The following is a 92,069-nucleotide window of genomic DNA, read 5'->3' as shown; positions in this document are numbered from 1 at the left end:
AGACAGTTCGGTCATCCGTTTGCGCCCAATGCATCCCAATCATGTTTGGGCAATTGATTTTGTTCACGACAAGCTGAGTAACGGGCGCAGCTACAAGATGCTGACCGTCTTAGATGAGTTTACCCGCCAAGCTCTTTGCGTTGAGGTGCAAGACAAGATGAACTCAGATGATGTTTTGCGTGTCATACATCGTTTGCTGATGAAATACGGAAAGCCTGAATGCATTCGATCTGACAATGGCGGGGAGTTCGTAGCTGAACACCTTCAAAAATGGCTCAGAAAGGTTGGCGTCAAACCAATCCAAATCTACCCAGGCAGTCCTTGGGAAAACGGTTACAATGAACGGTTCAACGGTATTCTTCGCCAAGAAGTCTTAAACGCTGAATGGTTCCACAGCATCAAACAGGCTCAGGTCGCAATCAATATTTGGCTCAAAGAATACAATCACATCAGGCCCCATCATGCACTCGGAATGCGACCTCCCATGCCAGAAACCTTATTAGAGAAATCCAAAATTAGTGGCACTGAAATTGGGGGCTAGACAACTGGGCTTCAATTTCAGCCTCGAGTTGAAGTGACCGTACTACAAGTTTGGCCTTAAGTGTTTCAGGTAGTTCGGTTTCAAACTGCGCTGCGAGAGCATTATATTTTTCATGCAATTCCGTAATCTTGGTTATGGCTGTGGCCTTATGTGCTTCAAGTTTCGTGATCTTTGAGCCGCTGTCGCTACCTAAAAACACATCGGCAAATTTTACTTCACGGACAAACCGAACAAATGCAGCTTCAAGTTCATCATAGCGCCATGCGGGGGCTGTACACCCTGCTTTCTCCAATGAGTTAGTGCAACGTAAATATTTGTACCCGCCCTTCGCTTTACTGTATTTGCTGCGAAGAAGACATGAGCCACCACAGGTTCCACATTTAATAAGTCCAGTAAAAAGGTTAGTGAATGCTTCCCCCTTGCGACCTGCACCCTTCACAGACCGTCCCTTGGCACGACTCTGTGCTAGGTTAAATGTGTCTTGAGAGATAATTGCGGGAAAATAATCTTCGATGGGATTACCAACCGCTTCTTGTTTGCCATTTACTCTGCTGTGAGGTTGGAACATGCCATATACAGCAGGGTTTTTGAGTATCTTGGCCACAAAACTCTGGTTCCATTTCTTGGCTGTAGTAATCGGAGGATATTTGTCGATATTCTCATTCAGGTGGCGGGTGATTGTAAACAGACCTTGCCCATCAACAGACCAATCATAGATCAACCTAACAGTTGCAGCTTTGACCTCAATGATTTGGATTTCTTGCCGATCAGCACTCACTTTCAACCAAGCAGGAACATTTCTTGTAAGCTTCCTATCACCAATATCCTCACGTTTTCGTTGCCAAGCAGCACTGATCCGTTTGGACTTGATAACTGACTCTTCATTGGCCCGTACCATAACTCCAAGACTGGTGAACAACTGTCCAATATTTTCAGAAACGCTTTCGGCGGTGTAGTGCTGATTATCTATGAGCGTGACTATGCCAATATCTTTTTGAAGGATACTGGTGAACTGATTGAATGCTATGAGAACACTGTCACGGGACAAACGGTCAAGACTTTCAACAAGCAACACAGAACCAGCTTCAATGTTGCCAGCATCAATGGCAACAATGAATACGCCCAGCGCACCTTCTGTGATATTCTTACCCTTGAATGCAGAGATGCCAATATCAGACATAGTTTCTACAAGATCATATCCGTGTTGGTCTGCATATATCTTTGATGCTTCCATCTGGCGGCGGATACCATCACCAACCTTCTGTTGGTCGTTGGATATTCGTAGATAACTATAGGCTTTTATTTTGGTCATGTTTTGGTCCCTTTTATACAGAAACCATTATATCAAAGTGGTTTCCAAATATATTACTTTATTTCCGTTGTTGGACTGCCAGACAAAGCCGTTTCCGAAGCCAAAGAACGTGTCCGTTCCGCGCTAGCCGAACTCGCCATTGCGCTGCCATCGCGCAAGATCACCATCAACTTATCACCGGCTGACCTGCCCAAAGAGGGGTCTCATTTCGACCTGCCCATCGCCATCGCGCTACTAACCGCCATCGGAATTATTCCCGACGATACAGCTGAAGCAATCGTTTCCATTGGGGAATTATCCCTCGACGGTAGCTTGATTGCCGTATCGGGGGCCTTACCCGCGGCGATGACAGCTGCAGAGAACGAACGCACATTCATCTGCCCCGCACCATGTGGACCAGAAGCGGCTTGGGTTGGAGGCGCAAAAGTCATCGCCCCATCTTCGCTAAACGAAACACTGCGGCATCTAAGCGGGCAAAGCATCATCGAACCCGCACAACCCGGTGAGGTCTCCAGCCCAGCGCACCAAAAAGACCTGGCCGAAGTCAAAGGACAGGAACACGCGAAACGCGCGCTCGAAATCGCGGCAGCAGGGCGCCACAATTTATTAATGGTCGGCACACCTGGATCTGGAAAATCTATGCTGGCCGCACGCATGCCATCCATTCTGCCACTGCTTTCACCCACCGAAGCCCTTGAGACGTCAATGATCCAGTCGCTTGCAGGTCTTTTGCGCGAGGGCGGAATTTCGCGGCAAGGACCCTTTTGTGACCCGCATCATACGGCTTCAAAACCGGCAATCGTTGGAGGCGGACGCGGCGCAAAACCTGGCCAAATCTCTTTGGCCCACAACGGCGTTTTGTTCTTGGATGAGTTGCCAGAGTTTTCACGATCTGTCCTGGAAACACTACGGCAGCCCTTGGAGACAGGCGAGGTGATGGTCGCACGCGCAAACGCTCATGTGCGCTATCCCTGCAAGTTCATATTGCTCGCTGCTGCAAACCCCTGTCGATGTGGCTATCTTTCAGATGCCGCACGCGCATGCGCCAAAGCGCCAAAATGCGGGGACGATTATTTGGGCAAACTATCGGGCCCCCTGTTGGACAGATTTGACTTACGCGTTGATTTGCCATCGGTCCGATTTCAAGATCTTGATGGGCCATCCGCCGGTGAAAGCTCGACTGTTGTTGCGGCACGTGTAAAGGCCGCGCGCGACATTCAAATCGCGCGCTTTGCCGAATCCGAATTTCGCGTAAATGCTGATGTAGACGGCGCTACATTGGAGCAAATAGCTGCATCTTGTCCCGACGGACGCACGTTGTTGTTGCGCGCCGCAGATCGGTTTGGACTTAGCGCCCGCGGGTACCACCGCGTCCTGCGCGTGGCGCGAACAATTGCGGATCTTGAGGGCTGTGAAAACATTGCCCGCCATCACATCGCCGAGGCACTTGGCTTTCGAATGGCAGGCTTCGCGCCATAAAGCGGAAGTCTATTCAGGCGCGCTTGGCTTCAATTGCTTGCCAAATTTTCTCTGCAACGTTGGTTCCGTCAAACCGTTCCAATTCCTGAATGCCCGTCGGAGACGTCACGTTGATTTCGGTCAAATAGTCACCAATCACATCGATACCTACAAAAACCTGTCCCTTTTCACGCAAAAGCGGCCCAATACGCTCACAAATCTCAATATCCCGCGCGGTCAGCGCTACTTTTTCAGGTCTGCCGCCTACGTGCATGTTGCTGCGCGTTTCGCCTTTAGCAGGTACGCGGTTAATCGCACCTACGGGCTCACCATCCACAAGGATCACGCGTTTATCGCCATTGGAAACGTCAGGTAAAAATTTCTGCACAATGAGCGGTTCGCGATTAATGCCGCTGAAGAGCTCGTGCAAAGAAGTAAGGTTGTTGTCTGCTTCGGTCAGCTTGAACACTCCCGCACCGCCATTTCCGTAAAGAGGCTTGAGGATAACGGTGCCATGTTTCGCTTTGAACGCCTTAATCGTCTCCAAATCACGAGCAACAGTAGTTGGAGGCGTGAGGTCGGGAAAATCCAAAACCAACAGCTTTTCAGGATAGTTTCTCACCCAGAAAGGATCGTTAACCACAAGGGTGTCCGGATGAATGCGGTCTAGCAGGTGGGTCGTTGTGATATACCCCATGTCAAAAGGCGGATCTTGGCGCAGCCAAACCACATCCATCTCTGCAAGATCAGCTTCGGTTTTTTCACCTAAGCTGAAGTGATTTCCTTTTTCACGTTTTACTGTGAGCGGCCAGCCGGTGGCAGTGATCCGGCCCTCTTGGTACGCAAGCATATCGGGCGTGTAATAAAACAGTTCATGCCCGCGCAATTGTGCCTGTTCGGCGATGCGAAACGTGCTGTCGGCATCAATATCAATTGGGCCAATTGGGTCCATCTGAAAAGCAATTTTCAAGCTCATGGGGCGTTCCTTTACTCACTGCGCCATACATGGGGCACAGATGCAGGTAAGGCAATGGGCACAAGAACGGAGCCGATCAATACCCGCCAAAAGCATTTTCGATCACATCAATTGCGCCGTATTGATCCACCAATGCCACGTCAAAGCGCATTGGGGTCAACAGACCCATCGGCTCAGAGCCCACGTATTCCAGCGCTACTCTACAGATACGGTCCATTTGACGGCGCGAGAGGCGCTGTGCTGCTTGGGCATGTGTCTTGCTTTTCTTAACTTCGACAAAAACCAACTCATCCGCGTCGCGCACAACCAAATCGATTTCACCTGCACGGCCACGATATCTTTGCTGCAACAGCGTTTTGCCAGCGCGTTGATAATGTCGCGCAGCAGTCTCTTCTGCGGCGAGACCTGCGTGGTAAGATGTTTGGCCCCTGTGCTGCTTGGCAATAACAGCCGTAGGACGTTCAAGAACCAGTTCTAACATTTAACAATCCCTACTCTCTAACACAGCTATAACAACGTTTGGTTTCACTCAGCCCGCAGCCTTATGCAAAGCTAGCGCTTGTTGGTAGATTTCACGCTTTGGTCTGCCATACATATCCGCAACGATTGCTGCGGCGTCTTTCACCGAATGCTCTGCCAAAGCATCCTTCAAAGCTGCGTCAACATCTTCATCTGTTGCCGAGCCGACGGGCGCTTTGTCTAGCATGACCACCATCTCACCCTTGAACGTGCGCCCTTCTGCCAGAGCTTGTACCTCAGATACAGTCCCGCGCAAAACCTCTTCGAACCTTTTGGTTAACTCTCTTGCAACAGCTATTTGGCGCTCTGGTTCAACGATATCACTCAAATCTTCTAACATTGCCTTAATGCGCTTGGGGCTTTCGAAAACGATCATTGTTCCATCACTTTTCGCAATGCCCGACAGGAACGCGCGCCGCGCCCCCTTCGCGTTCGGCACAAAACCCGCGAATGTGAAACGGTCATTCGGCAAACCTGCAACCGTAAGCGCCGCAAGCACCGCAGACGGTCCAGGCGCAGAGGTAACCAAAACATCCGCCTCAATCGCGCCGCGCATCAATCCATAACCCGGATCGGCCACCAAAGGCGTTCCTGCATCAGACGCATAGGCCACAGATTTGCCCGCCTCTATCGCAGCAATCAATTTCGGGCGGACTTTTTCGCCATTATGATCGTGATAAGACACAAGCTGGCGATCCCCGAGCGCGATCCCGTGAATATCCATCAATTTACGTGTGTTTCGCGTGTCTTCCGCTGCAATCACATCAGCAGAGGCCAATATATCGAGCGCCCGCAACGTAATATCACGCGCTGTACCAATTGGGGTCGCCACAAAATAAAGGCCCGCTGCCAAACGCTCAACACGGTGAACTTGGGAATGATTCATGCCTAGACCCGCCTAGTGATATATCTATGATACGCAGCAAGGGTCCGAAGGTTGGCCCACCACGAGGGAGTTTTGGTTTACCATGGTTACGCGTACACGCAATCGTATCACTTTCAGCCCGCGCCGTGCAGCACTGCGCCTTGTGGGGGCAGCTGCGTTGCTTGCCCTTGCCGCTTGCAACCCAACTTCCGTGGGCGGCCTGTCAGGGCAAAGCGTGAACCCAAACAAAACAGTCCAAATTGCGCTATTGGTGCCAAACGGGTCAGGCCGCGAAAGCGATGCACTTCTGGCACGCAACCTTGAAAACGCTGCACGTCTTGCCATTGCGGATCAGACGAATGCCAAGATTGACCTGCGCGTTTACGACACGGCAGGCACCCCGCAGCAGGCCTCAAACGCCGCGATCGCTGCCGTAAATGACGGCGCCAAAATTATCCTCGGGCCACTTTATGCAGAGGCTGCAAACGCCGCGGCAGTAGCCATCGCTGGCACAAACACAAATGTCTTGGCCTTCTCCAACAACGCATCTATCGCCGGTGGTAACCTTTTCATTCTGGGGCCAACATTTGAGAATACAGCAAACCGTTTGGTGAATTATGGCCGTCAAATTGGCAAAACCAACATTTTGATCGCCCATGCAGAAGAACTCGCAGGGCAAGTTGGCCGAGATGCTATTATCAGTGCAGCAAACCGCAATGGGGCCACGATTACAGGCGTTGAAAGCTATCCGTTCAGCCAAGACGGCATCAACAACGCCGCCCGCCGCATCAGCGCGACAGTCAAGGAAACCGGTGCAGATACGCTGTTTGTGACAGCGGGCCCTGAGTCCGACTTGCCGTTTTTGATGACAGCCCTGCCCGAGCGTGGCCTTGGGATGGATATTCAGCTGATGGGACTGACACGGTGGAGCTCACAGCCACAGTCACTTGCCCTGCCAGGCCTGCAAGGTGGTGTGTTCACACTACCCGACCAAGCGCTTGAACGTAACTTTGCTGCCCGCTACCAAGCGGAATATTCCGAACGCCCGCACCCCATCGCAGGTCTTTCTTACGACGGTATCGCTGCAATCGGCGCACTTTTGGCCCAAGGCCGCTCTGACGCGCTGACTTCACCAAGCCTTACCCGCCAATCGGGATTTGTCGGCACCCAAGGCATCTTCCGCCTTATGCCCGACGGCACAAACGAGCGCGGCCTTGCTGTCGCGAAAATTGAAAACAATCAGGTGGCAATCCTTGACCCAGCTCCCAAAAACTTCAGCGGCGCTGGTTTCTGACGCCGACGATTTTGAACATGAAGGTCCGGAGCCCCTTGTGGCGCCGGCCTTTGTCGTTTTCGATCAAGCCGCAGCCCAAGACGACCTGACGCGCATCCTTGACGACTGTGCGGATGCGAAAGCCATTCGTGCCGCAACCGTAGACTACCTTAAAGACGCGAATGCCAAGGGCCGCGCCGTCATCAAAAAGGCATTTCTGGCCGAACCAACCCACGCGCGCCCAACAACAGCGGCCTATGCATTTTTGACGGACGGACTTGTGCGCACAGTGCATTGGGTTGCCGAGACGTATCTGCACCGCAACACCAACCCCACTAAAGGTGAGCGGCTTGCCGTTATTGCCGTGGGTGGCTATGGCCGCGCAGAAATGGCGCCACATTCAGACGTGGACTTGCTGTTTCTTACCCCCACCAAAATCACAGCTTGGGCCGAGAGTACGATTGAATCGATGCTCTACATGCTGTGGGATTTGCGTCTGAAAGTTGGCCAAGCCAGCCGGACCATCGCGGACTGTATCAGACTTGGCCGCGAAGATTTCACCATCCGTACCTCGCTTGTTGAGCAACGCTATATCTGCGGTGATCAGACGTTGGGCGATGAATTGCGCGACCAACTTTGGACTGACCTCTTTCAGTCCACGGCGTCCGAATTCATTGAAGCCAAACTTGAGGAACGCGCCGAGCGGCACCGCAAGCAAGGCGGACAGCGCTACATGGTTGAGCCAAATGTAAAAGAAGGCAAAGGCGGTCTGCGCGATCTACAATCGCTCTTTTGGATGAACAAATACCTGCACGGCGTTGATGACCCCGGCAACCTCGTTGAGCTTGGCGTTTTCACCGATGACGAGTTCGAGACTTTCCTGCGTGCAGAAGACTTTTTATGGGCAACGCGGTGCCATCTGCATTTGGTAGCTTCACGCCCCGTGGATCAGCTGACGTTTGATATGCAAGTCGAGGTGGCTGATGCGATGGGCTATACCGATCATTCGGGGCGTCGCGGCGTTGAGCATTTCATGCAGGCCTACTTCCGTCACGCCACTTCTGTTGGTGAGCTAACCCGCATATTCTTAACGGCTCTTGAGAACGACCACCTCAAATCTGAACCAATGTTAATGCGTATTTTCAAACGCAAACCACGGGTGCGCGCGCCTTTTGCAATTGAGCAAAACCGCATCACGGTGCCTGACCCAGAGGTGTTCGTTGAAACGCCCGTGAATATGCTGCGTATCTTTGAAGAAGCACTGCGCACGGGCACTTTGATCCATCCCAACGCGATGCGGATTTTGGCCGCCAACATTCCACTGGTCGACAATAACTTGCGCAGCACCCCTGAGGCCAAGCGCATCTTTCTCGACTTGCTTCTCAAACACGACAACCCCGAACGCTCGCTACGCCGAATGAACGAGCTTGGAGTGCTTTCCGCATTCATCCCCGAATTTGAGCCGATCGTCGCAATGATGCAATTCAATATGTATCACAGCTACACTGTTGATGAGCACACCATCCAGACGATCAGCCATCTGCACCGCATTGAGAAAGGTGAGCTGCTTGAAGACCTACCCGTGGCGTCTGACATCATTCAAAGCGGCATCAACCGCAAGGTACTTTACGTAGCACTATTGCTGCACGATATCGGCAAAGGACGGCCCGAGGACCACTCAATCCTTGGTGCACAAATCGCTCGAAAAGTCTGCCCACGTTTGGGGCTGAGCAAATCAGAATGTGAAACCGTCGAGTGGCTAGTGCGCTACCACTTGCTGATGTCAGACACGGCACAAAAACGCGATATTGCTGATCCGCGCACGGTGCGCGACTTTGCCAAGGCAGTGAAATCTGTTGGGCGGCTGGATTTGTTGTTGCTTGTCACTGTGTGTGACATTCGCGGCGTGGGTCCTGACACGTGGAACAACTGGAAAGCCTCGCTGTTGCGCGCGCTTTACCGCCAGACCCGCCGCGCCCTTGAGGGCGGCATGGAGGCGCTGAACCGTGAAACCCGCGGTGCAGAGGCGAAAAAGACGTTGCGCGCGGCACTTCCGGATTGGGGCACAAAGGATCTTCGGGTTGAGACAAACAGGCACTACCCTCCTTATTGGCAAGGCTTGCACGTGACGGCCCACGTTGATGTGGCGCATCTTTTGCGCGGCATTGGCGACGCGGATATTCGCGTCAAACTGACCATGGATGAAGACCGCGACGCCACCCGCGCGGTTTGTGTCATGGCCGATCACCCAGGCATTTTCAGCCGCATTGCAGGCGCGTTAGCCTTGGTTGGCGCAAACATTGTGGACGCACGGACGTTCACCACCAAAGACGGCTACGCAACAGCCGCGTTTTGGGTGCAAGACGCCAATGAGACCCCCTTTGAGGCCAGCCGCCTGCCCCGTCTTGAACAAATGATCGGCAAGACCCTGCGCGGCGAGGTCATCACCCGCGACGCGCTCGCGCCAAAGGACAAAATCAAGAAACGCGAAAAAGCGTTCCGCGTGCCCACAACAATCACTTTCGATAACGACGGCTCGGATATTTACACAATCATTGAGGTCGACACCCGTGACCGCCCAGGCCTGCTTCATGATCTGACCCGCACGCTGGCAGCCGCCAATATCAACATCGGCAGCGCGATCATCGCCACCTACGGCGAACAGGTCGTGGATGCGTTCTACGTCAAAGATATGTTCGGCCTTAAATTCTACTCCGAGAGCAAACAAAAAAGTCTTGAGCGGAATTTACGCGACGCCATTGAGCGCGGCGTGGAGCGTGCAGCCGAGGCATGAAACGCATCCGTCTCATCTCAGGCATGCTCACTGTGGGGGGCTGGACGTTGCTCAGCCGCATTTTGGGGTTTGTGCGCGACATCACCATTGCGGCATTTCTGGGGGCGGGCCCTGTGGCCGAAGCGTTCCTGATCGCATTTTCACTGCCAAATATGTTCCGCCGTTTCTTTGCAGAAGGGGCGTTCAACATGGCCTTCGTGCCCATGTTCTCCAAAAAGCTCGAAGCAAATGACGGCGCCCTGCCTTTCGCCCGTGATGCGTTCACGGGGCTGGCTGCGGTATTGATCGGACTGACCGTGCTGGCCCTGTTTGCAATGCCCGCGCTTGTTTACGCCATGGCCGCGGGGTTTGCAGGCGACGCCCGCTTTAATCTTGCGGTAAGCTTCGGACGTATTGCTTTTGCCTATATCATCTTCATTTCGCTGGCCGCCCTTTTGTCAGGGGTGCTTAACGCCACAGGCCGTTTTGTAGCCGCAGCCGCAGCCCCTGCATTGCTAAACGTTGCCTTCATCGCAGCACTGATGTTGGCCTACCAAATGGGCTGGGACATGGGGCGCACATTGGCGTGGGCCGTGCCCATTGCGGGCATTGCACAATTCGCTTTGGTCTGGAGCGCCGCTGCGCGGGCTGGCTTTAGGATCACACCCGCCAGGCCGCGCATGACGCCCGAACTAAAGCGGCTGATGCTGGTCATGGGCCCCGCGATGCTTGCAGGCGGTGTGGTTCAGATCAACCTTTTGATCGGGCGGCAGATCGCCAGCCAATTTGACGGCGCAATCGCGTGGCTAAACTACGCAGATCGCCTTTATCAGCTCCCCCTTGGTGTTGTCGCCATTGCCATCGGTGTGGTGCTTTTGCCGGACCTCAGCCGCAAACTTGAGGCCAATGATACCGTTGGTGGCCGTGATGCGTTCAACCGCGCAACAGAACTAAGCCTTGCGCTGACGGTTCCCGCATCAGTCGCACTTATCGTCATCCCACTGCCACTGATCAGTGTGCTCTTTCAACGCGGCGCATTTGCTTTCACTGATGCCCAGGCAACCGCGTGGGCTGTGGCAATCTACGGGCTTGGACTTCCTGCGTTTGTGCTTCAAAAAACGCTGCAGCCGCTTTTCTTTGCCCGTCACGACACAAAGCGACCGTTCTATTTTGCGCTGGTCTCCCTGTTCATCAATGCCCTGGTGGCGGTGGGGCTATCGCCGCTTATCGGATTTACAGCCGCCGCGTGGGGCACGTCTCTGGCGGGATGGGGCATGGCGGCACTACTATGGATCAAAACTAAACCCATGGGCGATGCGGCCAGTTTTGACGCCCGCTTCAAAACACGCCTGCCGCGGATCATCGCAGCCTCTGGCATTATGGGTGCCAGCCTATGGGGCGTTGCAAGCACGCTGACACCGGTCCTTTATGACAGCCCGTGGCGCGGGCTTGGGCTGCTTGCGCTTTGCGCCACAGGGATCGTCGTGTACGGCGTTGCAGGGCAAATTTTAGGCGCCTTCAAAATGCAGGATTTCCGACAGGCACTGCGCAGATAAATCAGTTGCGGCGAATGCGTGCCAAAATGCCAGCCCAACCACCAGGGCGCACAATTCCGCTAAGCAAAAAGCCTGCCGCAAAGCCAACTGCATCCGCGATCCAAGTGTTGTTAGACCCAAACAACAAGGCAAAAAGCAGCTGAATGCCCAGCAAGAACCCAATCAACATGAACGCGCGCACTTGTGGCTCGCCTCGCGCAGCAAGCTGTGCGGCCAATAAATACGTGAACGCGCCAATAAGACCATACGCACCGGGATAGCCTCCCACCAGTGGCGATGGATCATCAAATGCCAACCCAAAAGCCAAAGCACCCACGATGGAAGAGACGAAGAACACCAAAAACGCCGGAATACCGCCAAACGCATCGGACACAGATTTACCAAGCGCTAACACGAACACCCCTGCAAAAAGGGCCTGCGTCAGGGAAAGGTGCACAAAGGGGTAGGTAAGAAACCGCTTCAATCGGTCCAGCGTCCAAATTCCGCGCTCAAGACCATCATCTATGATCTGGCCGTAAAAGCCGTAGTCTTGGATCGCAGCCAGCCGCCAACCTGACGCCTCGGGACCACCTACGAAACCAGTCCCCCCAAGCGCAAACATCAACTCGGGGATCACAAATCCTGCAGTAAGCAAAAGCACAACGGGGTGCAGGGGGTGGACAACGGGTTGTTGGTTCATCTTGTCGGCTCCTTGACGGATTGCTGTGTCATAGGTAATCGCTGCGACAGTTTTGCACCAGATGGAATGTCAGTCATGAGCACGTCACAGTTCACCCCACGCGTCTTTTCCGGCATCCAGCCATCTGGTGGGTTGACCCTTGGCAACTACCTTGGCGCGATGAAACGCTTTGTGGACATGCAAGACGCCGGCACCCACGAAACGATTTACTGCATGGTGGATTTACACGCGATCACTGTTGCCCAAGACCCCAAAGATCTTGCTCATAACACACGCGAGCTTTGCGCAGGTTTCATCGCCAGCGGCATTGATCCCGAGAAATCCGTTTTGTTCAATCAATCCCAAGTGCCCGAGCACGCGCAACTTGGATGGATTTTCAACTGCGTGGCGCGCATGGGCTGGATGGGCCGCATGACCCAGTGGAAAGACAAAGCGGGCAAAAACGCAGAACAAGCCTCGCTTGGGTTGTTTGCCTACCCTGCCCTGATGGCCGCAGATATTCTAGTTTATCACGCCACGCACGTGCCTGTGGGCGAAGACCAAAAACAACACCTTGAGCTGACCCGCGACATTGCCGCCAAATTTAACCACGACTACGGCGTCGACTTTTTCCCAATCACCGAACCAGTGATTGAAGGGGCGGCCACCCGTGTGATGTCATTGCGCGATGGCACCAAGAAAATGTCAAAGTCTGACCCGTCTGATCTGAGCCGGATCAACATGACAGATACCGCTGACGCGATTGCCAAAAAGATCCGCAAGGCCAAAACAGATCCCGAACCGCTTCCCGAAGCGCTTGATGGGTTGGACGAGCGCCCGGATGCGCGCAATCTTGTGAACATCTACGCCGCTTTGGCTGAAATCACTCCACAACAAGTGCTGGACCAGCATGCTGGCTCTCAATTTGGCACGTTCAAGCCTGTGCTTGCTGATCTGGCTGTTGAAAAGCTTGCCCCCATCGGCACTGAAATGTCGCGCTTGATGGAAGACCAAGCCGAGATCGACCGCATTCTGGCCCGCGGTGCAGAACGGGGCCGCGAGATTGCAGCGCCAATTCTTGCAAAAACACTCGAAATTGTGGGGATGGTCCGCTAACGCACGCCACACCCTTGGCACATGGAACAGGCGCGTTATGTCTGGCAGCATGACAGACCTTTCCGAAGCCGACATCAGTGCCATCATTGAAATGGCCCTCTCCGATCACACTGCATTCGCCGATATCGAACGCGAATACGGTCTGAAGGACAAAGAGGTCAAAGCGTTGATGCGTTCAAATCTCAAAACATCCAGCTACCGCACGTGGCGAAAAAGGGTACGCACCTTTGGTGATCGGCGCGCGCATTACAAATAGTCACATCTTTCGATTGCCAGCGCCGTGCACTGCCGTCATGATCGCATCGGTTAGCATCCCGAGGGAGGGGAAAGATTATGCGTAAGTTCCTTGTCGTCTTGGACGACAGCCGCGAATGCCTCAACGCGATGCGATTTGCGGCCATGCGTGCGTCCAAAACTGGTGGCGGCGTGGAAATCCTCTCGGTCATTCCTCCAGAGGAGTTCAACCACTGGATCGGTGTTGCCGACATCATGCGCGCCGAAGCCCGCGAGCGGATCGAAGTGCATTTTGAGGTCTACGCCAAATGGATGCGCGACAAACTCTCGATTGAGCCAGAATTGGTGATCCGTGAAGGCCGCCCGTCCGAAGAGATCGTACAACAGATTATGGATGATCCAGAAGTCGGTATTTTGGTGTTGGGCGCGGCTACGGACAAAAAGGGCCCTGGCCCGCTTGTCACACAAATGACCAAAAACGCAGGCGCGCTTCCCGTGCCAATGACCATTGTTCCCGGCGACATCAGCAAAGAAAAGCTGGAAGCGATCACCTAAATTACGTTTTAGAACCATTCTAAACTATTGACTAAATGGCGCAGCGATCGCATATCTGGTGCAAAGGAGACCTTTCCGATGTTCATTCAAACCGAGTCCACGCCAAACCCTGCCACGTTGAAGTTCCTCCCGGGACAAGAAGTGCTCGACATGGGTACGGCAGATTTCACGACCCCAGAAGCCGCTGCCTCATCGCCGCTGGCCACGCGTCTGTTCGCGGTGCAAGGCGTAACAGCTGTGTTCTTTGGTCTGGACTTTGTGACAGTGACCAAAGCCGATGACGCCGAATGGGATCACCTGAAGCCAGCCCTTCTTGGCGCGATCATGGAGCATTTTCAGTCCGGTCAACCCGTTATGGAAGGCGAAAACACCTCGTCTGGTCACGCTGAACATACTGGCGAAGACGGCGAGATTGTTGGCCAGATTAAGGAACTTCTCGACACGCGCGTGCGTCCGGCAGTTGCACAAGATGGTGGTGATATTACGTTCCACGGCTTTGATCGCGGCATCGTATATCTGCACATGCAAGGTGCTTGCGCGGGATGCCCATCATCCACGCTGACCCTTAAAATGGGCATTGAGAACTTGTTGCGCCACTATATCCCCGAGGTGATCGAAGTGCGTCCAGTCGCCGCGTGATCCTCGCCTTCGACACCTCTGGCCCACATATCGCCGTCTGCGTTTTGGACGGCGATACCGTTTGTGCCGCCTCGTTCGACGAAATGGCAAAAGGCCAAGCCGAACAGCTATTTCCCAAGATCGAGGACGCGCTTGCAAAGGCCGGCGCGACCTATGCCGACATCACCCGTATAGGCGTGGGCACAGGGCCCGGAAATTTTACGGGCATTCGCATTTCCGTTTCTGCAGCGCGCGGTTTGGCGTTGTCCCTTGGAGTTCCCGCAATTGGTGTGACAGCGCTCGAAGCCTACGCATTGGACGCACCGCAGCCAGTTGTATCGCTTGTGGATGCAAAGCGCGGCAACGTCTACGCCCAGCGCTTTGGCACAGATCCAACAGAACCAGTTTTCACGGATGTCGAAAGCGCGAACCCAGATGGAATCGCAACTGTTACGGCGCAGACTGCAGCGCATCAAATTGCTGTGGCCATCGCAAAGCTTACCGCTGCTAAATCGCCCCAAGACGCCCCGCCGACGCCATTTTATATGCGCCCAGCGGATGCTGCCCCCTCACGAGACACACCCCCGCGCATTTTGGCATAGGCAATGACGACGCCTGCATCCCCCAAAACCCAACTTACGCCAGAGGCTATGGCCGAAACGCACGCCGCGGCTTTTGCGTTAACCCGTCCGTGGTCGGCACATGAGTTTTCTGACCTGATTGAAAGCCCCACTTGTTTTGTGGTCGGCGACGCGCAGTGTTTTGCCCTTTCTCGGGTCATCGCAGATGAGGCGGAACTTTTGACCATTGCAACCCATCCGGATCACCAACGACAAGGCCACGCCAAAGCCGTAATGGACAGCCTTCATTCTCAATTACAAACGCGCGGCGCAGTGCAGATATTTCTTGAAGTGGCTGCACCGAATCTAGGCGCGTTGGCACTGTATGAAAGCCTCGGCTACCTGCATGTTGGCCGCCGCAAAGCCTACTACACCCCAACATCTGGTGGTGAGGCTCTCGATGCTATCGTAATGCAGCGTAAATTGCCTATTTAACGCACATTTTTATGCGCTAACTGCGGCTACACGTTACGGAAATATGAATCGCACTTGACCCCCCGCGCGCCCTGCCGCTTACTGTCGCCCATAAGGGTGTGGGTTGCCAATTCGGCATGGCCTGCGCTCTGCGAGGGCGACAATGAAATCTGCGATTTGGCGTGCCTCGTCTCGATTTAGAAATCCTTGGGGAGATACTCATGACAATCATGACGAAACTGATGAGCGCCGCAACTGGTCTTGCTCTGACCGCAACTGCTGCTGTTGCTGATCCTGCGATCATCTTCGATTTGGGCGGCAAGTTCGACAAATCGTTCAACGAAGCTGCTTTCAATGGCGCATCACGTTGGGCCGAAGAAACTGGTGGCACATTTAAAGAGATCGAATTGCAGTCAGACGCACAGCGCGAGCAAGCTCTGCGCCGCTTTGCGGAATCCGGTGCGAACCCAATCGTCATGGCAGGTTTTGCGTTCGGCTCAGCACTAAGCGAAGTTGCACCTGACTATCCTGACACAAAGTTCGCGATCATCGACATGGTTGTAGACCAGCCAAACGTTCGCTCTGTTGTATTCAACGAGCACGAAGGTTCATACCTTGCGGGCATCATGGCGGCGAACGCTTCTGAGACTGGCACAGTTTCATTCATCGGTGGCATGGACATTCCGTTGATCCGCCGCTTTGCATGTGGCTATGCACAAGGCGCAAAAGCAGCAAACGCTGACATCACAGTGATCTCCAACATGACCGGCACAACCGGTGCGGCGTGGAACGATCCGGTGAAAGGTTCCGAGCTGACCAAAGCGCAGATCAGCCAAGGTTCTGACGTTGTTTATGCAGCGGCAGGCGGCACCGGTCTTGGTGTTCTGCAGACCGCAGCTGACGAAGGTATTTTATCTATCGGCGTGGACAGCAACCAAAACTACCTGCACCCAGGAAAAGTTCTTACATCAATGCTGAAGCGCGTGGACAACGCTGTCTACAAAGCAATGCTTGACGGCACAGACATGGAAACAGGCTTCAATGTCATGGACCTGTCAAACCGCGGTGTTGGTGTTGCGCTCGATGAGAACAACGAAGGCCTCGTAACTTACGCGATGCTGTCTGAGACATATGCAGCGGCTGACAAAATCATCAGCGGCGATATCAAAGTGCATGACTACATGTCAGACGAATCCTGCCCTGCGCTGGACTTCTAAGACGTAACACCCATCGGGCCGCGCGGAGGACAATCTGCGCGGCCCTTTCCTATTCAGACAACGCAGGCGTTAATTTCTGATGACTGATATTGCTCCCGCCATCGAACTTAAGGGCATCTCGAAAGCCTTTGGACCGGTGCAAGCCAACAAAGACATTTCAATTCGCGTAATGCCCGGCACAATCCACGGTATTATCGGTGAAAATGGCGCAGGCAAATCAACCCTGATGAGCATCCTTTACGGCTTTTACAAAGCCGACAAAGGCGAGGTTTTCATCAGCGGCCGAAAAACAGAAATCCCTGACAGCCAAGCCGCGATTGCCGCAGGCATTGGGATGGTGTTCCAGCACTTTAAACTGGTTGAAAATTTTACAGTTCTTGAGAACGTCGTATTGGGCGCAGAAGATGGCTGGAGCCTTGGCCCGTCACTGCGCAAGGCGCGCAAAGAGCTGATCAACCTTGCGGATGAATACGGCTTGAACGTGGATCCTGATGCCTTGATTGAAGAAATCGGCGTGGGAATGCAGCAGCGCGTGGAAATCCTTAAGGCGCTTTACCGGCAAGCGGACATTTTGATCCTTGATGAGCCAACGGGCGTGCTAACCCCCGCAGAGGCAGATCAGCTTTTCCGCATTCTACAGCGCCTGAAGGCCGAGGGGAAAACGATTATCCTTATCACACACAAGCTGCGTGAAATTATGGATGTCACCGATACCGTCAGCGTGATGCGGCGCGGTGAAATGACCGCCACGGTCAAGACATCTGAGACAAGCCCGCAACAACTGGCCGAGTTGATGGTTGGCCGCAAAGTATTGCTGCGCGTTGATAAAACACCCGCAAAACCGCGCGAGGCTGTGCTTGAAGTAAAAGGCCTTAACGTCACAGATGACAAAGGCGTTCATCGCCTCAAGGGCATTGATTTGACTGTGCGCGCAGGCGAAGTTTTGGGCATTGCTGGCGTGGCTGGTAACGGGCAGTCGGAGTTGCTTGAAGTGCTAGGCGGCATCCAATCCGGCGAAGGTTCAGTCAAACTGAACGGCGCTGAAATTGATCTGACGGGACGCCATTCAGACGGACAATCACGGCGCGCACGGGGCGTTGCGCACGTTCCAGAAGATAGGCAACGCGAAGGCCTGATTATGAATTTTGCCGCGTGGGAAAACACCGGCTTCGGGTATCATCACGATGACCGCTACAACCGCAGCCGCCTGATGATGGACAACGCGGCACTACGCCAAGACACTGAAGAAAAGATGGACCGTTTTGACGTGCGCCCGCCCAATCCAAAGCTGGCGGCCAAATCCTTTTCGGGAGGCAACCAACAAAAAATCGTTCTGGCCCGCGAGATTGAGCGCAATCCGGACTTGTTGCTGATCGGTCAACCCACCCGCGGTGTGGACATTGGTGCAATCGAATTCATCCACCAACAGATTGTCGCCCTGCGCGATCAAGGTAAAGCGATCCTGCTGGTCTCGGTCGAGTTGGAGGAAATCCTCGCACTATCTGACCGGATTGCTGTCATGTTTGACGGCCAAATCATGGGCGAACGCTTGCCCGATGAAACAGACGAAAAAGAGCTGGGCCTGATGATGGCTGGCATGACTCGTGAGGCAGCCGCCGCGCAGCCTCAAAACGCAGCACAGGAGGGCTAGAGCATGGATGTGATCCCAAAGTGGGCCGACGCGGTTCTGGTCCCTCTTATTTCACTTATTCTTGCCGCAGTACTTTCGGCGCTTGTGATCCTTGCCATTGGTGAGGACCCTGTTGCGGCTGCAAAGCTCATGGTCGAAGGCGCCGTTGGTTCGACCTATGGCTGGGGCTACACACTTTACTACGCGACCAACTTTATCTTCACGGGCCTTGCTGTATCGGTCGCGTTTCATGCGCGCATGTTCAACATTGGCGGCGAGGGACAGGCCATGCTTGGCGGTTTGGGCGTGGCATTGGTATGTCTATATATTCCGTTTCCGCACTGGGCACTGGCTTTGCCCGTAGCGATTATCGGCGCTGCTGCTTTTGCCGCAATTTGGGCCGCGATCCCTGCGTATTTGCAAGCCAAACGCGGCAGCCACATTGTTATCACCACAATCATGTTCAACTTCATTGCAGCAGCGCTTTTGAACTACCTGTTGGTGGGTATGCTCAAACCCTCAGGTGCGATGGATCCAGCAACCGCCAAGTTTGCGGCCACTACGCACCTTCCGACCTTCCAAGATTTGTTCAGCTGGGGTGAAAAGCCAGTGTTCCGTGGCGCACCGGCAAACGTGAGCTTTTTCGTCAGTTTGCTGGCCTGCGTCGCAGTTTGGTTCTTAATCTGGCGGACCCGTCTGGGCTTTGAAATTCGCGCCTACGGCGAAAGCGAAAGCGCCGCAAAGTACGCGGGTATCAGCCCTACCAAAATTATCATGATCTCAATGATCATCTCGGGCGCATTGGCGGGCTGCATGGCGATCAACAATGTCATGGGCGAGGCAGAGCGTCTCGTGCTAGGCAGCGTCGAAGGCGCAGGTTTCATCGGCATCGCGGTAGCATTGATGGGCCGCAGTCACCCGCTTGGGGTGCTTCTTGCTGCGATCTTGTTTGGCTTTTTGTATCAGGGCGGTGCAGAACTGGCGCTTTGGACGAACATCCCGCGTGAGTTGATCATCGTCATTCAGGCGCTGGTCATCATGTTCACAGGGGCGCTCGACAACATGATCCGTATGCCGCTTGAGAAAATATTCTTGATGATGCGCAAAGAGGGAGCAGCATGATGTGGGATTTTCTGAACCTCTTTTCCGTCCCCGTTCTTGAGACATCAATCCGCTTGGCCACACCCTTGTTGTTGGCGTGCCTTGCAGGACTGTTCAGCGAACGTGCGGGTATTTTTGACATCGGCCTTGAAGGCAAAATGTTGATTGCCGCGTTCTTTTCTGCCGCGATCAGCTTCAACACAGGCTCTGTTTGGCTTGGGCTTGGCGCCGGTATTTTGGCATCAGTCACCTTGTCGATCATCCACGGACTGGCCTCGATCACATTCCGTGGCAACCAACTGATCTCTGGCGTGGCAATCAATTTTCTCGCGGCTGGCATGACCGTTTTGATTGCGCAAAGCTGGTTCAAACAAGGCGGGCGTACGCCCCAGCTTGAGGGCGCTGCGCGGTTCAACCCAATTGAATTTCCATTCGCCGAAACCTTCATGCCCGTGCCCGTTGCAGGACCGGTCTACGCCAGCCTAATCGGCGGGCACGCTCTGTTGGTTTATGTGGCAATCGCAATGGTGCCCCTGACCTGGTGGGTCCTGTTTCGCACACGCTTCGGCCTGCGCCTGCGCGCCGTTGGCGAGAACCCCGCTGCGGTCGATACTGCAGGCGTTTCCGTGGTTGGTCTGCGCAATGCGGCAGTTTTGATTTGCGGTGTCTTGTGCGGGCTTGCGGGCGCCTATTTGGCGACAGCGCTGCAGGCAGGTTTCGTCAAAGACATGACCGCAGGCCGTGGCTACATCGCCCTTGCCGCGCTGATCTTTGCCAAGTGGCGGCCGTGGTATGCATTGGCCGCGTGTCTGCTGTTTGGCTATCTACAAGCGATTGCCTTGCGTCCTGATCTTTTGACCGCTGCGTTTGGGTTCAAAGTGCAAATCCAATTGCTTGACGCATTACCGTACATTTTGACAGTCGTGATCTTGGCGGGATTTGTGGGCAAAGCCATTCCCCCACGGGCTGGCGGCGCGCCATATGTGAAAGAGCGGTAAGACAACTGGACTCATAGTGCCTTTCAATTTGGCGGTTGAAGTCAGGCCAGAATAGGTTGAAGGGAAGCCATGCAAATCTACCTGCCCATCGCGGAAGTTTCCGTTAACGCATTTCTGTTGTTAGGTCTCGGCGGCATCGTCGGTATCTTGTCCGGGATGTTTGGTGTGGGTGGTGGTTTTCTGATGACCCCCTTGCTGTTCTTTATCGGCATCCCGCCTGCAGTTGCTGTGGCCACTGAAGCAAACCAGATTGTAGCCTCGTCGTTCTCTGGTGTGCTTGCGCACTTCAAACGAAAAACCGTTGATTTCAGGATGGGAACCGTGCTGCTTGTGGGTGGCCTGATCGGCGCTGCACTGGGTGTGGTTGTTTTCAACTACCTGAAGTCCTTGGGGCAAGTCGATCTGCTGGTAAAGCTTTGCTACGTCGTCTTTTTGGGCGTTGTTGGCGGCTTGATGTTTATCGAAAGCCTCAACGCAATCCGCCGCACCAACGCCCCTGCCGGTACGGCACCGCGCAAACGTAAGAACCACACGTGGATTCACGCGCTGCCGTTCAAGATGAAGTTCCGCGTCTCGGGCCTCTATATTAGTGTGATCCCGCCTGTGATCGTTGGTGTTGTCGTGGGTATTCTGGCAGCAATCATGGGCGTTGGTGGCGGCTTTATCATGGTGCCTGCGATGATTTATCTACTTGGCATGCCGACTAAAGTTGTTGTGGGTACATCCCTTTTTCAGATTATCTTTGTGACCGCGTTCACCACAATGTTGCACGCCACAACAAACTATACCGTAGATATGATGCTGGCAGTTTTGCTGTTGGTCGGCGGCGTTATTGGCGCACAGATCGGAACGCGGATTGGTGCAAAGATGAAGGCAGAGCAGTTGCGCATTCTGCTTGCGCTGATGGTGCTTGGTGTCTGTTCCAAGCTTGCACTGGATCTGCTGCTGACCCCATCGGAGCTTTATTCTATCGGCTTGGGAGGGCACTAGATGCTACGTGCTTTTCTCATCGCGCTTTTGCTGGCGACGCCAGCCGCTGCGCAGAACTTAGTACTTGGCCTGTCAGAGAGTGAAGTGGCCATTACAACAACCTTCGATGGCTCAGACATTTTGGTTTTTGGTGCAATCAAGCACGAAAGTGCGGTGACGCAAGAAGCCAAACTTGACCTGATCGTCACCGTAAAGGGCCCCGATCAAGCAACCACAGTTTACCGCAAAGACCGCCGCTTTGGCATATGGGTCAACGCCGCAACCGTTGAGGTCGACGCAGCGCCATCGTTTTACGCGATCGAAACAACGCGCCCCATCGCAGATATCTTGGGGGACGAAGCCGATCGCTATTACGAGATCACCCTACCCCGCGTCATCAAGCCAAGCGCGGAGGGCCACGGCAACAACGATGTGGCGCTATTCACCGAAGCTTTGATGCGCATCCGCCAAGACGCCAACAAATACCAATTGCGCGAATGGGATGCCGCGCTAATCGACAATACGTTGTTCCGCACAGACGTTGAGTTGCCTGCTAACCTTGTTGAAGGCGCCTACGAAGTCAGCGTTTTTCTGCTAAAAGACAAAAAGGTCATCTCAACCTACAGCACTGTTCTTGATGTGCGCAAAGCGGGGCTTGAGCGTTGGATGTACAACCTGTCACGCCAACAACCGTTCTACTACGGCATCCTGTCGCTGATCATCGCAATCAGTGCCGGTTGGGGTGCCTCAGCAATTTTCCGTGTGTTCCAACGATAAGATAACGGTATTCAGTATCGTCAGCCGCGCCCGATATGGGGCATTGCGCTGGCCATCACCATCATGGTCTGGACGTTCGCTTCCTCCGGCAAACTGGCCATGTGAAAGACGGACTTTGCCACATCTTCAACGGCCATTGTGGGCAACGGCGGCAAGCCTTCGGCCGCGCGCTTTACTTCAAGGTTCGCCACTAAATCTGTACGTGCGTTGCCAATGTCAATTTGACCGCAAGCAATGCCAAACGGGCGCCCATCAAGCGTGATTGTCTTGGTCAGACCAGAAACGCCGTGTTTTGTCGTCGTATAACACGTCGACCCTTCGCGCGGGGTATGCGCACTGATCGAGCCGTTGTTTATGATCCGACCGCCCTGATCGGATTGGTGCCGCATGGTTCGAAACGCAGCACGGGCACACAAAAACATCCCCGTTAAGTTCACATCAACGGTCGCCTGCCAATCGGCCAACTGGATTTCATCAATGCTCATTTGCGGCCCAAACTGGCCCGCGTTATTGAACAAAACATCTAAACGGTGATTGCCTGAAAAGGTTTTAAACGCGGCATCAACCGCTGCTTCATCAGTCACGCTACACGGTAGACAAACGGCGTTCTCATGGCCATCTGCTATGCCTTCTAACGCAGATGCCGTGCGCGCCATCAGACCAACGCGCCAACCGTTCTGCAAGAAATAGCGTGCTGTAACTGCGCCAATACCGCTGCTTGCCCCAGTGATGATAATCGACTTCATGAGTTTGCCTCTAAAGGTTCAGCTTCAAGGGTAAGTGGTGCGGGCTTGCTCGGCAAATCATCAATGATCAGCGGCCCCTTGGGACGGGCCAACGCAGCACGTACACACCAATGGAGGCGAGTCTCTGCACGCGTGATTGCAACATATGCCAAGCGCTTCCACAGCGGCTGCCCCGCCTCAGAACGGCCCATGCGCGCGGCAACAAAAATATCTGGCGCAAACACCTGCACTTCATCCCATTGCGAGCCCTGCGCCTTGTGAATTGTCACCGCAGCACCGTGCAGAAAAGTGGCGCCCATGCGCGCGGCAAACGGAATGACAGGCTCTTCCTCGCCGGGTTTTTCTAACTTCATAATTGACGCGGCACTCACCTGCGGGTCCTCTGCCCCCATGACGTGCAGGCGTGAAAAGCCAGGCTTGCGGCCAAGGCCCATATAGATGACCTGCGCGCCCTTAATCAGACCTCGCGCCTCAAGATCGAGCCGCTTTTTGCGGTGCTTCATGGGCAATTCAATACCATCACAAATAAGCGGCTCACCTTCCAACAGCTCTTCTTCGGGCGCGCTGTAGGCACCGCGAAACGCATTGATCAGTTTGATCCGCGTCGCGTTACGCCACACAAGACACGGCGAGCGCGCCATCAAATCGCAATTCACCCGCTCGGCCCATACGACCCGATCATCTTTTTGGGAGGCGTCTCTTACCATCTGTTCAAAGTGATGAAACTCAAGCGACGGGTCCGCCAACGCATGAGCCAAATCAAGAATGGGATTGTCTTTGGTTTGCCGGTGGACACGGCTCAGCTCATGCTTGCGCGGCCCCTTGAGACCATCAAACACCATACCCCCAGATTGGTTGACGGGCGCAAGCTGTGCGGGATCACCAAACAACACAAGCGTTGGAAAAATTTCCTGAAGGTCTTCGTACTGCTTAGCGTCCAGCATTGAGGATTCATCGATGAACCCAATATCAAGGGGGTTCTCACGCCGTTTCCAGCCGGTGATAAAATCAGAACCGCGCAAGCCCGCCGCAGCAAGCGCACCCGGTATTGATTTGTTGGTCTGATAATATGCCCACGCGCGATCAAGCGCCAAATCCGTCAGGTCTTCTACGTCAGGCCGCTCAAGGGTGTTGCCCGCCAACCATTCAGCAATTTTTTCATACTCAGGATCATACATGGGCGTGTACAAGATCCGGTGGATCGTCGTTGCGGGAACACCGCGGTTACGCAGTACACTTGCAGCTTTGTTGGTAGGGGCAAGAATGGCCAGCGTGCGTTTGTCTTTAGATTTACGGGACTCGTAGTCGCCTGAAACAACCTCAACACCGGCGGCTTCAATGGCACGGTACAATTCGGCCAGCAGCAGTGTTTTACCGCTGCCAGCCTTGCCGATCACGGCCATCACACTGGATTTACTGTCTTGTGGCGGTAGCACCACATCGTTTTCAATATCGACGCCCGCGCGCTTCAACAGATCAGAAATGCTGTCAAAAGCATGGGCTTGGTCTTCAGAAAACTGGATGCTGGGTATGCTCATGGCGCGACACTATATCGGCGCACCAGTCGCTGCCAGTGGCTGTCTCAGCTTGGGCTGGAGTTTTTGCATTTAACGTTTGCAAAGACGCCTTGAACCACTGATCCGACGTTGCTGCCTCAATGCCCAAGCGTGCATACGTCTTTGCCCAGGCCCCATCTTGCATCTGCCAAAGGCCTACGCAAATTTCGCCCGCACCCGAGCCCGCTTGCCCGATGATATCAGGGCTTACACCGTATAGACGATAAATCCGCGCCATCCGCGGGTCAAAAACACCAATGTAGTGGCGCAAAGAAAAGCGTCGCATGACCTCGCCTGCCCCGAGCACCAATGCCGCCGCACAGGAGCGCATATCATCTGCGCGCGGGCTGATGCAGAACCGTGTACATTCCCAAATAAGCGGACTTTCGATATGGACCCCACCGGTAAGGTGGGCAAAATAGTCATGCACCATGGTCCGGCCCGTTGTGGGCAAGAACCGCATTGAGCCACCATGGGTGCCATCGGGCAGTTCCCAAATGACATAGAGCGGGCACATGTCGTCGTACTCGTCACGCTCATGCCCGTTATAATCGACGCTTACTTCCCATCCAAGACGGTCTTTAAACTGAACTGCCCGATCACGGAACATGGTGTGTGCAAGGCGTGGAAATTGGTCGAGCTGATCTGCGTAGATGTAGCGAAGCATGCGGGCGTCCTATCACTGATGAAGGTGGCTCCTGTCGCAAACCGGACAGGAAGATTGCCTCATCATGTGTTTAGGCCTGTTAAAGGCTGCTTACGCCAACGCGCGGCGGCAGAGCGCCGAACGCAACACCAAAGGGAATGTTTGCACTATACGACGATCAATCCTTTGGTCAGCGCACGAGCAACCGCATGGGTGGTGTTAAGCGCACCCAGCTTATGACGCGCGCCCTCAACATAGACCCGCAGCGTGTGCTCTGAAATCTGCAAATCATGAGCCGCCTGAGAGCGTGAGTATCCCCTTGCTAGCAGCGCCATCGCGGATAGTTCGCGGGGCGAAAGATTGACGATTGTGTTATCAAAGCCTGTGTCAAAATCGAGGGCACGCTCATTAAACTTATGGGCGATAATGATCAGAGATTGCTGATTTAAATCAATAAATTCTGCCCATGCCTCATCATTGGTGTTCGCGTTGCATGACAATAAGGCAAACTGACCAGACGGCCCACGCACCGGAATGGACAGCCCTTGATTGCCTACACCGTATTCAATGGCCTCGCGCAGAAACGCTTTGGCCCCCTTACTGGACCAATCAAGGTCTTTCCAATTCAGCGGATGAAATCGCTGTAGCGCGCCAAGGATAACGGGGTCCATCCGCAGGTAGTCCTTTTCGACGTACCGATCGACCCACTCGGTACTGTAGGTGCCTGCTCCAAAGCGCTCACCGACAGAATTAACCCAATGGTAAATAAAATGATCTAATTTGTAATAATCCCGAAGGTTCTCGGTAATCCGTTGAAAATCCTCAAGCGTGTTCGCTTGCTCGAGGTCGTTCACGATACTCTCCAGTGCCCCACTCATTGAGTGCGTCTCCCCTGGCGGCCAAGATATCACTTGCCGCAATCAAAGCGACGTCATCAAGATGCTCAGCCAAGCGCCCCAAACCATTGGAACGGGCGAAAACACGAAGATCTACGAGGACGTCTAATATCCATTCATTCTGCACTACACTCACCCTAAAATAGTTAATCTCACATAAACACAACCTTAACTTGTATTTATTTTATATGAAATTCGCGCATCCTAGCTCCCCAGATATAGTGAGGCAGTCAAATTTAAGTCGTTCAAAACGAAAGAAGCCCAACACCTTCATGGCATTGGGCTTCGATTCGGCGCGCAGGGGGAGCCTGCAAACCGTTATGAAAGGTTACTTTCCGGCCTCAACCGTATCGATCAGCGTCCGCAGACCGGTCTTTGGCGCTTGAACCAATACGGACATATTGCCCGGCTTATGCTCGTTCCGGAGCATTTTCATGTGGGCCTCAGGCAGGTCGTTCCATTCAAAAACTTCCGACATACAAGGGTCAAGACGTTCCTCTACCATCAATTGGTTCGCCGCAGCCGCTTGCTTGAGGTGCGCGAAGTGCGAGCCCTGAAGACGCTTTTGGTGCATCCACATATAGCGGACGTCAAAGGTCATGTTGAAGCCAGTCGTGCCAGCACAAATCACGACCATGCCACCTTTCTTGCACACGAAGGTCGAGACCGGGAAGGTGGACTCACCAGGGTGCTCAAACACCATATCAACGTTGTTACCTTTGCCGGTAATCTGCCAAATCGCAGCACCAAACTTACGCGCGGCGCGGAACCACTCGGCATATTCTGGTGTGTTAACCGTTGGCATCTGGCCCCAGCAGTCAAAGTCATTGCGGTTCAAAACACCCTTGGCACCCAGTGACATCACGAAATCGCGTTTACTTTCGTCCGAGATAACGCCGATTGCGTTGGCACCAGCAGTCTTAATCAGTTGGATCGCGTAGGATCCAAGCCCACCGGATGCGCCCCAAACAAGAACGTTCTGGCCCGGCTTAAGATCATGAGGCGCGTGGCCAAATAGCATCCGGTACGCGGTGGCGAGCGTAAGAGTGTAGCAAGCGCTTTCCTCCCACGTCAGATGCTTTGGACGCGGCATCAATTGTTGCGATTGCACCCGCGTAAACTGGCTGAACGAGCCGTCAGGTGTCTCATACCCCCAAATCCGTTGGCTTTGCGAGTACATCGGATCACCGCCGTTACACTCCTCATCATCGCCATCATCTTGGTTGCAATGAATCACAACTTCGTCGCCAACTTTCCAGCGCGTCACTTTATCACCCACAGCCCAAACAATGCCCGACGCATCAGAACCCGCGATGTGATAGGGCTGGTTGTGGCCATCAAACGGGCTGATTGGCACGCCGAGGGCGGCCCAAACTCCGTTATAGTTAATACCGGCAGCCATCACGAGAACCAACACTTCGTTGCTATCCAGCGTGGGAACATCGACCACTTCCTGAAGCATCGCGCTATCTGGGTTGCCGTGACGTTCGCGGCGAATTGCCCATGAGTACATCTTTGGCGGCACAAAGCCCATCGGGGGGATTTCACCCACTTCGTAGAGCTCTTTCTCGACCGCATCATATGAAATCAAGTTGCTGTTAGTATCCAAAGCCATTGCGCGGTCTCCGTTCCAAATTTCAGGTGCCGCAGCGCAGAATCACTGTCGACACCTCTTTGAATATGATCGCGAAGGTAATATAGCAACTATTTTTTACATATCTTTGTAATTTTATAACCCAGCAGTCGCAGCATTTTCTACATTTCTACGCTGCACATGCACGATAGAGTTCGAATAATACTCAAGAATATGACGTTGATCGTCTTTCACTCGCACGATTGTACCAGTCTGTGTAATCAAGCGGCGGGCCGTCATGACCTTCAAGCCTTCAGCAACAATTGACGCTGCATCACCACAGGACACGTTGTGCGCGGTATCATCATCAAGGCCTGCAAAGTATTTCGTGACGGCCAGCTCAAGATCAGCACGGGTTGCACCATCCGTGGCCTCCAGCAAGACAGTGCTCAATACAGGGATCGGCAAGACAGGCATTACGTTTTCAATCCGCATCATCAGTTCGCGGCCCAATGCACGCGGCAACTCCGCATGATGTGTTGCAAATTCACGCAAGGACAGCGGCTTGCCAAAACTAACGCTCGCAACCCCAAATTTATAAGCGCGCCGACAAATACGAAGCCATACGTGCTTTAAAATGAAGCCGCCCACTACAGACATGCGGGCGTTAAACTTACGGTCACCCCGCTGACCGGCTGAAATAAGAATGCGGTCTTCAAGTATCCGGTCGTAATTCAAGGCAACTGGCACAAAAACCACATCACGGCTTTCGGGGGTCCACCCTTCAATAATGTAGTTCAACAGCCCCAGCTTGGGCGCCGCCACTTTTCCATCAAGGCTTAGACCACCCTCAGGAAACACTGCCTGCGTCACACCGTTCTCCGTAGCCATTTGCACATACCGCGCAAGAACGCGCCGGTAGAGCGCATTACGTGAACGGCGCCGGATAAAATACGCACCCATTGAACGGATTAGTCGTGAGAGGGGCCAGACACGAGCCCACTCACCGACCGCATAAGACAACGCAGAAGCATCAGCCGCCAAGTAAGTGACCAGCATGTAATCCATGTTGGAGCGGTGGTTCATGATGAACACGACCGTAGCATCCTGATCAATCTCAGCGCGTTCAACATGGCCGAGACGTACGTGATACAGCGTATTGCCGAGCCAACGTGCCACCCGAATGCCCACACCAAAATACGCTGTCGCACTAAATGATGGAACAATCTCGCGGGCGTATCTGCGGGCCATTTCCAGGGCGACCTCATCAGGCATCCCTTCCTCAGAGGCATATTCTGACACAGCCGCCAATACATCACGATCATACGTCAGTCGTTGGATCATATCAGCGCGGCGCGCCAGCTTGAAAGGTTGGATAGGGCGGGTCAGCCGCTCGTTTACTTTCGCCACAACCCGCTCGGCACGTTTGCGCAAAAACCACCGAACAGAAGGAAACAGGAGCCGCTCTCCGATAGAGATAGCAGCTGCGATGCCGATCAGAACGAGAACCCACGCGGGCAGAGCAACTGTTTCAAACATATCTATAACTCGCATGTTGCTGCAGCGGGGTAAATGCCCACATGCTGCGGCGCAGCGGATTGACAGAAGTATATTGTGTCCGATACACCCTACCTATGTGTAATTTTATTGCGCAACTAGATTCGGCCCCTTTGGGCCAACAGCCAACTGTGGAGCCTGCCATGACCAACGCCACTCAAGACCGCACCAAAGATCGCCCTTGGCTCTTCAGAACATATGCGGGCCACTCAACGGCAAAAGCATCTAATGCACTTTACCGTGGGAACTTGGCAAAAGGACAGACGGGGCTTTCCGTTGCTTTTGATCTGCCGACACAAACAGGATATGATAGTGATCATGAACTGTCGCGCGGCGAAGTTGGCAAAGTTGGCGTGCCAGTGGCTCATCTTGGGGACATGCGTGCCCTGTTTGATGATATCCCGGTAGATCAGATGAACACATCGATGACGATCAACGCCACGGCACCGTGGTTGTTAGCGCTTTATATCGCGGTTGCTGAAGAACAAGGCGCGGACATCTCCGCGCTGCAAGGCACAGTGCAAAACGATATCATCAAAGAATACCTGTCACGCGGCACATACGTCTGCCCACCCAAACCATCCATGCGTATGATTACGGACGTTGCCGCCTACACCCGCGAGCATCTGCCAAAATGGAACCCCATGAACATTTGCTCATACCACCTCCAAGAGGCTGGTGCGACACCAGAGCAAGAACTCGCCTTTGCGCTTGCTACGGCAACCGCTGTACTTGACGATCTGAAAGGCAAAGTCCCCGCCGAACACTTCCCCGCCATGGTTGGCCGGATCAGCTTTTTCGTAAACGCAGGCATCCGGTTTGTAACCGAGATGTGCAAAATGCGCGCGTTTGTAGACCTTTGGGACGAAATTTGCCGCGAGCGTTACGGCGTGGATGACCCAAAGTTCCGCCGTTTCCGGTACGGCGTTCAGGTAAATTCTCTTGGCCTGACCGAGCAACAGCCTGAAAATAACGTCTATCGTATCTTGGTCGAAATGCTTGCGGTGACCCTTTCCAAGAAAGCACGCGCCCGCGCAGTTCAACTGCCCGCTTGGAACGAAGCATTGGGCCTGCCACGTCCCTGGGACCAACAATGGTCTTTGCGCATGCAGCAGATCATGGCGTTTGAAACGGACCTACTGGAATACGACGATCTGTTTGACGGTAACCCAGCAGTTGACCGGAAAGTCGAAAGCCTGAAAGAGGGCGCGCGCGCAGAACTTGCGACGATTGACGGCATGGGCGGCGCTGTTGAAGCGATCGAATACATGAAGTCACGTCTTGTCGAAGCCAACGCAGAACGGATTGGCGATATTGAGCAAGGCGAAACCACTGTGGTTGGGGTCAACAAATTCACAACCGGAGAACCCTCGCCCCTTACCGCCGGCGATGAGGCAATTATGGTGGCGGATGCGGACGCAGAGCGCGACCAGATAGAGCGGCTGAATGCATGGCGCAGCGAGCGTGACGACAGCGCCGTTAAAGGAGCCCTTGATGAGCTGCGCCAAGCGGCCGCGACAGGTCTCAACGTGATGCCTGCCTCGATCAAAGCGGCCAAAGCCGGTGCAACCACAGGCGAATGGGGCAATGTTGTCCGCACCGCCTTTGGGCAGTACCGCGGGCCCACTGGTGTGTCCAAAAATCCCTCCAACCGGACCGAAGGCCTTGAGAACATCCGTGCCGCCGTTGACGCAGTCAGTGACAAACTGGGCCGCCGCCTAAAGTTTCTTGTGGGCAAACCTGGTCTTGATGGACATTCCAACGGCGCAGAGCAAATCGCAGCACGCGCCCGTGATTGCGGAATGGACATCAGCTATGAAGGGATTCGCCTCACTCCTGATGAGATTGTGTCAGCCGCCTTGGAAGATGACGCCCATGTGATTGGTCTGTCGATCCTGTCTGGTAGTCACATTCCGCTTATGGGTGACTTGATGGAGAAGCTACGCACCGCCGGACTTGCGCACATCCCCGTCGTCGTTGGTGGCATTATTCCAGAGGATGACGCAGACCGTTTGCGCGCCATGGGTGTTGCTAAAGTCTACACACCAAAAGACTTCGAGCTGAATCGCATCATGACAGATTTGGTGGAGTTGGTTGAGCCACAAGACGTCGCGGCGCAATAACCGCACAATAGAGGGGCTTGTAGAGCAGCGCGTGCAAAGGCAGTTTAACGCCAAACACCCAAACGCGGAGCACGATCATGACCCACCATATTGGCGCACAAAAAGGCGACATTGCTGAAACTGTTTTGATGCCCGGTGATCCACTGCGCGCCAAATGGGCCGCTGAGACGTTTCTTAATGACGTGAAGTGCATCAACGAAATCCGCGGCATGCTTGGCTTTACAGGCATGTGGAAAGGCAACCGTGTAACGATCCACGGCTCGGGGATGGGGATGCCATCCCTATCGATCTATGCCCATGAGTTGATTAACGAATATGATGTGCAAAACCTGATCCGCATCGGTTCAACCGGATCAATGCAGCATCACGTTGGTATCCGTGACGTTGTGATAGCGATGACTGCATCATCCATTTCCACCCCGTCCGCAGGCGTCTTCAAAGAGGTGAACTTTGCCCCCTGCGCAGACTATGGGCTGTTGTCACAGGCGGTTACAGCCGCGCAGGCCAAAGGCTCTAACGTGCATGTAGGCAATATCTACTCGTCGGATGTCTTCTACGACGAGCGCCCTGATCTGAATGAAATGATGACACGCCACGGTGTTCTGGCAGTCGAGATGGAAGCGGCCGAGCTTTACAACTTGGCGGCGCGGTTTGGCCGTAAGGCACTGGCTGTTATGACTGTGTCAGACCACCTGCTAACGGGCGATGCTATTCCTGCTGATGAACGCCAAAGCAGCTTTGGGGAAATGGTGGAAATCGCGCTTGAGGCTGCGTTTCCCAACTAACGCATCAGCCTAGCCGCCACAAAGAAAAAGCCCCACCAATTGGCGGGGCTTTTTGATTATTTGCCTCAGTCTGAACGGACACCCTAGACGGTGCGCTCAACCATCATTTGCTTAATAGACGCAATGGCTTTCGCTGGGTTCAATCCCTTCGGGCAGGTCTTTGCACAGTTCATAATGGTGTGGCAGCGATACAGCTTGAACGGATCCTCAAGATCATCCAAGCGCTCGCCTGTCGCTTCATCGCGGCTATCAATGATCCAGCGATACGCATGCAACAATGCTGCTGGCCCAAGGTATTTGTCGCCGTTCCACCAGTAGGATGGGCATGACGTTGAACATGACGCGCACATTACGCATTCATAGAGACCATCCAACTTCTTGCGGTCTTCAATCGACTGGCGCCACTCTTTTGCAGGGCGGTTCGTTTTTGTTTCGAGCCACGGCATGATGCTTGCGTGCTGCGCATAAAAGTGTGTCAGGTCAGGGATCAAATCGCGGATAACAGGCATGTGCGGCAGAGGGTAAATTTTGATATCACCCTTCACTTCATCGGCACCGTAAATACACGCAAGTGTGTTGATGCCATCAATGTTCATGGCGCACGATCCACAGATGCCCTCGCGGCATGAACGGCGGAACGCAAGCGTCGGATCAATCTCGTTTTTGATCTTGATCAGAACATCCAGAACCATCGGTCCACAGGTGTCCATATCAACCCAATACGTATCAAGTGCGGGGTTCTTATCGTCATCAGGCGACCAACGGTACACTTGAACTTTGCGCAGGTTGGTCACGCCTTCAGGCTTGGGCCAAGTCTTGCCTGCGGTCATGCGGCTGTTTTTAGGGAGGCGTAGTTGAACCATGGAATTTCTCCTTAGCCTTGAGTTGTCAGACCCGCTTCGGCGATACACTTAATCGCTTCAGGTCGTGTGAGGATGGTTTGAACCGTGTTCAAAGTGCTCTGACTGATTTGACCAATCGCGTCGCGGGTCAGTGACAGAATTTCACCAGATGATGCACTATCGATCACACAGTCAGAATAGGGTGTGATCTGGTTCTTCGGGATAAACGGAAACTGCGTTACGAGGACCTCATCCACAGCGGCTTTGGCCGTTGTACGGGCCGCTTTATCGACGGCCTGCTCGGCTTTGTCACAGGCACCAAGGGCCAGCACCGCAGAAAGGCAAAGCGCAGCACGGATCATGCTGCCGCTCCTGCCAATGAAGTTATCGCAAAGCTGCGCACCATTAGTAGACACGTGCCTTTGGCGCGATTTTCTTGAGGTCGATGCCGCCGTCGTTATGGCTGGTCAATGGATTCAGGTGAACACCGCGATAGCCCAAGCCCGCCTTCATACCCTCGAACCAAACAAGGCTGTGCTTGCGCCAGTTCTCGTCGTCACGGTCCGGATAATCTTCGTGGGCGTGTGCACCACGTGATTCCTTGCGCGCCTCAGCGGCAACAACAGTAGCAACTGCGTTTGGCAGCAGGTTACCAAGCTCAAGCGTTTCCATCAGGTCTGAGTTCCAAACCATTGATGTGTCGGTCACCTGAACATCGCTCATGCGTGCGGCAACGTCGTTCATCTTTTCAACACCCTCCGCCAGAGTTTTGTCTGTACGGAACACGGCTGCGTCTGACTGCATTGTCTTTTGCATATCAAGCCGAAGCTCAGCGGTTGGCACGTGACCTTTGGCATAACGCAACCCGTCAAAGCGGCTGATCGCAGCTTCTACAGAACGTTGGTTCGGCGTTGGGACAGGCGTTTTCGGGTCAACAACTTCCGCCGCACGGATCGCAGCGGCACGACCGAACACAACCAAGTCGATCAGTGAGTTTGAGCCCAAACGGTTTGCACCGTGAACACTCGCACAACCTGCTTCACCAACGGCCATAAGGCCCGGTGCCACGTTGTCAGGATTATCTTTGGTCGGGGCAAGAACTTCACCCCAATAGTTCGTTGGAATGCCGCCCATGTTGTAGTGCACAGTTGGAAGCACTGGGATCGGCTCTTTGGTCAGGTCAACGCCTGCAAAAATCCGTGCGGATTCCGAAATACCGGGCAAGCGCAGATCAAGCGTTTCTTTTGGCAAGTGGTTCAGGTGAAGGTGGATGTGATCGCCTTCTGCCCCAACACCGCGGCCTTCACGAATTTCCATCGTCATGCAGCGCGAAACAACATCACGGCTGGCAAGGTCTTTGTAAGTTGGCGCGTAACGCTCCATAAAGCGCTCGCCCTCGGAGTTGGTCAAATAACCACCCTCGCCGCGCGCACCTTCTGTAATGAGGCAACCTGCGCCGTAAATACCAGTTGGGTGGAATTGAACAAATTCCATGTCCTGCAATGGCAATCCAGCACGGGCAACCATACCGCCACCGTCACCAGTACATGTGTGGGCAGACGTTGCGCTGAAGTATGCACGGCCATAACCGCCGGTGGCCAGAACGACCATCTTCGCGCTGAACAGGTGCAGTGTTCCGTCATCAAGCTTCCAGCACAGAACACCCTGACACTGACCGTCATCGGACATGATCAAGTCAATTGCGAAATACTCAATGTAGAACTCGGCGTTGTTCTTCAGGCTTTGACCGTAAAGCGTGTGCAAAATCGCGTGACCAGTACGGTCGGCGGCCGCACAGGTACGCTGCACGGGCGGGCCTTCACCGAATTCGGTTGTGTGACCACCAAACGGGCGTTGGTAAATTTTACCTTCTTCGGTCCGTGAGAAAGGCACACCGTAGTGCTCAAGCTCATAAACGGCCTTGGGTGCTTCGCGCGCCAGATACTCCATCGCGTCTGTATCACCCAGCCAGTCAGATCCTTTGACGGTGTCATACATGTGCCACTGCCAGTTATCAGGGCCCATGTTAGACAAAGAGGCCGCGATGCCACCCTGCGCTGCAACCGTGTGCGAGCGGGTTGGGAAAACCTTGGTTACACAAGCCGTACGCAGGCCCTGCTCGGCCATACCAAGCGTTGCACGCAGGCCGGCGCCACCGGCGCCAACGACAACTACGTCATATTCGTGTGTTTCGTAATCGTATGCAGTCATGAGGGTGCTCCGATATTACAGCGCGATGCGCGCGATTGAGAAAAGGGCGGTTCCAGCGGCCGCGTAGCTGAGACAAATCACACCAATGATTGTCAGCTTCTTAGCGGGGCCGTGTACGTAGTCTTCGATCAGGGTCTGTGCACCATTCTTAAAGTGCATCAAACCCACGGTTAGTGTGAGTGCCGCTACAATAGCAGGAAAAGGTTTTGCAAAATATGCGACCATTTCGCCGTGGCTACTGCCGATTACGGGACCAACGGTGAAAACGAATAGTGGGACCAGCAAAAGCAGCGCCACAGAGGAAACCATCATGGACCAATGATGTTCCGTGCCTGTCTTCGCAGCCCCAAGTCCAGCGGCGCGTTTACGATCTGTCAAATAAGCCATGTCTGTGCGCTCCGATTAAACGACGAGGACGGTGATTAGGGTCAGAACGACTGATCCAACGAGGCAGACGATGCCCATTTTTTCAGCCTGCTCCACCTCAAGGCCGTATCCCATATCCCAGATAAGGTGACGCAGGCCGGCCAGCGTGTGGTACCAAAGGCCCAACACAGAAAGCGTCAATACAATGTCGCCAAACCAGCTGGTCAGAACACCGTCAGCGTACGCAAAGTACTCCGGCGAAATAGCAGCGGACAAAAACCACCACACGACAAGCAAAGTTGAGATCAAGAGTGCATTGCCAGTAATCCGCGTCAGGATCGACGTCATTGACGTCAACTGAGGACGGTAAATTGCCAAATGCGGCGAAAGCGGGCGATTGCCACGGTTTACATCGGCCATAGGTGTTCCCTTCGTTGGCTTGCAATGCGCACCTTAAAAAGGTCGCACGGCGGGGCTAACCCCTTTGTATCTCTTTTTGAATGTGAGTCACGCGCGCAGATGGAGAAAAACTGCTTCGAATTGTCCTAATTCGCATCTTTTTCGAAAAATGTGATCACACACGAAAAATCTGTGATCACATTTAGGGGCTCTCGCGTTCATAGACGCCTAAGTCGGCATCAGCGCCCAATAATCCAGATCAAGCAGCACGTCTGGTGCATATTTCCCGTCGTCGCCACGTAGAATTCCTGCATCACCCTTTGTCGCCACAAGCCTCAACCGGATCGCACCAACACCCGGCACGGCGGTTTGTGCGGTCTCCAAGACTTCTGACCACGCACGTATTGTATCGCCTGCAAAACACGGGTTCGCATGGGCACCAGAGTTGATGCCAGCTATGATTTGCGCATTTGCCAGCCCGTTAAATGACAAAGCACGCGCCATTGAGATGACGTGACCACCGTAAATCAACCGCTTGCCATCTGGCCGGTTGGTGGCGTCAAAATGAACCTTTGCGGTATTTTGCCAAAGACGTGTCGCAAGCATATGCTCGGCTTCTTCAACGGTGACCCCATCAACGTGATCAATGATCTCGCCGACGGCATAATCACCAAGCCGGTGCGCTTCACCAGCCAATTCGGTGTCATAGGCGCTGAAATCAAGTCCCTCGGGTACGTTCAACTCGCTCACTGGTACCACGTCACTCAGTTCGGGTATGACTGCGTGCGGTACGGGTGCATCAAGGTTATTTTTGCGCACCATGACCCAGCGCACGTATTCCAGCACAACATCATCATGCTGGTTCAAGCCCCGTGTAAGCACCCAAACCACACCAGTTCTGCCGTTGGAATTTTGCTTAACGCCGATCACTTCTGATGTAGACCGCAGCGTGTCACCGGGCCAGACAGGCTTCAAAAAACGTGCCTCGGCATACCCTAAATTTGCGACTGCATTCAAAGAGATATCAGGTACGGTTTTGCCAAAGACAGTATGAAAAACGATCATGTCATCGATGGGGCTACCGCGCAGCCCGCACGATTGTGCAAACTGGTCAGACGAATAAAGTGCGTGACGCGCAGGGTAGAGCGCGTGGTAAAGTGCGCGCTCCCCCCCGGATAACGTTCGAGGCACCGCATGACGGATTACATCACCGACCGCATAGTCTTCAAAAAAGCGGCCCGCGTTTGTTTTGTTTGAGGTCATGTAAGTGCCTTTCTGGTCTTAATGTTCGCCGAGCTTTGTGTCGCGGGTATATGTGCCCTCAACCTCTTTGGTCACGGCCTGACCACAGCGCATTACTCCGTTTGCGGCATCCCATGCTTGGGTCGGGCCGCCGTAAAGCTCCCATCCTTTATTCAAGGCATCCGTCACCTTGTGGCAGAAGTCAGACGTGTCATCTTCGGACAAAAATCGATACAATTTCATAGCTTTCACCTTCAATTAAACGAACGGGTTCACACCCAGCCAGATGTGAATAGCCGCAACAAGACTATAAAGAACCACCGCAATCACGATGAGGGTGATTTCCTTTTTCACTGGTGCCTGAGCAGGCACGTCCCACGGCCCTTCTGCGCGATTGATCAAAGCCATAGCGCCAAAGGCCCATGCCAGCAGTCCGCCGAACAACACCAAAGAAGCCGCATCACCATTGACCAGTAAATGCGCCACCGCCCAAATCGCCACTGCAGCAAGTTGTGGGTGGCGAAGTTTCGTACCGAGCCAGACTTTCGCGGGCTTTGCGGCAGACGCCCCAAAAACATAAAACGCTGCAATCATGGCGAGGTTGTTCACACCGCGCGCCCACTCCGGTGGCGTGTAAACAGGAATGAAGTCGGCCATTCGGTAGCCGAAAATCATCATAAGCAAGCTTGCGCCCAAAGCCGCAGTCACCAAAAGGCGTCCTCTATCGCCCAGTCCTGCCCGCGCTGCGGGCGCTAACCCTTTAAAGAAGTGCGCAGCACTCCACAAAATAACACCTGCGATCAGAAGACCCATTGTTTAATCCTTCATTGCCTCAATGGCGTGCGCTTTTGCGAGTGTCGCGCGCGCCGTTACGATATGAAGGTTTTCTACGATCTTTCCGTCCACAACAGCAACACCCTGCCCGTCGCGCTCTGCCTGTTCAAACGCTTCGATTTGGCGCTTCGACAGATCAATTTCGGCCTCCGACGGCGCAAAGGCGGCATTAGCAACCTCCAGCTGAGCAGGATGAATCAAGGTTTTGCCCTCAAATCCCATGTCACGACCTTGGTCACATTCTATCTTCAGGCCCGCATCATCCTTGAAGGCATTGTAAACCCCATCGACAATAGTGACCCCATGGGCACGCGCTGCAAGCAGGCACATCTGCAGCGACGTAAGCAGCGGTTCACGATCCGGCCGGTGACGCGTATTGAGATCTTTTGCCAAATCGTTGGTACCCATAACCATCCCCTCAAGGCGGGGATGAGCGGCGATTTCAGCGGCGTTAAGAATACCCACAGGTGTTTCCATCATCGCCCAAATCGGCAAGGTCGTTAGTGCCGCAATGGCATCTACATCTGCAGCGGAGTTCACTTTGGGAAGCAGAACCGCATCTGCATCTACAACACTCAAAACATCCTCACGGCCCCAAGTGGTATCAAGCCCGTTCACACGTACAATCCGCAAACGCGCGCCATAATCAGCTGTCGGTAGTGTTTCGGCCAGCAAAGTACGCGCAGGCACTTTTTCGTCGATAGCTACTGCGTCCTCGAGATCGAAAATGATCGCGTCGCACGCCAAACCTTTGGCCTTTTCAAGGGCACGCTCTTTTGAAGCCGGAATATAAAGGACAGAACGGACAGGGCGCTGAGACATCTTCTTACCTCGGTTGAGTAATTATCTTGCGCAGATATCGCATTATTCATGCGATGATTACAAGCACGAATTGCTGCGATGCAGCGCTTGACCCAAGTTAACCAAATGAAAAGGTTAGTATGGGATATATGGCGCGTGTTTGTTTACGAGGAATTTTGGTATGAATTTATTGCTAGCCGCAATGACGTTAGCTGCGTCCAGTCAGCATTTGGCCCAATGCGGAAACCGAGCGACGATTGTGGATAACCTTTCCACAAAATACGGTGAGACACGACAATCTGTTGGCCTTGGCGCTGATAACGCTTTGGTCGAGATATTCGCTTCAAACGCCACGGGCAGTTGGACCATTACGGTAACTAAAGCGGGCGGCCCCACCTGCCTTGTTGCCTCGGGCCGTGCATTTGAAAACACAGATCAGCTAAGCGTGACCGGCAAAAGCCTTTAGGTTAGCGCGTCCCAGATCAGCTTGCTGCCAGTAATGACCAACAAAACATAAGTCAGCGTGAAAAATGCGCGCTCAGAGATGATGCGATGCGCCCGAACACCAAGCCACGCCCCGATCAGCGCAAACGGCGCGAGCAGCAGGTCAATATAAAGGGTTTGCCACGTAAAAACGCCCAAAATGGCGTAAGGAAGCGATTTGAGCGCATTGATCGCCCAGAATGTAAGAACCGTGGTCGCTTGATAGGTCGTTTTATCGAGCCGTTGCGCAAGCAAATACACAGCCACCGGAGGCCCGCCTGCGTGACTAACAAAGCTTGTGAAGCCTGCGACACAGCCAGATAAAACTCCGGCCCACCCCGGATACGCCTTCTCACGGCTCGGGATTAGGTTGCGTGCCTTGGCCAACTGAAACGCGACAAACAACAAAGAAACCGCGCCGATCAAAAAGCGAAACACATCAGCGTCTGCCACCTGATACAACCAAATCGCTAAAGCAATCCCCGGTAAACTGCCGATAATAAGACGGCGGGCTTCTTGCCAGTCCCATTTCCCCCAATAAGCCCGAAGGGCGGCAACATCGATGAGCATCAACAACGGCAACATGATTCCAAGCGCCATCGCCGGATCAAGCACAAGCGCGAGAATCGATGCAGCCGCAAAGGCCGCACCCGAGCCAAATCCGGTTTTTGAAATCCCCGCAAAGATCACTGCAGGTACCGCGAGAGCGAAAAACGAAAATGTCAGGTCCATCGCGGCTAAGCCTTTGAAAATTGTCGTATTGCCATTTCTTTACGTCAGCGCAGGTCAGCTCAGCAAGGGTGCGCATCCATTCAAAACCTTGCAAGCAACATACTTTGGGTCTAGGCACCGCCCTTGAAACACGACCCCCACAACTCACCTGACCGGAGATACTCACATGGCCAGACCTAAAATTGCCCTTATCGGCGCTGGACAAATTGGCGGCACGCTCGCTCACCTCGTAGCGCTGAAAGAGCTTGGCGACGTTGTTCTGTTCGACATTGCTGATGGTACACCACAAGGCAAAGCACTCGACATTGCTGAAGCTGGTCCGTCCGAAGGTTTCGACGCCACAATTAAGGGCACGACTGACTATGCCGACATCGCAGGCGCTGATGTTTGCATCGTAACAGCTGGTGTACCGCGCAAGCCTGGCATGAGCCGTGATGATCTTTTGGGTATCAACTTGAAAGTAATGAAGTCTGTTGGTGAAGGCATTGCGGCCCACGCGCCAAACGCCTTTGTTATCTGCATCACCAACCCGCTAGATGCGATGGTTTGGGCGCTTCGTGAATTCTCTGGCCTGCCCCACAACAAAGTATGCGGCATGGCTGGTGTTCTGGACAGCGCGCGGTTCCGTCACTTCCTGAGCCTCGAGTTCAACGTCTCTATGAAAGACGTCACAGCGTTCGTTCTGGGCGGCCACGGCGACACAATGGTTCCGCTGGTACGCTACTCAACTGTTGCAGGCATCCCTCTCCCTGATCTGATCGACATGGGTTGGACGACACAAGAAAAGATGGACGCAATCGTTCAACGCACACGTGATGGTGGCGCAGAGATCGTTGGCTTGCTTGGTAATGGTTCTGCTTTCTATGCACCTGCCACATCAGCGATTGAAATGGCCGAAGCTTACCTCAAAGACCAAAAGCGCGTTCTGCCATGTGCAGCATACGTTGATGGCAACTACGGCCTTGATGGGTTCTACGTCGGCGTTCCAACAGTGATCGGCGCCGAAGGTGTTGAGCGCGTCGTCGAGATCAAGATGAACAAAGACGAGCAAGATATGTTCGACAAGTCGATCAACGCAGTGAAGGGCCTCGTGTCAGCCTGTAAAGAGATCGACAACTCACTGGCTTAAACTACCACTTAGACAGTCTTTAAGGCGCTCCATTTTGGGGCGCCTTTTTATATTCAAGATTCGCTGATGTGTGAATCCAGTCACAGAAATCACTTCAGCATCCAAATTTGTGATCACACTTTTTTCAGCTGTGATCACAAATGTCGCTTTTTTCCCAATCTGCGCAAAAAGTTACTCTTATTTAAGCGCGCTTCGTGCTTAGGGTGCTCTAATTGCAGCCAAACGGGACATATTTTCCATGAATATCCACGAATATCAGGCCAAAGCCTTGTTGCGCACTTACGGTGCCCCAGTGAGTGATGGCCGTGCCGTTCTCAAAGCCGAAGACGCAAAAACAGCCGCAGGTGAAATGGACGGCCCGCTTTGGGTTGTAAAAGCACAAATTCACGCAGGCGGACGCGGCAAAGGTAAATTTGTCGAAGCCGACGCTGGCGAAGCTGGTGGTGTACGTTTGGCAAAATCTGCTGAAGAAGCAGCACAAGAAGCAAAACGCATGTTGGGCCGCACATTGGTGACACACCAAACAGGCCCCGCAGGTAAGCAAGTAAACCGCATCTACATCGAAGACGGTTCCGGCATCGAAACGGAAATGTATCTTGCCCTACTCGTTGACCGCCAAACAAGCCGCGTATCATTCGTGTGCTCAACCGAAGGCGGTATGGACATTGAGGAAGTAGCAGCAGCGACCCCTGAAAAAATCCTGTCGTTCAGCGTTGATCCTGCAACAGGTTTCCAAGCGTATCACGGTCGCCGTATCGCATTCACACTCGGCCTTACAGGTCAGCAGGTTAAGCAGTGCGTCAAATTGATGGGCCAGCTTTATACAGCCTTCATGGAAAAAGACATGGAGATGCTGGAGATCAACCCGCTGATCGTAACTGATGCCGGTGATCTTAAGGTGCTTGATGCCAAGGTCAGCTTTGACGGCAACGCGATCTATCGCCACGCTGATATCGCGGCCCTTCGTGATGAAACTGAAGAAGACCCCAAAGAACTTGCGGCGTCCAAATTTGACCTCAACTACATCGCACTCGACGGTGAAATCGGTTGTATGGTTAACGGCGCTGGTCTTGCCATGGCAACGATGGACATCATCAAGCTTTACGGTGCAGAGCCTGCAAACTTCCTCGATGTGGGTGGCGGCGCTACCCAAGAGAAAGTTACCGAAGCGTTCAAGATCATCACATCTGACCCGAACGTCAAAGGCATCTTGGTTAACATCTTCGGCGGCATCATGCGCTGTGATGTTATTGCGGAAGGCGTTGTTGCAGCCGTGAAAGAAGTTGGCCTGAAAGTACCGCTGGTTGTGCGTCTTGAAGGAACCAACGTTGAGCAAGGTAAGGCGATCATCAACAACTCAGACGTTGATGTGATTGCTGCTGACGACCTCAAAGATGGTGCTCAGAAAATCGTTAAGGCGGTGAAGGGCTAAGGCCCTCGCCCATTCGCAACCTCTTCGCGCCCGAGGCGACACCGCCCGCGCACAACATTTAAGGAGACGCAAAATGGCCGTCCTTATTAACGAAAACACAAAAGTCATCTGTCAGGGTTTGACCGGCAGCCAAGGTACTTTCCACTCCGAGCAGGCGATTGCTTACGGCACCAAAATGGTTGGTGGCGTAACACCCGGCAAAGGTGGTCAGTCGCATCTTGATCTGCCAATCTTCAACTCTGTGCACGAAGCAATGCACGTCACAGAAGCAAACGCGTCCGTGATCTATGTGCCGCCCCCCTTTGCGGCAGACAGTATTCTGGAAGCAATTGACGCAAATATGCCGCTGATCGTTTGCATCACCGAAGGCATTCCTGTGCTTGATATGATGCGCGTCAAGCGTGCGCTTGAGGGATCAACATCACGTCTTGTTGGCCCGAACTGCCCCGGTGTAATCACTCCGGACGCTTGCAAAATCGGCATCATGCCCGGCCATATTCACCGTCGCGGCAGCGTGGGTGTTGTGTCACGCTCTGGCACGCTCACATACGAAGCCGTGAAGCAAACAACTGATATGGGCCTCGGCCAATCTACGGCTGTTGGCATCGGTGGTGACCCCATCAAAGGCACCGAGCACATCGACGTGCTGGACATGTTCCTTGATGACGATGAGACGCACTCAATCATCATGATCGGTGAAATCGGCGGTACAGCCGAAGAAGAAGCAGCCGAGTTTCTCGCAGAGCAACGCAAGAAAGGCCGCTGGAAACCAACCGCTGGCTTTATTGCTGGCCGCACGGCACCTCCCGGCCGTCGCATGGGCCACGCTGGCGCGATTGTTGCCGGTGGCCAAGGTGATGCGGAAAGCAAAATCGAAGCCATGAAATCTGCGGGTATCATCGTTGCGGACAGCCCCGCGACTTTGGGCGAAGCCGTTAAAGAAGCCATCGGCTAACACATAACGGGCGCGGCACCTCCCTGCCGCGCCCCATCCTTATTTTTCGCTCGTCCTTCCTTGCCATGAGGCCAAACACATGACCGACCACCCCGCGAATGATCAATTCCATGCATCCTCGTTTATGCAGGGGCACAATGCGGAATATCTCGAGCAGCTTTACGCTCAATATGCCAACGATCCCAACGCAGTGGACGAAGCGTGGCAGGAATTCTTTCGCGCACTTGGCGATGCGGAACTTGATGTAAAAGCCGAAGCAAGCGGGCCATCATGGGCGCGTGCAGACTGGCCCCCCATGCCGCACGATGATCTGACTTCTGCGATCACTGGCGAGTATCCAGCGCCTGCCGAAGCGAAAACAGCAGCCAAGAAAATCACAGACAAAGCCGCCGACGCGGGTGTTGAAGTCAGCAATGACGCCATCCAGCGCGCAGTTTTGGACAGCATTCGCGCGCTAATGCTGATCCGTGCCTACCGTATTCGCGGCCACCTTGCTGCTGATCTTGATCCACTCGGCATGCGCGAGACAACCGCGCACCCAGAGCTTGACCCGAAATCCTACGGCTTCACTGACGCCGACATGGACCGCCCAATTTTCATCGACAACGTGCTTGGTCTGCAAATCGCAACCATGCGTCAGATCGTTGATATCGTGAAGCGGACCTACTGTGGCACTTTTGCGCTGCAGTATATGCACATTTCAAACCCCGAAGAGTCGAGCTGGCTAAAAGAGCGCATCGAAGGTCTGGGCAAAGAAATCCAGTTCACCCGCGAAGGCCGTAAAGCGATCCTTAACAAGTTGGTTGAGGCCGAGGGCTTTGAGAAATTCCTGCATGTGAAGTACATGGGCACCAAGCGTTTTGGCCTTGATGGCGGTGAAAGCTTGATCCCCGCGATGGAGCAAATCATCAAGCGCGGCGGCCAACTGGGCCTGCGCGAGATCATCGTGGGCATGCCCCACCGTGGCCGTTTGTCTGTTTTGGCAAATGTCATGAGCAAACCTTACCGCGCCATTTTCAACGAATTCCAAGGCGGCAGCTTCAAGCCCGAGGACGTGGACGGTTCAGGTGACGTTAAGTATCACCTTGGTGCATCATCCGACCGGTCCTTTGACGGCAATGATGTACACTTGTCACTGACCGCAAACCCCTCGCACCTTGAAGCCGTGAACCCTGTCGTTTTGGGTAAAGTGCGTGCCAAGCAGGACCAACTGAACGACACAGACCGCACAGCCGTCATGGGCATCTTGCTGCACGGTGATGCGGCATTTGCCGGTCAGGGTGTGGTCGCCGAAGGATTTGGCCTTTCTGGTCTGCGCGGCCACCGCACAGGCGGCACGATGCACATCGTTGTGAATAACCAGATTGGTTTCACAACTGCACCGCACTTTAGCCGCTCATCACCATACCCCACTGACATCGCGTTAATGGTTGAAGCGCCAATTTTCCACGTGAACGGCGACGACCCAGAGGCCGTGGTCCACGCTGCGAAAGTGGCAACAGAGTTCCGCCAGAAGTTCCACAAGGACGTGGTTCTCGACATTATTTGCTATCGCCGGTTCGGACATAACGAGGGCGACGAGCCCATGTTCACAAACCCGCTGATGTACAAAAAGATCAAAAAGCAAAAGACAACTCTGACGCTTTATACGGATCGTTTGGTGAAAGACGGCCTCATTCCCGAAGGCGAAATCGAGGATATGAAAGCCGCGTTCCAGTCCATGCTCAACACCGAGTTTGAGGCCGGAAAAGACTTTAAACCGAACAAAGCAGATTGGCTTGATGGCCGCTGGTCGCACCTCGACCGTCGCGATGGTGATGACTATCAGCGCGGCACTACAGGCATCGCGGATGAGACTTTTGATGAAGTAGCGAACGCGCTGACACACGCGCCTGAGGGCTATCCGCTTCATAAGACTGTGCAGCGTATGCTGGACGCTAAAAAGAAGGCACTTGGTGCAGGCAAAGGCATTGATTGGGCAACCGGTGAAGCGCTTGCGTTTGGCTCTTTGCTAACCGAAGGCTTCCCTGTTCGTTTATCTGGCCAAGACAGTACACGTGGCACATTTAGCCACCGCCACTCTGGCCTGATCAACCAAGATACCGAAGATCGCTACTACCCGCTGAACAACATTCGCGAGGGCCAATCACAGTACGAAGTGATCGACTCGATGCTGTCTGAATACGCGGTGCTTGGCTTTGAATATGGCTACTCTTTGGCGGAGCCTAACGCGCTGACACTTTGGGAAGCACAATTTGGCGATTTCGCCAACGGTGCACAGATCATGTTCGATCAGTTTATCAGCTCTGGCGAAAGCAAGTGGCTGCGGATGTCCGGCCTCGTTATGTTGTTGCCACACGGCTATGAAGGCCAAGGCCCCGAGCACTCCTCGGCGCGTCTTGAGCGGTTCTTACAAATGTGCGGCGGTGACAACTGGATCGTGGCAAACTGTACCACGCCAGCTAACTATTTCCACATCCTGCGCCGTCAACTGCACCGTGACTTCCGCAAGCCGCTGGTGATGATGACGCCGAAATCGCTGTTGCGCCACAAAATGGCTGTCAGCACACGCGAGGACTTTACGACCGGCTCGTCCTTCCACCGCGTACTTTGGGATGACGCACAACAAGGCAACTCTGAGCTGACACTGGCCGCTGATGATAAGATCAAGCGCGTGGTGATGTGTTCAGGCAAGGTCTACTTTGACCTGCTCGAAGAACGCGACGCGCGCGGCCTTGATGATGTGTACCTGTTGCGCATTGAACAGTTCTATCCGTTCCCCGCGATGTCGCTGGTCAAAGAACTGGAGCGCTTCAAAGGTGCTGACATGGTGTGGTGTCAGGAAGAGCCCAAGAACCAAGGCGCATGGTCATTCATCGAACCCAACATTGAGTGGGTCCTTGAGCGGATTGGCGCAAAATCAAAACGTCCGGCCTATGTTGGCCGCGCAACATCCGCATCGCCAGCCACAGGTTTGGCAAGCGCGCACAAAGCACAACAGGCCGCCCTTGTGGACGAAGCCCTGACGATCAAAGGAAAGAAATAATGACCGAAGTTCGTGTTCCTACACTGGGTGAATCAGTCACCGAAGCAACTGTTGCAACCTGGTTCAAAAAGCCGGGCGACGCAGTGGCCGTTGACGAAATGCTGTGCGAGCTGGAAACAGACAAAGTAACCGTCGAAGTACCAAGCCCCGCTGCAGGCACATTGTCCGAGATCGTGGCGCCTGAAGGTGAAACCGTTGGCGTCGATGCCTTGTTGGCACAAATCAGCGCGGGTGATGCCAAGCCTGCGGGCGATACAGACGCCCCAAAGGCGGATGCTGCACCCAAGGCCGACGCAGGTGACGCACCACAAGCCGTCGACGTCATGGTGCCCACATTGGGCGAAAGCGTGACCGAAGCGACTGTGTCGACATGGTTCAAAAAAGTGGGCGACACTGTCGCGCAAGACGAGATGCTGTGTGAGCTGGAAACAGACAAAGTCAGCGTCGAAGTTCCAAGCCCTGCCGCGGGTGTGTTGTCAGAAATCATCGCAACCGAAGGCACGACTGTGGATGCAACAGCGAAACTGGCCGTGATCGGTGGCGCCTCGGGTGCTGCTTCATCTGCGCCCGCAGCCAAAGACGAAGCGTCTCCTGCGCCAGCCGCATCTGGCAAAGACGTTGAAGACGCGCCCTCTGCCAAAAAACTGATGGCCGAAAAAGGCATGTCTGCAGACCAAGTTACCGGCTCAGGCCGCGACGGACGGATTATGAAAGAAGATGTTATGAAAGCAATCGCATCTGCACCAGCCGCCACTGCGGCCGCCCCATCCGCGCCACGCGCACCGGTTTCAGCAGACGACGCATCCCGCGAAGAACGCGTGAAGATGACACGCCTGCGTCAGACCATCGCGAAGCGTTTGAAAGACAGCCAGAACACCGCCGCGATGCTGACCACCTACAACGAGGTCGACATGACCGAGGTGATGGCGCTGCGCAACGAATACAAAGACCTGTTCTTAAAAAAGCACGGTGTAAAACTTGGCTTTATGTCGTTCTTCACCAAAGCCTGTATCCACGCCCTGCGCGAAGTTCCTGAAGTGAACGCAGAAATTGACGGCACAGACATCGTCTACAAAAACTTCGTCCACATGGGCATTGCCGCAGGTACGCCAACTGGTTTGGTTGTGCCCGTTATTCGCGATGCAGACGCCATGAGCTTTGCAGGCATCGAGAAAGCGATTGCTGAAAAAGGGGCGCGCGCCCGTGACGGCAAGCTAAGCATGGCCGAAATGCAAGGCGGCACATTCACCATCTCGAACGGTGGTGTCTACGGCTCGCTGATGTCTTCGCCCATCTTGAACCCCCCACAGTCAGGCATCTTGGGCATGCACAAAATCCAAGACCGTCCGATGGCGATCAATGGTCAAGTGGTGATCCGTCCGATGATGTATCTGGCGTTGTCCTACGATCACCGTATCGTTGACGGCAAAGGTGCGGTGACGTTCCTCGTGCGCGTCAAAGAAGCGCTGGAAGACCCACGTCGTCTGCTGATGGATCTGTAATCCCTGGCGTGGCCCGCAGGTCGCTTTTGACCGCGCGGGCCGCTTCGACACTTGCTGCAATTAAAGGCACGCTAAAATGACTACAGAGATTTACGTCCTCACCCTCGCGGCCCTTTTGCAGGTTGTTCAGTTCACGCTCTATTCAATCACCGCGCAAATGCAGGTCGGTACAAAAGCCGCCATGTCACCGCGCGACAAGAAAGTTGAACTGCAAGGCACCGCAGGGCGTCTGCAACGCGCCATGAACAACCACTTCGAAGGGTTGATCATGTTCACCATTGCTGTGGTTGTGGTGACGCTCTCGGATCAATCCAGCCCATTCACCGAAGCCTGCGCGCACATCTATCTGATCGCTCGCCTGCTCTACGTGCCTGCCTATGTTCAGGGCCTTGTGCCGTGGCGCAGCTACATCTGGGTGGTTGGTTTTGGCGCAACTGTTGCGATGCTAATCGCTGCCCTCATTTAATACCAAGGAGACCCCCATGGCCAACTATGACGTCATCGTAATCGGCAGCGGCCCCGGCGGCTATGTCTGTGCAATCCGCTGTGCCCAATTGGGCCTCAAAACCGCTGTTGTTGAAGGCCGCGATACGCTTGGCGGCACGTGCCTCAACGTTGGCTGCATCCCGTCAAAGGCCCTGCTGCACGCGTCACATATGCTGCACGAAGCAGAGCACAACTTTGCGGCTATGGGCCTCAAGGGCAAAGCACCTTCCGTTGATTGGAAGCAGATGCAGTCCTACAAAAGCGACACAATCGAAACCAACACCAAAGGCATCGAGTTCTTGTTCAAAAAGAACAAAATCGATTGGCTCAAAGGCTGGGGCAGCATTCCTGCAGCCGGTCAGGTAAAAGTTGGTGACGAGGTGCATAGCTCCAAAAACATCATCATCGCGTCAGGCTCCGTACCATCGGCCCTGCCCGGTATCGAAGTTGACCAAAAGATCGTTGTGGACAGCACTGGCGCGCTTGAACTGCCCAAAATCCCGAAAAAGCTTGTTGTGATTGGCGCAGGTGTCATCGGACTTGAGTTGGGCTCTGTCTACGCCCGCCTTGGCGCAGAAGTTGAAGTTGTTGAGTTCCTTGACGTCATCACACCCGGCATGGACGCCGAGGTCCAGCGCACCTTCCAAAAACTGCTGACCAAGCAAGGCATCTCCTTCACACTTGGTGCTGCTGTTCAAGGTGTTGAAGTCAAAGGCAACAAGGCGAAAGTCACCTACAAATCCCGCAAAGACGATAGCGAAACAACGATCGACGCGGACACGGTACTTGTGGCAACGGGCCGTAAGCCGTTCACCGATGGTTTGGGGCTAGAAGCGCTTGGCGTTGAAATGAGTGACCGTGGCCAGATCAAAACGAACGCCAACTACGCCACCAATGTCGCAGGCATCTATGCAATTGGTGACGCCATTGAAGGCCCGATGCTTGCGCATAAAGCGGAAGATGAAGGCATGGCAGTCGCAGAAGGGCTTGCAGGTCAGCACCCGCACGTGAACTACAACGTCATCCCAGGTGTGATTTACACCCACCCTGAAGTGGCTTCAGTCGGCGAAACCGAAGAGAGCCTGAAGGAGCAAGGTCGCAGCTACAAAGCGGGCAAGTTCAGCTTCATGGGCAACGGTCGTGCAAAAGCAAACTTTGCAGCCGATGGCTTTGTGAAAATTCTGGCTGATGCACAAACAGATCGCATTTTGGGTGCGCACATCATTGGGCCAATGGCCGGTGATTTGTTGCACGAAATTTGCGTGGCCATGGAGTTTGGTGCGGCTGCAGAAGACCTTGCACGTACCTGCCACGCACACCCCACCTACTCCGAGGCTGTGCGCGAAGCGGCACTTGCTTGTGGTGACGGCGCGATCCACGCCTAACCCTGAGACAGATATTATTTTGAAAAAGCGGGCGTCTTATGGGGCCCGCTTTTTTCGTTCTTGGACCTATTGCTTGAGCATTCGCAAACCGCTTGTAACATCCGAGCGAAGCGCAATACGCAAGCCCGGGTCATCACCGGCTTTTAGGGCCGCCAGAATAAGCCTGTGATTGCGTGGGCTCTCTGTACGGCGCAAACGGCCATAAAGCTTGCGCATTGTAGGCCCCAATTGCAGCCAAACCGTTTCAGCCAATGCGAGCATCGCAGGGGCTTGGGCGCGCAGGTAAAGCGTGCGATGAAATTCAAGGTTGTGCTTGAGATATCCCACCGCATCCGAACGGGCGATGACCTGATCAATCTGTCCGTTGATCGCCTCAAGCCGCTCAATAAGCGCCATATGCGCCCGCGGCAGTGCACGGCTGGCTAACTCTGGCTCTAACAGCGCACGAATGGCTGCAAGCTCCTCAATCCGCTCATTGCTTAGCTCTGGCGTGGTGATCCGACCTGACGATGACAAAGACAATGCGCCTTCCGCCACCAAACGGCGCATTGCCTCACGCACGGGCGTCATCGACATCTCGTATTCTTTACCAACCCCGCGCAGGGTCAACGCTTGGCCGGGCAACAACTCACCATGCATAATGCGCGTTCTCAGCGAGCGGTAGAGACGGTCATGGGCCGCAGTCGGGGAGGCATCTTGGCGAGTTTGTATCAACATGTGTTATTTGTGATCACAAAGTCAGCCTTCGTCAATCATCCAAATCGGTATCGGTGCAATGCGGTGCCCTCGGTGCGCAACCATGCGCGTTCAGCCTTGTAGGGGCCGAAGAGTTCTTCGCAAACCCGCCAGAAACGCTCGGAATGGTTCATCTGTGCAAGATGCGCCACTTCATGGGCTGCCACGTATGACAACACATTTGGCGGCGCCATAACCAAGCGCCAACTGAAATTCAAATTCCCAGTGGACGAGCATGAGCCCCAACGTGATCTGGTATCGCGCAACGTGATACGGCCAAACGGCTTACCCAAGGTTGTCGCAAATTGCTCAACTTCGCGGTGCAGGACCAGCCGCGCCTGCGCCTTGAGATACCCCTGCACACGCGCACCGGCCGTTTCAGCGCGTCCAGGCACCTGCAATTGAGCACCCTGAATACTAATCCTACGGCCCTGCCCCTGAACGATCTCAAAAAGTTGACCGCCAAGCGGGACTTGCGCACCCATCCCAACGATTTGCTCAACCGGTTGGTCCGCCAATTGGTGCCGCAACCAATTTTCTTTTTCGCGCAGAAAAGCCAGTGCTTCACGCTCAGGCGCGCGTGTCGGCACTGTCAGGCTGACCTTACCATCCAATCGAGAAACCCGAAGTGACAGCCGCCGCGCCCGCGCAGAGCGCCGCAAATGGACCCGCACAACAGGATCACCTTCCAAAACAAGTGTCGTCATTGCCTGAATTCTGCCCATCCTAGCCACATTGCGACGGAATCACTTTGACAGAGCCGCCTGAGTGTGGCACCTGCCAGCGATACACATCGCAAGCGATGCCATTAGGGCGTGCCTGTGAGATAGTTTCAACCCTCGATTACCCAAGGGATCCGATATGCCTAAGGACGAATGGGGCGTCAAACGCCTTTGCCCAACCACCGGTAAACGCTTCTACGATCTTGGCCGTACGCCAATCGTGAGCCCATACACGGGTGAAGAAGTCACCGTTGATGTCAACAAGAACCGCACAATGGTCGCCGACAAAGCTGATCCAGCAGCCGCAAAAGCTGAAGATACAGAAGCAGACGGCGAAGAGCTCGTACTCGATGACGAGGATGATCTCGAAGTCGATCTGGGTGATGATGTGCTCGACGATGATGACGACGAAGATAACGTTTCTTTGGACGAAATCGCCGATGTTGCTGCCGAAGGCGACGACGACAATTAATTAGCGAATGTGGGGGGTGTTTTTCTCTTGAACTCCCCTCACCACGCGGCTACTTAGCCGCACCATAGGGCCCTTAGCTCAGCTGGGAGAGCGCCTGCATGGCATGCAGGAGGTCAGCGGTTCGATCCCGCTAGGGTCCACCATCTTCCTTTTATGATATCGCGCGCGACTCTTGAGCCGACCATAAACTAGTCTGGCTTGAACCTAGTCACGAATGAGGTCGGCAATCACCGTGTTGACCAAACATGTCGTGGCGGGCCAACTTATACCCCCGCCAGCTTCCCCCCCCCTGTACCCCACTGACCAAAGCGCATTATATGCCCTGAACGATAGACATTGCTGCCATAGGAGCCCCACCATGATTGAACGCATTGAAACAGGCGAACGCTCGTCCAAAATCGTGAAGCACAACGGTGTGGCGTATCTAACCGGTCAGGTTGCCGAGGGTGACACAATCCAAGATCAAGTACGCGCGTGTCTTGAGAAAATCGACGCGCTGTTGATCAAGGCGGGTTCATCGCGCAACGACATGCTGCGTGTCACGATCTGGCTGGCCGACATGAGTGATTTCGCAGGCCTCAACGAAGTGTGGAACGCTTGGGTCCCCGCCGGCCATGCACCTACACGCGCGTGCGGGGAAGCCAAGCTTGCGCGTCCTGAGCTAAAGGTCGAGTTCATCGTTGACGCGGCCTACGCCTAGGGCCGCACTTCGATCATTGAGACCAGCCTTGACGTAAATGTGCCAAGGTTACCGCACTTCTGCGAAATACTCCGCCAGTGCCTCGATATGCTTTGGCCCTACTTCACAGCAACCGCCGATGATTGATGCGCCGGTTGCGGCCCAACCTTTTGCAAACGTCAAATACGCATCTGGCCCCAAATCCGTGCGCGCTTCCAACAAATCAACTGTTGCGTTGATCGAATTGAAGTCTGCATGAATTTTGGTGAACCCATTTGCATAGGCTCCAACTTTAAAGTCATGACCTACCAAGCTGCTCAGGCCGTCTGAAACCGCCTCGGGCGATGAGCAATTGATCAAGACCGCTTCGGGGCGATACTCTTTTAGTAGCGGCAACACATCTGCCAAAGGCTCTCCAGAGCGCAGCAAACGGCCGTCATCGTCACTAACTGAGAACGCGACCCAAACAGGCAGCCCAGTGAGCTGTGCCCCCATCAACCCACCGCGTGCCTGATCGATAGAGGACATCGTTTCCAGCAAATGAAAGTCCACATAATTTGCGTGCAACCTCGCAAGGTCAGCATAGACCTCGGCCGCCTGTTCCGCGGGTGGGCATTGGTCCGGTTGGTATGAAAACCCTTGCGGCCCCAACGATCCCGCAACCAGTCCCGACCCGTGCGCATCACGTGCAGCCACAGCCATTTCGCAGGCGGTTCTTGTCATGGGGATCAATTGATCCCCTAACCCTTTGGACAACAACCGATCTGGCAGTATTGAATAGGTATTCGTCGTAGCAATTGACGCTCCTGCGGCAAAATACTCGTCATGCACCTCACGGACCATCTGCGGCGCATCCAACAGCGCCTGCATCGACCACAGGTCTGTTGCCCGCCCAGCACGTTTGATAAGTTCCTGCCCCATGCCGCCATCGAGAATAATCATGTTTTCTTACTCCAGCGGCCATGAGCCGGTGATACAATTTGGATCGTGTCGACCGTAAGTAACCTGCGCCGCGCTCCCTGCAAGTGTGGGGGGAATGGCTTAGCTTGGCACAGCGCTGGTTGCAGGTGTTCTGATTTGCGAAAATGCGACCAAACGTTTTCTTTCCTCATCCCACAGATGCAACCGCGCTTGGGCAAAGCTCTGGCGTATGGTCAGCCGGTTCATAGTCCCAAGAGCAGGGCAGTCGACCAACACTTGCGGCAACCGGTAGAATGGAATGCGGCTGTACAGGTGGTGAATGTGATGAATCCCGATATTTGCAGTGAGCCATTGCAGCACAGGCGGCAAAACATAATGAGAGCTTCCATGAAAAGCTGCGTCGTGCAAATCCCAGTCGGGTGTTTCTTCCCAATACGTGTTCTCAAATTGATGCTGCACGTAAAACAGCCAAACACCAATGGTCGCCGCCACCAATGTGGTTGGCATAAAGATCAACAAGATCGGCTGCAGACCCTTGAAGTAAACGATGGCGCCAAGCGCACAGAGAATAACAACATTTGTCAGCATGGCGCTTACCCAAAAGCGCGCTTGTGACATAAAGCCCAAAGGCAGACGGTTTTGGAGCAAAAACAAATAGCCAGGCCCCAAACCAAACATCACGATCGGATTTCGGTAGGCCCGATACTTTAACCGGCCACCCCACGACAAAGCGCGATATTCTGACACGGTCAGCGTTTGCACATCACCAATACCGCGCCGGCCCAAGTCGCCAGCAGCGCCGTGATGAATTGCATGTGAGCGACGCCAGACATCGTAGGGCGTAAGGGTCAAAACCCCCAAACCGCGTCCGACCCAATCACTGACCGCGCGGTTTTTGAAAAACGCACCGTGGCCGCAATCATGCTGGATACAAAACAGGCGCAAAAGGAACGCCGCGTTGATGACCGACAGGAAAAGCGCCAAGGTCCAAGACACCGACAACGCCCACCACGCACAGGCCCACAGAACCACAAACGGGCAAAGCGTCACAGCAATTTCAAAGCTGCTGCGCCACGCATCCGGTTCGCGGTATTTGCCCAAGGTTTTAAGCCAATCTCTGGCGGGTCCCACCATTTGTGTCGGCAGGCTTTCGTCGGCGTTTTGGCTCATGCGGTCTACTCGATTGTTTCGTGCATTCCTGATACTGCTATTTCTGCCAAACGCAATACAATCAGGCATATCCGAAGAGAGCCTGCCGCTCACAGCGAAGGGTGTTTGGACATACCCCTAGACAATCCGTCGGACCAGCCGCTATCCCTTACCTCAACGACATGAACAGGCGGATAGCATATGAAACTCGGCTGTATTGGTGATGATTTTACTGGATCAAGTGACCTCGCAAACACGCTGGCCAAAGGCGGGATGCGCGTTACGCAATACACTGGAGTTCCGTCAGGCCCTGCATCTGTTGATGTTGAGGCCGGTGTGGTTGCGCTTAAGTCACGATCCGTTCCCGTAGCCCAAGCTGTTGAGCAGTCTCTTGTGGCGCTTGATTGGTTGTTGGCTCAAGGTTGCACGCAGATATTTTTCAAATATTGCTCAACGTTTGACAGTACGCCCGAAGGTAACATTGGTCCTGTCATGGATGCGCTAGCCGCGCGGCTTAACGCCACACGCGTGATCGCCTGCCCTGCTTTTCCAACAACGGGCCGCTCAGTTTATCAGGGGCATCTGTTTGTCCAAGATCAGCTACTAAGTGATAGTGGCATGCGCCATCACCCTCTCACGCCAATGACTGACCCTGATCTGCGCCGTTGGTTGGGTCTGCAAACTCAGCATGCGGTCGGGCATGTCACAGCCCCGACAGTGTTTGCTGGCGCTGATGCGATTTCAGCCGAGCTTGACGCGCAGCACGCCCTTGGCAACACCCACATCATTGTTGATGCAATCCGCAATGAAGATCTCATAGCCATCGGCAAAGCTGCCGCCGATCTGCCGTTAATTACGGGTGGGTCTGGCGTGGCGCTTGGTCTACCTGCAAATTTTGACTGCAGCCCAAGCCGCCCCGACTGGACCAGTCAGGACGGCAAATGTGTGGCCCTGTCTGGATCATGCTCGGTCGCGACCCGCGAACAAGTAACGCGTCACAAAGAAAAACACCCCAGCCTTGAGATCATTGCCGCCAATGTGATCGAGGGCCGCCAAACCGCCCAAGACATCGCGTCATGGGCGCTGCAGGCTGACGGCATCCCGCTTGCGTACAGTTCGGCTGATCCTGAGGTCATTAAATCGGTCCAAAATGAATACGGCCTTGAGCAGTCGTCGCAGGCCATTGAAACGCTCTTTTCTGATGTTGCGGCCCTGCTGGTTGCGGGCGGTGTGACCCGCTTGTTAACCGCGGGCGGTGAGACATCAGGCGCGGTTGTAGAAGGCCTAAAGCTTGCCCAGCTTGAAATCGGCCCTGAAATTGACCCCGGTGTACCCGCATTGCGCGCCAGCAAAGACCTGACCCTCGCGCTTAAGTCCGGCAATTTTGGTGCACTTGATTTCTTTGAAAAAGCGGCGGGCGTCTTGGGTGGCTCGGTATGAGCGACACCCACCTCAGAGAGCAAATCTGCACGCTCGCTAAATCACTCTTTGATCGCGGGCTGACGCACGGCAGCACCGGCAATATTTCTGTGCGTACCGAAGATGGCGGACTTTTGGTGTCTCCCACGGGTACCAGTTTTGGCCGCCTTGATCCCGCACGGCTCAGCCGTTTTGACGCGAACGGGCACCATGTTGGTGGTGACAGCCCCACCAAGGAAATGCCTTTGCACACAGCGTTTTATGACACGCGCAGCACTGCAGGCGCCGTGGTGCATTTGCATTCATGCCATTCCGTGGCCCTTTCGATGATGCCTGACGCAGATACAGATAATTTCATCCCACCACTGACGCCCTACGGCATTATGAAATTGGGCCGCGTAAAACTTTTGCCATTTTTCCTACCCGGCGATCCCGCGATGGGCGAAGCGGTGCGAAGCTTAGCAGGCAAGCGAAGTGCGGTCATGCTGGCCAATCACGGCCCTGTGGTGGCCGGCAAAGACGTTGAAGCGGCCTGCAACGCGATCGAAGAATTGGAAGACGGCGCGCGGCTTGCGATGATGACGCGCGGCATGCACGCAAACGGCCTTACGACTGATCAAGTTGCACAAGTCGTCACAAAGTTTGACATCAGCTGGGACGACTAAGTCCCCCGCACGCCCCACACCAAACGGGTCATCGCCGACACAGTGAAGAAGACCGCAGCAAGGCTGACGATGGTTGGACCCGTTGGCGTATCAAAAGCGAACGCAGCCCCCAAACCACCAAGCGCGCTTGCCGCGCCAATTAAGGCCGCCAAAACGGCCATGGTTTCCGGACTACGGGCAAGTGAACGTGCGGTTGCCGCCGGGATGATGAGCAAGGCCGCAATCAAAAGCGCACCCACCACTTTGATCGCCACAGCTACAACTAATGCCAAGGCAACCGTCAAAACAAACTGCTCGCGGCGCGGATTGATACCTGCCGCAAACGCCAAATCTTCACTCATGGTTGATGTCAGCAACGCGGACCAGCGCCACCAAAGCAGTCCCAAGATGATAAGCACGCCACCCCAAATCACCCCAAGATCAGTCGGGCTGACGGCCAGAATATCGCCGAAAAGATAGCTGTTCAGATCAATGCGGTTGCCTTGCAGGAACGACACCCCAACCAATCCAAACGCCAAAGTGCCGTGGGCCATCACGCCAAGAAGCGCATCCCCAGACAGCCCCCTGCCGCTCATCCCTGAAACAGCTGTGGCCATGAGAAGGCAAACCACCATGATCCCCGCAGAGACTGAAATGCTCAACGCCAATGCAAGCGCCACCCCAAGGATGGCCGCGTGCGCTGTCGCGTCACCAATGTAGGCCATGCGGCGCCATACGACAAAACATCCAAGTGGCCCTGCCGCCAGCGCAACACCGATCCCCGCAAGCGCTGCGCGAACCAAAAAGTCATCTAGGTAGCTCATCCGTGGGCCTCTTGATGGTCGTGAACACAGTTTCCGGCCTCATCATGCGCGTGGTCGTGATCATGGCGATAAAGAGCCAATGCACCTTGGGTACCTGTGCCGAAAAGCGCGCGGTATTCTGGCGCTGAGGCCACATGTTCCGGCGCACCTTCGCAACACACATGGCCATTCAGGCAAATCACGCGGTCCGAGGCGGCCATGACAACATGCAACTCATGGCTGACCATCAACACAGCACACCCAAGGGTTTGGCGCACTTCCTCAATCTGGCGGTAGAATGACGCCGACCCCGTTTGATCAAGCCCCTGAGTTGCCTCATCAAGAACCAGCACGTCAGGTGACGCCAACAGCGCACGCGCCAACAAGACCCGTTGAAACTGACCGCCGGACAAACCCACCATAGGCCGTTGTGCCAAATCGCCCACACCCGCCTGCGCCAGTGCTTCACGCACTTTGGTGGCCCCAACCCGCGAGGGCAGGTTTAAAAAACGCGCAACAGTGATGGGCAGCGTGCTGTCGATCTGTAGTTTTTGCGGGATGTAGCCAATGCGCAAGCCATCCGCGCGCGTAACTGTGCCAGACGTCGGCTGATGCGCCCCAATCAGTGTGCGCAGAAATGTCGACTTGCCAGAGCCGTTGGGTCCTACGATCGTGACGATTTCGCCCGGCTCAAGACGAAAGTTCACACGGTCCAGAACGCGTAATGCGCCGATGCGAACATCTACATCGCGGGCTTCAAGCAAAGTCTTCACGGTTGCGCTCCGTCACAGTTTGGGCAAACGCCTTCGGCCTCGACTACTGCGCGTTCAATGATAAATCCAGCGTCTCTTGCAGATGCCGCAACGGTATCCTCGGACAAGTTCGCAATTCCTTCGGCTACGTTTTCGCAAACACGGCAAATCAAAAATGCCGGCACATGTTCGGACGACGGGTGCGAACAGGCGACAAAGGCGTTCAGCCGTTCGATCTTATGAGCAAAGCCGTTGCCTACAAGAAAGTCGAGCGCACGATACGCAACAGGTGGCTGCGCACTAAAACCGTCAGCCTTAAGAACGGCGAGAATATCATATGCGCCCATGGCTTGATGTTTTGCCAACAGGATTTCCAGCACACGTTGACGTACGGGCGTGAGTTGAAGGCCCCGCTCAGCGCATTGCTTTTGCACAGATGTCACGCTGTGCGCGATGCACGTTCCGTGATCATGGGATTTAAATCCGATTGGCTGCATCAGCGCACCTCCTGCAATACGCCGCAAAGTCCGACGCATTTTAGACTTGTTATGATATACTATAACATATATCAACCCGCGTGATATTATAACACTCCCAAGGTTCTGCTCATGTTTTCTTCCCGTTTCACAGCTCTGCTGACAACCACCACACTGGCAGCGCTTCCTGCTGCTGCACAAACGCCAAACGTGGTCACTGACATCGCCCCTGTCGCAAGCCTTGCCGCACATGTGATGGGTGATTTGGGCACACCGCGCAACTTGATCAAACCCGGCGCATCGCCACATGATTACGCCCTGCGCCCATCTGATGCCCGCGCGTTACGCGATGCAGACGTAGTTTTCTGGATCGGCGGTGCACTTACTCCGTGGTTAGAGGCACCCCTTGAGACACTCAGCAAAAACGCAGAGCATGTATCCCTTTTGAATGCGGAAGCGACAAAACTGATCGAGCCGCGTGATCTTGGTCACGACCATCATGATCACGGCGCGGACAAACACGACGAACATGATGATCATGATCACGATCACGAAAAAGAGCATGTCCATGACGAGCACGATCATGAGGAAGAACATGACGACCATAACCATGATGAACATAAAGACCACGATCACGACGAGCATGACCACGAAAAAGAACACGACGACCATGACCATGACGAGCACAATCACACAGATGCACAGGGCAATCTTGTTGACCCACACGCGTGGCTTGACCCAAGCAATGCCATTGCGTGGTTAGATGTAATTGCGGCGGCTCTGTCGAAGGTGGATCCCGAAAACCAAGCAACTTACGAGCAAAACGCGGCAACGACGGCGGCTGAAATAGTGCAAACCATGTCAGCAATTGACTTCAGAATGGCGCCGCACACAGACGCATCTTACGCTGTTTTGCACGACGCATTTGCATATTTCGAAACTCGGTTTGGCCTTGAACCCGCCGGAGCAATCACCCTGACCGATGCGCAAAGCCCAAGTCCCGCGCATATTGCGAGCCTGCGCGAAACACTCACCGAAGCAAACGTGACATGCACCTTCGCGGAGCCCGCGACAGATACGCGTTTGCTTGGCGTGGCCACCGAAGGGCTTGATGTACGCTTTGCTACAGTTGATCCGCTCGGCACACCTGAAATGGCCTACACGGACCTTATCGCCAACATCGCGGATGCAATGGCGAGCTGCTTTGAAGGCACTTCAAATTAGCGAAGGGCTCTAAGGCACTTGCCCCGTGACCCTATGCCAATGAAGGCAGCCACAGCACAATCCACGGGAAAGTGACCAGCAAGCCAATTGTAATGGCATCAGCGATGAAGAACGGGGTAACGCCCTTGAAAACGTCTTGCACGCTGATGTCGTCACGCACGCCCGCAACCACAAAACAGTTCAAACCAATGGGCGGTGTGATCAGGCAAAATTCGGCCATTTTCACCACCAAAATTCCGAACCAAATCGCGCACATCGGCCCAGACATGCCAAACGCACTGTCAGCTGCAGAAACCGCTTCGCCGCCGTTAAGGGCCATCACAGCTGGATAAACAACAGGCAGCGTCAACAAAAGCATCCCGATCGCATCCATGAACATGCCCAACACCGCATAGGCCAACAAAATACAGATCAAAATCGCCATTGGTTCATAAGGTAAACTGGTAATCCAGTCCGCAAACGCACCGGGCAAATCCGCAAACCCAAGAAAGCGGACATAGATCAAAACGCCCCAAATAATGGTAAAGATCATCACGCTCAGCTTTGCCGTTTCCAACAGCGCCGCCTTCAACTCGGGCCAGCGCATCCCGCGATAAACGGCCATCAGGAAGACAACGAACGCGCCAATGGCTCCACCTTCGGTTGGCGTTCCCCAAGCATCACCGCCGAACGGATTGTAGACGAACATAATGATGATCACGACAACGAAGATAATCGGCAAGGCCGGTGGCAATGACGCAAAACGCTGGCCCCACGTAAAGCCGCGTACCGGCGGGCCGAACCCCTTGATCGTTAGCGCCATACCGATGATCAAAATAGCGTATACGATCGCGCTAAAGACGCCGGGGATAAAGCCCGCAAGCAACAACTTACCCACGTCCTGTTCAACAATAATCGCGTAAATCACCAAAATGGCGGAAGGCGGAATGAGGCTGGCCAACGTACCACCCGCAGCCACCACACCAGCTGCGAAGCGTTTGTCGTAACCGATCTTAAGCATTTCTGGGATGGCGATCCGCGCAAAAACCGCCGCAGTCGCAACCGACGCACCAGATACGGCAGCAAAGCCAGCTGTGGCAAAGATGGTGGACACGGCCAAGCCACCGGGCACCCATGCGATCCAGCGCTTGGCTGCCTCAAAAAGCGCTTTGGTAAGGCCTGCGTGATACGCCAAATAACCGATCATGATAAATGTAGGAATGAGGCTAAGCGCCTGAGAGCTAACTTTTGAATGCGGCACCTGACCGGCGGTTTTGGCAGCAACCTGCAACGCCCACATGAATTGATCGGGCGCCATGCCTTTCTTGGCCCAGAATATCCAAACAAGCCCAACCATGCCCGCCATAGCAGCAGCAAACGCAACCCGCATGCCAAGCAGTACCACCACCAGCATTGCACCCGTGACCCAAAGGCCGATCTCAATCGGTTCCATGTGCGGCCTCCTTACGGTCATTCGCCTCAACAGCTTTTGCTTCAAGTGCGGCAGCCGTCGCCGCATCAATCGGAAGCGGTACCGCCACCGCGTGCCCTGTCAAAACCGCGCGCCCATACCCCCACACCTGAAGCGCCAAACGCACTGACAGAACCGAAAAGGCCACTGGTGCCAAAAGTTTCGCAGGCCAAATAGGGAGCGCAATATCCATTGAGCTGTCGCGGCTCCACATCGGGGATCCGAAATCAAAACTGCGTTGGAAGTGCGCCCAAGTGCCCCAAACTAACAGGACCATCAGGATCAAAATCAGCAGCGTCGTGATTAACTCAACCGCGTAAAGAAGCCGCCCCTTCAACGCCCCGACCAACATATCCATCCGGATGTGACCACCGTCGCGCTGTGTGTAGGCGACCCCCATGAACGCGATTAGCGGCATGGCTTGCTCAATATAATCAACGTAGCCCGGTACGGGCGCGTTGAAGAAATTCCGTCCGCTGACCGAAACAACAGCCAGCACCATAAGGCCAAATACGGCCAGACCGCTGCACAAGGCCAAGACCCGCTCAGCTTTCAAAAGCTGCTGATCAAGGCGGCTCAAAACGGAAGTGTCGGTTGTCACATTTGCTGCGCCAGCCATCGGTATCTCCCTCAGCGGATCAAATTCTTGAAATAACTGCCAGCTGTAATGTCCGGCAAAAATGCACCCCGCGCGGGTATTTTGCGCGAGGTGCTTAGCTCATAGGTCGTGCTTAGCTACCGCTTGAAATCATGCCTGACACAAAATCGAGCAACTCCTGCGCGGGCAAGCCTTTGGCGGTGTTGTCCGCAACCCAAGCTGCCGCCGCGGGGCCTGCCACTTTGTCTTTGAACGCCGCCAGTTCGCTGTCGGAATATGTCACGCGCTCAATGCCGCGCTCATCCAAAGCAGGCCCCCAAGCGTCCATTGTCGCACCGTTGTATGTGGCGATGTAGTGATCAAGCGCCTCATCGATCGAGCCCAAAAGCGCCGCGCGGTGCGCGTCAGACAAATCATTCAGCGCATCGGTATTTGCCACAACTGGGCAGTTGACTGTGCCCGGGTTCAGGTTTGTGGTCCACCACTTGGCGTTCTCAATGGTGCCGAATGACATATGCGCGTGGGGCGCAAAGCTGACCGCTTTGACGACGCCGCTGTCCATGGCCTGACGCACTTCGGTCGCTGACATAGATGTGGGCACAGCACCGACGGCTTCCATGGCTTTGCCGATCCCGCCCGTGGCGCGAACACTCAGACCTTCGTAGGCCGCAAGTGTTGTTGGCGCATCACCGACACCCACAATGTTGTACTGTGGCAGTGGCGAGGGCATCAAAAGGGTCGCATTCCAACGGGCCAAATCCTCTTGGACCGCGGGCTGTTGATAGAGCGCTTGCGAAATTTCGCGCTCTTGCTCAAGGCTGCTTACGCCCAGAAACGGCAGTTCCAAAACAGTGATCGACGGGTTTTTATCGCGGTGATAACCGGCACAGAATTGCGCCATTTCGAATGCACCGATGCTGATGCCGTCAAGGTTTTCACGGTTCTTAGACAAGCCACCGTAGCTGATGTTGAGTGTAAACTCACCGCCTGTTTTCTCGCTAACCAATTCAGCAAGCTTTTCGACATGCTCAGTAAAGGCGCGGCGTTTACCCCACAGCGAGACATTCCATTCAGTCGCAAGAGCCTCACCAGCAAATGCTAGTGACAGGGCTGCGATCGCGGTACGTTGTAGTAGTTTGTTCATCTTGTTTCCTCCCAAAAACGGTCATGTCAATGACGACGAAGTGAGAGTGAAACTTGTTTGCCCGCATTTGGCAACAGGCAAGCTTACGATAGGTCCAAGCTTTTTGGACCAAAGCGTAAAGCAGGATTATTTGCCTCGTTTTTGGGCAGTCAGCTGCGCTTCGGCCTTTGCTAGCGCGCGGCGAAACTTGGGGCCTCTGCGGGTATTAAGCACTGCACGGGTGTAATTTGCGATGAGCCAAGGCCGGTCAAGCTTTTGCAAACGCCGCAGCATCTCTTGTTGGTACCGCACAGTCAGTAGGCGGGCGCGCATCAATTTATAAAACATTTGCCGGTTCATCGTGCCGTCCACGCAGCCCATCACAACCTGCTTCAAAACACCCATCCGCATCCAAAGTGACGCGATACGATGCCCCATGAACCGACAGTAGTACTTGGTGATGTTGTGCCCCCGAAAAAGTGCCGCATGCATCGCATCAAGCGGTTCTCGGGGGTCATAGAAAAGATGCACGCGGTTCGCATTTTCTACTTGATCCGGACCATAGGCATACCGTCCTGAATAGCTGCGTGCCCATGCTTTACGGTACCGCGTTTCCCACGGCGCAACATCGCGCGACAGCGTGGCTTGTGGGCTGAGCAAAATCGCCGTTGAGCCCGGCGCGGCGGCGCAAAACACCGATGCAGCATAGCCCCCCATGGATGCGCCGTAAAATACGACATTATCGAACTGTTCGAAAAAGCCTTCGGCCTGAAGCCGGTCAAAGAAGTCAAACACATGCTCATCGCGGTACCATGTCCAGCCATGGGCCATCATCCCAAGCATCGACCACCCCCGTGATGTCACAAAATCATAGCCCCATGGCATGCGGTCATCCGCGCCTTCAAATACATGGTCAAGGTTTTCGAAAGTAACGATTAACGTCTTGGCCCCTGCACCTTCGCCACGAACAAACAGACCCGTATGCTCAGCGCCGATCTCTTCGTAAAAACCACGTTGCTCACCCACATGCGCCAGCTCTGCGCGCCAGTCACCTTTGCTTACTCTAGGTTCTTGCGACGGCGTAAGGTCATCCGCCATTATCACGATCCCGTTTTGAAAAGTGATGGCGCGCTGCGCACAAGCGTGTCTCGGCATTCTTTGATGAAGGACTTTTCAACGCGGTATTTACGACTTAGCGCATCGATTGAGGCATCTTTGGCGAGTGCAGCCAAAGCAATCTGCGCACATCCGTCAGGATCACTCGCGATGGCCGGTGCGGTCACAATCTTCGTTGGGATTGGCGCGTCATCCGGTTTGATCGCATGCTTATCAATCAAACCCGCCATGAAGCTTCCCCTGCGGGGAATGCCACCCTCTTTTTCCTCAAGCCGTGGCTTCATACGGCGGGCCCAAAAGTGCACCCCGTAAGTACCTTCTGTGAGACGCTCTTCAATATTGAACCGCGACATGATCATATGATTTCGATCAGGAAAACTGATTGGATAAAAGCCCGTCTCAGGCTGGGCTCTGTCAATTTCACCGGTCTGCTGAAGGAAATAAGTCACTGCCGCAGGTCCGGTAAAGCCCCAATTTTGCTCTGTCATATGAACAGGCCGGCCCGCATCTTTTTCTGCCTGCAACTCTTTTTGCTGCCACGGCTTAAGCCACGGACCAATCGCATATTCATCTTTGAAAAACGCCAACATCATATCAAGCGCGGGGCTGTCTTGCGGCAGGCCTAACACCGCGTTGCACACAAGATTGGGTTTCTCCCAGCCAAAAATATGCCCGCCCGCAATATCAAAAGGACGCCAGCAATACATATCCGCGTCAACCCACACTTGACCGGTTTGCTTGATCATATTCAGTCTCCATAAATCCGCATGGATCGCGGGGGATCCTGTGCGCGCATGGCGGTACATCGGCTCGGCCGGGAAAATTTCTTCCGCATCGGCAGCCTTCACACCGTCGGGCACGTTCTCAATGGGGCTGTAACTATACAAAGTAGTCTCATGCCCCGCATCCGCGAAGCTTTTCAGGCACAGCTGTTCAAGCCATGAAAGACGGCCGCCAATCCACAGGCTGGCTATTTTAGGAAGTTTGGACATCACACCACCTCGCCCACTGAAGCCAGCGCCCCTTTGGCGCTTTTCATACGTGGGTACTCATCAACTACCGCTACTTCACCAACTGTTTGTTACCAAAGCAAGGCATTTAGCTGGCATTTTAAGGAACAAAGGTTGTCGTTTTGCAGCAAGGTTCGCTATCATCATGCCAGTAACGAGCAGCAAGCCACGAAGGCATTCGATGAACATACTCGCAATTACCTGCGTCAAGAACGAGGGACCGTACCTTGTTGACTGGCTGGCACATCTGCGCGCCATCGGGATTGACCACGTTCTGGCGTTCTCAAACGAGTGCGATGATGGCACGGATCAGCTGCTTGATGCATGTGCCGCTCAGGGTTGGCTGACCCATCACCGACAAACACACGGGGGCGTGCGAACACTTCAATGGCAAGCGCTGAAAACCGCCGCACAGGACCCTGCGTATCATGCTGCCGACTGGATCATGTTCATCGACGTTGATGAATATGTCTGCCTTTCCAAAGGGGTCACAAACCTGCGGGATTTGATCGAACGCGCAGACGGTGCGGACGCAATCGCCATGCCTTGGCGCCTGTTTGGCAACGCAGGGCGTCACAACATATCGTTTGAACCGGTAACGACCCGCTTTACGCAATCCGCACCCCGCGACATCGCGCTACCTCTTGCGCATTTTTTCAAAACTCTCTTCCGACGCAGTGCTTTTCGTGAGGCGGGCATCCACCGGCCCAAACCGATCAAAAACAAGACTGCGACATGGGTAGACAACGGCCTAAACCCGTTGCCCACTCAATTCGTAACATCAAACGGAAGGATCAATTTATTCGGCAACGATTGCCCGCGCCCGCTTGTGCAACTGAACCATTATTCAATCCGCTCAACCGCAGAGTTCATGCTTAAGGCGCAACGGGGCCTGCCGAACAAGATGGAGCGTGATATTGATATTGGTTATTGGGTCAGCCGCAATTGGAACGACGAAACCCATGATCCGCTACCGCCTCCGGACAGAAGCGCAATTGAGACCCCAGAGATTTTGAACATAGAGACGCGTGCACAAAACTGGCACCGATGTACTTTTGAGAAATTGATGCAGGACGCAGACGCAGTGCAGAGATATTGGCAGTTGATGCTTGCGGGCAGTTCATCAGCGCCGACAGCCGAAATGGCACAAGCCCATTTACACCGTTTCCAGCAGGCCTATCGCAATGCCTGACCTTCTGTTTCGCACCCTACCAGCGAAGGATGTTCCTATACCAAGCGGCACTGTTCGCGTGTTGGATCAAGTGATCGACGATGGTGTTTCTCGCACGTATCTCGCCCGCGGCACCAACGTGGAAACCGTGTTTTCAACGCCTGAGCATCCTATCGACGATGTGCGCAGCATAGGCGAAGGGCTGTTGGTGCGCGGCACCAGCGATAACAACACCCTACCCCTGGTAGACTCACCACTTTTCACGCCATCTAAAGTTGAAACTGATCTCTTTGAGAGCCTCAATACATTGCTTTCAGTACGCAACGGCGAAAGCCCGCAAGACGTAGTCGACTGGCTTACCTACCACCATGAACACCACGGCGCGCAAGCGGCCTTGATTGTTGACCGCGCGCCCAATGACCCACATCTTGATGACGCTTTGCGCTCAGTAGTGGGTTTGACCCGCATTGTGGTCTTACGCAGCCAGCTACCATTGGGTGACGCGACCCTGCCGTCAGAAACTCACCCTTATTGCGCGCCAACAGCCCCCGGCAAAGATCGGATGAAAGTTCCGCCGCCGTCGCCTTGGGATAGCCCACTTAGAGAGCTGTTAATCTATGAAATCGCCAAGATACGCTTTCTGGCCAAAGCACGGGCTGTCGCAAACATTGAAGTTTGCGATTTGCTAGCGCCCGTTGATGGCAAGAACATTTTTGACGCGGCCGTATCAGCGCAAGGTGGTGTCATTACCTTGGCGGGGCGACGATGTTTTCCGTGGCGGGTTCGCCAGGGCCACGCCCCCCATTTTAGCGATCATACCTGCGTGCAATTTGATACCAACAAAGCCAAGAAACGCTGGTGTGTCGCGCCATCAATAACCGGTCCCGATACAGTTTGGCGGATGATCCGCGTTGTCGGCGCAGATGCAGACCCTGCGCAGGCGATGCTCTATTACAATTGCATGAATATGCGCCATCGCCACCAAAACATCAGCGCGATTGTGCCCAAAACCTCGCTGGTTGAAGACTCACATTTATTGGCTTTATCACGGCAGGCTTGGGGGGCGTCCCCTGTCCGCGTCCCTGCTGAAAAACTGCGTAAGAGGGATCCGAACGATCGATCTACGGTGATCGTAACCTGCATGAAAAACGAAGGGCCGTTTATTCTTGAATGGATCGCTTATCACCGCGCGATCGGCGTTGAGAATTTCATTGTCTACACCAACGATTGTGATGATGGAACGGATACTTTTCTGGATCTGCTCCAAGCAAAGGGCTATCTGCAACACCGCGAAAATCCGTTTAAGGGCACTGATCTAAAGCCACAGCACGCGGCCCTTGCTGCATCGGAAAACGAGGCGATTGTTCAAAACTCTGCGTGGGCCGTATCAATGGACGTGGACGAGTTCATTTGTGTTCACACCGGTGACGGCACGCTTGGCGCTTTATTTGATGCGGTACCCGATGCGAACATGATCAGCATTACATGGCGCTTGTTTGGCAACGCTGAAATCCATGAATTTGAGGATCATCTACTCACCGAAAACTACACCAGATGTGCGCGCGAATTTGCCAATAAACCGCACCAAGCATGGGGGTTCAAAACCCTGTTTCGCCAAGACGGTATTTTCAAAAAACTAGGTGTTCACCGCCCCAAAGGATTGCGGCCACAGCTCAAAGACAGTTTGCGGTGGGTGAACGGCTCAGGCCGCCCGATGCCGCAGGACAGTTTTCGCAACGCATGGCGCTCAACGTCCGATACCTATGGGTATGATCTGGTATCCTTGAACCACTATGCGGTGCGATCCGCTGAAAGCTTTTTGGTCAAACGCGACCGCGGCCGCGTCAATCATGTCGATCGCGATCAGGGCCTCGCCTATTGGTTCCGAATGAATAACAACGAAGAGGAAGACACCTCAATCCTGCGCATGGTGCCCCGCCTCAAAGCGGAGCTTGCGCAAATGTTGTCGGACCCCAAAATTTCGGCGCAGCACAGCGCATGCGTTCTTGCGCACCGCGACAAAATTAAAGCGCTCCGCAAGTCAGACAGCTTCGAGAAATTCTACACCGAAATAACCAGCCCACGCATGGAACGTCTGGGCCGGCTGCACAAACACTTCGGGGCCAACGTGTTCTTGGGCGGCCCTGAAACCGTGCCTAATGACGTGGTTTTTCAAGAGCATCCGGACGACTTTTTCTTCACTGTCGAGCGTCAAGACACCCAGCACTGAAGCTTAGGCGCAGGCGTCTCGGATCGCACGAATGTTTTCGCCGTAAGGTGCGGGGTTTGAAACTGATCCACCACCGAAAACTGCAGAACCCGCCACCAACACATCAGCGCCAGCATTGGCAACCAGAGGTGCCGTAGCAGGGGTCACGCCGCCGTCGATTTCGATATGAATTGGGCGATCACCAATCATTGCGCGCAGCTTGGCAACTTTTGCGGTCATGTCGATAAACGACTGGCCCCCAAAGCCGGGGTTCACGGTCATGACACAGACCAAATCAACCATATCAAGCAACTCTTCTACCGCACTGGCAGGAGTCGCGGGGTTCAACGCAACACCCGCTTTGGCACCCGCACCACGGATCGCCTGCAAAGTCCGGTGGATATGCGGACCCGCCTCAACGTGCGCCGTGATGAAATCTGCGCCGCTTTCGGCAAATGCTTCGATGTAGGGATCAACCGGCGCAATCATCAAGTGTACGTCCATCACGCCTTTGATGTGCGGACGGATCGCTTTGCAGGTGCTGGGACCAAAGGTGATGTTAGGCACGAAATGACCGTCCATTACGTCCACGTGGACCCAATCAGCGCCTTGCGCCTCAACGGCCTCACACTCTGCGCCGAAATTGGCAAAATCCGCAGACAGAATGGAAGGGGCGATTTTCAGTGAGCGATCAAATGACATTGGGCAGAGACTCCAGCTTGGGTTTGGCAAGCTCTTAGCGCCCCCGACCCCTTTTGGCTAGGATTTGTCGCACAGCTAGTGATCGCCGCGCTTTGCACCGTTTCACTTTGGGTGTATCGGTGGGGCAAATCTTGCACCAATTCGGCAAAGGCGTCATCGTAAATTTATGCAAACCTTGTCTCAACTTTCCTCTGTCACGCTGCCGCGCAACGATGGCATCCCACTTGATCTTGATTGGGTCGCAAGCGTTCAGGCCAACACCTCAGCGATTGAGCGACGCGCCAAAACGCTGCCTGCGCGCCGCTCCGTCAAGAAAGACCATCAAGCCGCTTGGTTGCTGAAAGCAATTTCATGCATCGATCTGACCACCCTGTCCGGTGATGATACGCAAGGGCGCGTTCGCAGGCTGTGCGCCAAGGCCAAACAGCCCGTTGCATCCCAAACATTAGATATTTTCGGCCTGCCAAACCTGACGACGGGCGCAGTATGTGTGTACCACGACATGATTCAAACCGCCGTCAATGCCCTTGAGGGCACTGGCATTCCAGTGGCGGCTGTTTCAACTGGCTTTCCAGCGGGCCTATCCCCACTGCACCTAAGGCTTGAAGAAATCCGCGAAAGCGTAAAGGCGGGTGCCTGTGAAATCGACATCGTCATCTCGCGCCGTCACGCCCTCACAGGCAACTGGCAGGCGCTTTATGATGAGACAAAGGCAATGCGTGAAGCCTGCGGGCCAGCGCACATGAAAGCCATTCTTGCAACAGGCGAGTTGGGCACGTTACGCAATGTCGCCCGCGCCAGCTTGGTGTGCATGATGGCAGGCTCTGACTTCATCAAGACATCCACCGGCAAAGAGCCGGTCAATGCGACCTTACCAGTGACCCTGACGATGCTGCGGGCAATTCGGGCCTATCACGCCAGAACGGGCCTCATGGTGGGCTACAAACCTGCAGGCGGTATTTCAAAGGCCAAGGATGCAATCACCTATCTTGCGATGATCAAAGAGGAACTTGGTGACCGCTGGCTACAGCCCGATCTGTTCCGCTTTGGGGCTTCCTCTCTTCTTGGCGACATTGAGCGCCAACTCGAACATCATCTAACGGGGCGCTACTCCGCCACCCACCGCCATCCGATTGGATAACTCATGACAGTAAAAGACATTTTCGAAACGATGGATTACGGAACCGCGCCTGAAAGCACATCAGAGGCCATGGCGTGGCTGGCCGAACATAATGCAGCATTCGGACATTTCATTGACGGGGCGTTCACCGCGCATAGCAATGGCTTTGCAAGCAACAACCCCGCTACCGGCGAGGCTCTGGCACAGATTAGTCAGGCTCATCAATCAGATGTAGATGCCGCCGTGAAAGCCGCCCGCAAGGCCCAGCCGACATGGGCCAAAGACGGTCACGCTCGTGCAAAAGTGCTTTATGCAATTGCGCGCCTTTTACAAAAACACAGCCGTCTTTTTGCTGTTCTTGAAACGCTCGATAATGGCAAACCAATCCGCGAGAGCCGCGACATTGATGTGCCCTTGGCGCAGCGTCATTTCTATTATCACGCAGGCATGGCGCAACTGATGCGCAGCGAGTTGCCTGACGCAGAACCACTGGGCGTTTGCGGTCAGATCATCCCGTGGAACTTTCCGCTATTGATGTTGGCCTGGAAGATCGCGCCGGCACTGGCAATGGGCAACACAGTTGTGCTGAAGCCTGCAGAATACACATCGCTCACCGCATTGTTATTTGCCCAAATCTGTCAACAAGCGGGCGTTCCCAAGGGCGTTGTGAACATTGTGACCGGTGATGCAGCGGTAGGTGAAATGATCGTGGCGGCGAACGTCGACAAAATTGCGTTCACCGGCTCAACCCAAGTTGGGCGGATCATCCGCGAGGCCACAGCAGGCACCGGCAAAGCCCTGACCCTCGAGTTGGGGGGCAAGTCCCCTTACATTATTTTCGACGACGCCGATATCGACAGCGCTGTTGAAGGGCTGGTCGATGCGATTTGGTTCAACCAAGGTCAAGTGTGCTGCGCAGGCTCGCGCCTGTTGGTTCAAGAAGGCATCGCAGATGATGTTTATGCACGCCTCAAAACCCGCATGAAAGCGCTCCGCGTGGGCAATCCGCTTGATAAATCAATCGACGTGGGTGCAATCGTTGATCCAGTTCAGCTTGAGGCAATCAGTTCACTTGTGGCGTCCAACGAAGATGGTGAGCTGTTCCAAACATCAGCCCCCGACGGGTGCTTTTACCCCCCAACACTCATCACGGGCCTGCATCCGGCAGATGATTTGATGCAGCGGGAAATTTTTGGCCCTGTGCTGTGCGCAACTACATTCCGCACCCCCGCAGAGGCTGTGGAAGTTGCTAACAACACCCGTTACGGCTTGGCCGCCTCTGTGTGGTCAGAGAACATCAACCTCGCACTAGACATCGCCCCCAAGCTTGTCAGCGGCATCGTCTGGATCAACGGCACGAACATGATGGACGCAGCCAGCGGCTTTGGCGGCGTCCGCGAAAGCGGCTTTGGGCGCGAAGGCGGATGGGAAGGGCTCAGCGCTTACACAAAGCCGAAAACTGTGCGCAAACCGCTTGGCACCCTGACCGCCTATACCGGTGATGCAGCCCCCGCTGACGCGATAGACCGTACGGCCAAGCTTTACATAGGCGGCAAACACGCACGTCCAGACAGCGGATATTCAAAAGCTATTTTTGGCAAAAAGGGCGACCTTTTGGGGCATGTCAGCTTGGCAAGCCGCAAAGATATCCGCAACGCTGCCGAAGCCACCCAAGCCGCAAAATCATGGTCCGCAACAACAGGCCACCTGCGCGCGCAAATTCTATACTATCTCGCCGAGAACTTGGCAGCGCGCAGCGATGAATTTGCCGCGCGCCTTGACGCCATGCAGGGCGGCAAAGGCGGAGCCGCCGAAGTCGCAGCGTCCCTTGATCGCTTGTTTAGTGCGGCAGCTTGGGCAGATAAATACGACGGCAATATCCATGATGTACCCATGCGCGGTGTCGCAATGGCAATGCACGAACCAATCGGCACCATCGGGATTATCGCGCCCAATGAGGCACCGCTGTTGGGTCTGATCAGCACACTGGCCCCTGCATTGGCGATGGGGAACCGCGTTATTTTGTGCGCCTCAGAGCCTTTTCCATTGGCCGCGACAGACCTGATCCAAGTGTTGGAAACGTCAGATATCCCTGCGGGCGTCGTGAATATTTTAACCGGCTCGCATAGTGAACTGGCGCCGCATCTTGCAGGTCACATGGGCATTGAGGCCTGTTGGAGTTTCGGCAACGCGGATGTGTCTAAGGCTGTCGAAATCGCGTCCGTGGGCAATCTAAAACGTACATGGGTCAACAACGGGCTAGAAACAGACTGGAGCCGTGACCAGACGAAACAAATGCTGACGCATGCCACCCAAGTGAAAAATATCTGGGTGCCTTACGGCGAATAAAGCGGCTTGGTTTAACGGCCAAGCCAGCCACGGATGCGCGTGCGTGTTCCATCAAGGCTTTCATCAACCTCGTCCCAAAGCGGATCAATCTTGGCAACGCGGAACCTACGCCACCGCACCCAAACGGCCCAAAAGACAGCTGCGAGTATGGTCAAGAAAACAATATTGAACCAAGGGATCAACTGCACATCCGGCCCTGTGACACGTCTGATGCTGATCGCGTTTGGATAGATCGAAAGAAACTCGCTGCGCAAACCGTAATGGGTAACAGCGTACCACTCATCACGCTCAACAGACTGGGCTTCGGCCTGTAGGTTTGAACTGTCGAGTTTGAAATAAAACGGCCAGCCAAAGCCCGTATCTTCGTTACGAAATACATAAGGCCGCTCGCGGGCCGTGCGCGTGTTGATCAACCGTAAATCACGGTTTTGCAGGGTCGCGTCATTGCCGCTGTCGGATTGCGCATAGAACACGCGGTTCCAGCCGGACAAATCAGCGCGCAAAATCTCGGTCCCTTTGATCTGAACGATGTCGCGCTGTGGCAGACTGTAATACAGAACCGAGCCGACGCTCAGCCAAAACACGGTAATAATCGACCACTTAATGAAACGCATCGGACAGGCTCTTTTCTACATAAAGTTCTGGACGTAAATCAGCGTCGCACCGACACCAATTGGGACGATGTAGATCACCACGGCCAACCAAAGCTTGAGCGACTTCATATAGCCGGTCATCTCTTCATTGATGAAGGCATCGCGGTCACCTACGCGTAATTCAGAAGCCCATCTAGCGATCAGCCGTTCGCGGTGTGCTGTGCGAAAATACATCAACAGACACACATACAGCGCAGTCAGCACCAGAAGAAACAAGACCAAAATACGCCACATCGTTCAATCCGCCCTTTTTCTGTTACCGCCGTTCGCGCAGCGCGCGTCCGAGATATGCGATCACGCCTACTGGTATCCAGATAATTGCCGCAGTGGCACTCAACAAGAGGACAACTTGAAGCTCATACAAAACCGCGCCCTGCGTCCGCAATCCAAGGTAGGCCAGCGCGAGAAGGGTTTGCCACCCTGCAAGCCACAAAAGTGTGACACCTAGCGTCCGCACAACACTGCGAAGTTGGGTGACATCATCCGCAAGACTTTTCCAACCGACATATGCCGCCAGCACCGCGACACCCAACCAATACAGCACTCCCAAGCTCATTGCATGGGTACCTTGCGTACCAAGCCTGACGACCTCATCCATCTCCAAAGATATCGCGCACTGTTTACCGTCATGTCTTTATACCTTCTTCATGCACACCCATGGTTGCTAGACAGGTTACGCGCGCCGTGTCATCAAACAAGAAAAACGAACGAGGAGTTTTCCCAATGGGGACACAAGACCTGATTTCACGCCTGAATGACACCGCTTTATTGCGCACCCAAGCCTATGTTAACGGCGAATGGGTGGATGGCGATGAAGGCACGTTTGATGTGACCGACCCTGCCACAGGTGATGTGGTAGCCCAAGTCGCAGATCTGTCGCGCGCCCAAGTTGCAGCCGCAATTGGTCACGCACAAAGCGCACAAAAGGCATGGGCAAAACTGGCCGCCAAGGAACGCTCGCAGGTCCTGCGGAAATGGTTTGATTTGATGATGGCCGCGCAAGAAGACCTCGCGATCATCCTTACCGCAGAAATGGGCAAACCACTTGCCGAGGCACGCGGCGAGATCGGATATGGTGCTTCATTTGTGGAATTCTTCGCAGAGCAAGCCAAACGCATCTACGGTGAGACAATCCCCGGACACCAAGCGGACAAGCGCATCACAGTGATCAAACAACCAATCGGCGTTGCCGCATCGATCACCCCGTGGAACTTCCCCAATGCAATGATCACCCGCAAAGCAGCGCCCGCGTTGGCAGCAGGCTGCGCATTTGTAGCCCGCCCTTCCGAGCTTACACCGCTATCTGCCTTGGCTATCGGTGAATTGGCCACCCGTGCCGGACTGCCTGCAGGGCTCTTCCAAGTGGTGACCACATCTGACGCCTCATCAACGGGCAAAGAGTTCTGCGAAAACCCGACTGTACGCAAATTGACATTCACTGGTTCAACCACTGTGGGGCGCATTTTGCTATCTCAGGCCGCCGATCAAGTGATGAAGTGCTCAATGGAGCTGGGTGGAAACGCACCGTTCATCGTGTTTGATGACGCCGATCTGGATGAAGCTGTGATTGGCGCGATTGCGTGCAAATTCCGCAACAACGGCCAGACATGCGTCTGTGCAAACCGCATTTATGTGCAGGCCGGCGTCTATGACGCCTTCGCCCAAAAATTTGCAGCAGCAGTGGCAAAATTGAAAATCGGTAGTGGTTTTGACGGCGCAGACCTTGGCCCATTGATTTCGGCCAAAGCCGTTGAAAAAGTCGAAGATCATATCGCAGATGCCACATCCAAAGGCGCGTCAGTGCTGATGGGCGGCTCACGTGACAACACTGGCCCGCTGTTCTTTGCGCCCACCATTTTGACCGACGTGACCCAAGAGATGAAAGTCAGCCAAGAAGAAACCTTTGGGCCAATGGCACCTTTGTTCAAATTTGAGAACGAAGATGAGGTGATTGAGATGGCAAACGATACGATCTTTGGTCTTGCCTGCTACTTCTACGCCAAAGACCTGAGCCGCGTTTACAAAGTCGCAGAGGCGCTGGAATACGGCATCGTTGGCATCAACACAGGCATCATCAGCACCGAGAACGCCCCCTTTGGTGGTATCAAGCAATCGGGCCTTGGCCGCGAAGGCAGCCACCACGGCATCGAAGAATATCTTGAGCTGAAATACATGTGCATGTCCGTTTGACCGACGACACGACAGGCAAAACGAAGGCGCGGCACATATAATGCCGCGCCTTTTTTATTGTTCAGCGGGATTGATAGCGTGGTTTAATTTACAGCCTTCGCGTCCACCACGTCAGAAGTAACCGGCGGCTGGCTTTGAATGGGGATTTGTCGCGGCTTCAACGCCTCAGGCACTTCGCGCAGCAAATCAATGTGCAGCATACCGTCCTTGTGGACCGCACCTGTTACACGGACATGGTCTGCCAGATGGAACCGCCGCGAAAACGCACGGGTCGCGATACCGCGATGCAGATAGGTGCGCTTGGCGGTTTCTTGGGGTTTGCTGGCGGTGATATGCAGAGCATTTTCCTTTACCTCGACCTCAAGATCATCTTCAGAAAAACCTGCAACTGCGATGGAAATCCGGTATCCATCTTCGTCAGTTTTCTCTATGTTATAGGGTGGGTAGCTTTGTGTGCCTGCGTCATTCGTCATGACGCGGTCCATCAAATCAGCAATCTGATCAAAGCCAACAGTGGCGCGGTAAAGCGGTGACATATCAAGAGTTCGCATGGGTATCCTCCTAGAAGCGATAGATGTGCGGCCATCCCGATTGGGCATGGTCCAATAGTTCGACGGTCCCAGTATTGGCGACCGTGAAATATAGTTGGGAACGGCTTTGCAACGTTTCAAGCCCCTCAGGTTGTGCGCAGCTAGGGTTTGATAAACTTCGCGCCAGTCTCGGACCGTTGGCCACTTAAAATTGTTTTGCTGCGCGCACCTGATTGTCCTTTCCATTGCCCTTCGCCTGCGTTCAGGCGGCTGGCAAGACCTTCCAGGTTTTGCTGCAGGTTCGCCCCCAAAGAAACGCCCTGTCCATCCATTTCCGCCTTAGCAGACACAACAGAAACGATCTTTGCGACACCATTTTGAAACTGAAAAATCGGCGCTCCTGAACTGCCGAAATCCACCTCACAGGAAAGCACAAGCGCACCGGCTTGCTTACCCAAAACTGCACATACCTCTTGGATTGAGGCCGCACTTGCACGGTCATGGGCGTATGAAACAACACCAACATTATCCCCCCGCATGGGCAAACGGTCCGTCAAAAAGGGTTTCACTCTTGTGTCACGGATCGGTCGCTCAAGTTCCAACAAAGCAATGTCCATGCGGATGCGTGTCGTAGGAGTGGCGTTGGAATAATCATACCCTTCGGCGACAACAGCGCGTGTGACCTGACGGTAACTCTGCGCACGCCCATTACGCAACCCTGCCAGAAACCGGATCGTACGGTGATCAATCCGCGTGCCGCTGTCTTTATCAAACAAACAATGCGCAGCGGTCAGCACCACCTGCGGCGTGATAAGCGCACCAGTGCAAAAGCCCGTCCCAGCTATATCAAGCTGACCCACACCTTCAAAACCACGGTTGTCATCACCTGTTTGAAACTGGCTAAGCCGCGTGTCTTCCGCCAACAAAAACGTCGCCGAAAGAAAAAACGACACCAAGAGAAAGGCAAAGCGCATAGATTTTTCTACCAAAGTTTTGAAGGCAAACTTTGGCCGCCTTTAGCCCCTAACGCAAGATGGGAACCTGCGGCGCACTCGCGTCGCGCTCAAATGCAGGAGGCAAAGGACCACCGGTCGCCCAATCCAACAGCTCAACTGTATGAACAATTGGCACACTTGCGGCAGAGCCAATTTGCATCATGCAGCCGATGTTACCAGCCGCAATCACATCTGGGTTCTTGGCCTCAAGGGTTCTTACTTTCCGGTCCTTAAGCTGCTTTGAGATGGCAGGCTGCATCAAGTTGTACGTCCCCGCAGACCCACAACACAGGTGGCTATCCGCCGGTTCAACCACGTCAAAACCCGCATTTCGCAAAAGGTCTTTGGGAAACGTCTTGATCTGTTGGCCGTGCTGTAATGAGCAAGCTGCGTGATACGCCACAGTCATGTTTTGTTCAGGCAGCGGTGGCATATCAAGCTTTATCAAAACCTCAGATACATCCATCGCAAGGCCTGCAATTGTTTTGGCATCACTCGCAAGATCAGTGCCCTCAAACATATGGCCGTAATCTTTGATCGTGGTGCCGCATCCACTTGTGTTGATGACAACAGCATCAAGACCGTCACCATTTACATGCTTCATCCACGCTTTGATGTTGGCACCCGCCGCCGAATGACTTTCAGACGTTTTGCCCATATGATGGGTCAGCGCACCACAACAACCCGCGCCTTCGGCCACCACAACCTCGCACCCCAGTCGGGTCAAAAGCCGGATAGTGGCGTCGTTAATGTCAGTGTTGAGCGCCTTTTGCGCACAGCCTGTCATCAATGCCACACGCATTTTCTTTTTGGCTTTCGGCGCAAATGTTTGCGGATCATCTTTGCGGCTAACAGGCGGTATCGTTTTAGGCGCCATCTCAAGCATCGCCCGAAGCCGCGCATCAGGCATCAACTTTGCGAACGGACGCCCCAATTTCGCACCTGCAAGCGCCCAACGAAAACGCATGGGGTATGGCAAAATCTTGGACAGCACCCACCGCAACACACGATCATCCCAACGGCGTTTATAATTTTGTTCGATGTACTCGCGCGCATGATCAACCAAATGCATGTAATGCACACCGCTTGGACAGGTCGACATACACGCCAAACATGACAAGCATCGATCAACGTGCTTGACCGTATCCGGGTCAGGCGCACGATTGTTTTCCAGCATATCTTTGATCAGATAAATCCGCCCACGAGGGCTGTCCAATTCATCCCCCAAAACCTGATATGTAGGGCACGTCGCAGTACAAAAGCCGCAGTGCACACAAGTTCGTAGGATCTTGTTCGAGCGTGCCGTGGCCGGATCCAACAACTGTTCTTCGGTAAATTCAGTACGCATGGCCTACCCCATCAATCCTGTATTCAAAATGCCGCGTGGGTCAAATTTTGCCCGCAGCGCGTCACTCAAGCGGCGCACTCCTGCATCTTCCGGATGGAACACGGCCAAGGATGCACGCGTTTGCGCAGAGGCGCGCACCAACGTCGCGTGGCCCGAAATACCCTGTAACGCGGTTCGCAAGTCACGCCCCTCTGCAACGCGTAGCCAAATCACACCGCCGCCCCAATCCAACAAGGCAGCATCCGCACCAGCCGCTTCCAAGACTGCAGGCGCGTCGGAAGGACGAACAGAAATACGCCAAACATCGCCTTCTTTACCGTGAAACACGGACACATCCCGGATGCCTTCCCACAGGGTCACGTCATCGGAAACGCTCATCTCACCAAAACCAGCAAGCACCTTTTTCAATTCACCAGTGCGATACGCAACGCTGTCTTCAAATCCTTCGATGCGCAGGTAAGCCTCGCGCAGCGCTGGATCATAGGCGGCGCCTGTAACTTCGTAAGGGCTGCCCAGACCGGCGGACAGAGCCCCAACTGCGCGCACTGCATCTACATCATGCAAAATGATTGTGGCTTGGGTCTGCGCAACGGGAAGGACCTTAAGCGACACCTCTGTCAGGACACCCAGAGTTCCAAAGCTGCCGGACATCAATTTCACAAGATCGTACCCTGTGACATTCTTCATCACGCGACCGCCATTTTTCAAAATGCGGCCAGCTCCATCAACCATTCGCACGCCCAGCATATGATCACGGCACGCCCCTACAGAGATGCGGCGCGGGCCACTTACGTTCGCAGCGACACAACCACCAATGGTCGACGTCCCAGATGTGCCAAGCAGACCGCGGTGATCCATCGGTTCAAATGCAAGACGCTGATTTTCGGCTGCAACTGCCGCCTCAATCTCCGACAAAGGCGTTCCGGCTTTGGCCACAAGCGTCAGCGCACCGGGTTCATAAAGCGTGATGCCCGACATGCCAGCGGTCTCAACCAACTCACCTGCGACAGGCGTGCCAATATCGCGAGTGCCACCACCAACAATACGCAATGGACCACGAGCAGCCGCAATATTTTCGGCTAACGCCGCTTCAGTTTCAGGTCTCATGATAACTTCTTTTGTTTCTAAATATCCAAAAAGTGGCGCTTATTCCGCCGCGATACTACTCACGCGGCGCGCATCAGATGAGGCAAGCGGGAATACTTTTGCAGGGTTCAAAAGCCACTTGGGGTCAAACACATCTTTGACTGACATCTGAATATCCAGATCATCAGGGGCGTATTGATCGACCATCAAATCGCGCTTCTCAATGCCGACACCGTGCTCACCCGTCAGGCAGCCTCCCACTTCGACACATAGACGCAAAATATCTGCGCCCATCTGCTCACACAGCTCCAAATCACCGTCTTTGTTCGCATTATAAAGGATCAGCGGATGCATATTGCCGTCGCCTGCATGGAACACATTACCAACCTGCAAGCCATATTGCTCTGACAACTCACCAATCCGACCAAGCACTTGGGGCAGCGCAGAAACGGGGATTGTTCCATCAAGACACATGTAATCGCTAATCTGACCAATGGCGCCAAACGCAGATTTTCTACCCAACCAAATCGCGGCACTTTCTTCGGCGCTTTTGCTTTGGCGCACTTCAATTGGATCGTGCTTGGCTGCGATCTTAGCAATCAGATCAAGCTGCATATCAATCTCGGCGTCAGACCCTTCGACCTCAATGATCAACAGCGCATTACAATCAGGATAGCCAGCTTGGGCAAAGTTTTCAGTTGTCTCGATGCAAAGCCGGTCCATAAATTCAATCGCCACGGGCAGAACGCCCGCCTTGATAATGTCTGCGACACAGGCGCCCGCGACCTCATTATCGTTAAAGGCCACCAACACCGGGCGCGCGCCTTCGGGTTTACGCAAAATCCGCAGGGTCGCTTCGGTAACAACACCAAGCTGGCCTTCCGACCCACAAATAAGTCCAAGCAGATCAAGCCCTGCAGCATCCAGGTGCGCACCACCGATCTCGAGGATTTCACCCTCCATCGTGACCATCTTGACGCCCATCAAATTGTTGGTCGTCACACCATATTTCAGACAATGCGCACCGCCCGAGTTCATAGCGATGTTACCAGCAATCGCGCATGCAAGCTGGCTGGAGGGATCAGGCGCGTAGAAGAATTCGTTCTCTTCAACGGCTCCGGTCACACTCAAATTAGTACGGCCAGATTGGACCCGCACGTAGCGGTCATCGTAGTTCGTTTCCAGAACTTCATTCATGCGCGACACCCCAAGGATCACACAATCCGCAGTGGGCAAAGCACCACCAGCAAGCGACGTGCCAGAGCCGCGCGGTACCACGGGGACGTTTTCTTCGTGGCAAATTTTCAAAACAGCCGCGACTTGTTCAGTTGTGCTTGGCAATACCGCGGCAAGCGGTGGGCACTTGTAAGCGGTGAGCGCATCGCATTCATACGCCTTCACCTCGCGTTCTTCATGGATCACTGCATCGGAGGGCAAAACCTCACTCAACCGACGCACAACAGCTGCTTTTTTTGACAACACAGCAGTATTCGGGACAGGCATTTCCATGATAAACGCTCCAGCTTGATACAATTGGTAAGGGAATATAACCAATTTCACGCTGGCGCAAGGATTCCCATCTTGCAAAACGCCGCAGCAAGGTTCACCCAAGGCGTATGGATTGGATCAAAATCATACATATTCTGTGCGTCATGGGCTGGATGACGTCCATCTTCGCCGTTCCCCGCGCGCTCATCTATTGGAAGCGCGACTTTGATAAACACGGTGTTAACGGTGATTTAGGCGATCTGACGTACCGACTGTATCGTTTTTCCGCAGGCCTTGCAGTGATCGCAATCTTCACTGGTATCTGGCTGGCAAGCGTTTGGGGCTTCCCGCAATGGGTTTGGTGGAAACTGGTTGTTGTGGCGTGCCTAGCTGCTCATTACGCCTACACCGGCAAGATGGTTTCAGCCGCCAAGCAGGGCCAATTCCCACGTTCTGACCGCTGGCTAAGAGTTTTCAATGAAGTGAGCGTCTTCGGCGCGATTGGTGTTTTGTGGCTCGTCGTGGTCAAACCTTTCTAGGCCTTGCGACTCTAGGCGCGCCGTCCTTCCCGCAACCACGCTGCAACACTTAAGCCTGCCGCAAGAAGCAAAAACAACCACGCAGGGACCAGCGACGTTAGGACCACGTCCGTCGTTTGATACGCCCCTCGCGGTGTTAGACCGATCCACCCCCGACCGGATGCCGGCCGGCCCACACGCACGTCCCGCAAACGCGGCACATCATCGATTATCGGGACAATACCGCCCTGTGTTTTCTCCACGGCGGGGGCCAATAAGTCAGGCGTGGCAATGGTATCAGCAAATTCTCGCGGCGCGGCGGGGCCAATCGCTTTCACAGCGTCAATTTTACCATCACTCAGGCGGTAAAGACCCATTTCATCCACCTCAAGCACCGCCTCAAATTGCCCAGGTGCAACCTCGCTCAGGGTAATCGTTTGCTCCGCACCATCAGGAGTTGTCACAAATACATCGGACACGTCATCAGACAAAGTACGCCGCGTGATGACAAGTGTATCCCCATCTTGTTCGGCGGTAAGCGTTTCTTCCTCAAGCTCGGGCTCTTTCATCATCCAATGCGCAAGGCGCCGCAACAGTTCAAGCTGCGGACCACCACCCTCAAAACCACGATCCCACAGCCATGCCTGATCCGATGCAAGCTGCGCCACACGCCCCTCACCCGCGCGGTCCAGAACCAGAAGCGGCTGATCATCCACGCCTGTCATCACAACTTGTCCCCGCTCAGCCTCAACCTCTATTTGTCGGAACCAACGCCCCCAAGTAGGTGGCTGCCCGCCTTTATTTGCACCAGTTAACCCACGGGTGACCGGATGCTTTGCACCAAGCTCTGACACCTGCGGTAAATACCCCTGTTCAATAACCCGCGCTGTGGGCCGCGCAGGCAAAACATCGGCCAGCGGAGAGCGGTAAATGGAAACTGCTGAAGCAAAGTCAGGACCCGCTGCAATCAAAACCGCACCGCCCTGCTCAACGTAGGTGCGGATGCTATCGATATAGGCCGTGGGCAAAATGCCCCGCCGTTTGTATCGATCAAATATAATCAAATCGAACTCATCGATCTTTTCCAAAAAAAGCTCGCGCGTTGGGAAAGCAATCAACGACAGCTCGTCAATGGGCACGCCGTCTTGCTTTTCGGGGGGGCGAAGGATTGTGAAGTGAACCAAATCCACGCTGCTGTCGGACTTCAAAAGGTTGCGCCAAGTCCGCTCGCCGGCGTGGGGTTCTCCGCTGACCAACAACACGCGCAAACGGTCCCGCACACCGTTGATCTGCACGACTGATGTGTTGTTGCGGGCTGTTAGCTCACCATCCAATTCCGGCGTTGAAAACTGCAACACATTCATGCCCCCGTGAGGCAGCGTCACGGGCAGTTGCAGGTCTTCACCCACTGGCACCTCAAAACGACGGGGCGCGCCACCGTCAATCGCAATGTCCAAAACCGCCCGACCGTTGGCCACAGCATTCGGGACAGCGCCCACATCATCCAGACGCAGACCCAGCAAAACCTCTTCGCCCAAAATCGCAAAAGCAGGCGCGTCTTGGACCGTCAGCTTCCTGTCCCAATCTTGAGCGCGTCCTGTCAAAAGGACATGAAACGGTGCCGGAAAATCTGGGGTGACAGATAGATCATGAACCACACCATCTGTAATCGCCACAATCCCGGCAACACGTGCACGAGGCTCTTCAGCAAGGATTTGCGACAAGCTGCTCATCAGTTTCGTACCCTGATCATCGGCACTGTCTGGCACATCTATCACGCGTAAGTCCGTGCTTGGCCGCGCCTGCACAGCCGTCACAATTACATCAAGTGCCTGCGTAGCTTGTGTGGAACGATCAGCAATATCTTGGCTGGCAGACTGATCAAGCGCGACAATCACAATGTCATTCAACGGCTCACGGGTTTCACGTTGCAGTGAAGGGTTGGCCATTGCTGACAACACGCAAGCCGAAGCCAAGGCCCGCAACCAAACACCCGAAAGGCCACGCCACAAAGCAAACGCCAACAACAGAGCACAGATCGCACCCGCCAACAAAATGACGGGCAAAGGTACCAACGGATTGATCAACACCTCATTCATCGCGTCACTGCCCCAACCGTTCAAGCAAGGCGGGAACATGCACTTGGTCCGCCTTATAATTGCCCGTCAGAACATACATGATCAGGTTCACCCCAAACCGGTAAGCAATCTCGCGCTGCCGCTCCCCTGCACGCCCACGACCGATTGGCGCCATAGGTCCACCAGACGGACTTACAGCCCATGCCGCCGCCCAGTCATTACCACCGATCACCACAGGGCTCACACCGTCATTGCGGTTTTGGGCGAGTAAATCAGTACCGTCGCCAACATCACTGCGCGACACCTCCACCCACACATCACGGCTGGTATGACGTCCGGGAAAGTCCTGCAGCAAATAAAACGACCGCGTTAGAACATGCCCGCGCGGAAGCGGCTCCAGCGCGGGAATATCAAGCGGTGCCGCAATCAACTGCAGGCGTTTCCCTTCGGGGCTGTTTGCACCAAACGAGGTTGTGCTACCGTCCCGCGTGTCGAAAAGGATCATACCGCCAGTGCGCAAATAGTTGTTAAGCTTGGCATAAGCATCCGCCGACGGCAGGGGCTGGTTCGCGGTGATAGGCCAGTACAGAAACGGAAAAAACGCAAGCTCATCAGTTCCCAAATCAATGGATGTTGGCACTGTTGGCTCAACCGATGTGCGCCGAAAAAGTACATCCGAGAGCCCGCGCAGACCCGCAAGCGCCATTTCATCCACACGCGCATCACCCGTCAAAACATGAGCAAGCGAGACCTCTGCCGTGGCCTCAATCGCGCGAATATCATTGGGCTGCCCGCCCTGCGCATAGGCCGGATCAATACTTAAATTGGGCAAAAAAGCCCCAAGGAAAATCGCCGCGACGCTTGGTCCCAAAAGACGGCCCGCAAGCCAAAGCGAGGCGATAATGTCGACTGACAGGAACGCCAAAGCTACGCTCAAAAGCCAACCTTTCAGCGGCTGCTCTGCGGGCAGGCTAAGCCCCTCAACCACGACACTGCTTGGCCAATCAGGCGCCGCAAGACGCGCACCACTGCCTAACACATTAAGCGCCAGACTGCGTGCATCGCTGGTGTAAATTCCGGGACGCACTTGATCATTCACGCCACCATCAGTGAGGGCTAATTCAAGTTGCTCGCCGCTTAGGCCCGCTTGCGTGTTCACGGCTTCAAGCCGCCCATTCGCGCCAAGTTCTGCCGTCAACTGCCAAGTGGTTCCCTGCAAATCACCCGCCGCATCACCTTGTCCGCGTGCGCTGATTGAAAGCCGTTCCAGCATCTGCACAAACAAGCCAGATAACGGAAGGTTAGACCACTCGGCGTTTGCAGTGATGTGGAACAAGACAACCTGCCCCTGTCCAAGTGCCTTGCGTGTGACCAGCGGCGTGCCATCGCTCAGTTCAGCCAGAACGCGCTGTGCCAAATTCGAATCAGGCTCTGCAACAAGCTGGCTGTTGATCGCAACATCCGCAGGAACATCGAGGCCATAAAACGGTGTATCAGCAGCAAATGGCGCAAGCGATTTCGGCTCGCCCCACGACATCGCACCGCCAACTGAACGCCCACCAGACCGCAAGCGTACGGGCATAAGGGGGTCTTGTGCGCCTCGCGCCACATCACTGGCCGCAAGGCGCGGCCCAGAAAATCGCAACATCAGCCCGCCGCTTTCAACCCAATCCGTCAACCCCTGTGTCTCTGCTTGGGTTAAATTAGCCACGTCAGCTAAAACAATCACATCAGGATTAGCCAACAACGCATCCGGCAATGCGCCTTGGATAAGGTCCGCAGTAGGACGCAGCGCACGTTCCAAGTAATAAAGCTGAGACAGTAGTTGTGCGCCCTCACCGGCACTGCGCCCGTCAATCAGCGCAATTTCACGTCGCCGTAGCTCATCATCAGAAAGGGTGAATGCCCCAGCGGTTGCGATGCCTTCAATTTCAAAGCGGCTCACACGATTACGCAGCTCAGCCGGTAGGACTATCTCTGCCTGCGCGCTCATGTCTAAGGCCGCAAAAGAGAGAGGCACCTGCGTTAGTACGCGCTCAATGCCTGCAGGATCGCGACCCACAGCGTTTACGATTATCTCTTGTGCTGTGCCGGATCTGTTGCGCAGGGCTTCAATTATGACAACACCGTCTTGCAAAACCGCGGGCGTAAGGCCGAAAATCGGGGCGCTTTCCTCAAATGTTGTGACCTCTGACTTGGTCTGAAGTGCTGCAAGTAAAGGCAAACGCTCCTCACGCGCCAAGCCGTCACTCATCCACAAAACTTGCGCACCCTCAGGCACATCCGCCACCCAATCAGGACCGCTTGTGGCCGCCCAAGGTTGGGGGGCCAGCCCCGCAAGACGGCTGCGCCAAACATCCGCCGCTGCAAACTCAAGACCAACCACAGGGTCAGTTAAACGGACTACTGCAGCGCGCCGACCTTGGCGGGACGCTGCCTCTAACGCACTGTCAATTCTGTCCAGTTGCGCTGGCCAATTTTGCGCGCTGGCCCAAGTGCCATCAATAACAATGACCAAAGGCCCCTTAGTATTTTGCGTCTCCGCTGAAGGGTTCAAAACCGGGCCAGCAAAGCCGATGATTACCGCCGCAACGGCCAACATTCGCAGCAACATCAGCCACCATGGCGTTTTGTCAGCCTCAACCTCTGTATCCTTAAGCCCAAGCAGGAGTGACACCGCAGGAAACCGGCGTTTGATTGGCGCAGGCGGCACGGCGCGCAGTAAAAACCATAAGATCGGCAGGGCCAACAAACCCAGCAACAGCCATGGCGCACCGAATGCGATGTTGAATACGGCCGACATCTAAGTCCTGCCCAAGGCTTGATAAGCCCAAAGCAACGCCAGTTGAGGCGACTGATCCGTGTGGTGCGTGTGAAACTGCCAACCTGTCGCGCTTGCCAATCCCGAAAGGGCCGCCTTGCGCGCGGCCAGTCGTTCCAGATAGCGGTCCCGCAGATCACCCGCGCGCTTGGTTTCGTGGCGTAGCACACCGGTAATACTCTCAAAAATAGTGCGCCCCTTGAAGGGAAAGACTTCTTCTTGTGGGTCCAGCGTTTGGATCAAAACACCGCGTACCCCGCGTGAGGCGGCCTCGGAAACAGCGGCTTCAATTGCAGCAAGATCGCCCAGAAAATCACTTATGAAAACAGCCGTTGAATGCGCTGCCAACTGACGCGCATCAGGCGCAGAAAAGTCCGCGTCAATCTCGGCCTTCGACAGTGCCGCAGCAACACGCGTCAACTGTCCCATCCCGGCGCGCGGAACGGTGTCACCATCCGTCAGCCCAACCCGTTCTCCGCCACGCAACATAATGATCGCCAAGGCAAGCCCCAACAGCTGTGCACGTTCTGATTTGGTTGGATTACCTTTGCTTGCAAAGCGCATGGAGGCGGCAGGATCGACCCACATTGAAACACTCTGCGCCGTTTGCCACTCTAACTCGCGGACAAACCGAGTGTCGGGGGATTTTGCCGAACGTCGCCAGTCAATCATGCGCGGCTCATCTCCGGCGCGGTGGTGACGATATTGCCAGAACTCTTCGCCCATGCCGGCCCTGCGCCGTCCATGCACGCCCATCATCACCGTTGAGGCCAGCTGCTCTGCTGCCACCTGCAACGCGGGCAGCTTGCTTGCCTCACTCTCGGCACCTAGCCGTGTGGAGAGAGCCGATGCCACCATTACGCGGCCTTTGATCCCGCACCCAAATCAGCAGCGACAGATGAGATCAGCGCCTCAAGAGCTACGCCTTGGGCACGCGCCGCAAATGACAGCGCCATACGGTGCTTAATTACCGGCACGGCCATGGCGGCCACGTCTTCAAGGGATGGCGCTAAGCGACCCTCAAGCAATGCGCGCGCCCGAACGGTCAACATCAAGGCCTGTGCCGCACGCGGACCCGGCCCCCATGCAACAGCTTCGCGGACTTGTTCTGAGGCTGTGGCTTCGTCAGGTCGGCATGCACGCACCAAATCTAAAATCGCGTCAACCACAGCATCGCCCACAGGCATTCGGCGCACGAGCCGTTCGGCATCGCGTAACTCTGTGGCCTCAAAAACCTGCTCAGACACCGCATCTTCGGCGCCTGTCGTTGCTAACAGGATGTCACGCTCTGTGCTACGATCCGGGTTTTTCACATCAATTTGCACCAAAAAACGGTCCAGTTGGGCCTCTGGCAACGGGTACGTACCTTCCTGCTCAATGGGGTTTTGCGTGGCCAACACATGGAACGGATCACCCAAAGCTCGCTGTTCACCAGCCACGCTAACTTCACGTTCTTGCATAGCTTGCAGCAAGGCCGATTGGGTACGCGGGCTGGCGCGGTTGATCTCGTCCGCCATCAAAAGCTGGCAAAAAATAGGGCCTTCGATGAACCGGAACGCGCGCTTTCCGTCCACATCATCAAGAATTTCGGACCCAATAATGTCGGCGGGCATCAGATCGGGTGTGAATTGCACACGGCGCTGATCAAGCCCCATAACAGTACCAAGAGTATCAACAAGCCGCGTTTTGCCCAGCCCCGGCAGACCAACCAACAGGCCATGGCCGCCAGATAGTAGCGCCGCGAGACACAACTCAACCACACGCTCTTGGCCGATAAAGCGTTTGGTGATGCTCGTTTTGGCCGCCGCCAGTTTCACGCCCAGCGCATCTATTTGCGCCACCATTTCTGCTTCGGCCATGACAAATCTCCTCAACCGCATATATCGTTATCAAACCATGTAAAACGCAAAGGGCAAATGACAAAACAATGAGCGATCACATCAATGTGCCCCCGTCCGCAGAAGGCATCGCCGCATCCGCGCAGGCCGCGCAAAAAGGCAAAGGTTTACCGCCGGTTCATCTGTGGAATCCGCCTTTCTGCGGCGATTTAGACATGGAAATCAAACGCGATGGCACCTGGTTTTACCAAGGCACCCCCATCGGCAGGCAACCGCTCGTGCGACTGTTTTCAACAATTTTGAAACGCGAGGGCGACAAATACTTTTTGGTCACGCCAGTCGAAAAAGTAGGCCTTCGGGTGGTGGACGCGCCGTTTGTGGCAATTGATTTTGACGAAACGCAACGCGGGCTGACGTTTCACACGAACGTAGGTGATGTGGTCGTAGCTGGCCCAGATCACCCCATTCGCGTCAGTTATAGCGATGCAGGCGAACCCTCACCCTATATTCTGGTACGTAGCAATCTTGAGGCGTTGATTGATCGCAAGTCATTCTACCGGCTTGCTGATATCGGGCACCACCAAGACCACGAGGGCGCAAAATGGTTTGGCGTCACCTCTCAGGGAAGTTTCTTTCCGCTCATCCGCTCGGCTGATTTGGAGACCTGAGCCGCGCTAATGCGCCTCAGCCCAGTTCGCCCCGCGACCCGCATCAACAATCAGCGGCACATCAAGATGTACCGCCGGGTTGGCCGCGTTCTCCATCACCTCTTTGGCCACAGCCGTTAGTGCGTCAGCGGCGTCCGCATCTACCTCGAACAACAGCTCGTCATGTACCTGCAAAAGCATCTTGGCAGGCAAATCAGCAATAGCATCAGGCATCCGGATCATCGCACGACGAATGACATCCGCCGCAGTGCCCTGAATGGGGGCGTTGATGGCGGCGCGTTGCGCAAAGCCAGCCCGCGGACCTTTGGCGGCAATCTCTGGCGTGTTGATTTTGCGTCCGAAAAGCGTCTCAACGTACAGGTGCTCTTTTGCAAAAGCTTTCGTCTCGGTCATGTAATCCTTGATGCCGGGGAAGCGTTCAAAATAGCGGTCAATAAAGCCCTGCGCCTCAGCACGCGGAATGCGCAAGTTGCGCGCAAGACCAAAGCCACTAATGCCGTAGATCACTCCGAAATTGATGGCCTTTGCCTGGCGGCGTACGTCAGGTGTCATCTCATCAAGGGGGACATTGAACATCTCGGATGCAGTTAGCGCGTGAATATCCAAACCGTCCTTAAATGCCTGCTTTAGCTCCGCAATATCAGCCATATGGGCCAATATCCGCAGCTCAATCTGACTGTAATCTAGCGCCACAAGCACTTTGCCTTCAGGGGCTACAAACGCCTCACGAATGCGGCGGCCCTCCTCAGAACGAATTGGAATGTTTTGCAAATTCGGATCCGTAGAGGCAAGGCGGCCAGTATTGGCACCAGCGATTGAATAGCTTGTGTGAACGCGGCCCGTATGTGGATTGATGTGATCTTGCAGCGCGTCTGTGTAGGTCGATTTCAGCTTGCTCAGCTGCCGCCAATCCAAAACACGGGCCGGCAGATCATGCTCGGTGGCAAGGTCCTCAAGCACTTCGGCACCCGTTGCATACGCACCGGTTTTGCCCTTCTTGCCACCCTCGATACCCATCTCATCAAATAGGATTTCACCCAATTGTTTGGGGGAGCCTACGTTAAAGCTACGTCCCGCTAGCTTGTGAATTTCGTCCTCAAGCCCTGCCATTTTCTGGGCAAAGGCATTTGACATCCGGCTCAGAGTATCGCGGTCAACTTGCACACCTGTCCGCTCCATCTGGGCCAACACAGGCACCAAAGGACACTCAAGCGTTTCATAGACTTTGGTGACTTGGCTGCGGTGCAACCGTGGCTTGAAGTACTGCCACAAGCGTAGCGTGATATCCGCATCCTCTGCCGCATAAGGCACCGCCTCCTCAACAGGGACGCGGTCAAAGGTGCGCGCTGATTTACCTGTGCCCAAAAGCGGCTTGATCGGGATTGGTGTATGGCTCAAATACCGATCCGACAGTGCATCCATACCGTGGTTATGCAAACCGGCGTTCATGGCGTAAGACATCAACATCGTGTCATCAATCGGGTGCACGGCGATGCCTTCATTAGCAAAAATCTTAGCATCGTATTTCATGTTCTGGCCGATTTTCACGATGCTCGGGTCTTCAAGCATTGGCTTGAGCATACTCAGGCAAGTGGCAAAATCCATTTGCCCCTCGGCCAGCGTGTCATCCCCGAACAAATCATCCGCATCGCCACCTTTATGGGTCAGCGGAATATAGCAGGCCTTGCCCGCATCCACGCATAAAGAAACGCCCACCAGATCGGCAATCATCTCGTTCAGGCCAGTTGTCTCCGTATCCACCGCCACATAACCACGGGCATAAATACGGTCGATCCACAACTGGAGGGCTTCTGAGGTTTTCACCCATTCATAGGCGGCTGCATCAAAAGGCACCGCTTCGGCTTCGGGTGCGTCTGCACTGATGACAGGCGTATCTTCAATGGTAGGAGCCTCTGCGCCCAAAGTATCAGCAATGCGCCGCGTCAGGGTGCGGAACTCCATCTCAGCCAAGAAGGCCAGAAGCTGCTCCGGATCAGGGTCGCGAACTTCCAAATCATCGAGGCCATAATCCAACGGCGTCTGATCATCGAGGGTCACAAGACGTTTTGACAGCTCAATTTGTTCGCGGTGATTGATCAGCGTTTCACGGCGTTTGGGCTGTTTGATCTCAGACGCGCGGTCCAGCAACGTTTCCAGATCGCCATACTCATTGATCAACAACGCAGCAGTTTTCACGCCGATACCCGGCGCGCCCGGCACGTTATCAACGCTATCGCCTGCAAGCGCCTGCACATCCACAACACGCTCAGGGCCAACACCAAACTTTGCCTCAACTCCTTCGCTATCAATCAGGTTGTTTTTCATGGCGTCGAACATCTCAACTCCGCCACCGACAAGTTGCATCAGATCTTTATCGCTTGAAATGATCGTGCAGCGCCCACCCGCTTCACGCGCCATGCGCGCGAGCGTCGCAATGATATCGTCCGCCTCATAGCCAGCCTGCTCTTTGCACGCGATGTTAAACGCTTCGGTCGCTTTGCGGGTTAACGGGATTTGCGGGCGTAGGTCCTCGGGCATCGCATCGCGATTGGCCTTGTAAAGATCATACATATCGTTGCGGAACGTATGACTGCCCTTGTCAAAGATGACGGCCAAATGGGTTACATCACTGCCCGTGTTGCCCTCAACGTAGCGCTGCAACATGTTGCAAAAGCCCGATACTGCACCAATCGGCAGCCCGTCTGACTTGCGGGTCAGCGGTGGCAACGCGTGATAGGCACGGAAGATAAATGCTGATCCGTCGATAAGGTGCAGATGGCAGCCGGGTCCAAAAGTCATAGGGGTCGCTCCAGATTAAGTAAGCGCCACCAAACGATCACAGCGCCGCAGCGGTGGTTTACGCTTTGTCTTGGTGATCCTGATGGATCATTTTGCAGTCACAGTAGGGGCATTCAACCCAACCGTGCTCTTGCGGGATTTGCAGCCAAACGCGAGGGTGGCCAAGCGCGCCCTCACCGCCATCACAGGCCACGCGGTATTGCTCGACGATACGTGTTTCAGGGGCTTGTGTTGCCATGATGCAATGTCCTTGGTTGTCGCGGGGCGTCGCCCGCTCTAAGTCTGGCCCTAAGATATACATGACAC

The 92,069-nt window shown here is 54.5% G+C and carries 87 protein-coding genes and 1 tRNA gene; 40 read left to right on the top strand and 48 right to left on the bottom strand.

Annotated elements, in window-relative coordinates; translation table 11 throughout:
• Positions 1 to 541: integrase core domain-containing protein (locus tag NIG5292_RS09395; protein ID WP_048599271.1), on the top strand; the 541-nt coding region annotated here is incomplete at its 5' end.
• On the opposite strand, the gene NIG5292_RS09390 is transcribed toward NIG5292_RS09395, so the two are convergent.
• Positions 516 to 1,853 (bottom strand): recombinase family protein, encoded by a 1,338-nt coding sequence (locus NIG5292_RS09390; RefSeq protein WP_048599270.1) that lies wholly within the window; start codon positions 1,851 to 1,853, stop codon positions 516 to 518. The two genes, NIG5292_RS09395 and NIG5292_RS09390, sit on opposite strands and share 26 nt — an antisense overlap.
• 3 nt (positions 1,854 to 1,856) lie before the next feature.
• On the opposite strand from NIG5292_RS09390, the gene NIG5292_RS09385 reads away from it, so the two are divergent.
• Entirely contained in the window at positions 1,857 to 3,332 is a 1,476-nt protein-coding gene (locus NIG5292_RS09385; protein ID WP_048599269.1) for a YifB family Mg chelatase-like AAA ATPase, read from the top strand.
• 13 nt (positions 3,333 to 3,345) lie between these two features.
• Here NIG5292_RS09385 and gshB read toward each other — a convergent pair whose 3' ends face one another.
• From gshB to rsmI, 3 genes are all read right to left on the bottom strand, one after another.
• Positions 3,346 to 4,287: a glutathione synthase gene (gshB, locus tag NIG5292_RS09380; protein ID WP_048599268.1), complete on the bottom strand. Its 942-nt coding sequence runs from the start codon at positions 4,285 to 4,287 to the stop codon at positions 3,346 to 3,348.
• Positions 4,288 to 4,363: 76 nt separating this feature from the next.
• Positions 4,364 to 4,768, bottom strand: coding sequence for a YraN family protein (locus tag NIG5292_RS09375; RefSeq protein ID WP_048599267.1), 405 nt, complete (start codon positions 4,766 to 4,768; stop codon positions 4,364 to 4,366).
• 48 nt (positions 4,769 to 4,816) lie between these two features.
• Positions 4,817 to 5,692 carry a 16S rRNA (cytidine(1402)-2'-O)-methyltransferase gene (gene rsmI / locus NIG5292_RS09370; protein WP_048599266.1) on the bottom strand — a complete coding sequence of 292 codons (876 nt, stop codon included), beginning with the start codon at positions 5,690 to 5,692 and terminating at the stop codon, positions 4,817 to 4,819.
• 82 nt (positions 5,693 to 5,774) lie between these two features.
• Here rsmI and NIG5292_RS09365 point away from each other — a divergent pair, with 82 nt between their 5' ends.
• The 3 genes from NIG5292_RS09365 to murJ are packed head-to-tail and all read left to right on the top strand — an operon-like array spanning position 5,775 to position 11,273.
• On the top strand, positions 5,775 to 6,965 hold the full coding sequence (locus NIG5292_RS09365; protein ID WP_048599265.1) for a penicillin-binding protein activator: 1,191 nt from the start codon (positions 5,775 to 5,777) through the stop codon (positions 6,963 to 6,965).
• Positions 6,925 to 9,738, top strand: a complete 2,814-nt coding sequence (locus tag NIG5292_RS09360) for a [protein-PII] uridylyltransferase (RefSeq protein ID WP_082136681.1) — start codon at positions 6,925 to 6,927, stop codon at positions 9,736 to 9,738. The genes NIG5292_RS09365 and NIG5292_RS09360 overlap by 41 nt, the downstream gene beginning before the upstream one ends.
• Entirely contained in the window at positions 9,735 to 11,273 is a 1,539-nt protein-coding gene (murJ, locus tag NIG5292_RS09355) for a murein biosynthesis integral membrane protein MurJ (protein WP_048599264.1), read from the top strand. Before NIG5292_RS09360 ends, murJ begins: the two co-directional genes overlap by 4 nt.
• 1 nt (position 11,274) lies before the next feature.
• Here the strand turns inward: murJ and NIG5292_RS09350 are convergent, their stop codons facing one another.
• Positions 11,275 to 11,952, bottom strand: a complete 678-nt coding sequence (locus NIG5292_RS09350) for a rhomboid family intramembrane serine protease (protein WP_048599263.1) — start codon at positions 11,950 to 11,952, stop codon at positions 11,275 to 11,277.
• 75 nt (positions 11,953 to 12,027) lie between these two features.
• On the opposite strand from NIG5292_RS09350, the gene trpS reads away from it, so the two are divergent.
• From trpS to NIG5292_RS09290, 12 genes are all read left to right on the top strand, one after another.
• Positions 12,028 to 13,047, top strand: coding sequence for a tryptophan--tRNA ligase (gene trpS, locus NIG5292_RS09345; protein ID WP_048599262.1), 1,020 nt, complete (start codon positions 12,028 to 12,030; stop codon positions 13,045 to 13,047).
• A gap of 37 nt (positions 13,048 to 13,084) precedes the next feature.
• The gene (locus NIG5292_RS09340; protein WP_233488204.1) at positions 13,085 to 13,303 is read left to right on the top strand and encodes a TIGR03643 family protein; all 219 of its coding nucleotides are present in this window, start codon (positions 13,085 to 13,087) and stop codon (positions 13,301 to 13,303) included.
• Positions 13,304 to 13,380: 77 nt separating this feature from the next.
• On the top strand, positions 13,381 to 13,836 hold the full coding sequence (locus NIG5292_RS09335) for a universal stress protein (protein ID WP_048599261.1): 456 nt from the start codon (positions 13,381 to 13,383) through the stop codon (positions 13,834 to 13,836).
• A 78-nt stretch (positions 13,837 to 13,914) separates the two neighbouring features.
• Positions 13,915 to 14,475, top strand: a complete 561-nt coding sequence (locus tag NIG5292_RS09330; protein ID WP_048599260.1) for a NifU family protein — start codon at positions 13,915 to 13,917, stop codon at positions 14,473 to 14,475.
• Positions 14,472 to 15,056 carry a tRNA (adenosine(37)-N6)-threonylcarbamoyltransferase complex dimerization subunit type 1 TsaB gene (gene tsaB, locus NIG5292_RS09325; protein WP_048599259.1) on the top strand — a complete coding sequence of 195 codons (585 nt, stop codon included), beginning with the start codon at positions 14,472 to 14,474 and terminating at the stop codon, positions 15,054 to 15,056. Before NIG5292_RS09330 ends, tsaB begins: the two co-directional genes overlap by 4 nt.
• A gap of 3 nt (positions 15,057 to 15,059) precedes the next feature.
• Positions 15,060 to 15,509, top strand: a complete 450-nt coding sequence (locus tag NIG5292_RS09320) for a GNAT family N-acetyltransferase (RefSeq protein ID WP_233488203.1) — start codon at positions 15,060 to 15,062, stop codon at positions 15,507 to 15,509.
• Between the two features lie 200 nt (positions 15,510 to 15,709).
• On the top strand, positions 15,710 to 16,705 hold the full coding sequence (locus NIG5292_RS09315) for a BMP family lipoprotein (RefSeq protein ID WP_048599258.1): 996 nt from the start codon (positions 15,710 to 15,712) through the stop codon (positions 16,703 to 16,705).
• A 79-nt stretch (positions 16,706 to 16,784) separates the two neighbouring features.
• Positions 16,785 to 18,356: an ABC transporter ATP-binding protein gene (locus NIG5292_RS09310; RefSeq protein WP_048599257.1), complete on the top strand. Its 1,572-nt coding sequence runs from the start codon at positions 16,785 to 16,787 to the stop codon at positions 18,354 to 18,356.
• 3 nt (positions 18,357 to 18,359) lie between these two features.
• Positions 18,360 to 19,457, top strand: coding sequence for an ABC transporter permease (locus NIG5292_RS09305; RefSeq protein WP_048599256.1), 1,098 nt, complete (start codon positions 18,360 to 18,362; stop codon positions 19,455 to 19,457).
• Positions 19,457 to 20,434: an ABC transporter permease gene (locus tag NIG5292_RS09300; RefSeq protein WP_048599282.1), complete on the top strand. Its 978-nt coding sequence runs from the start codon at positions 19,457 to 19,459 to the stop codon at positions 20,432 to 20,434. The genes NIG5292_RS09305 and NIG5292_RS09300 overlap by 1 nt, the downstream gene beginning before the upstream one ends.
• 69 nt (positions 20,435 to 20,503) lie before the next feature.
• Complete coding sequence (locus tag NIG5292_RS09295) at positions 20,504 to 21,424, top strand: sulfite exporter TauE/SafE family protein (RefSeq protein ID WP_048599255.1); 921 nt, start codon at positions 20,504 to 20,506, stop codon at positions 21,422 to 21,424.
• A complete protein-coding gene (locus NIG5292_RS09290) occupies positions 21,425 to 22,180 on the top strand; it encodes a TIGR02186 family protein (RefSeq protein ID WP_048599254.1) in 756 nt (251 codons plus the stop codon). It abuts the gene before it with no gap.
• Positions 22,181 to 22,200: 20 nt separating this feature from the next.
• Here the strand turns inward: NIG5292_RS09290 and NIG5292_RS09285 are convergent, their stop codons facing one another.
• The 6 genes from NIG5292_RS09285 to NIG5292_RS09260 all read right to left on the bottom strand — a co-directional run bounded on the left by NIG5292_RS09285 (position 22,201) and on the right by NIG5292_RS09260 (position 29,136).
• Positions 22,201 to 22,926: an SDR family oxidoreductase gene (locus NIG5292_RS09285; RefSeq protein WP_048599253.1), complete on the bottom strand. Its 726-nt coding sequence runs from the start codon at positions 22,924 to 22,926 to the stop codon at positions 22,201 to 22,203.
• Positions 22,923 to 24,464, bottom strand: a complete 1,542-nt coding sequence (locus NIG5292_RS09280; RefSeq protein ID WP_048599252.1) for an ATP-dependent DNA helicase — start codon at positions 24,462 to 24,464, stop codon at positions 22,923 to 22,925. The genes NIG5292_RS09285 and NIG5292_RS09280 overlap by 4 nt, the downstream gene beginning before the upstream one ends.
• The gene (locus NIG5292_RS09275; RefSeq protein ID WP_074842074.1) at positions 24,436 to 25,149 is read right to left on the bottom strand and encodes an acyl-homoserine-lactone synthase; all 714 of its coding nucleotides are present in this window, start codon (positions 25,147 to 25,149) and stop codon (positions 24,436 to 24,438) included. The genes NIG5292_RS09280 and NIG5292_RS09275 overlap by 29 nt, the downstream gene beginning before the upstream one ends.
• Positions 25,150 to 25,295: 146 nt before the next feature.
• Positions 25,296 to 26,006, bottom strand: coding sequence for a helix-turn-helix transcriptional regulator (locus tag NIG5292_RS09270; RefSeq protein ID WP_048599251.1), 711 nt, complete (start codon positions 26,004 to 26,006; stop codon positions 25,296 to 25,298).
• Between the two features lie 346 nt (positions 26,007 to 26,352).
• A complete protein-coding gene (ccrA, locus tag NIG5292_RS09265; RefSeq protein ID WP_048599250.1) occupies positions 26,353 to 27,639 on the bottom strand; it encodes a crotonyl-CoA carboxylase/reductase in 1,287 nt (428 codons plus the stop codon).
• 114 nt (positions 27,640 to 27,753) lie between these two features.
• Positions 27,754 to 29,136 carry a 1-acyl-sn-glycerol-3-phosphate acyltransferase gene (locus NIG5292_RS09260; RefSeq protein ID WP_048599249.1) on the bottom strand — a complete coding sequence of 461 codons (1,383 nt, stop codon included), beginning with the start codon at positions 29,134 to 29,136 and terminating at the stop codon, positions 27,754 to 27,756.
• Positions 29,137 to 29,177: 41 nt separating this feature from the next.
• Here NIG5292_RS09260 and NIG5292_RS09255 point away from each other — a divergent pair, with 41 nt between their 5' ends.
• Together NIG5292_RS09255 and deoD are read left to right on the top strand one after the other, a co-directional pair.
• Positions 29,178 to 31,277, top strand: coding sequence for an ethylmalonyl-CoA mutase (locus tag NIG5292_RS09255; protein ID WP_306372343.1), 2,100 nt, complete (start codon positions 29,178 to 29,180; stop codon positions 31,275 to 31,277).
• 77 nt (positions 31,278 to 31,354) lie between these two features.
• Positions 31,355 to 32,062, top strand: a complete 708-nt coding sequence (gene deoD, locus NIG5292_RS09250) for a purine-nucleoside phosphorylase (RefSeq protein ID WP_048599248.1) — start codon at positions 31,355 to 31,357, stop codon at positions 32,060 to 32,062.
• An 83-nt stretch (positions 32,063 to 32,145) separates the two neighbouring features.
• Here deoD and NIG5292_RS09245 read toward each other — a convergent pair whose 3' ends face one another.
• The 9 genes from NIG5292_RS09245 to NIG5292_RS09205 form a co-directional block, all read right to left on the bottom strand.
• A complete protein-coding gene (locus tag NIG5292_RS09245; protein WP_048599247.1) occupies positions 32,146 to 32,925 on the bottom strand; it encodes a succinate dehydrogenase iron-sulfur subunit in 780 nt (259 codons plus the stop codon).
• Between the two features lie 11 nt (positions 32,926 to 32,936).
• The gene (locus tag NIG5292_RS09240) at positions 32,937 to 33,266 is read right to left on the bottom strand and encodes a hypothetical protein (RefSeq protein ID WP_048599246.1); all 330 of its coding nucleotides are present in this window, start codon (positions 33,264 to 33,266) and stop codon (positions 32,937 to 32,939) included.
• A 43-nt stretch (positions 33,267 to 33,309) separates the two neighbouring features.
• Complete coding sequence (gene sdhA, locus NIG5292_RS09235; RefSeq protein WP_048599245.1) at positions 33,310 to 35,115, bottom strand: succinate dehydrogenase flavoprotein subunit; 1,806 nt, start codon at positions 35,113 to 35,115, stop codon at positions 33,310 to 33,312.
• A gap of 15 nt (positions 35,116 to 35,130) precedes the next feature.
• Entirely contained in the window at positions 35,131 to 35,502 is a 372-nt protein-coding gene (gene sdhD / locus NIG5292_RS09230; protein WP_048599244.1) for a succinate dehydrogenase, hydrophobic membrane anchor protein, read from the bottom strand.
• A gap of 15 nt (positions 35,503 to 35,517) precedes the next feature.
• Positions 35,518 to 35,901, bottom strand: a complete 384-nt coding sequence (gene sdhC, locus NIG5292_RS09225; protein ID WP_048599243.1) for a succinate dehydrogenase, cytochrome b556 subunit — start codon at positions 35,899 to 35,901, stop codon at positions 35,518 to 35,520.
• A gap of 207 nt (positions 35,902 to 36,108) precedes the next feature.
• Entirely contained in the window at positions 36,109 to 37,143 is a 1,035-nt protein-coding gene (locus NIG5292_RS09220) for a MaoC family dehydratase (RefSeq protein WP_048599242.1), read from the bottom strand.
• A gap of 18 nt (positions 37,144 to 37,161) precedes the next feature.
• The gene (locus tag NIG5292_RS09215) at positions 37,162 to 37,365 is read right to left on the bottom strand and encodes a DUF1737 domain-containing protein (RefSeq protein ID WP_048599241.1); all 204 of its coding nucleotides are present in this window, start codon (positions 37,363 to 37,365) and stop codon (positions 37,162 to 37,164) included.
• Positions 37,366 to 37,380: 15 nt separating this feature from the next.
• Positions 37,381 to 37,935 (bottom strand): NnrU family protein, encoded by a 555-nt coding sequence (locus NIG5292_RS09210; protein ID WP_048599240.1) that lies wholly within the window; start codon positions 37,933 to 37,935, stop codon positions 37,381 to 37,383.
• A gap of 3 nt (positions 37,936 to 37,938) precedes the next feature.
• Positions 37,939 to 38,778: an HpcH/HpaI aldolase/citrate lyase family protein gene (locus tag NIG5292_RS09205; RefSeq protein WP_048599239.1), complete on the bottom strand. Its 840-nt coding sequence runs from the start codon at positions 38,776 to 38,778 to the stop codon at positions 37,939 to 37,941.
• Positions 38,779 to 38,938: 160 nt separating this feature from the next.
• Here NIG5292_RS09205 and NIG5292_RS09200 point away from each other — a divergent pair, with 160 nt between their 5' ends.
• Positions 38,939 to 39,223: a hypothetical protein gene (locus NIG5292_RS09200; protein ID WP_048599238.1), complete on the top strand. Its 285-nt coding sequence runs from the start codon at positions 38,939 to 38,941 to the stop codon at positions 39,221 to 39,223.
• On the opposite strand, the gene NIG5292_RS09195 is transcribed toward NIG5292_RS09200, so the two are convergent.
• Positions 39,220 to 39,972 carry a sulfite exporter TauE/SafE family protein gene (locus NIG5292_RS09195; RefSeq protein ID WP_048599237.1) on the bottom strand — a complete coding sequence of 251 codons (753 nt, stop codon included), beginning with the start codon at positions 39,970 to 39,972 and terminating at the stop codon, positions 39,220 to 39,222. The genes NIG5292_RS09200 and NIG5292_RS09195 overlap by 4 nt on opposite strands.
• 166 nt (positions 39,973 to 40,138) lie before the next feature.
• Between NIG5292_RS09195 and mdh the strand changes: the two genes are divergently transcribed.
• From mdh to lpdA, 7 genes are all read left to right on the top strand, one after another.
• Complete coding sequence (mdh, locus tag NIG5292_RS09190; RefSeq protein WP_048599236.1) at positions 40,139 to 41,101, top strand: malate dehydrogenase; 963 nt, start codon at positions 40,139 to 40,141, stop codon at positions 41,099 to 41,101.
• A gap of 238 nt (positions 41,102 to 41,339) precedes the next feature.
• Complete coding sequence (gene sucC / locus NIG5292_RS09185; RefSeq protein WP_048599235.1) at positions 41,340 to 42,533, top strand: ADP-forming succinate--CoA ligase subunit beta; 1,194 nt, start codon at positions 41,340 to 41,342, stop codon at positions 42,531 to 42,533.
• Positions 42,534 to 42,606: 73 nt separating this feature from the next.
• Positions 42,607 to 43,488 carry a succinate--CoA ligase subunit alpha gene (gene sucD / locus NIG5292_RS09180; protein ID WP_048599234.1) on the top strand — a complete coding sequence of 294 codons (882 nt, stop codon included), beginning with the start codon at positions 42,607 to 42,609 and terminating at the stop codon, positions 43,486 to 43,488.
• Positions 43,489 to 43,567: 79 nt separating this feature from the next.
• Positions 43,568 to 46,534, top strand: a complete 2,967-nt coding sequence (locus tag NIG5292_RS09175; RefSeq protein WP_048599233.1) for a 2-oxoglutarate dehydrogenase E1 component — start codon at positions 43,568 to 43,570, stop codon at positions 46,532 to 46,534.
• Entirely contained in the window at positions 46,531 to 48,036 is a 1,506-nt protein-coding gene (odhB, locus tag NIG5292_RS09170; protein ID WP_048599232.1) for a 2-oxoglutarate dehydrogenase complex dihydrolipoyllysine-residue succinyltransferase, read from the top strand. Before NIG5292_RS09175 ends, odhB begins: the two co-directional genes overlap by 4 nt.
• A gap of 76 nt (positions 48,037 to 48,112) precedes the next feature.
• Positions 48,113 to 48,502 (top strand): MAPEG family protein, encoded by a 390-nt coding sequence (locus NIG5292_RS09165; protein ID WP_048599231.1) that lies wholly within the window; start codon positions 48,113 to 48,115, stop codon positions 48,500 to 48,502.
• Between the two features lie 16 nt (positions 48,503 to 48,518).
• Positions 48,519 to 49,907 carry a dihydrolipoyl dehydrogenase gene (lpdA, locus tag NIG5292_RS09160; protein ID WP_048599230.1) on the top strand — a complete coding sequence of 463 codons (1,389 nt, stop codon included), beginning with the start codon at positions 48,519 to 48,521 and terminating at the stop codon, positions 49,905 to 49,907.
• Between the two features lie 66 nt (positions 49,908 to 49,973).
• Here lpdA and NIG5292_RS09155 read toward each other — a convergent pair whose 3' ends face one another.
• A complete protein-coding gene (locus tag NIG5292_RS09155) occupies positions 49,974 to 50,624 on the bottom strand; it encodes a GntR family transcriptional regulator (RefSeq protein ID WP_048599229.1) in 651 nt (216 codons plus the stop codon).
• 35 nt (positions 50,625 to 50,659) lie between these two features.
• The gene (locus NIG5292_RS09150; protein ID WP_048599279.1) at positions 50,660 to 51,349 is read right to left on the bottom strand and encodes a M48 family metallopeptidase; all 690 of its coding nucleotides are present in this window, start codon (positions 51,347 to 51,349) and stop codon (positions 50,660 to 50,662) included.
• Between the two features lie 154 nt (positions 51,350 to 51,503).
• On the opposite strand from NIG5292_RS09150, the gene NIG5292_RS09145 reads away from it, so the two are divergent.
• The 3 genes from NIG5292_RS09145 to NIG5292_RS09135 all read left to right on the top strand — a co-directional run bounded on the left by NIG5292_RS09145 (position 51,504) and on the right by NIG5292_RS09135 (position 52,536).
• Complete coding sequence (locus NIG5292_RS09145) at positions 51,504 to 51,836, top strand: TIGR02300 family protein (RefSeq protein WP_048599228.1); 333 nt, start codon at positions 51,504 to 51,506, stop codon at positions 51,834 to 51,836.
• A 67-nt stretch (positions 51,837 to 51,903) separates the two neighbouring features.
• Positions 51,904 to 51,979: transfer RNA gene (locus NIG5292_RS09140), tRNA-Ala, on the top strand.
• A 215-nt stretch (positions 51,980 to 52,194) separates the two neighbouring features.
• The gene (locus NIG5292_RS09135; RefSeq protein WP_048599227.1) at positions 52,195 to 52,536 is read left to right on the top strand and encodes a RidA family protein; all 342 of its coding nucleotides are present in this window, start codon (positions 52,195 to 52,197) and stop codon (positions 52,534 to 52,536) included.
• A gap of 48 nt (positions 52,537 to 52,584) precedes the next feature.
• Here the strand turns inward: NIG5292_RS09135 and NIG5292_RS09130 are convergent, their stop codons facing one another.
• The gene (locus NIG5292_RS09130) at positions 52,585 to 53,457 is read right to left on the bottom strand and encodes a homocysteine S-methyltransferase family protein (protein ID WP_048599226.1); all 873 of its coding nucleotides are present in this window, start codon (positions 53,455 to 53,457) and stop codon (positions 52,585 to 52,587) included.
• 99 nt (positions 53,458 to 53,556) lie between these two features.
• Positions 53,557 to 54,606 carry a fatty acid desaturase gene (locus tag NIG5292_RS09125; RefSeq protein WP_048599225.1) on the bottom strand — a complete coding sequence of 350 codons (1,050 nt, stop codon included), beginning with the start codon at positions 54,604 to 54,606 and terminating at the stop codon, positions 53,557 to 53,559.
• A 180-nt stretch (positions 54,607 to 54,786) separates the two neighbouring features.
• On the opposite strand from NIG5292_RS09125, the gene otnK reads away from it, so the two are divergent.
• Entirely contained in the window at positions 54,787 to 56,025 is a 1,239-nt protein-coding gene (otnK, locus tag NIG5292_RS09120; RefSeq protein ID WP_048599224.1) for a 3-oxo-tetronate kinase, read from the top strand.
• A complete protein-coding gene (otnC, locus tag NIG5292_RS09115; protein ID WP_048599223.1) occupies positions 56,022 to 56,669 on the top strand; it encodes a 3-oxo-tetronate 4-phosphate decarboxylase in 648 nt (215 codons plus the stop codon). Before otnK ends, otnC begins: the two co-directional genes overlap by 4 nt.
• Here the strand turns inward: otnC and NIG5292_RS09110 are convergent.
• The 3 genes from NIG5292_RS09110 to NIG5292_RS09100 are packed head-to-tail and all read right to left on the bottom strand — an operon-like array spanning position 56,666 to position 58,700.
• Positions 56,666 to 57,472 carry a metal ABC transporter permease gene (locus tag NIG5292_RS09110; RefSeq protein ID WP_048599222.1) on the bottom strand — a complete coding sequence of 269 codons (807 nt, stop codon included), beginning with the start codon at positions 57,470 to 57,472 and terminating at the stop codon, positions 56,666 to 56,668. The two genes, otnC and NIG5292_RS09110, sit on opposite strands and share 4 nt — an antisense overlap.
• Positions 57,469 to 58,224, bottom strand: coding sequence for an ATP-binding cassette domain-containing protein (locus tag NIG5292_RS09105; protein ID WP_048599221.1), 756 nt, complete (start codon positions 58,222 to 58,224; stop codon positions 57,469 to 57,471). Before NIG5292_RS09105 ends, NIG5292_RS09110 begins: the two co-directional genes overlap by 4 nt.
• Positions 58,221 to 58,700, bottom strand: a complete 480-nt coding sequence (locus NIG5292_RS09100; RefSeq protein WP_048599220.1) for a helix-turn-helix domain-containing protein — start codon at positions 58,698 to 58,700, stop codon at positions 58,221 to 58,223. Before NIG5292_RS09100 ends, NIG5292_RS09105 begins: the two co-directional genes overlap by 4 nt.
• A 111-nt stretch (positions 58,701 to 58,811) precedes the next feature.
• Here NIG5292_RS09100 and NIG5292_RS09095 point away from each other — a divergent pair, with 111 nt between their 5' ends.
• Entirely contained in the window at positions 58,812 to 59,903 is a 1,092-nt protein-coding gene (locus tag NIG5292_RS09095) for a zinc ABC transporter substrate-binding protein (RefSeq protein ID WP_048599219.1), read from the top strand.
• A 31-nt stretch (positions 59,904 to 59,934) separates the two neighbouring features.
• Here the strand turns inward: NIG5292_RS09095 and NIG5292_RS09090 are convergent, their stop codons facing one another.
• The 5 genes from NIG5292_RS09090 to NIG5292_RS09070 form a co-directional block, all read right to left on the bottom strand.
• A complete protein-coding gene (locus NIG5292_RS09090; RefSeq protein WP_048599218.1) occupies positions 59,935 to 61,335 on the bottom strand; it encodes a TRAP transporter large permease in 1,401 nt (466 codons plus the stop codon).
• Entirely contained in the window at positions 61,322 to 61,972 is a 651-nt protein-coding gene (locus tag NIG5292_RS09085; protein WP_048599217.1) for a TRAP transporter small permease subunit, read from the bottom strand. Before NIG5292_RS09085 ends, NIG5292_RS09090 begins: the two co-directional genes overlap by 14 nt.
• 112 nt (positions 61,973 to 62,084) lie before the next feature.
• Positions 62,085 to 63,095: a TRAP transporter substrate-binding protein DctP gene (gene dctP, locus NIG5292_RS09080; RefSeq protein WP_048599216.1), complete on the bottom strand. Its 1,011-nt coding sequence runs from the start codon at positions 63,093 to 63,095 to the stop codon at positions 62,085 to 62,087.
• Positions 63,096 to 63,221: 126 nt separating this feature from the next.
• A complete protein-coding gene (locus tag NIG5292_RS09075) occupies positions 63,222 to 64,172 on the bottom strand; it encodes a hypothetical protein (protein WP_048599215.1) in 951 nt (316 codons plus the stop codon).
• A gap of 2 nt (positions 64,173 to 64,174) precedes the next feature.
• Positions 64,175 to 65,182 (bottom strand): hypothetical protein, encoded by a 1,008-nt coding sequence (locus tag NIG5292_RS09070; RefSeq protein WP_048599214.1) that lies wholly within the window; start codon positions 65,180 to 65,182, stop codon positions 64,175 to 64,177.
• 199 nt (positions 65,183 to 65,381) lie between these two features.
• Between NIG5292_RS09070 and NIG5292_RS09065 the strand changes: the two genes are divergently transcribed.
• Positions 65,382 to 66,392 carry a glycosyltransferase family 2 protein gene (locus NIG5292_RS09065; RefSeq protein ID WP_048599213.1) on the top strand — a complete coding sequence of 337 codons (1,011 nt, stop codon included), beginning with the start codon at positions 65,382 to 65,384 and terminating at the stop codon, positions 66,390 to 66,392.
• On the top strand, positions 66,385 to 68,601 hold the full coding sequence (locus tag NIG5292_RS15135; protein WP_053084879.1) for a glycosyltransferase family 2 protein: 2,217 nt from the start codon (positions 66,385 to 66,387) through the stop codon (positions 68,599 to 68,601). Before NIG5292_RS09065 ends, NIG5292_RS15135 begins: the two co-directional genes overlap by 8 nt.
• A 3-nt stretch (positions 68,602 to 68,604) precedes the next feature.
• Here NIG5292_RS15135 and rpe read toward each other — a convergent pair whose 3' ends face one another.
• On the bottom strand, positions 68,605 to 69,282 hold the full coding sequence (gene rpe / locus NIG5292_RS09055; RefSeq protein ID WP_048599212.1) for a ribulose-phosphate 3-epimerase: 678 nt from the start codon (positions 69,280 to 69,282) through the stop codon (positions 68,605 to 68,607).
• A 166-nt stretch (positions 69,283 to 69,448) separates the two neighbouring features.
• On the opposite strand from rpe, the gene deoC reads away from it, so the two are divergent.
• Together deoC and NIG5292_RS09045 are read left to right on the top strand one after the other, a co-directional pair.
• Complete coding sequence (gene deoC, locus NIG5292_RS09050) at positions 69,449 to 70,423, top strand: deoxyribose-phosphate aldolase (protein ID WP_048599211.1); 975 nt, start codon at positions 69,449 to 69,451, stop codon at positions 70,421 to 70,423.
• A gap of 3 nt (positions 70,424 to 70,426) precedes the next feature.
• The gene (locus NIG5292_RS09045; protein ID WP_048599210.1) at positions 70,427 to 72,751 is read left to right on the top strand and encodes an aldehyde dehydrogenase family protein; all 2,325 of its coding nucleotides are present in this window, start codon (positions 70,427 to 70,429) and stop codon (positions 72,749 to 72,751) included.
• A gap of 11 nt (positions 72,752 to 72,762) precedes the next feature.
• Here NIG5292_RS09045 and NIG5292_RS09040 read toward each other — a convergent pair whose 3' ends face one another.
• The 3 genes from NIG5292_RS09040 to NIG5292_RS09030 are packed head-to-tail and all read right to left on the bottom strand — an operon-like array spanning position 72,763 to position 73,960.
• Complete coding sequence (locus NIG5292_RS09040; protein ID WP_048599209.1) at positions 72,763 to 73,365, bottom strand: DUF1523 family protein; 603 nt, start codon at positions 73,363 to 73,365, stop codon at positions 72,763 to 72,765.
• A 15-nt stretch (positions 73,366 to 73,380) separates the two neighbouring features.
• On the bottom strand, positions 73,381 to 73,638 hold the full coding sequence (locus NIG5292_RS09035) for a hypothetical protein (RefSeq protein WP_048599208.1): 258 nt from the start codon (positions 73,636 to 73,638) through the stop codon (positions 73,381 to 73,383).
• Positions 73,639 to 73,660: 22 nt separating this feature from the next.
• Positions 73,661 to 73,960, bottom strand: coding sequence for a hypothetical protein (locus tag NIG5292_RS09030; protein WP_144412754.1), 300 nt, complete (start codon positions 73,958 to 73,960; stop codon positions 73,661 to 73,663).
• Between the two features lie 167 nt (positions 73,961 to 74,127).
• Between NIG5292_RS09030 and NIG5292_RS09025 the strand changes: the two genes are divergently transcribed.
• Positions 74,128 to 75,594: an NAD-dependent succinate-semialdehyde dehydrogenase gene (locus NIG5292_RS09025; RefSeq protein ID WP_048599206.1), complete on the top strand. Its 1,467-nt coding sequence runs from the start codon at positions 74,128 to 74,130 to the stop codon at positions 75,592 to 75,594.
• A gap of 83 nt (positions 75,595 to 75,677) precedes the next feature.
• Here NIG5292_RS09025 and NIG5292_RS09020 read toward each other — a convergent pair whose 3' ends face one another.
• From NIG5292_RS09020 to NIG5292_RS09000, 5 genes are all read right to left on the bottom strand, one after another.
• Positions 75,678 to 76,145, bottom strand: coding sequence for an Hsp20 family protein (locus tag NIG5292_RS09020; RefSeq protein WP_048599205.1), 468 nt, complete (start codon positions 76,143 to 76,145; stop codon positions 75,678 to 75,680).
• 140 nt (positions 76,146 to 76,285) lie between these two features.
• On the bottom strand, positions 76,286 to 77,098 hold the full coding sequence (locus tag NIG5292_RS09015) for a trypsin-like serine peptidase (protein ID WP_048599277.1): 813 nt from the start codon (positions 77,096 to 77,098) through the stop codon (positions 76,286 to 76,288).
• A 49-nt stretch (positions 77,099 to 77,147) separates the two neighbouring features.
• Entirely contained in the window at positions 77,148 to 78,467 is a 1,320-nt protein-coding gene (gene glcF, locus NIG5292_RS09010) for a glycolate oxidase subunit GlcF (RefSeq protein WP_048599204.1), read from the bottom strand.
• 3 nt (positions 78,468 to 78,470) lie between these two features.
• Positions 78,471 to 79,574: a glycolate oxidase subunit GlcE gene (gene glcE / locus NIG5292_RS09005; RefSeq protein ID WP_048599203.1), complete on the bottom strand. Its 1,104-nt coding sequence runs from the start codon at positions 79,572 to 79,574 to the stop codon at positions 78,471 to 78,473.
• A 39-nt stretch (positions 79,575 to 79,613) separates the two neighbouring features.
• Positions 79,614 to 81,062, bottom strand: coding sequence for an FAD-linked oxidase C-terminal domain-containing protein (locus NIG5292_RS09000; protein ID WP_048599202.1), 1,449 nt, complete (start codon positions 81,060 to 81,062; stop codon positions 79,614 to 79,616).
• 107 nt (positions 81,063 to 81,169) lie between these two features.
• Here NIG5292_RS09000 and NIG5292_RS08995 point away from each other — a divergent pair, with 107 nt between their 5' ends.
• Complete coding sequence (locus tag NIG5292_RS08995) at positions 81,170 to 81,580, top strand: CopD family protein (RefSeq protein WP_048599201.1); 411 nt, start codon at positions 81,170 to 81,172, stop codon at positions 81,578 to 81,580.
• An 11-nt stretch (positions 81,581 to 81,591) separates the two neighbouring features.
• Here NIG5292_RS08995 and NIG5292_RS08990 read toward each other — a convergent pair whose 3' ends face one another.
• The 4 genes from NIG5292_RS08990 to NIG5292_RS08975 are packed head-to-tail and all read right to left on the bottom strand — an operon-like array spanning position 81,592 to position 88,317.
• Positions 81,592 to 83,697 (bottom strand): hypothetical protein, encoded by a 2,106-nt coding sequence (locus NIG5292_RS08990; RefSeq protein ID WP_233488202.1) that lies wholly within the window; start codon positions 83,695 to 83,697, stop codon positions 81,592 to 81,594.
• Positions 83,663 to 86,440 (bottom strand): DUF4159 domain-containing protein, encoded by a 2,778-nt coding sequence (locus tag NIG5292_RS08985; protein ID WP_048599200.1) that lies wholly within the window; start codon positions 86,438 to 86,440, stop codon positions 83,663 to 83,665. The genes NIG5292_RS08990 and NIG5292_RS08985 overlap by 35 nt, the downstream gene beginning before the upstream one ends.
• Complete coding sequence (locus tag NIG5292_RS08980; RefSeq protein ID WP_048599199.1) at positions 86,441 to 87,316, bottom strand: DUF58 domain-containing protein; 876 nt, start codon at positions 87,314 to 87,316, stop codon at positions 86,441 to 86,443.
• Positions 87,316 to 88,317 carry an AAA family ATPase gene (locus NIG5292_RS08975; RefSeq protein WP_048599198.1) on the bottom strand — a complete coding sequence of 334 codons (1,002 nt, stop codon included), beginning with the start codon at positions 88,315 to 88,317 and terminating at the stop codon, positions 87,316 to 87,318. The genes NIG5292_RS08980 and NIG5292_RS08975 overlap by 1 nt, the downstream gene beginning before the upstream one ends.
• A gap of 68 nt (positions 88,318 to 88,385) precedes the next feature.
• On the opposite strand from NIG5292_RS08975, the gene NIG5292_RS08970 reads away from it, so the two are divergent.
• Positions 88,386 to 88,964, top strand: coding sequence for a DUF1285 domain-containing protein (locus NIG5292_RS08970; RefSeq protein WP_048599197.1), 579 nt, complete (start codon positions 88,386 to 88,388; stop codon positions 88,962 to 88,964).
• 6 nt (positions 88,965 to 88,970) lie between these two features.
• On the opposite strand, the gene polA is transcribed toward NIG5292_RS08970, so the two are convergent.
• On the bottom strand, positions 88,971 to 91,763 hold the full coding sequence (gene polA, locus NIG5292_RS08965) for a DNA polymerase I (RefSeq protein ID WP_048599196.1): 2,793 nt from the start codon (positions 91,761 to 91,763) through the stop codon (positions 88,971 to 88,973).
• A gap of 58 nt (positions 91,764 to 91,821) precedes the next feature.
• Positions 91,822 to 92,001: a zinc-finger domain-containing protein gene (locus NIG5292_RS08960; protein ID WP_048599195.1), complete on the bottom strand. Its 180-nt coding sequence runs from the start codon at positions 91,999 to 92,001 to the stop codon at positions 91,822 to 91,824.
• Positions 92,002 to 92,069 lie beyond the last annotated feature (68 nt).

The organism is Nereida ignava (genome assembly GCF_001049735.1).
In the GTDB taxonomy this organism is placed as follows: Bacteria; Pseudomonadota; Alphaproteobacteria; order Rhodobacterales; family Rhodobacteraceae; genus Nereida; species Nereida ignava.
This window is presented reverse-complemented; position numbering and strand designations above follow the sequence as displayed.

Bases quoted from the DNA above. Each gene is read 5' to 3' on its own strand.
- glcE (WP_048599203.1), bottom strand. From the start codon at position 79,574: ATGAGACCTGAAACTGAAGCGGCGTTAGCCGAAAATATTGCGGCTGCT.
- NIG5292_RS15135 (WP_053084879.1), top strand. From the start codon at position 66,385: ATGCCTGACCTTCTGTTTCGCACCCTACCAGCGAAGGATGTTCCTATA.
- deoC (WP_048599211.1), top strand. From the start codon at position 69,449: ATGCAAACCTTGTCTCAACTTTCCTCTGTCACGCTGCCGCGCAACGAT.
- NIG5292_RS09340 (WP_233488204.1), top strand. From the start codon at position 13,085: ATGTCTGGCAGCATGACAGACCTTTCCGAAGCCGACATCAGTGCCATC.
- NIG5292_RS08990 (WP_233488202.1), bottom strand. From the start codon at position 83,697: ATGTTCCCGCCTTGCTTGAACGGTTGGGGCAGTGACGCGATGAATGAG.
- sdhC (WP_048599243.1), bottom strand. From the start codon at position 35,901: ATGGCCGATGTAAACCGTGGCAATCGCCCGCTTTCGCCGCATTTGGCA.
- NIG5292_RS09240 (WP_048599246.1), bottom strand. From the start codon at position 33,266: ATGATCCGTGCTGCGCTTTGCCTTTCTGCGGTGCTGGCCCTTGGTGCC.
- NIG5292_RS09205 (WP_048599239.1), bottom strand. From the start codon at position 38,778: ATGTCTCAGCGCCCTGTCCGTTCTGTCCTTTATATTCCGGCTTCAAAA.
- glcF (WP_048599204.1), bottom strand. From the start codon at position 78,467: ATGCGTACTGAATTTACCGAAGAACAGTTGTTGGATCCGGCCACGGCA.
- NIG5292_RS09125 (WP_048599225.1), bottom strand. From the start codon at position 54,606: ATGAGCCAAAACGCCGACGAAAGCCTGCCGACACAAATGGTGGGACCC.
- sucD (WP_048599234.1), top strand. From the start codon at position 42,607: ATGGCCGTCCTTATTAACGAAAACACAAAAGTCATCTGTCAGGGTTTG.
- NIG5292_RS09215 (WP_048599241.1), bottom strand. From the start codon at position 37,365: ATGAAATTGTATCGATTTTTGTCCGAAGATGACACGTCTGACTTCTGC.
- NIG5292_RS09075 (WP_048599215.1), bottom strand. From the start codon at position 64,172: ATGGCGGATGACCTTACGCCGTCGCAAGAACCTAGAGTAAGCAAAGGT.
- dctP (WP_048599216.1), bottom strand. From the start codon at position 63,095: ATGAACAAACTACTACAACGTACCGCGATCGCAGCCCTGTCACTAGCA.
- NIG5292_RS09210 (WP_048599240.1), bottom strand. From the start codon at position 37,935: ATGGGTCTTCTGATCGCAGGTGTTATTTTGTGGAGTGCTGCGCACTTC.
- otnC (WP_048599223.1), top strand. From the start codon at position 56,022: ATGAGCGACACCCACCTCAGAGAGCAAATCTGCACGCTCGCTAAATCA.
- deoD (WP_048599248.1), top strand. From the start codon at position 31,355: ATGACCCACCATATTGGCGCACAAAAAGGCGACATTGCTGAAACTGTT.
- NIG5292_RS09110 (WP_048599222.1), bottom strand. From the start codon at position 57,472: ATGAGCTACCTAGATGACTTTTTGGTTCGCGCAGCGCTTGCGGGGATC.
- NIG5292_RS09085 (WP_048599217.1), bottom strand. From the start codon at position 61,972: ATGGCTGGCGCAGCAAATGTGACAACCGACACTTCCGTTTTGAGCCGC.
- NIG5292_RS09295 (WP_048599255.1), top strand. From the start codon at position 20,504: ATGCAAATCTACCTGCCCATCGCGGAAGTTTCCGTTAACGCATTTCTG.
- NIG5292_RS09280 (WP_048599252.1), bottom strand. From the start codon at position 24,464: ATGAGCATACCCAGCATCCAGTTTTCTGAAGACCAAGCCCATGCTTTT.
- NIG5292_RS08970 (WP_048599197.1), top strand. From the start codon at position 88,386: ATGAGCGATCACATCAATGTGCCCCCGTCCGCAGAAGGCATCGCCGCA.
- NIG5292_RS09045 (WP_048599210.1), top strand. From the start codon at position 70,427: ATGACAGTAAAAGACATTTTCGAAACGATGGATTACGGAACCGCGCCT.
- NIG5292_RS09030 (WP_144412754.1), bottom strand. From the start codon at position 73,960: ATGAGCTTGGGAGTGCTGTATTGGTTGGGTGTCGCGGTGCTGGCGGCA.
- otnK (WP_048599224.1), top strand. From the start codon at position 54,787: ATGAAACTCGGCTGTATTGGTGATGATTTTACTGGATCAAGTGACCTC.
- NIG5292_RS09100 (WP_048599220.1), bottom strand. From the start codon at position 58,700: ATGCAGCCAATCGGATTTAAATCCCATGATCACGGAACGTGCATCGCG.
- lpdA (WP_048599230.1), top strand. From the start codon at position 48,519: ATGGCCAACTATGACGTCATCGTAATCGGCAGCGGCCCCGGCGGCTAT.
- NIG5292_RS09365 (WP_048599265.1), top strand. From the start codon at position 5,775: ATGGTTACGCGTACACGCAATCGTATCACTTTCAGCCCGCGCCGTGCA.
- NIG5292_RS09300 (WP_048599282.1), top strand. From the start codon at position 19,457: ATGTGGGATTTTCTGAACCTCTTTTCCGTCCCCGTTCTTGAGACATCA.
- NIG5292_RS09270 (WP_048599251.1), bottom strand. From the start codon at position 26,006: ATGAGTGGGGCACTGGAGAGTATCGTGAACGACCTCGAGCAAGCGAAC.
- gshB (WP_048599268.1), bottom strand. From the start codon at position 4,287: ATGAGCTTGAAAATTGCTTTTCAGATGGACCCAATTGGCCCAATTGAT.
- sucC (WP_048599235.1), top strand. From the start codon at position 41,340: ATGAATATCCACGAATATCAGGCCAAAGCCTTGTTGCGCACTTACGGT.
- NIG5292_RS09330 (WP_048599260.1), top strand. From the start codon at position 13,915: ATGTTCATTCAAACCGAGTCCACGCCAAACCCTGCCACGTTGAAGTTC.
- murJ (WP_048599264.1), top strand. From the start codon at position 9,735: ATGAAACGCATCCGTCTCATCTCAGGCATGCTCACTGTGGGGGGCTGG.
- NIG5292_RS09195 (WP_048599237.1), bottom strand. From the start codon at position 39,972: ATGGACCTGACATTTTCGTTTTTCGCTCTCGCGGTACCTGCAGTGATC.
- NIG5292_RS09255 (WP_306372343.1), top strand. From the start codon at position 29,178: ATGCTGCGGCGCAGCGGATTGACAGAAGTATATTGTGTCCGATACACC.
- NIG5292_RS09320 (WP_233488203.1), top strand. From the start codon at position 15,060: ATGACGACGCCTGCATCCCCCAAAACCCAACTTACGCCAGAGGCTATG.
- NIG5292_RS09135 (WP_048599227.1), top strand. From the start codon at position 52,195: ATGATTGAACGCATTGAAACAGGCGAACGCTCGTCCAAAATCGTGAAG.
- NIG5292_RS09150 (WP_048599279.1), bottom strand. From the start codon at position 51,349: ATGACGACACTTGTTTTGGAAGGTGATCCTGTTGTGCGGGTCCATTTG.
- NIG5292_RS09065 (WP_048599213.1), top strand. From the start codon at position 65,382: ATGAACATACTCGCAATTACCTGCGTCAAGAACGAGGGACCGTACCTT.
- trpS (WP_048599262.1), top strand. From the start codon at position 12,028: ATGAGCACGTCACAGTTCACCCCACGCGTCTTTTCCGGCATCCAGCCA.
- NIG5292_RS09145 (WP_048599228.1), top strand. From the start codon at position 51,504: ATGCCTAAGGACGAATGGGGCGTCAAACGCCTTTGCCCAACCACCGGT.
- NIG5292_RS09290 (WP_048599254.1), top strand. From the start codon at position 21,425: ATGCTACGTGCTTTTCTCATCGCGCTTTTGCTGGCGACGCCAGCCGCT.
- NIG5292_RS09245 (WP_048599247.1), bottom strand. From the start codon at position 32,925: ATGGTTCAACTACGCCTCCCTAAAAACAGCCGCATGACCGCAGGCAAG.
- NIG5292_RS09260 (WP_048599249.1), bottom strand. From the start codon at position 29,136: ATGTTTGAAACAGTTGCTCTGCCCGCGTGGGTTCTCGTTCTGATCGGC.
- NIG5292_RS09200 (WP_048599238.1), top strand. From the start codon at position 38,939: ATGAATTTATTGCTAGCCGCAATGACGTTAGCTGCGTCCAGTCAGCAT.
- sdhD (WP_048599244.1), bottom strand. From the start codon at position 35,502: ATGGCTTATTTGACAGATCGTAAACGCGCCGCTGGACTTGGGGCTGCG.
- NIG5292_RS09335 (WP_048599261.1), top strand. From the start codon at position 13,381: ATGCGTAAGTTCCTTGTCGTCTTGGACGACAGCCGCGAATGCCTCAAC.
- ccrA (WP_048599250.1), bottom strand. From the start codon at position 27,639: ATGGCTTTGGATACTAACAGCAACTTGATTTCATATGATGCGGTCGAG.
- NIG5292_RS09035 (WP_048599208.1), bottom strand. From the start codon at position 73,638: ATGTGGCGTATTTTGGTCTTGTTTCTTCTGGTGCTGACTGCGCTGTAT.
- NIG5292_RS08960 (WP_048599195.1), bottom strand. From the start codon at position 92,001: ATGGCAACACAAGCCCCTGAAACACGTATCGTCGAGCAATACCGCGTG.
- NIG5292_RS08975 (WP_048599198.1), bottom strand. From the start codon at position 88,317: ATGGCCGAAGCAGAAATGGTGGCGCAAATAGATGCGCTGGGCGTGAAA.
- NIG5292_RS09130 (WP_048599226.1), bottom strand. From the start codon at position 53,457: ATGATTATTCTCGATGGCGGCATGGGGCAGGAACTTATCAAACGTGCT.
- NIG5292_RS09155 (WP_048599229.1), bottom strand. From the start codon at position 50,624: ATGTTGATACAAACTCGCCAAGATGCCTCCCCGACTGCGGCCCATGAC.
- rpe (WP_048599212.1), bottom strand. From the start codon at position 69,282: ATGTCATTTGATCGCTCACTGAAAATCGCCCCTTCCATTCTGTCTGCG.
- NIG5292_RS09000 (WP_048599202.1), bottom strand. From the start codon at position 81,062: ATGGAAATGCCTGTCCCGAATACTGCTGTGTTGTCAAAAAAAGCAGCT.
- NIG5292_RS09015 (WP_048599277.1), bottom strand. From the start codon at position 77,098: ATGCGCTTTGCCTTTCTCTTGGTGTCGTTTTTTCTTTCGGCGACGTTT.
- NIG5292_RS09070 (WP_048599214.1), bottom strand. From the start codon at position 65,182: ATGTCCAAACTTCCTAAAATAGCCAGCCTGTGGATTGGCGGCCGTCTT.
- NIG5292_RS09390 (WP_048599270.1), bottom strand. From the start codon at position 1,853: ATGACCAAAATAAAAGCCTATAGTTATCTACGAATATCCAACGACCAA.
- NIG5292_RS09315 (WP_048599258.1), top strand. From the start codon at position 15,710: ATGACAATCATGACGAAACTGATGAGCGCCGCAACTGGTCTTGCTCTG.
- NIG5292_RS09285 (WP_048599253.1), bottom strand. From the start codon at position 22,926: ATGAAGTCGATTATCATCACTGGGGCAAGCAGCGGTATTGGCGCAGTT.
- NIG5292_RS09305 (WP_048599256.1), top strand. From the start codon at position 18,360: ATGGATGTGATCCCAAAGTGGGCCGACGCGGTTCTGGTCCCTCTTATT.
- NIG5292_RS09350 (WP_048599263.1), bottom strand. From the start codon at position 11,952: ATGAACCAACAACCCGTTGTCCACCCCCTGCACCCCGTTGTGCTTTTG.
- mdh (WP_048599236.1), top strand. From the start codon at position 40,139: ATGGCCAGACCTAAAATTGCCCTTATCGGCGCTGGACAAATTGGCGGC.
- NIG5292_RS09040 (WP_048599209.1), bottom strand. From the start codon at position 73,365: ATGCGTTTCATTAAGTGGTCGATTATTACCGTGTTTTGGCTGAGCGTC.
- polA (WP_048599196.1), bottom strand. From the start codon at position 91,763: ATGACTTTTGGACCCGGCTGCCATCTGCACCTTATCGACGGATCAGCA.
- NIG5292_RS09020 (WP_048599205.1), bottom strand. From the start codon at position 76,145: ATGCGAACTCTTGATATGTCACCGCTTTACCGCGCCACTGTTGGCTTT.
- NIG5292_RS09025 (WP_048599206.1), top strand. From the start codon at position 74,128: ATGGGGACACAAGACCTGATTTCACGCCTGAATGACACCGCTTTATTG.
- NIG5292_RS09375 (WP_048599267.1), bottom strand. From the start codon at position 4,768: ATGTTAGAACTGGTTCTTGAACGTCCTACGGCTGTTATTGCCAAGCAG.
- NIG5292_RS09310 (WP_048599257.1), top strand. From the start codon at position 16,785: ATGACTGATATTGCTCCCGCCATCGAACTTAAGGGCATCTCGAAAGCC.
- NIG5292_RS08995 (WP_048599201.1), top strand. From the start codon at position 81,170: ATGGATTGGATCAAAATCATACATATTCTGTGCGTCATGGGCTGGATG.
- NIG5292_RS09175 (WP_048599233.1), top strand. From the start codon at position 43,568: ATGACCGACCACCCCGCGAATGATCAATTCCATGCATCCTCGTTTATG.
- NIG5292_RS09220 (WP_048599242.1), bottom strand. From the start codon at position 37,143: ATGACCTCAAACAAAACAAACGCGGGCCGCTTTTTTGAAGACTATGCG.
- sdhA (WP_048599245.1), bottom strand. From the start codon at position 35,115: ATGACTGCATACGATTACGAAACACACGAATATGACGTAGTTGTCGTT.
- NIG5292_RS08980 (WP_048599199.1), bottom strand. From the start codon at position 87,316: ATGGTGGCATCGGCTCTCTCCACACGGCTAGGTGCCGAGAGTGAGGCA.
- NIG5292_RS08985 (WP_048599200.1), bottom strand. From the start codon at position 86,440: ATGTCGGCCGTATTCAACATCGCATTCGGTGCGCCATGGCTGTTGCTG.
- rsmI (WP_048599266.1), bottom strand. From the start codon at position 5,692: ATGAATCATTCCCAAGTTCACCGTGTTGAGCGTTTGGCAGCGGGCCTT.
- NIG5292_RS09275 (WP_074842074.1), bottom strand. From the start codon at position 25,149: ATGCTTCGCTACATCTACGCAGATCAGCTCGACCAATTTCCACGCCTT.
- NIG5292_RS09165 (WP_048599231.1), top strand. From the start codon at position 48,113: ATGACTACAGAGATTTACGTCCTCACCCTCGCGGCCCTTTTGCAGGTT.
- NIG5292_RS09090 (WP_048599218.1), bottom strand. From the start codon at position 61,335: ATGGAACCGATTGAGATCGGCCTTTGGGTCACGGGTGCAATGCTGGTG.
- NIG5292_RS09095 (WP_048599219.1), top strand. From the start codon at position 58,812: ATGTTTTCTTCCCGTTTCACAGCTCTGCTGACAACCACCACACTGGCA.